The 83596-nt window shown below is 55.2% G+C and carries 68 protein-coding genes and 2 pseudogenes; 43 read left to right on the forward strand and 27 right to left on the reverse strand.

Going from position 1 to position 83596, the window contains the following annotated elements; translation table 11 throughout:
* From C444_RS19910 to yqeB, 11 genes are all read left to right on the forward strand, one after another.
* Positions 1 to 480, forward strand: a 480-nt coding sequence (locus C444_RS19910) for a M20/M25/M40 family metallo-hydrolase (RefSeq protein WP_004594905.1), incomplete at its 5' end; no start/stop codon positions are given.
* Positions 481 to 689: 209 nt separating this feature from the next.
* A complete protein-coding gene (locus tag C444_RS19915) occupies positions 690 to 1268 on the forward strand; it encodes a (2Fe-2S)-binding protein (RefSeq protein ID WP_004594906.1) in 579 nt (192 codons plus the stop codon).
* Positions 1261 to 3711, forward strand: a complete 2451-nt coding sequence (locus tag C444_RS19920; RefSeq protein WP_004594907.1) for a xanthine dehydrogenase family protein molybdopterin-binding subunit — start codon at positions 1261 to 1263, stop codon at positions 3709 to 3711. Before C444_RS19915 ends, C444_RS19920 begins: the two co-directional genes overlap by 8 nt.
* A 160-nt stretch (positions 3712 to 3871) precedes the next feature.
* Entirely contained in the window at positions 3872 to 4240 is a 369-nt protein-coding gene (locus tag C444_RS19925) for a helix-turn-helix domain-containing protein (protein WP_004594908.1), read from the forward strand.
* A complete protein-coding gene (locus tag C444_RS19930; RefSeq protein ID WP_004594909.1) occupies positions 4233 to 4592 on the forward strand; it encodes a hypothetical protein in 360 nt (119 codons plus the stop codon). The genes C444_RS19925 and C444_RS19930 overlap by 8 nt, the downstream gene beginning before the upstream one ends.
* A 133-nt stretch (positions 4593 to 4725) precedes the next feature.
* Positions 4726 to 5295, forward strand: coding sequence for a (2Fe-2S)-binding protein (locus C444_RS19935; RefSeq protein WP_004594910.1), 570 nt, complete (start codon positions 4726 to 4728; stop codon positions 5293 to 5295).
* A complete protein-coding gene (locus C444_RS19940; protein WP_049909661.1) occupies positions 5292 to 7772 on the forward strand; it encodes a xanthine dehydrogenase family protein molybdopterin-binding subunit in 2481 nt (826 codons plus the stop codon). Before C444_RS19935 ends, C444_RS19940 begins: the two co-directional genes overlap by 4 nt.
* Positions 7773 to 7873: 101 nt before the next feature.
* Complete coding sequence (locus C444_RS19945; RefSeq protein ID WP_004594912.1) at positions 7874 to 8245, forward strand: DsrE/DsrF/TusD sulfur relay family protein; 372 nt, start codon at positions 7874 to 7876, stop codon at positions 8243 to 8245.
* Positions 8242 to 8595 carry a DsrE family protein gene (locus C444_RS19950; RefSeq protein ID WP_004594913.1) on the forward strand — a complete coding sequence of 118 codons (354 nt, stop codon included), beginning with the start codon at positions 8242 to 8244 and terminating at the stop codon, positions 8593 to 8595. Before C444_RS19945 ends, C444_RS19950 begins: the two co-directional genes overlap by 4 nt.
* Before the next feature lie 2 nt (positions 8596 to 8597).
* Entirely contained in the window at positions 8598 to 8843 is a 246-nt protein-coding gene (locus C444_RS19955; protein WP_004594914.1) for a DsrH/TusB family sulfur metabolism protein, read from the forward strand.
* On the forward strand, positions 8840 to 10420 hold the full coding sequence (yqeB, locus tag C444_RS19960; RefSeq protein WP_004594915.1) for a selenium-dependent molybdenum cofactor biosynthesis protein YqeB: 1581 nt from the start codon (positions 8840 to 8842) through the stop codon (positions 10418 to 10420). Before C444_RS19955 ends, yqeB begins: the two co-directional genes overlap by 4 nt.
* A 17-nt stretch (positions 10421 to 10437) precedes the next feature.
* On the opposite strand, the gene selD is transcribed toward yqeB, so the two are convergent.
* Both selD and C444_RS19970 read right to left on the reverse strand, forming a co-directional pair.
* Positions 10438 to 11466, reverse strand: coding sequence for a selenide, water dikinase SelD (gene selD / locus C444_RS19965; RefSeq protein ID WP_004594916.1), 1029 nt, complete (start codon positions 11464 to 11466; stop codon positions 10438 to 10440).
* A gap of 2 nt (positions 11467 to 11468) precedes the next feature.
* Entirely contained in the window at positions 11469 to 11717 is a 249-nt protein-coding gene (locus C444_RS19970) for a sulfurtransferase TusA family protein (RefSeq protein WP_004594917.1), read from the reverse strand.
* 94 nt (positions 11718 to 11811) lie between these two features.
* On the opposite strand from C444_RS19970, the gene yqeC reads away from it, so the two are divergent.
* The 6 genes from yqeC (at position 11812) to phnE (ending at position 16324) form a co-directional block, all read left to right on the forward strand.
* Positions 11812 to 12597: a selenium cofactor biosynthesis protein YqeC gene (gene yqeC, locus C444_RS19975; RefSeq protein ID WP_004594918.1), complete on the forward strand. Its 786-nt coding sequence runs from the start codon at positions 11812 to 11814 to the stop codon at positions 12595 to 12597.
* 42 nt (positions 12598 to 12639) lie between these two features.
* The gene (locus C444_RS19980) at positions 12640 to 13257 is read left to right on the forward strand and encodes a nucleotidyltransferase family protein (RefSeq protein ID WP_004594919.1); all 618 of its coding nucleotides are present in this window, start codon (positions 12640 to 12642) and stop codon (positions 13255 to 13257) included.
* 32 nt (positions 13258 to 13289) lie between these two features.
* Positions 13290 to 13670, forward strand: a complete 381-nt coding sequence (locus tag C444_RS19985) for a Rid family detoxifying hydrolase (protein WP_004594920.1) — start codon at positions 13290 to 13292, stop codon at positions 13668 to 13670.
* 89 nt (positions 13671 to 13759) lie between these two features.
* Complete coding sequence (phnD, locus tag C444_RS19990) at positions 13760 to 14635, forward strand: phosphate/phosphite/phosphonate ABC transporter substrate-binding protein (protein ID WP_004594921.1); 876 nt, start codon at positions 13760 to 13762, stop codon at positions 14633 to 14635.
* On the forward strand, positions 14632 to 15453 hold the full coding sequence (locus tag C444_RS19995) for a phosphonate ABC transporter ATP-binding protein (protein WP_004594922.1): 822 nt from the start codon (positions 14632 to 14634) through the stop codon (positions 15451 to 15453). The genes phnD and C444_RS19995 overlap by 4 nt, the downstream gene beginning before the upstream one ends.
* The gene (gene phnE / locus C444_RS20000) at positions 15446 to 16324 is read left to right on the forward strand and encodes a phosphonate ABC transporter, permease protein PhnE (protein ID WP_004594923.1); all 879 of its coding nucleotides are present in this window, start codon (positions 15446 to 15448) and stop codon (positions 16322 to 16324) included. Before C444_RS19995 ends, phnE begins: the two co-directional genes overlap by 8 nt.
* Positions 16325 to 16350: 26 nt before the next feature.
* Here the strand turns inward: phnE and C444_RS20005 are convergent, their stop codons facing one another.
* The 6 genes from C444_RS20005 to rdfA form a co-directional block, all read right to left on the reverse strand.
* Entirely contained in the window at positions 16351 to 17685 is a 1335-nt protein-coding gene (locus tag C444_RS20005) for a 5'-deoxyadenosine deaminase (protein WP_004594924.1), read from the reverse strand.
* Between the two features lie 119 nt (positions 17686 to 17804).
* Entirely contained in the window at positions 17805 to 18002 is a 198-nt protein-coding gene (locus C444_RS23170) for a hypothetical protein (RefSeq protein WP_004594925.1), read from the reverse strand.
* Between the two features lie 133 nt (positions 18003 to 18135).
* Positions 18136 to 18984: an NAD(+) synthase gene (gene nadE / locus C444_RS20015; protein ID WP_049909662.1), complete on the reverse strand. Its 849-nt coding sequence runs from the start codon at positions 18982 to 18984 to the stop codon at positions 18136 to 18138.
* Positions 18985 to 19258: 274 nt separating this feature from the next.
* A complete protein-coding gene (locus C444_RS20020; protein WP_004594927.1) occupies positions 19259 to 20083 on the reverse strand; it encodes a hypothetical protein in 825 nt (274 codons plus the stop codon).
* A 150-nt stretch (positions 20084 to 20233) separates the two neighbouring features.
* A complete protein-coding gene (locus tag C444_RS20025) occupies positions 20234 to 22024 on the reverse strand; it encodes an archaea-specific SMC-related protein (RefSeq protein WP_004594928.1) in 1791 nt (596 codons plus the stop codon).
* Positions 22021 to 22668 carry a rod-determining factor RdfA gene (gene rdfA / locus C444_RS20030; RefSeq protein ID WP_004594929.1) on the reverse strand — a complete coding sequence of 216 codons (648 nt, stop codon included), beginning with the start codon at positions 22666 to 22668 and terminating at the stop codon, positions 22021 to 22023. Before rdfA ends, C444_RS20025 begins: the two co-directional genes overlap by 4 nt.
* 545 nt (positions 22669 to 23213) lie before the next feature.
* Here rdfA and C444_RS20035 point away from each other — a divergent pair.
* The 11 genes from C444_RS20035 to C444_RS20080 all read left to right on the forward strand — a co-directional run bounded on the left by C444_RS20035 (position 23214) and on the right by C444_RS20080 (position 40456).
* Positions 23214 to 26378 (forward strand): GAF domain-containing protein, encoded by a 3165-nt coding sequence (locus tag C444_RS20035; RefSeq protein WP_004594930.1) that lies wholly within the window; start codon positions 23214 to 23216, stop codon positions 26376 to 26378.
* A gap of 70 nt (positions 26379 to 26448) precedes the next feature.
* Entirely contained in the window at positions 26449 to 26712 is a 264-nt protein-coding gene (locus C444_RS20040) for a HalOD1 output domain-containing protein (RefSeq protein WP_004594931.1), read from the forward strand.
* Positions 26713 to 26745: 33 nt separating this feature from the next.
* Positions 26746 to 26976: a DUF7511 domain-containing protein gene (locus C444_RS21920; RefSeq protein WP_239641347.1), complete on the forward strand. Its 231-nt coding sequence runs from the start codon at positions 26746 to 26748 to the stop codon at positions 26974 to 26976.
* A 620-nt stretch (positions 26977 to 27596) separates the two neighbouring features.
* Positions 27597 to 28139 carry a DUF7344 domain-containing protein gene (locus C444_RS20045; protein WP_049909663.1) on the forward strand — a complete coding sequence of 181 codons (543 nt, stop codon included), beginning with the start codon at positions 27597 to 27599 and terminating at the stop codon, positions 28137 to 28139.
* Positions 28140 to 30500: 2361 nt separating this feature from the next.
* Complete coding sequence (locus C444_RS21520; RefSeq protein WP_004594934.1) at positions 30501 to 31307, forward strand: glycosyltransferase family 2 protein; 807 nt, start codon at positions 30501 to 30503, stop codon at positions 31305 to 31307.
* A gap of 793 nt (positions 31308 to 32100) precedes the next feature.
* Positions 32101 to 33237, forward strand: a complete 1137-nt coding sequence (locus C444_RS20055) for a Gfo/Idh/MocA family protein (protein WP_004594936.1) — start codon at positions 32101 to 32103, stop codon at positions 33235 to 33237.
* Between the two features lie 237 nt (positions 33238 to 33474).
* Positions 33475 to 34980, forward strand: a complete 1506-nt coding sequence (locus tag C444_RS20060; RefSeq protein ID WP_004594937.1) for a lipopolysaccharide biosynthesis protein — start codon at positions 33475 to 33477, stop codon at positions 34978 to 34980.
* Positions 34981 to 35038: 58 nt separating this feature from the next.
* Positions 35039 to 35542: a hypothetical protein gene (locus tag C444_RS20065; RefSeq protein WP_004594938.1), complete on the forward strand. Its 504-nt coding sequence runs from the start codon at positions 35039 to 35041 to the stop codon at positions 35540 to 35542.
* Positions 35543 to 35811: 269 nt separating this feature from the next.
* Positions 35812 to 36726: a hypothetical protein gene (locus tag C444_RS20070; protein ID WP_004594939.1), complete on the forward strand. Its 915-nt coding sequence runs from the start codon at positions 35812 to 35814 to the stop codon at positions 36724 to 36726.
* An 826-nt stretch (positions 36727 to 37552) separates the two neighbouring features.
* A complete protein-coding gene (locus C444_RS20075) occupies positions 37553 to 39187 on the forward strand; it encodes a carbohydrate-binding domain-containing protein (RefSeq protein ID WP_004594940.1) in 1635 nt (544 codons plus the stop codon).
* Between the two features lie 12 nt (positions 39188 to 39199).
* Positions 39200 to 40456 (forward strand): hypothetical protein, encoded by a 1257-nt coding sequence (locus C444_RS20080; protein WP_004594941.1) that lies wholly within the window; start codon positions 39200 to 39202, stop codon positions 40454 to 40456.
* 32 nt (positions 40457 to 40488) lie between these two features.
* On the opposite strand, the gene C444_RS20085 is transcribed toward C444_RS20080, so the two are convergent.
* The 4 genes from C444_RS20085 to C444_RS20100 form a co-directional block, all read right to left on the reverse strand.
* The gene (locus C444_RS20085; protein WP_004594942.1) at positions 40489 to 41757 is read right to left on the reverse strand and encodes a hypothetical protein; all 1269 of its coding nucleotides are present in this window, start codon (positions 41755 to 41757) and stop codon (positions 40489 to 40491) included.
* A 73-nt stretch (positions 41758 to 41830) separates the two neighbouring features.
* Positions 41831 to 43027, reverse strand: coding sequence for a sulfatase-like hydrolase/transferase (locus C444_RS20090; RefSeq protein ID WP_004594943.1), 1197 nt, complete (start codon positions 43025 to 43027; stop codon positions 41831 to 41833).
* A gap of 136 nt (positions 43028 to 43163) precedes the next feature.
* Positions 43164 to 44138 (reverse strand): glycosyltransferase family 2 protein, encoded by a 975-nt coding sequence (locus tag C444_RS20095; protein WP_004594944.1) that lies wholly within the window; start codon positions 44136 to 44138, stop codon positions 43164 to 43166.
* 91 nt (positions 44139 to 44229) lie between these two features.
* Complete coding sequence (locus tag C444_RS20100) at positions 44230 to 45711, reverse strand: sulfatase-like hydrolase/transferase (protein WP_049909666.1); 1482 nt, start codon at positions 45709 to 45711, stop codon at positions 44230 to 44232.
* Positions 45712 to 45910: 199 nt separating this feature from the next.
* Here C444_RS20100 and C444_RS20105 point away from each other — a divergent pair, with 199 nt between their 5' ends.
* Positions 45911 to 47329 carry a sulfatase gene (locus tag C444_RS20105; protein WP_049909667.1) on the forward strand — a complete coding sequence of 473 codons (1419 nt, stop codon included), beginning with the start codon at positions 45911 to 45913 and terminating at the stop codon, positions 47327 to 47329.
* A 251-nt stretch (positions 47330 to 47580) separates the two neighbouring features.
* Here the strand turns inward: C444_RS20105 and C444_RS20110 are convergent, their stop codons facing one another.
* The 3 genes from C444_RS20110 to C444_RS20120 all read right to left on the reverse strand — a co-directional run bounded on the left by C444_RS20110 (position 47581) and on the right by C444_RS20120 (position 52806).
* Entirely contained in the window at positions 47581 to 48798 is a 1218-nt protein-coding gene (locus tag C444_RS20110) for a glycosyltransferase (RefSeq protein WP_049909668.1), read from the reverse strand.
* Positions 48799 to 49585: 787 nt separating this feature from the next.
* Positions 49586 to 51376, reverse strand: coding sequence for a hypothetical protein (locus C444_RS20115; protein WP_004594949.1), 1791 nt, complete (start codon positions 51374 to 51376; stop codon positions 49586 to 49588).
* Positions 51377 to 51606: 230 nt separating this feature from the next.
* Positions 51607 to 52806 (reverse strand): glycosyltransferase family 4 protein, encoded by a 1200-nt coding sequence (locus C444_RS20120; RefSeq protein ID WP_049909669.1) that lies wholly within the window; start codon positions 52804 to 52806, stop codon positions 51607 to 51609.
* Positions 52807 to 53153: 347 nt separating this feature from the next.
* Here C444_RS20120 and C444_RS20125 point away from each other — a divergent pair, with 347 nt between their 5' ends.
* Positions 53154 to 54323 (forward strand): glycosyltransferase, encoded by a 1170-nt coding sequence (locus C444_RS20125; RefSeq protein ID WP_049909670.1) that lies wholly within the window; start codon positions 53154 to 53156, stop codon positions 54321 to 54323.
* A gap of 34 nt (positions 54324 to 54357) precedes the next feature.
* Here the strand turns inward: C444_RS20125 and C444_RS20130 are convergent, their stop codons facing one another.
* From C444_RS20130 to C444_RS20145, 4 genes are all read right to left on the reverse strand, one after another.
* The gene (locus C444_RS20130; RefSeq protein WP_049909671.1) at positions 54358 to 55287 is read right to left on the reverse strand and encodes a DUF1616 domain-containing protein; all 930 of its coding nucleotides are present in this window, start codon (positions 55285 to 55287) and stop codon (positions 54358 to 54360) included.
* A 151-nt stretch (positions 55288 to 55438) separates the two neighbouring features.
* Positions 55439 to 56272, reverse strand: coding sequence for a glycosyltransferase family 2 protein (locus C444_RS20135; RefSeq protein WP_004594954.1), 834 nt, complete (start codon positions 56270 to 56272; stop codon positions 55439 to 55441).
* A gap of 379 nt (positions 56273 to 56651) precedes the next feature.
* Positions 56652 to 58493: a hypothetical protein gene (locus C444_RS20140; protein WP_049909672.1), complete on the reverse strand. Its 1842-nt coding sequence runs from the start codon at positions 58491 to 58493 to the stop codon at positions 56652 to 56654.
* Positions 58494 to 58893: 400 nt separating this feature from the next.
* Positions 58894 to 59175 (reverse strand): winged helix-turn-helix domain-containing protein, encoded by a 282-nt coding sequence (locus tag C444_RS20145; RefSeq protein WP_004515801.1) that lies wholly within the window; start codon positions 59173 to 59175, stop codon positions 58894 to 58896.
* Between the two features lie 788 nt (positions 59176 to 59963).
* Between C444_RS20145 and C444_RS20150 the strand changes: the two genes are divergently transcribed.
* Entirely contained in the window at positions 59964 to 60599 is a 636-nt protein-coding gene (locus C444_RS20150; RefSeq protein ID WP_004594957.1) for a DUF7344 domain-containing protein, read from the forward strand.
* A 58-nt stretch (positions 60600 to 60657) separates the two neighbouring features.
* On the opposite strand, the gene C444_RS21525 is transcribed toward C444_RS20150, so the two are convergent.
* Positions 60658 to 61803, reverse strand: coding sequence for an alpha-D-ribose 1-methylphosphonate 5-triphosphate diphosphatase (locus tag C444_RS21525; protein ID WP_080509739.1), 1146 nt, complete (start codon positions 61801 to 61803; stop codon positions 60658 to 60660).
* A gap of 700 nt (positions 61804 to 62503) precedes the next feature.
* Between C444_RS21525 and gfo6 the strand changes: the two genes are divergently transcribed.
* On the forward strand, positions 62504 to 63574 hold the full coding sequence (gene gfo6 / locus C444_RS20160) for a D-xylose 1-dehydrogenase Gfo6 (RefSeq protein ID WP_004594959.1): 1071 nt from the start codon (positions 62504 to 62506) through the stop codon (positions 63572 to 63574).
* A 971-nt stretch (positions 63575 to 64545) separates the two neighbouring features.
* On the opposite strand, the gene C444_RS20165 is transcribed toward gfo6, so the two are convergent.
* Positions 64546 to 64881, reverse strand: coding sequence for a winged helix-turn-helix transcriptional regulator (locus C444_RS20165; protein ID WP_004594961.1), 336 nt, complete (start codon positions 64879 to 64881; stop codon positions 64546 to 64548).
* Positions 64882 to 65017: 136 nt separating this feature from the next.
* Between C444_RS20165 and C444_RS20170 the strand changes: the two genes are divergently transcribed.
* From C444_RS20170 to C444_RS20185, 4 genes are all read left to right on the forward strand, one after another.
* Positions 65018 to 65656, forward strand: coding sequence for an NAD(P)-dependent oxidoreductase (locus tag C444_RS20170; protein ID WP_004594963.1), 639 nt, complete (start codon positions 65018 to 65020; stop codon positions 65654 to 65656).
* Positions 65657 to 65763: 107 nt separating this feature from the next.
* Entirely contained in the window at positions 65764 to 66522 is a 759-nt protein-coding gene (locus tag C444_RS20175; protein ID WP_004594964.1) for an AzlC family ABC transporter permease, read from the forward strand.
* Entirely contained in the window at positions 66515 to 66829 is a 315-nt protein-coding gene (locus C444_RS20180; RefSeq protein ID WP_004594965.1) for an AzlD family protein, read from the forward strand. Before C444_RS20175 ends, C444_RS20180 begins: the two co-directional genes overlap by 8 nt.
* A gap of 168 nt (positions 66830 to 66997) precedes the next feature.
* The gene (locus C444_RS20185; protein WP_049909674.1) at positions 66998 to 68212 is read left to right on the forward strand and encodes an ABC transporter substrate-binding protein; all 1215 of its coding nucleotides are present in this window, start codon (positions 66998 to 67000) and stop codon (positions 68210 to 68212) included.
* 61 nt (positions 68213 to 68273) lie between these two features.
* Here the strand turns inward: C444_RS20185 and C444_RS20190 are convergent, their stop codons facing one another.
* Complete coding sequence (locus C444_RS20190; protein WP_004594969.1) at positions 68274 to 68831, reverse strand: helix-turn-helix transcriptional regulator; 558 nt, start codon at positions 68829 to 68831, stop codon at positions 68274 to 68276.
* Between the two features lie 25 nt (positions 68832 to 68856).
* Positions 68857 to 69513: a hypothetical protein gene (locus C444_RS20195; RefSeq protein ID WP_049909675.1), complete on the reverse strand. Its 657-nt coding sequence runs from the start codon at positions 69511 to 69513 to the stop codon at positions 68857 to 68859.
* A 335-nt stretch (positions 69514 to 69848) separates the two neighbouring features.
* Between C444_RS20195 and C444_RS20200 the strand changes: the two genes are divergently transcribed.
* The gene (locus C444_RS20200; RefSeq protein WP_239641349.1) at positions 69849 to 70814 is read left to right on the forward strand and encodes a hypothetical protein; all 966 of its coding nucleotides are present in this window, start codon (positions 69849 to 69851) and stop codon (positions 70812 to 70814) included.
* 233 nt (positions 70815 to 71047) lie between these two features.
* Here the strand turns inward: C444_RS20200 and nuoB are convergent.
* A pseudogene (nuoB, locus tag C444_RS20205) lies at positions 71048 to 71816 on the reverse strand (NADH-quinone oxidoreductase subunit NuoB); the annotation flags it as partial.
* Positions 71817 to 71956: 140 nt separating this feature from the next.
* Here nuoB and C444_RS20210 point away from each other — a divergent pair.
* Positions 71957 to 72574: a helix-turn-helix domain-containing protein gene (locus C444_RS20210; protein WP_004594977.1), complete on the forward strand. Its 618-nt coding sequence runs from the start codon at positions 71957 to 71959 to the stop codon at positions 72572 to 72574.
* Between the two features lie 1043 nt (positions 72575 to 73617).
* Positions 73618 to 74862, forward strand: coding sequence for a Cdc6/Cdc18 family protein (locus tag C444_RS20215; RefSeq protein ID WP_004594978.1), 1245 nt, complete (start codon positions 73618 to 73620; stop codon positions 74860 to 74862).
* Between the two features lie 519 nt (positions 74863 to 75381).
* Here C444_RS20215 and C444_RS20220 read toward each other — a convergent pair.
* Positions 75382 to 75738 (reverse strand): HalOD1 output domain-containing protein, encoded by a 357-nt coding sequence (locus C444_RS20220; protein WP_004594979.1) that lies wholly within the window; start codon positions 75736 to 75738, stop codon positions 75382 to 75384.
* A 491-nt stretch (positions 75739 to 76229) separates the two neighbouring features.
* Between C444_RS20220 and C444_RS20225 the strand changes: the two genes are divergently transcribed.
* Positions 76230 to 76700 carry a hypothetical protein gene (locus C444_RS20225; protein WP_239641351.1) on the forward strand — a complete coding sequence of 157 codons (471 nt, stop codon included), beginning with the start codon at positions 76230 to 76232 and terminating at the stop codon, positions 76698 to 76700.
* A gap of 27 nt (positions 76701 to 76727) precedes the next feature.
* Here the strand turns inward: C444_RS20225 and C444_RS20230 are convergent, their stop codons facing one another.
* Positions 76728 to 77327 carry a TetR/AcrR family transcriptional regulator gene (locus tag C444_RS20230; RefSeq protein WP_004594981.1) on the reverse strand — a complete coding sequence of 200 codons (600 nt, stop codon included), beginning with the start codon at positions 77325 to 77327 and terminating at the stop codon, positions 76728 to 76730.
* Positions 77328 to 77816: 489 nt separating this feature from the next.
* Here C444_RS20230 and C444_RS20235 point away from each other — a divergent pair, with 489 nt between their 5' ends.
* The 3 genes from C444_RS20235 (at position 77817) to C444_RS20245 (ending at position 83012) form a co-directional block, all read left to right on the forward strand.
* On the forward strand, positions 77817 to 79751 hold the full coding sequence (locus C444_RS20235; RefSeq protein ID WP_004594982.1) for a COG1361 S-layer family protein: 1935 nt from the start codon (positions 77817 to 77819) through the stop codon (positions 79749 to 79751).
* A 27-nt stretch (positions 79752 to 79778) separates the two neighbouring features.
* The gene (locus tag C444_RS20240) at positions 79779 to 82271 is read left to right on the forward strand and encodes an efflux RND transporter permease subunit (protein WP_004594983.1); all 2493 of its coding nucleotides are present in this window, start codon (positions 79779 to 79781) and stop codon (positions 82269 to 82271) included.
* Between the two features lie 144 nt (positions 82272 to 82415).
* Positions 82416 to 83012, forward strand: a complete 597-nt coding sequence (locus C444_RS20245; protein ID WP_004594984.1) for a TetR/AcrR family transcriptional regulator — start codon at positions 82416 to 82418, stop codon at positions 83010 to 83012.
* Between the two features lie 179 nt (positions 83013 to 83191).
* Here C444_RS20245 and C444_RS20250 read toward each other — a convergent pair.
* A pseudogene (locus C444_RS20250) lies at positions 83192 to 83584 on the reverse strand (LUD domain-containing protein); the annotation flags it as partial.
* Positions 83585 to 83596 lie beyond the last annotated feature (12 nt).

Genomic DNA, 83596 nt, shown 5'->3' on the forward strand with positions numbered 1-83596 from the left:
ATCACAGCGACCGAAGGAACGGACCTCGTCGGGACGGTCGGCAGTGTCGACGTGTGGCCGAACGCCATCAACGTCATCCCCGAAACGGTGGAGTTCACGCTCGACTTCCGCTCGTACGACGATGCCGTGGTCGACGCGGCTGTCGAACAAATCAGGGAAGAGGTTGCCCACGCGGCCGAGCGCGAAGGCCTTGAATACGAGATAGAGGAAATAATGCGGGTCGACGCAGACCCGTTCGATCAGAACTGTATCGACACGGTTGTCGAGGCCGCCGAGACGGTCGGCTGTGAGTACACACGGCTGGTCAGCGGCGCAGGCCACGACGCGAACTACCTCAACAAGATAGCCCCGACGAGCATGATTTTCGTCCCGAGCGTCGACGGGATCAGCCACCGCGAGAGCGAGTTCACCGAGTGGGACGACATCGTCACCGGGACTGCGGTACTGCTGAACGCCGTGCAAGCGAAGGCCGCCGAGTGACCAGGTCCGTTCGCAGGGAGTAGCTGTCACAGATGTGGCACACGCCACACATCAACCGCTACGTTTGTCGTAGCTGTGTCAGCCGATTGTCCTGTGGTGGGGCATGCCCGTGACTTTCGCTGGCAACATTGCGACCAGACACCTGTGAAGCATACATATATGAGAGAGTGCTGTACAGTTGTTCACTAAGAGGCGTGTGTGCGTAGCGCATGCCGAATACTGGAGGGAACGCTGTGGATATCGAACTCACGATCAATGGCGAGCGGACGACAGTCGAAGCCGGGTCGACAGATGACCTGGCGACGGTATTGAGACAGCACGGCTACATCGACGTGAAATGTGGCTGCGACGGCGGGACCTGCGGCGCGTCGAAGGTATTCGTCGACGGCGAGGTGCACATGGCCTGCGGGATGGCCGCGACGGATGCCAACGGGAGTGAGATACAGACCGTTGCGGCGCTCGGGGCACAGGACGACTTGCATCCAGTCCAGCAGGCGTTCGTCGACAACTTCGCCGTCCAGTGCGGGTTCTGCATTCCGGGAATGGTAATCCAGGCGGTAGCTCTGCTGGATTCGAACCCCGACCCGACCGAGCGAGAGGTTCGGGAGGCGCTAGACGACAACGTCTGTCGCTGCACCGGCTATCAGAAGCCGGTCGAAGCCGTTCTGGACGCGGCGGGCCGGATGCAGGGAGAGCAGTCGGTTGCCGCGGACGGCGGCCAGGCGGTCAGTGCGCCGCTGCGCGGAGCTGAGTCGACCAGTTGCTGTGGAGGTGGCTGCGATGAGTAACGACGACGAGACAGCCAAAGCCGACGGCGGCACGGCCTCGCAGTCAGAGACTGTCGAAGACAAGCGTTCCGAGGAACACCCGCTCGAATGGGACGAGCCAGAGAACAACAGTAAGGCCCCGGACGAGCGCGACAGCGTCTCCCACCGGACGGAGAAGTACGACGACAGAAAGCTCGTGACCGGGCAGGCGAAGTACACCGCCGACTACGAGGAGCGGTATCCCGACCTCGCGTACGCGGCAGTCGTCCGAAGCGACATCCCACACGGCCGGGTGACCGATATCGACACGAGCGCTGCCGAGGCAATCGACGGCGTCGACGCGGTCCTGACACCCGAATCCGACGCAGTGCCGGACACGAAATACACCAGCGCCGGACAGTCCTATCCCGAGCCGAGTCCGTGGGACATGCACGTACTGAACGAGCACGTCCGCTACATCGGCGACCCGATTGCCGCCGTCGCAGCCGAAGACCGGGCGACGGCGACCGCCGCCGTCGAGGCTATCGAGGTGGCCTACGAGGAGTACGACTACGTCACCGACCCGGAGGACGCCTTCGACGAGGACGCGCCGCAGTTGTTCGAGGACAGCGAGGTCGAGAACGAGATCGTCGGCCACGACTACGGCCGGAACCGGATGGCCCACATCGGGGGCGAACTCGGCGACGTGGATGCAGCGCTCGACGGCGACACCCACGTACACGAAACCGAGTGGGAGACGATCCGCCAGTCCCACGCCAACGTCGAGAAACACACCTCACTGGCCTACACAAACGAGGACGACCGCCACGTCCTCATCACCAGTACACAGGTGCCTAACCACACGCGTCGCCAACTCGCCCACCTGTTCGACATTCCCATTCGGGACATCCGGGTGACGAAGCCGCGGGTCGGCGGCGGTTTCGGCGGGAAACAGGCGATGGTCGTCGAGCCGATTCCGCTCGCGCTGTCGCTTGCGACCGACCGCCCGGTCTTGTACGAAGCCAGCCGCGAAGAGGAGTTCTACGCGATGCGTTCGCGCCATCCGATGAAGGTCAAAGCGAAGACGGCCGTGACCGCCGATGGTGATATCGAGGCCATTGACCTGTACGCCCTGTCGAACACCGGCGCGTACGGCAGCCACGGCATGACCGTCGCGGGCAACGTCGGCAGCAAGCCGATGCCGCTGTACTCGAAAGTTCCCAACGCCCGCTTCGAGGCCGATATCGTCCATACGAACACGCCCCAGACCGGGGCGATGCGGGGCTACGGCGCGCCACAGGGCACGCTCGCGCTGGAAGGCCATCTCGACGAGGTCGCCCGTGACATCGGTCTCGACCCTATCGAGTTCCGACGGCGACATCACATGGAGGTCGGCGACCTCGACGAGATCGCGGGGATGATGGGCGGCGAGGGAGCGAACCGTCGTATCCGCTCGTGTGGCCTCGACGAGTGCATCGAGCGCGGAAAGGACGCTATCGGCTACGATGACCTCGAACAGCCCGACGAAGACCACCTGCACCGCGGCATCGGGATGGCGCTGTCCGCACAGGGGACCGGCGTCGCAGGCGACGAACTCGGGGCCGCTCAGATAATGATGAACGAGGACGGGAGCTTCCACCTGCAGGTCGGTGGCGTCGACATCGGAACGGGGGCTGACACGGCGTTCCTCCAGATCGCCGCCGAGGTACTGGGCTGTGACGAGGACGACATAATCGTCAAATCCTCCGATACGGACGTGACGCCGTTCGACTACGGCGCGTACGCCTCCTCGACGACCTACATCAGCGGGATGGCCGTCAAGAAGGCCGCAGAGGGCGCGAAAGCGCGGATTCTCGACTGGGGAGCGAAACTGCTCGACGAACCAGTCGAAGAACTGGAAACCGGCGACGGAACGGTGTACAGCGAGGGCAGCGGCGATTCGGTCACGCTGGAAGACATCGGCTACGAGGCCGCGTACGGCGACGACGAGCGCGAGCACATCTTGGGGAAGGGCACCCATTGTACCGAGGAGAGTCCCCCGCCGTTCGCCGCGCAGTTCGCCGACGTGACGGTCGACGAGACCACCGGCGAGTTCGAGGTACACAAGCTGGTCGTCGCGGTCGACTGCGGCGTCGTCATCAACCCCGGTATGGCCGAGGGCCAGATCGAGGGCGCGAACCACATGAGCTACGAGATGGCTGTCAGCGAGGGGATCACGCTGGATGACGAGGGACGGGCAGAGATAGCTGATTTCGACGAGTACGGACTGCCGTCGGCGACCGAGACGCCACCCATCGAGTCGATTCTGGTCGAGACCCACGAACCGACCGGTCCCTTCGGCGCGAAATCGGTCGCCGAAGTCCCGACCAACACGGTCCCGCCGGCACTGTCAAATGCCGTCCGGGACGCCGTCGGCGTCCGTATCCGGGAGATGCCGATTACCGCCGAGAAAATCAAGGCGAAGGTTGACGAGCGCAAGGACTGAGAAAGTCCTTCAGTTCGGTCGTTTTTTGTCCGCAGTTGAGACTACCGAAGCCACCTGTTGATTTATTTGTTCAAAAGTATGAACTACAGTAGCTGGTCGGTACAACCAGTATGTTCAGTATAACAGTATGTTTAATATACTCAGTACCTAACACTTGGGTATGCCAATCAGCGCGGACCGGTTCGAGGATATCCCGGACGACGGCGACACGCCCTCTCCGGAGACAAACGCAGGAGCGATTCTCGCGTTCCTCCGTGACAACCCCGAGAAGGCGTTTACCCGGAGCGAAATCGCTGCTGAAACCGGTGTGAAGAAAGGCTCTGTCGGCCCAACACTCGTCCGACTGCGTGAACGGGGACGAGTCGACCACCGTGGGAACTACTGGCGCATCAGTGATCACGAGGCAAGCGTCAATACCGCCACGGCCCACGCCACTGCCGCCATCGTCGCACGTGAGGCTGACGGTGAGACACCGTCCTACGAAGACTGGCAGGAGCACGCGGTCGACCCGCGTGACACCGATGAGTAACGGTCGGTACAGTTCCGGCGACGTGTTCTGGGCCCCGGACCCGTACAACCGGGGAAACAATCCCCGCCCGTGGCTGGTCCTTACTGCAGACGCACTGCCGTTCAGCGGTGAGGAGTACATCTGTGCCGGACTGACACTCAGTGACCTCCAGGATAACATCGCTATCGGAGACAGTTGGATAGCCGGTGGCAACCCGGACAGAGAATCGTACTGTTCGCCCTGGGTACTCGCCACGGTCAAACACGATGCGGTAGCGAATCCACAGGGGCGGGTGGCCCCGGAGTTCACAGCTACGGTGACGAGACGAAGTTCCGAGTACATTACCGGCGACACCGACCGCGAGTCAGCCTGACCGACTCAGTCAGCTGAAGGACAGATAGAAGACACACGGTGTTTGTCGCGGTTTGTGACGGCACTCACCCGCGATAGCTATTTACCGTTCTGTTCGTCACGTGCCTGACATAGCCAGCGAGCTGATGAGCCATATGGAAATCGAACTGGAAATAAACGGTGTGGAACAGACGGTCGAAGCGTCGAAGTCCGATTCGCTTCTCGACGTCCTTCGACGGAACGGGTACACCGGCGCGAAGCGGGGGTGTGACACCGGCGCGTGCGGCTTCTGTACGGTACATGTCGACGGCGAGCCAGTGAAATCCTGCGTCAAACCAGTGACGAAAGCACGGGACGCATCCGTCGAAACAATCGAAGGTCTGGGCACACAGAACGACCTGCATCCGGTGCAACAGGCATTCGTCGACAACACCGCGCTGCAGTGTGGGTTTTGTATTCCGGGGATGATTATGCGCTCGACGGCGCTACTGGTGGAGAATCCGGACCCGAGCGAACAGGAGGTCCGAGAAGCCCTGTCGGACAACCTCTGTCGGTGTACCGGTTACAAGAAAATCGTCGAAGCGGTGCTTGATGCCGCCGAGCGGATGGACAGCGGGACAGCGGTCGCCGCCGACGGTGGACAAACAGTCGATAGCGACGGTGGGGCCGCCACTGTAACCGAGTGTTCACGCACCGACTGCGGCTGCATGGAGGGCGATCAGTGAGCGATTCCGACCGGGTACGGGAGATGGACAGACGGCCCGACAGTACAGAGATAGATGAAGCGGACCCAGCCGAAGCCGACGAGGAGTCAGCGACGGGCGCGGCACGCGAACCCGACCGGAAACCCGTATCCGAGCGCGACGCCATTACCGTGGACGAGGAGAAAGACGACGCACGGAAAATCGTGACCGGGCAAGCCCGCTACACGGCGGATTACCGTGACCGGTTTCCGGACCTCGCCCACGGAAGGGTCGTTCGCAGCGATATCGCCCACGGCTACGTCGAATCGGTCGACACGAGCGCAGCCGAGGTGATGGATGGCGTCGACGCCGTCATCACGCCGTTCGACGACGTGGTTCCGGACAAACTGTACTCCAGTTCAGGCCAGTCTTACCCCGAGCCGAGCCCGTGGGATCTGAAGGTGTTGCGCGAACACGTCCGCTTCGTCGGTGACCCGGTCGCCGCTGTCGCAGCCGACGACGCGGAGACAGCCGACCGTGCTGCACGGAAAGTCGAGGTCAAGTACCGGGAACTCGACGCTGTGTTTGATCCCGAGGAGGCCTTCGACGAGGACGCGCCACAACTGTTCGAGGCTGATGACGTAGAAAACAAGCAGTCAGGCGCAGACTACAGCCGAAACCTCGAATCACACTTCGAGGGGGAACTCGGTGACGTGGACGCGGAATTTGAACAGGCGAGCGACGACGAGGAGCGACACGTCATCCAGACGGAGTGGGAAACGCCGTACCAGTCCCACTGCGTCCCGGAACCACACACGACCATCGCCTACACCGACGAGGACGACCGTCACACGTTCATCACGGCGACGCAGGTCCCCTTTCACACCCGCCGCCAGATAGCGCACCTGTTCGACGTGCCCATCCGCGACGTGCGGGTGAAGAAACCGCGAATCGGCGCTGGGTTCGGGTCGAAACAGGAGATGGCAATCGAGCCGATAACGTTCGCACTGCATCTGGCGGCCGACCGGCCGGTCAAACTGGAGATGAGCCGCCAGGAAGAGTTCACCGCGCTTCGCTTTCGCCACCCGATGCGGATGCAGATGCAGACCGTAGTGACGGACGACGGCGACATCGAGGCGATGGACCTCTACACGCTGTCGAACTCGGGGGCCTACGGCACCCACGGCATGACCGTCGCGAACAACGTCGGAACGAAGCCGCTCCCGCTCTACCCCCGCGTCCCGAACGTCCGCTTTTCGGGAGATGTGGTACACACGAATCTCCCGATGGGGGCGGCCATGCGGGGGTACGGCGCACCACAGGGACATTTCGCCGTTGAAGCACACATGGACGAGGTTGCCCGCCGCCTCGACCTCGACCCAATCGAGTTCCGCCTGCAGAACGCGGTCCGCGAGGGCGATCTCGACCGGAGCGTCGCGATTCTGAAAGACGGTGACCGGTTCACCCGGACGATTCGCTCGTGTGGCATCCGCGAATGCGTCGAACGCGGGAAAGAAGCCATCGGCTACGACGACCCCGAACAGCCCGATAAAGACCACCGCAAGCGCGGGGTCGGAATGGCGCTCATTGCCCAGGGAAGTGGTGTCGCGGGGAAGGAACTCGGCGCGGCACAGGTACAGATGAACGAGGACGGGAGCTTCCACCTACAGGTCGGCGGCGTCGACACCGGGACGGGCGCGGACACGATGTTCTCCCAGATCGCCGCCGAGGTGCTGGGCTGCACTCCCGAAGATATCGTCGTCATCGCCGCCGACACCGATCTGACGCCGTTCGACTACGGCGCATACGCCTCCTCGACAACGTACATCAGCGGTCGCGCGGTAAAGAAGGCCGCCGAGGATGCCAAAGAGCGGCTACTGGAGTGGGGGTCAAAACTGCTCGACGAACCGCCGGAAGCGCTCGACACCGGCGACGGCGACGTGTACAGCGAGCGGACCGGCAACTGTGTATCGCTGGAGGAAATCGGCTATGAGGCCACGTACGGCGACGACAAGCGCGAACACATCCTCGGGGACGGCAACCACTCGACCGACGAGAGCCCGCCGCCCTACGGCGCGCAGTTCGTCGACGTGACTGTCGATACGGAGACCGGCGAGTACGAACTCAACAAGCTGGTGTTTGCGGCCGACTGCGGCGTCGCGATAAATCCCGCGCTGGTCGAAGGCCAGATAGAGGGCGGCGAGCACATGAGCCTCGAATACGCCACGAGCGGCGACCTCACCTTCGATGAGGACGGGAACCCGGAGGTCCTGGGCTTTCGCCAGTACGGGATGCCGCGGACGACGGACCACCCCGAAATGGAGACAATTCTGGTCGAAACACACGAACCCACGGGTCCGTTCGGCGCGAAGTCTATCGCGGAACTTCCGACGAACGGCGTGCCGCCGGCGCTCTCGAACGCCATCCGCGACGCCGTCGGCGTTCGGCTGACCGAGTTGCCGTTCACCGCGGAGGACCTGAAGACGGCACTTGACGAGCAGTCTGCTGACGAAGGATAGGTTTGTTTCGGGCAGTTTTGTCCCGGTTAATATCACACACGGAGTGTTTTTCCGTTGTGTCGAGCAAACTATTAAGAGCTGTTCGGGAAAATCCCGACAGTATGGCGTACATCGGGTTTCTGCTGACAGGCGGTCCCTTCGACAGCGAACGGTGGCGTACCGCCTACGAGCTGGGACGGGCGGCGCTGGATCAGGGCCACGAGGTGAGCTACTTCCACTACCTCGATGGCGCGCTCGTCCCCGTTGCGGACCAGACCCTACCCGGCTGTTCGGACAGCGGGCTGTACGACGAGATGCCGACCGAGAAGTTCCAGGAACTCATCGCGGACGGGGCAGAAGTCATCTGCTGTGGGCTCTGTGTCGACGCACGCGGGATCGACGCATCAGCCGACTACCCCGAAGGCGTCGAAGTCGGGCTGCTCCCGGACCTTGCGGACATCATCGGCGAGGCCGACCGGGTGGTCTCGCTATGAAACGAGATGTCGTCGTACTGCTCACCCGCGCGCCGTACGGCCGAGTCCACATCCCAGAGGGGCTGCGAGCGGCCCGTGGCATCGCGGCCGGTTTCGACATGCACGACGTGACCGTGATATTCACCCAAGACGGCGTGTACGGCGCTCGGGAGGCCGTCGACCGCGAGGCACTCAATATGACCGGGCACGTCGCCGACCTTGAGGAACAGGACGGACAGATGGTCGCGGACGAGGCGGCGATGGCCGAGCGCGGCGTTGACGAGACCGAAATCGCCGACGACGTGATGGTCTGGTCGGACGACCGCGTCACCGCCCGCATCCGCAACGCCGATAAGACACTGGATTTCTGACAATGCTGTATCTCATCGACAAACCGATGGCAGAAATCGGACTGCGTACTGCCGCCGGGGACCCCGAGGCACACGTCGTCCTGATTCAGGACGGCGTCTACCTCACACCGGATATCGACGCACCCGTCTCAGCAGTCGCGAGAGACGTGGACGTGCGTGGTGTCTCGCTACCGCCGGATATCGACCGGATATCCTACCACGACGTGGTCGAAACCATCGTCGAGCAGGAGGTCAGGAGCTTCGTATGAGCCTGTTCGAACGACTCGACGAACTGGCTGCCCAGGGAGAGCCGGCGGCGCTCCTGACTATCGTCCGCAAGGACGGTAGTGCGCCGCGGGACGTAGGAGACAAAATGGTCGTCACAAGCGACGAGGAGCATGGAACTATTGGCGGTGGCACGGTCGAGCATCTCGCCGTACAGGACGCCCGGTCGGTGCTCGCCGGGGCTGACGACCCCGGCGTCCGGACGTACGAACTCGAACGCGGCGGCAACACGGGCATGGTCTGTGGCGGCGAAATGGACGTGTTCATCGACCGCGTTCGCGGGCAAGCACGACTCTACATCGCCGGGGGCGGCCACATCAGCGTCGAGCTGGCCCCGCTGGCGGAGCGGCTGGGCTACGCCGTCACCGTGGTCGACGACCGCGAAGCATACGCCGACCCGGCGAAGTTCCCCGACGAGACGGACGTGATTCACGGTGACTACGGCGATGTGCTCAGTGATTTGGAGATGGGAACCGAGACTGCCGTGGCCGTCGCAACGCGAAGCGGGACGTTCGACCAAGACGCTGTCGCTGCGGCGCTAGACGGCGAGGCTGGCTACGTCGGACTCGTCGCCAGCGAGACGAAAGCCGACCATGTCCTCGACTCACTCGCCAAATCAGGCTATGGGCATCGGGAACTCAGCCGAGTCCGGACGCCCGTCGGGCTCGACCTCGGCGGGAGCGGGCCGGCCGTCGTCGCGCTCTCGATTCTGTCCGAGGTCACCATGGACCGTCACGACGCCACCGGTGAGCGGGCGACACGGCTGGACCTCGATGACTTGGTCATCGTCCGCGGCGGCGGCGACCTCGGAAGCGGCGTTGTCTATCGCCTCCAGCAGGCCGACTTCCCAGTCATCGTCACCGAAGTAGAACAGCCAACAGTGGTCCGGCGGGCAGTCGCTTTCGGGTCTTCACTGTACGAAGACGAGGTGACGGTCGAGGGAGTCACGGGCCGAGCAGCAGCGGACATCGACGAGGCGCTCGAACTACTCGCCGACGATGTCGTTCCGGTACTCGTCGACCCAGAGGCAGCTGTTGCTGACGACCTCGACGCCGCGATCCTCGTCGACGCGATCATGGCGAAGGGGGCGTTCGACACCGGCACGCGCCGGGGGGACGCCGACGTAGTAGTCGGGATGGGGCCCGGTTTCGAGGCCGGCGAAGACGTGGACGCTGTCGTCGAGACTGACCGCGGGCACGAGCTCGGCCGCGTTCTCTACGAGGGGGCAGCGAGCGAGTACGACGGCGAACCCGGCGAGCGTCGCGGCTACACCCACGAGCGGGTGCTTCGTGCCCCGGCCGATGGTGAGTGGACACCGACAGTCGCCATCGGCGATAGTGTCACAGCCGGCGACGTTGTCGGCACTGTCGGCGACCAGCCGGTCGAAACCGAGATAGACGGGCTGGTTCGCGGCCTAGTTCACGGCGGCCTCGGTGTCAGCGAGGGTACCAAACTCGGCGATGTCGACCCCCGTGGTGAGTCTGTCGACCCAACGAAGATCTCCGACAAAGCGCTGTGTCTCGGCGGTGGCGTGCTGGAGGCAGTACTCCGGCTGCGGTAGAAGGCTCCTAATCGACGTTAGCGGCTGACTTCTTCAATAGTCGGGTCCACAAGCGAGACGCCGCGTCCGGCCGTAACACGGCCGACAGCTCGATAGAACACGTCGGCGTCGTCGAGCGCCGATTCGACGGCGTCAGTCGCAGTCGGTGGGACGGAGACGAACAGGCCGCCGCTGGTCTCCGCGCTCTCACCCACAGTCAGCCCGTATCCGAATAGTGCCGAGAGGGCGGGTGTTCCTGCGATGACCGGGAGGTGTGTCAGTTCGATACCGACGGTCGAGCGGTCGGCCACCACGCGGCTCTGTCCGACGAGGCCGAAGCCGGTAATGTCGGTCGCCGCGGTCGCGTATTCGCGACAAGCGAGCGCAGCGTCCCGGTTCGGGGTCGTCATCCACTCGATGGCATCCGACTCGATTTGGTCGAGTGGGCGGTCAGTAGCATCGGTGACCGTCTCGACGAACTGGTCGTCGGTCACGCGGGTCGCACCCATAGCCGGCTGTGTCCCGAGCGGTTTGGTCAGGTAGAGCCGGTCGCCAGGGCTGGCACCCTGCGAGGTGAGCAGAGCTTCGGGGCGTGCTATCGCTGAGATAGCTCCTCCGGCGAACGGCCACGGGCTCATGATGGTGTGGCCACCGGCGATAACGCCGTCCATTGCGTCCAGCGCGTCGGCCATGCCGGCGAGAATCGGCGCTGCGCTCTCGGTTAGTTCTCGTGGTAGGCCGAGGACGACCAGACAGTCAACGTTCTCGACCGCGCCCGTGGCGAACGCATCGCTGGCGGCGTTACAGGCGGCGATACGGCCGAAATCGTACGGATCGTCGACGATGGGCGTGAAGAAATCCACCGTCGAAACCAGCGCGAGGTCGTCGGTAAGTTTTCGCCCAGCGGCGTCCTCGCCGATGCCGAACAGCAACGCGTCGTTCTCACCGGTGAGGCCGGCGTCAGCGAGCAGCGAATCGAGGTCGCTCTGACCGACTTTGCAGGAACAGCCGTGGAGTTCCGTGTACTCCGTCAGGCGCGTCGTTTCGTCGTCACCGTCGGTTCCCACACTCAGGCCTCCGATAGCGACGCCATCTCGGTCACCCGGAGTTCGAGTTCGAACTCGCCGGACTCGCCAGCGGTCTCCGCGGTCGTCACATCGATGCCGTGGGTCGTACACATCCGACGGAGGTTCTCCTCGGCCGGTGGGTAATCACCACGGACGACGAGCGTCTCGCCGGTGTCGAGGTCAGAAAGCGCCTGGCGGACAATGAGCGCCGGCCGGGGACAGATTTCACCACGAACGTCTACGCGGGCCATACCGGTACGTGTGTCACTAGGTCACAAAAACGCTATCGCCGCCACACGTCGTTGTCCCGGCAAGCTATTTTTGTGCGTCCTGTGGAGCGACCGTATGCATCTGGCTGCTGCGCTGGACTTAGGTTCCAGCGCTGCTATCGCCTTTGTCGGGGCCGGCGGGAAGAAAACCGCGATGGGACAGCTGACGGGCGAAGGAACCGACGAGGGGTACGACGTGGGCTACACGACGACGACAGCGATGCCGCCACCGCCCCACCTGCCCCTGACGCTCACAGGCCCAGAAGAGTGGCGAACCGACCTCGAAGCACATGACCCGCCGATTGCCCTCGCTCGCGAGGAGGTAGCCGATCCGGCGCGAGTCGACCGGAAGGTTCGCGGGTTCGAGGCGAGTGTGGTGGACCAGCTATCCGAGGCCGGACTGTTCGACTGGCTGCTCGTCAAGGCTGACGGGGCACGCAGACGGGAGTTCAAAGCGCCTGGCGATGGGGAACCAGTCGTCCCGAGTACCGCGACCCACGTCGTCCCGGTCGCTTCGGTCGCCGCCGTCAGTGAAGTGCTGACGACGGACGTGGTTCATCGACCGGAGCGGGTAACGGATATCACCGACATCGATATTGGCGACACGATCACCGCGGCGGCTGTCGGAACAGTGCTCACACATCCCGACGGTGGCCTCCGAAACGCGCCAGCCGAGGCCTCTGTGATACCGTTAGTCAACAAAGCGGATACCGAACCACAGCGTCGTATCGCTACAGACGTACTCGCACACGCACTTTCACAGACAGAGCGGTGTTCTCGGGGCGTCATTACGTCGTTCGAGTCAGATGTCTGTGAAGTGGTCTCAGCGGCGGATATAAAGGAGGAAGGGCGCGATGACTGAATCCGGGGAAACAACTGGTATTGTTACGAGACGAGGGCAATCATGAACAGCCAGCACCGGAGTAGAGTCGGCGGCGTCATCCTCGCCGCTGGGAGGAGCGCACGGTACGAGTCGGGTAACAAACTGCTGGCGACTATCGACGGGGAGGCGGTCGTCCGACAGGTGGCCGAAACCGCCTGTGAGTCATCGCTATCGGACGTTGTCGCTGTCCTCGGATACGAAAACGTGGCCGTGGCTGAGGCGCTGGACGGCCTATCTCTTTCGTTTCGCCATAACGACGATTACGCGGCCGGCCAGAGTACGTCAGTTCGACACGGCGTCGAGTTCGCCCATTCGGCCGACTGGGACGCCACCCTGTTCCTGCTTGGCGATATGCCGTTCGTACGCGCCGAAACCGTCGAGGAGCTTCTCGAAACGTACCGGACAGGAACGGCAACTATTGTCGTTCCTGAGTACGAGGCGACGCGGGGAAATCCGGTGCTTTTCGACAGGTGCCACTTCGATGCACTCGCCTCGGTCTCCGGCGACCGCGGCGGGCGAGAGATTATCGAGACCGCCGAGAAAACAGCGTTCGTTGAAGTTGGGGACCCTGGAGTCCACTGGGATATCGACACCGAGGCTAACCTCGCCGAATTCGCGGACCGCCGCGACGGCCTGTGAATTTAAGATGGTGATGGTGGAACATTCGACTGATGAAACGGACCATCAGCACGACCGATGCCCCCGATGCGGTCGGCGCGTACAGTCAGGCAACGACAGACGGATCGCTCGTGTTCACCGCGGGCCAGATTCCGATGACGTCCGACGGCGATCTGCTGGACGACGAACCGATAGCGACGCAGGCGGAACAGGCGCTATCGAACGTCGAAGCGGTACTGGCAGCCGAGGGACTGGAGATGAGTGACGTGCTGAAGGTGACCGTCTTTCTCGACGATATCGGCGATTTCGAGGCTATGAACGATACGTATGCCAGCTTCTTCGACGAAGCGCCACCGGCCCGAAGCGCAGTCGAGGTCGCAAATCTGCCAAAGGGTGTCGGCGTCGAAATCGAAGCTATCGCGACGAGCGATTGAGACAGACAGACACGCACTGCTGTTGTGGGCCACATAGCCGGGATGTGGCGCACGCAACTTTCAAGACCGGCGACTCGCATCACAGCGTCATGCGACCCACGAGGCGTGAATTTCTGGGTACAGCGGCAGCGCTTTCGCTGTCGGGCTGTCTCGGAGGGACGGCGGCACCGACGCTGACGGTCGGCGTCGTGCCCGACGTGGACCCGGATACCGCCATCGAACAGAACACCGAACTCGCGACGTATCTGGCGACAGAACTCGACGTCGAGACCGAGTTACGTACAGCGGCTGACTACGCCGGGATGGTCCAGGCAATGGGGGCGGGACAGGTCGACATCGCCTACTACGGCGGTGTGTCGTACATTCTGGCCCATCGTCGAGCGGATGCAAAGCCAGTCGTCGTCGGGTCACGGAACGGACAGACGGAGTGGCACTCCGCGTTCATCGCCCCGTCAGACAGTGACCTGACAGAGATGACGGACATGGTCGAAGCCGCAAGCGAGACCGAACTGGTGTTCGGCGACCCGCTCTCGACCAGCGGAACCGTGATGCCGACGTACCACCTGCAGACGGAGTACAATCTACATACCCACGCGTTCGAACAGGTCACACACGTCGGTGCCCACGACGCAACGGCGGAGACAGTCGGTCAGACCAACGGTGTCGTCGGGGCGCTGAACGCCCGCATCTATGACAGACTACTCGCAGACGACGCCGTTGAAGGGGTGCGAGAGCTATGGCGGACTCCCGGTTTCCCGGATTACCCGTGGGCCGTCGCCCCGTCGCTGGAGGCGACGACGGCGGACGCTGTTCAGACGGCGTTTACGACCCTCGACTCGAAAGGGCGAACGGATATTCTCGACCAGCAGGCCGTCGACCAGTACGTCGAGGTGAGCCACGACGCGTTCACATCGCTGGAAACGGCCGTCGAGATGGCTGGCATCGAACAGGGAGACGACGGGTGAAAAACGAGCACGCAGCGCGTCCAGAGGGGAAACAGACAGGCCACGGGCTCCTTTTCGATGGTGTCACCAAGGGGTTCGGCGGGAAAGTTGCGGTGCGGGATGTCTCGCTCAGCCTGAATGCCGGTGAACGGGTCGCCGTCATCGGGCCCTCAGGAGCCGGCAAGACCACGCTTCTCAGGCTGGCAGCCGGCGCATTACGGCCCGATGCAGGAGCGGTGACGTTCAACGGGAGCAGTGTTACGGGTTCGACCACGACGCTTGCGTATCAGGGAGAGACGCTCGTGGACCGGCGGACGGCACTGTCGAACGTCCTCACTGGGCGCATCGGAGCCCTGTCCTGGCTCCGTGGCTTCATCGAGCCACTGCTTCCCCGGCACCCAGAGCCAGCCCTCGAACGACTCGGTGCCGTCGGGCTGGTCGAACGGGCCGATGTCCCCGTGAAATCGTTGAGCGCTGGCGAACGCCAGCGGGTCGCCTTCGCACGGGCCCTCATGCAGGATACCGCGGTCGTGTTGGCCGACGAGCCGACAGCGAATCTTGACCCCAGCTCCCGCCGGAACGTTATCGACGTGCTCGACGCCGCCCTCAACGGGGAGCTGCTGATCACCGTCCTCCACGACGTTGACCTGGCACTGAAGCACTTCGACCGGATCGTCGGCATGGCTGACGGCCTGGTCAGGTTCGATACGCCCGCGCCGGCGGTGACCGACGATCAACTGGATTCCCTCTTTGCAGCGGGCGCATCCACGCCCGATACCGACGCCGAGGGAACAGGGACGGAGAAAGAGAGTGAGGCTCCGGTTCCGCGGTATGTCTGAGAGATATGGCGGTTCAGACGCTACCCAGCGTGCTTCCTCCGGACCATCGAAACGCCAACTCACGACACTACTCGGCGGCTGTGTCATCCTGGCGGCCGCGGCGTGGATCGCCGAAGTAGACCCGCTGGCCCTGTTCACCGCTGGAGCGCGCGAGCAGATGGTCGCGTTCGTCGCCGAGGGCGTGCCGCCGGAGACTGGCCGTGAATACCTGCTGGGACGAAGCCTTCGTGAGGGCCTGCTGTGGGCTGTCGTCGAAACCCTGGCCATCAGCGTTGTCGGAACCACGCTCGCCGTCGCGCTCGCCGTCCCACTCGGTCTGACCAGTGCCGCCACCGTCACCCACCGCGGCCCGCTGTACAGGAACGCCTCAGCCGGCCGTATCGCCGTCGGACGCGGGCTCTATCACACCAGCCGAACCGTGCTCAGCTTCCTGCGCTCCGTTCCCGGCATCGTCTGGGGGTTCCTGTTCGTTACCGCTATCGGCCTCGGCCCGTTTGCGGGTGTGCTCGCGCTGGCGGTTCACAACGCCGGTGTCTTGGGAAAGCTGTACGCCGACTTCCTTGAAGACACGGACCCGATGACGATAGAGGCGGTTGCCGGGAGCGGCGCGACACGTCTGCAGGCAGTCTGTCACGGGATGGTCCCGCAGGTGACGCCTACAATCGCCTCGTACACGCTGTACCGCTGGGAGTGTACTATTCGGTCGGCCGCCATTTTCGGGTTCGTGGGTGCGGGCGGCGTCGGGTACTATCTCGTCATCACCATTCAGCGGTTGCAGTACGGGAAACTCTCGACAGCTATCCTCGCCGTGTTTGCGCTGGTCGTCACGAGCGACTGGCTCGGCTCTCGGTTGCGGACGCGGCTCGGCTGACCATCGGGCGAGAAACGACAGGTCCGTCAGGGCTTTTGTTCCTGTGCGGACTTGCGCGCATCTTCGAGGTCCATCTCCAGCCCCATCGTCGAGGCCCGAGAGCGGACGGCGTCGGCGTCGATAGTGGTTACCTCGCCGTGTTCCATGAGGACGTTCCCATCAACCATCGTGAAGCGGACGTCGTCGCCGTGGGCCGCAAACACCAAATGGGAGAGCACGTCGTGCAGCGGCGTCGCCCGCGTGCGGTCCGTATCGAGGCCGACGATGTCAGCGCGCCACCCCTCCCGAATCGCGCCGAGTTTCTCGAAACCGGCGGCTTTCGCGCCGTTGCGCGTCGCCATCTCGAAGATTTCGGCCGCCGGCGTCACCGTCGGGTCCAGCTGGTCGACCTTCTGGAGAAGGCTCGCCTGTCGCATCTCGGTGAAGGCGTCGAGGGTGTTGTTACAGGGCGGTCCGTCGTTGCCGATAGCGACGTTGATGCCGCGGTCGCGGTAGTCCCAGATCGGTGCGATACCGCTGGCGAGTTTCATGTTCGAGGACGGGCAGTGGGTGACGTGGGTCCCCGTCTCTGCGAGGACTTCGCGCTCGCTCTCGTCGGTCCAGACGCAGTGGGCGAGGACGACATCCTCGCCGGTGAGACCCACCTCGTCGAGCCAGTGGATGTTTCGCATGCCGGTGTCTTCTTTCACCGTCTCGATTTCGCTCTGGTTCTCACTGGCGTGGGTGTGGATGCGGACGCCGTCGTATTTGTCCGCGAGTTCGCGCGCCCCCCGGAGGCAGGCTTCACTACAGGAGACGGCAAACCGGGGCGTGACAGCGTACCGGATCCGGTCGTTGTAGGCACCGTGATACTGTTGAATCAGCCGCTCGGACTCGTCCAGTGCGGCCTGCGTGTCCTCCAGCAAGCCGTCCGGCGAGCGCTGGTCCATCAGCACCTTCCCGAGCACGCCGCGGATGCCGATCTCGCCCGCCGCTTCGAAGGCGCGGTCCGCGTGTGCGACCGAGAGGTGGTCGATACAGGTCGTCGTCCCGCTTTCGATCATCTCCAGATAGCCCAGTTTCGCCGCGACCTCCATCTCTTCGGCGGTCAATGAGGCTTCCATCGGCAGAATGTAGTCGAATAGCCAATCGAGCAATTCCGTGTCGTCGGCGATACCACGGCCGAGACTCTGTACGGAATGGATATGGCCGCCGACGAGTCCCGGCAACAGCACGTCGTAGGACTGGTGTTCGTGATCGGCATACTGCGCTTCGAGATCGGCCCGGGAACCCACAGCCTCGATACGGTCCCCGGAGACGACGACCGCCCCGTCCTGCAGGACGGTCTCAGAAGCCGCAACGACAGTCCCAGTGAGTAGCATACGTCCTGCAAGACGGTCTCTACATAAAGAAGGTCCTCATATCGGGACGGCCACGGAGTGCAAACAATCCGGCCACAGACGTGTGGCACTCCGTGTGGCGCGTGTGCTTCGCAGTAGCCTCATCCTTGCAAACTGTTCCGAGTCCGTTTTTCACGGGTGATGTATCTGGTGAGTCGTGTTTGGGTACGAAACGAATCCACGCCGGCAAGTCGCTGAACGAGACGAGTGTTTGTCTCGTACTTCTCAGTAAACAGTTCGGGGTACTCCGAGAGTAGCCTGTCGCCGATGTCGATTATCTCCTGGGGGTCGGCCTGCATGGGTGTGAGAATCACAGAGTATGGCTGTTAATTGCTTTGCTCACAGAAATACCACGTTTGGCTCGTGCTGTTGGCCGGCTCTCTTGGGAGAGGTTTGCGAGCCCCCGGGTGGCGAAAGACGCCACAGACAGTGTCAGTTATCCATCGATGGCTTTGGTGGCGTGTGTCGCTTGTGACGCGTACTGGCACACCACTGAACCGTACGCTCAACGACAGATTCGCCAACACCGACTTTTTCCGCTACCGCCGACGCGGAATAGCCTCTATCAATCGCGAAGTGGAGGATGCTGTCGAGGTCTTGTTGGTCTATGCCCAGTTCCGCCACATCGGTTGCACCGGTGTGCGCCACTGGATGTGGGTGCTGGTCGAGGAGGTCAGATGGGACCGCAAGTGCATCAGCCAGGGCCTCGATCTCAGTTCTATAGAGGTCGCCAAAAAGTGACAGGTCAACACCGTTCTCGCCGTGTTTCGCAACGGAGCCCAGCAGCCGGTCAGTTCTAGACACCGTCCCGACGACGAGTTCGTTCCTGGTGTTTGCGACGTAGTACTTACACGCCATCCGGAAGCGTTCGCGGGCGTTTTGCATCGCCACGAGGTCGTCGGTCGGTTCACCGGTCTCACCGACGACTCGCTGGAACGCCGTGAGTACTGGCTGCAGGTGGAGTCGGTGACAGTCGATGTCAAGTAGCGACGCAACGGTTTCAGCCGTCCGAGCAGGCCCCTCGTCGCTTAGCTGTACCGGCATCACCAGTCCAGTCACGTAGTCGGCCCCGATGCCGTCGACAGCCAGTGCCGCCGCAACTGTCGATTCGATGCTTCCGTCGAGCTGAACGACCAGTCCATTAGCCTCCGCCTCCATGATCTTGTTCTCCAGGAACACCGGAAGGATTCCCTGTATCCGTCTGGTCGCTGCCTTCGACGTCGCCAATCCGTGTTCCTCACGCGGGAGTTTGAGCGTGTGAGGGTGCGTCGCTTTACTCACGAATTCTCCCCTCCCTCGCTACCCAAGGCACACTCGGAGATGCGACTACCGAAACGCATGCATCCAACCAGCCTAATCATACTATAACGTAGGTCACTGGTGTCGTATAACCGTTGTCGACAAACGTCATGAGTGTCTGCGGTAGCCTCGATACACCTTATACATTATCCATAGTTATCCAAAATTACATCCGGAGTTCTAGTTAGTCCATCAGCCATTTTACAGCAGACCACGTTCACCAGCAATAAGCCAAGACGGTTAGCATCGTGCTTCATCACGTCGTGGGTTTGGTCGTTCCTACGGCCTGCTCGGTGACGACAAGTTCCCGGTTGACAAGCCGGTCGACGACCGCACTGCTGTCTAACTGGTCCGGGACAACGTCGTCGTCTGCAGTGTAACGTCTGATTGTGTACGCATCCATCGCGTTCCGGTTCTCAGTGACAGCTTCGACGACTTTGATTCGCTCGTCAGTCACGGTGTTGCGATACGTGACGCCAGGGACAATGCTGACAGCCGGGACATCAGTCGGCCAGTCCCAGCCGAACTGCTTGTGATACTGATCGAACTGCCACACGAGACGGTCGACAGGGGCATCCGTATCGAGAGTGTCGTTAGCCGCTGCCCGCAGTGTCCGGTCCCAGTAGTCTCTCACGCAGGCTTTGAGATCCGGCTGGAACTGTCCCTCGGTCATCTTCTGTTCGATTGGATACTTCAGTTCGATAGCGACGATGGCCTGGCTGTCGAGATGCGTTAGACACTGCTGGCACTCCATCTCAAACACGGAGCAACTAAGCGGTTGCTCGACCGTGAGGTGGACGAGTTCGTTCCCGCAGTTCGGACACCACAGGAACAACACGTCGTCGTGGCTACCAGTCAGTTCCGCCAGCACAGTCAGATCGTCGAACATCTTGTCGATGTCGGTGTCCTGTGACTGAACGGACTCGCCGGTCGCGGTATTGGAGGTGTCGTCCGAGTATTTCGCGAGTTTCCGGTCTTTGAGTAGTGTTTTGATAACCGAATCGTACGAAGAATGTGACTCCGCGTCCCGTATGTCCCTCAGTTTGTTTTTTGTCCAGTCTTTCACCCGAATGGTCGCCATTTGGTTTGTTATACTTCCAATAGCTAATAGTATCTTTGTTTAATCGTCCTAAAATTGAACTTACACCTAGAGCCTCTGTTCGCAGACAACAGAGGTCTGCATCAGGCAAAGGTGTCGTCGGCAGTAATGGGGCTCCGGTTTGAGTTGGGGTCAGTCAGCCGAGGCTTCTTTCTCGTTCGCAACAGTCCACCGGGTTGGGTCGATCTCGCGTCCGTCGAACGCCGTGTATTCCGGGTACGCAGTAAACACCAGATACTCCGTTCCATGCTGCAGGTACTCGATCAGGGTGTGGAGATTATCGTCGTCAAGGCCGCCCAGGCCGTCGACGAGCAAGAGCGGGACAGCGTCGCCAACATCGAACGACTGGCGGCCGGCCAGCGCTGCCACAAAGCCGATGAGTTCGAGTTCCCCTTCGCTGAGGGCATCTAAGCTCGCTTCCCGACCGTCGCGGGCGACCACAATATCGAAGTCAGCGGTGAGTCGAGCCGTTTCGAACCCCGTCCCGAATCGGGAGAGGATGTCCTGCATCGCGGTGTCGAACGCCTCCCGTGCCTCACGCTTGATTCGGTCTTTCCGGTTTCGGAGTTCCGCGAGGTCGTCACGGACGGATTCGAGGTCGGTTTCGAGGGTATCGACGCGGGCCGCTCTCGTTTCGAGTTGTGCCAGTTCATCGGCGGTGTCTTCGAGTTCAGCTTCGCGGTACTTGATCTCACTTTCGACATCCGACAGCTCCGCCACGGCCGCATCAACGCGGTCGGAAAGTTGTTCCACGTCCGTCTGGGCCTGTTCGAGCCTGTTTCTAGCTGCGTCGAGGCTCTGTTTCCGGTCAGCCAGCGTCGCCTCCAGCTCAGTGATGTCTTCCTCTAGATCGGCCTTACGCCGGCGAGCCTGACTGATTTCCTCGCGCTGTGTTTCCAATTCCTCGACGGTATCCCGGTAGGTTTCCTTCTGAGCCCGAAGTGTCGTGAGTTCGCTGCCGAGTGCGCCCAGTTGGTCGGCCAAATCTGTTCGTGTCGTCTCACTGCCGCAGGTCCAACAGGCAACGGTGTCTCCATCGATATCACGCTCGACTTCGGTAAGCAAGTCAAGTCGGTCCTCGCTGAGTACCATCTCAGTGGCCGAGTACACGGACTGGAGTACCTCTGCGTCCCGCTCCACCTGCGAGAGCGTCTCTCGTGCCTCTGAGAGTTTGTCTTCAACATCATCGTACTCCGGGATTTCGAGAGCATCGAGAGCGTCTTGACGTTCCGAGAGACGCTGTTCCGTCCGTTCAATACTTTGCTCAAGTCGTTCGACGCGGTTTTTCGCCTGGTTCTGTTCAGTCCGTGCTTGGCTGAGTTGCCGGCGGACCGACTCAGAACTGTCGTCGCTTCCTGCCTCACTGTCGATAGTCTCGCGTTTGGCCCGCAGGTCTTCGATCTCGTTTTCCAGCCGTGTCACTTTCTCTTGTACGCTGGGGATCCGCTTTTTCGCCTCACGCGCCTGCGTGAGTTCCGTTTCGATCTGTTCTCGCTCCCGCTGTAACGTCTCGATCTGTGAGTCGATGTTCTGGAAGTCGAGCGGCCGCAACAATACGTTCTCAAGATTCTCTCCCGTCCTGACAGCGCGACGGACTTCGTTCCGCTCGTCCAAACACGCGAACAGTTCAGCGCGGATCACGTCGTACTCGTCATTAAGATACGGCTCACCGTGTCGGACCACGGTACCGTTCTCACGGGTGAGCGTCACGTCGCAGGCATCAGTTGGCGTTTCGAGATGCACCGCACCGCTGTCTGCCCCTTCTGTCAGTTCAGTAGAGGTGCCAAGGGCCGTCTTGATGGATTCGATGAAGCTCGATTTCCCTTGCCAGTTCGAACCACGGACGACGTTCAGTCCCGGCTCTATCGTCGCTGTTCCGTCAATTATACCTGCGATTCGTTCGATTTCGATGTTCCAGCTCATGAGTTGTGTGCTGACAGATCCGCGCTCCGATGTTGCTTGCAGACGTACCCACGCTCGAGTGCGACAGCGAACGGAACGCGGGTTGGACAGTCTGGGCATCCGAGTTGTATCTGAGCCTCGATCTCCGCGGTGTCACCGCCGTCGAGATCACCTTTCTTCGCGAGCGAGGACAGTGCCGTTTCGGCCTTCCGTTCGACGACCGTTTTGGCCGTTGCTACGCTCTCCTGTTCCCAGTTAGTTGTCGCCTTTCTGGGCTCTTTTTGACCGTCTAAACAGTCGTTGAGGTGCGTTCGCATCGTTCCCCACGACACCATATCGTCGTGAAGCGATGCTCCCGGGATACCCGTAGCTTGCAGTCGCTCGATGAGTTCGTCCCGTCGTAAATCGTCGTCTCCACGCAACGTCTCGTAGTCACTGTTTATACGGGTATCAAGCGATTCACGACCGTGTTCGGTGTAAACCTGTTTGAGGAGTCGTTTGTTGAACCACGCTGTCAACGACCGATACCCCATTTCGGTTCGGTCATCAGCGCCCGTCCAGCGTGCGAGTAGGCCATCGTCAAGGGAGTCGTAGACTGGGTCTGCCGATGCCAACCCGTACTTGTCGATAACCGCGTCTACTTTGCAACCGGAGTCAGCAGCCATTGTTCAGTTGTTCCGGCCTGCTCAGTAATAGTTTTTGACGGTCAGTGTACACATAGTGTAGATATGTCTTGCGATAAATATACACCCTTAGCGTGTGCTTTTGTAATAGACTACCAGGGTTGAACAGAGGGTGTATTTGTAAAATAGTGCTACTATCATATTTACGTGATTTTGTGAATCACCACTGTAATCTGATGTTTCGAACACACTATTATACTATAATCATACACAGAACTAAATTCGATTTTTTCAGTTGCCTCTCTACAATGTGTGTTTCAGCAACGATCTGCTTGTGGAATAGTATAAATAGAGAGTGTGCTTCAAAATATACAAATTTTCTATGTATGTAACTTCCCAAGAAAATAGAGAAATCCACTAGCGCGGAGGGCACAGTATCCGTATGCATTCTAAAATATGAGCTATCTACTAATTTGGGGGCAGACCGAATTCCACGTCAGAGACGGTTACTGCTAACAGACGTGGAACCATGGCAGCATTGTAACCAAGTCAAACGTTTATACGGACTGTCGCGTAAGTAGTGTAGTATGCGGAAGTTGGCCGGTGAGACTGGACCGGCACCAACGGATAGTGGAACGGCAGCCTCGAAAATTAAGGTTCTGTTAGTCGATGACTACGGAGAATTTCGACAGACCACGGCGGAACTGCTGGAACACGAGAACAACCGTATCGAGGTCATCGAGGCCGCAAACGTCGAGGATGCGCTCAGCTACTTCGATTCCGAGTCGATTGACTGTATCGTCAGTGACTACGAGATGCCCGAAGCCGACGGGATTGAATTCGTAGAGACGGTGCGACAGTCCAACGGTGACCTCCCATTCATCCTGTTGACAGGCCAAGGAAGCGAAAAACTCGCCAGTGAAGCGGTTTCAGCCGGTGTCACCGATTACTTCGTCAAAGGTGGCGGGCCAGAGCAGTACGCAGTGCTCACAAACAGGATCGAGAACGCAGTGGAATCACACCGATTCCGCCGAGAAACAGCGCGGCTCTCGCGGATTAATTCACTATTCAGGGAAATAAATCGCCAAGTGTTGAGGGCGTCAACAGCCGATGAGATCAAAGAGGCTGTCTGTGAAATTCTGACTAGTTCGGATGCCTACCAGTTCGCTTGGATCGGCGAAAAAGACGAAGCAGGTGATATCGTCCCAACCGCGGGTGGTGGCGATGCACTCGAATACGTTGAAGCGATGATCTCCCGCCATGGCCACTCAGTTTTCGATGACGGGCCGCTCGGCCATGCGATCGAAACCGGCGAGCAGCAAGTAGCGTCAGATATCCGGACTGAATCGTCTGTCCAGCCCTGGCACGAACTCGCATCGGAGTACGGGTTCCGGTCGATGATCGTTCTCCCGATCCAGTACACGGGATCAGTACAGAGTGTGATTTCGATATACGCGGACACGCCTTTCGCGTTTGACGAGGCGGAGCAGACAGTACTGACAGAGCTTGCGGAGATTGTCGCCGATGGCCTCCATTCAACCGCAACGCGTGCCGAACTCGAAATGCGGGAAGAAGTCCTACGAACAATCACCGAAGTGTTCACAGCGCGGGACGGGGCACTACGGGAACAGATAGCGGACCTCATGCAAGTCGGTCGCAGCGTGCTCGGAACCGAGTATGCGACACTCTCTCGCGTCAACGGGATGGAATACGATTTCGAAGTGCTCCAGACACCTGACGAAACGATTTTTTCAGGCGGAACGGTTCCGTTGTCGGAAACCCCCTGTGCGAAAGCTATCGCGAACAAGGAGACGGTCGTGCTGACAGACGTCGATGCCGAATGTGGCGAAGCTGACCGAGAGCATATATGGGATGACGAAGTCAATCGGTATCTCGGAACGCCACTGACTGTGGGTGGTAGCATATACGGGACGCTCTGTTTCTATGGGTCGGGGACGGGCAGGGCAAAGTTCTCAGACTGGGACGTGACACTCGTAGACCTTCTGAGCAAGTGGATAGGAAACGAACTACAGACACAGCGGGCTGAGATGGGTTTTACACAGTTGTACGAAACGGCGACAGATCTCTTGGGTGTGACTTCAGAGGAGGAAGCCGCCCAAATTGTCGTCTCGCGGACCCGTGATATCATCGGTCTCCCTGAGGTCGTGCTGTACGCGTTCGACAGCGATACGAACACCTTTCGCCCGCTTTCGGCCACAGAGGGTGAGGAGCAGCAAGCTATCCCAGCAGACGGTGATAGCTTCGTGAGTTCGGCCTTTTTCACCGAGGAAACTATCGTTTTCGACGGAAACTCGGCCTCGAAAGCAGGCGAGGACGCGATGAATGACGGAAAGGCCGTGTTTGTCCCGCTGGGTGACCATGGAGTGCTTCGAGCGGGCGACACGATCGGCGGCGAGTTCGACACCCAGACCCGTCGAATTACCGAACTACTCGGGGCGACGATTCGAACGGCGTTCGATAGGCTGACCTACGAGACGGAACTCGAAGACAGGCAGCGTGACCTGGAGCAACAGACGGTTCAGCTTGAGCAGATGAATCGGTTGACAGAGCTGAGTCAGAAAATTCACGAGCGAGTGCTCAGGGCAGACAGTCGCTCAGAGATAGAGCAAGCAGTATGTGACCAGTTGGTCGCATCCGACATCTGTTCGTTTGCGTGGATCGGGGAATACGAATCCGATACCGACCGAGTCACACCACGGACGTGGGCAGGAACCGACCGTGGCTTTCTGGAGGAATCCCGCACGCCCTCCAATGAGACACCACCTCCACCAGCAGTCCAGACAGCCCGGACTAACGAACAGACGCTGAATAACAACATCGCGGACGGGCTCAGGGGGAGAGGGTGGCAACGGCGGCTACTGGAACGGGGGTTCCAGTCAGTCATCAGCATTCCACTCAGCTATCAGCAACTCTCCTACGGCATCCTGACTGTGTACGCGAAAACGCCGGACGTTTTCGATCTGCCGACACAGTCAGTACTCGAAGAGGTGAGTGAAACGGTCGGATACGCCATCAACAGCATTGAAACGAAGCAGGGGCTCGTCGCGGATCGGGCTGTCGAACTCCAGCTAGAAGCAACGGAATCCGACGATATCATTCATCGGATCGCGGGCGTCGTTGATACAGAAATCACGTTTGAGGGTATCGTCCCACAGGGGGATACCAGTTGTATCGTGTTTTTCAGCACTGACGCTTCACCAGATGACCTACAAGCGTGTTTGGACACCCTCCCCCGGATCGAGCGATTAGAGTGTTTAACTGACACAGAAGACACGAGCTTGTTCGAAGCAACAGTATCGGGTACACAGCTCGCACTGACAGTCGCCGAACAAGGAGGCGCCCCACAATTAATCCAATCTAACGGTAAGACTCTGGAGATTCAGCTCGAGGTCCCACAGACGGTCGACATTCGGCAACTCATAGCTGAATTACGGCGTTCATGTCCGGATATCGAACTCGTGGGCCGCCACAAGCGGGAACGTGGTGTCCAAACTCGTGAGTCATTCCACTCAGAATTAACAGCACAGCTAACCCCCCGCCAATTCGAGGTCCTGCTTGCAGCCTTTTATAGCGGATTCTATCAATCGCCCCGTGACAAGACCGGTCAAGAGATCGCCGATACGCTCGATATTTCACAGCCGACGTTCAGCCACCACCTTCGGGTAGCTATCCGGAAGCTCCTAGAACAGTTGTTTAGCGAAGGGGGAACGACCCAGCATCTAGATAGATAGCATCTATCATCTGAGTTTGCTAGTCTGATAGAGTATATGCTGATACGGGAGTGTGTTCATACATAGAACAATGAGTCTGGAGTGGAACGAGACAGAAACTGTCTTTTGGGCAAACCAGTACGAATCACCGAGTGAAGCGATTGTGACCGCTATAGCGGCCAAAGAATCCGTAACGGAAACCAGTCTTCCACCGTTGTACAACCAGATCGACCCGGATGCCCTCGATACACTTGTTGCAGGGCAGACCAACGACGACATCCAGATTAGTTTTACATACAGTGGGTACACCGTTCGGGTTCGAGACAGCGAGACCATCGAGATCACGCCGACGTAACCGGCTAAAACCTTCCTACTAGTTGTTAAGTGAGTGGATAACGAGGAGCCTCTGGTAAGAGAGCATGCCGTGGAGAAGATGCAGGAGAGCAATACTGAAGCCGTAGAGGGAGATGAGCGAATTTGTAGAGCGATCATCGAACAATCAGGCGCTCAACCCGATCAGTTGACAATATTTTCTGCTACAGATCAAAATAACTCAAATATGTCAGCGTGGATAACAGCCACAGAGGATTCTTTTGTCTATCTATCATTGGTCCGGTAGAATTCTGTCAGTCGTACATCGTCAGCCCGATCACAATAGGCCTATATCTCACACAGATGAGTTCAGACTACCCATCGGATTACGATCACGTCTGCAGAGGTGGTTCTAGGCCGTCACCACTAGATCGCTTGTCAGCGACTTAGTGAATCAAGGAACAGAGGCAATACCGCAGAATCACGATGTATTATTAATAGGATGTTATGTAGTTTGTGTCTATCCTCATTGGTATTCGATAGCGTAGTACTAATATATGTATCTATAATAATACGAAAAGGTTCGGAGTTTCACAGTAATGAAATAGAGGCTTGTGCCGAGCCGAACAATAACACACTGTACTGCGTTTTCACATGCAAGTTCATTTTTATTTATTGCAGATCGTTGTGATTGAGTCATGTAGTACGCCAAATGATTCCGGATATCACAAACTGAAGGATTATATACAGACTGTGGTCAGTCAGCGAAGAACGGGAATACGGTGTACAGGACAAGTAGCTATTTCTTACTCAGGAATTAGAAGGTAACGGGGGTGTAACAAAACGGTACCCCGGGTTTCGTGTATATATGTGGCTCTCGCGGCCTGAACACAAACCAATGCAGCAATCGGGGTCATGAGCGAACCGATGGTAGAGGAAGAACCAGAGCTCTCACGCGACCAAATGTTCGACATCCTCAGCAGCTCGAGGCGTCGATATACGCTTTACTATCTACGCCAGCAAAAGGAGCCGGTCCAGCTAACCGACTTAGCTGAGGAGTTGGCTGCGTGGGAGAACGACACAACCGTTGAAGAACTCTCCTCGCAGGCGCGAAAGCGGGTGTACGTCTCGCTGTATCAGACCCATGCCCCGAAGCTTCAAGAAGCAGGGCTAATAACGTACGACGCCGATACGGGTGAGATAGCTCTTCGAGAGGATGCTCCAGAGGTTGAACCATTCATCAGCAATGGTGATGGTGATTCTAAATGGTATCAGTACTATGGGGCCGTAGCCCTGTTGAACGCCATTTTACTCCTCGCAGCAATTGTCGGTGTGCCGCCACTCAGTGCGATCAGTCCGTTGGTTATCGGACTAGTCGTCATTAGTTCATTTCTCGTGCTTTCTATTGCTCACGCGGTCTCTAGACGGCGGGGAAAAAATGACAAGACGTTTGATATCAGCGAGCCGTGAGCTGAACTCTGTGCTGACTGAAAACACCCCCCAAAGGTAATGTTACTCTTCGTCGTCAGCGGCACAGTCCGGCAGTAACTGATCGGGCGACCGTTTGTACATCGGGGTGCTCGCGAATTCCGAAATCCGTTCCATTTCGCTGTCGGAGATATGTTCCGGCATACACCGCTACGTGTAACTGTTACAGTTTAGTAATTGAGTTCATATTTGAGGTAGTCGGCTTCTTCTAAGCGCTTGCCAGTTGTCGATATTCGAAGTATACTAGTGTTGAGCGTTCGGAATTTTGTCGTAAAACCCTTTCAGATGTTGCGACTATCGGAAGTACTCACCCAGATATCGGCTATAGGAGTGTTTATCAGGACTCCGAATGCAACCGTACTATCCGGTTCTCAGTCACGAATTCTGGCATGCAGTTGCGCTGTGTCTGCTGGACATCAATGACTTTCTAGTGGCCTGGTTTTAATTTATGAGTGTTTAGCAGTGTATCAACAATTAGTCAGGAGAATCAGCGAAGCCTTAGCAAAAGATTAGAGTCCACGTCATAGCTAAAAAGTCAAGATCGAGTGAGCCGGAAAAGACGGTGTGACCGAAGCCGCTCCGGCTCACTGTCAAAGTGGAGAGAGCGATCCGAGTCGACAGCGACTATACAGGGCACGAGCGTCCCTGAGGGGGGTGGTAAGGATTGGGCCGGTGTTGTGGGTGTCGGGTAACTGCCCTCTCCACCAGTATCTTATTTGCAGGGGTGTATTGTTATAGTCGTGTTATTCCGGCATAGCGGTGCTTACCACTCCAAAGTTACGTGGGACCAGCTGTAGCTGAGCCTTTTACTCAAGTGATAAATGCGGGTTAAAGTACGTAGTGGCACCTTTTGAGAGAGACATTTTCGCTTTAGAACTTCGAACGTTAGGATCACGGCAAAAGGGAGTAACGGGTGATATATAATATGGGTTTCAGATACAGGAGAGATGTTGATACAAAAATCTCCGAATGAACTTGATCCGATAGTAAATCCTGTGGCTGTACCCGGTTCGTTTGCTCCCCCACCACAACGCAGTGACATCACCCAGTGTAGTTCTATTGAGCGTCAGAGTAATTTTATCCTACTACCGTAGATGAGTCTGTTTTCACCGTATTGTTGGGTTAGAGGTTGCAGGATAGATTGGTAAGTAAATAGATGCTAAATGGTGCATAGATACTGTATATAAGGACGCAATCTTTAATATAGTAATTACACCTTTCCGAGATATGCTCGATGTAAGCGCGGTAGAGAGGCAGTTTAAAGATTGTCTTAATCTAAGATTAGAGCTATGGCGCCGTGGGCAGAATGCGCGGTTTACACACAACCGGTTGAGTTTGTCAAGACCGGGACGTTTGAATGGAGTGACGGCTGAATGATATCCTCAGAGGAGTGGGAAGACGTACCGACAGATCCAGACTGGGAATCGGACCTAGGCTACGAAATGGAAGAACTAACTGTTGTCAAGTCTTCTACCGATTCACAGTTGATATTTTTACCGGAGCATGAGTCACAACTCGGTGAAGAAGAGTTCATCGTTATTCACTCGGATTCACTTCGAGATCTACGCCGATAGCTGAACAAAGACTATACAGCGTGGGGACCGGCTTTGGCGTTGGATGCTTCTTACATCTGCCACAGGATGCGGTATATGGGGTATAACATATGGGTCCTCCCCCGTGTACAGGGTTTTCTGCCCGTCCACTTAGGGCCATCTGTACGTCTGGTTCTTAACTCGTGAACATACAACTCTATTTCGAACTGTACCATGAGTTGATGGTGGGTCACAATACAATTTGGTTCATTGGCTTCGAACCTCTGTTAGTCCATTTTTATATTTATGACTCACCGACGGAGTTCCCGTTTAGATATTGTGCGCCGACAGTACCACACACGGTGGCTGCCGCTGTAAGCAGATTCAAAGCATCTTCCAATAGTACGCGTAGTAGTGACATAACAAAACAGGAAGGCCATGTATTGATTGGGTATGTGCGCTAGATGGGTTCGACAGTTTGTGGGGGTCTTCATCGTCTGGCTATCGGCGACGTTGGGAGGGATGATATTTATCGGCCGTTGGAACCCGTTATTGTATTACCTTCTCAGCTACGCAGGCTTTCTGTTTGCGGTGGAACTCAGCAATCCAGATGGTGTCCGCCCAAAAAATCACAAACGACTACGCTGGGTTTCCATGGGTGGGTTTGTAGTGTTCATTTATGGAGTTATATCGTGGGTACAGGCAGTCATTGCGACCATGCCAGGGTAGAACAGGAGAATGCGTTACCTACTAATGACAGGATGACTATACTAATGGTTTGAAAGAGAGTTCTACTTCGTAGACAAATTACATGGGATCGGTCAGTGTTGTTATTGCGACATTGAAGCCGCGTGATGAGATTGAAGCAATAGAGTGCCTCAAAGAGCACGCCTTCGACGACTTTGAGGTTATCGTATGTGATGAGAGCCCTGTGACTAGAGCACGAAATGAGGGGATCAGACAAGCCTCAACCGACAAGATCGTATTTCTCGATGATGATTCCCGCCCTCGTCCAGGATATCTTCAAAAGGCGGATGAACTCCTCGAAACGGAGGCGGCATACGCCGGTCGAACAATCCACCCAGTTGATGATGTGTTTGCTCGCCATTTCACCACGCATTACGACTGGGGAGACGATCCTTGCTACGTCAACCACTTCTGGGGATGTAACATGGGCGTTCACAGGGACGTGTTCAAGACGGTCGGTGGATGGGACGAACAGATGGGGTGGGGTCACGAGGAAAAGGAACTCGCCAGACGAGTCAGAGCCGAATTTGATATTCGGTACGATCCCGAACTCGTCGTTGACCATCCGTACGCGTCGTCGATTACTGAATACTGGAAGAAACAGTATAAGCTCGAAACAAAGAGTCCGTACTACTGGTCAAAATGTAATATCTCGCGAGCAGAGCAACTCAAGAATATTTTCTGTGGAGCCCTTGATCCGCTTAATTACGTCAGAATAACGCCAGTAGCTACCGTTATTGAAGCGGGCAGTACTATTGCAAAGACAGCAGGGCGTATTCGAGGATTCCTTAACCACGCCCACTACGAAGAGGACAAAGGCGAAGTACCGAATATTGATCGACCTTCCGAATCCGCGGAGCCGACAGACTAACGTTCCCTGGGTCTCTTCAGTGTTCTGAATTTAGACAAACTAGCAGCTGCTGGCCCAAATATTTCCTTAGAGAGGCGTGAAAGGTTCTGTATTAGTTACTCGCCGAATCCCTGTTCACCATAACCATCTTCGCCGTACCCACGATAGAATATCTCCCGCTTCAAAAGCACTGCAGCTCCGAACGAAAGTCCAGACGCAACGAGGGCTAGAATGGTCCGCCGAGTCGCCTGCTCCGACTCCACAGTCCTCGTCTCTTCATCTGAAGACATCAGTACAGTGAGATAGTCCCCCTCGCGACCGCAGCTACACTTTGTCGGCGACGAGTTTGGTCCATCGTTATCAAGAATCCAGCGACGGAGACCGTTTTAGTAAACAGTCCATACCACCAGCATTGCTGCAGCATATCCTGTGTTGGTCACTATATGCTTCGGACAGAAGCCCAGTTCCTATACAAATAGGAGCATCCCGGAATTAACCGCTAGGTGATTAGCTGGCTTCATATATTCGATAAAGAAGCGACCGTGGTCAGTTCACGAGTGAACAGATGCTTAGCTGGTGGTCTGGTTGTCCTGGTTAGAATCCACCAAGATCACAGTAGTTAAAAGTCATATAATACACTGTGCGTGTTCTAAGACAACACAAGATGGCTGCATACACCCTCTCTGATAGAAGGAGACCAAAGTTTCAGATATATTGTCACGGTCGCATTGAGGGACCAACCAGTCAGTGTGGACTGTCTGAGTGAATCGGTACGAGGTTACTACTATTGAGGCTACTATCCCACCTTCCATCGATGACTTACACTGTCGCAGTCATTGGGACTGGTGCAGATCCGGACGATCCGGGTACCGACGGGTTCGCAATGGCATATAGACACGCAGGCGCATACAGGCGGTTAGATTCATGTGAACTTACCGCCTGTGCCGACGTCATCCCGGAAAACGCAAAAAGTTTCGGAGAAAAATGGGATATCCCGGACGGAAACGTCTACACGGACACTGAGAAGATGCTCACTGCTGTCGAGCCCGACATTGTCAGTGTCTGCGTTCCGCCCCACATCCACGCACCTGTCGTGATGACGTGTGCGGAAAGCGGGGTGATGGACGCCATCCACTGCGAAAAGCCGATGGCAACGAGATGGGAAGACTGTCAGAAGATGGCATCAGCCTGTAAGCGGGCCGGCATCCAACTCACTTTCAATCATCAACGGCGGTTCGGAAAGCCGTTCCGGGAGGCAAAGTCGCTGCTTGAAAACGGAAAAATAGGCTCGTTAGAGCGAATCGAACTCGGTGGAAAAAATCTATTTGATTACGGGTCACACCTGTTTGATCTCTGTGGGTACTTCACTGACCAGACGATGTCGAAATGGGTGATGGCTGGGATCGAATACAGCGAAGAAAACGTGCAGTTTGGGGCCCACAACGAGAATCAGGCCATCGCGCAATGGCGGTATACGAACGGTGTCAACGGCCTCGCATCGACAGGAGACGGTGGCATTGTCGACTGTCATATGCGGTTGCTGGGCTCAGACGGAGTGATCGAAATCGGTGGCGAGGTTCCGCTACGGGTCCGGACTAGCAAAAGCTGGACAACGATCGGCACTGATGGAGAGGACGTACATGGCCCCAACGAAACAATATTCGATGCTGCAAAACAGAAGATAAGCGCTCGAATACCGGGAGTCACTGTAGAAAATGCGAGACCTGAAACTTATATCGACCGTGCCATAGCGGACACCGTCAACGCACTTATCACAGGCCGTGAGCCTGAACTTTCAGCTGACAACGCACTGCAGGCAACGGAGCTTATATTCGGCTGTTGGGAGTCCGCTCGACGGTGCGGACGAGTCGATTTCCCGCTGGAGATTGACGACAACCCGCTGGAGTCGATGGTCGAAAGCGGCCAAGTACTCACTGCAGACAATCAGTAAATCCCAGTACATTCGAACAGTTACACACTGGTAGGGACTAACATAGTACAGCCTGAGAACTCGGCTACGCCTCAGTTACCCCGCCCATAACAAACAGATGGTATCCAAAGCTTGTACTAACGGAGAGTCTATGCAGGCACAGCAATACGGAATACTGAGTTGGAAGGACAAACTGATGTCCGTCAGTCAGCCTGGTGTTGTGGCTCGCCACATTCGTGTCAAGGTGTTTAGAAGAAAATGTTAGATAAACTGAAGCGGTTGATAAAGCGACTGCTCCCGGCCAGCGATGATGTCATGGAGCAGGCTGTGAAAAGTGGCGTTTGGGTCGGTGTAATGAACGTCACTGAACGGGGGTTAGAGTTGCTATTGCTGGTCATCGTTGCTTCACTGTTGTCCCCTCGTGCATTCGGATTGATGGGGATCGCACTGTTAACGCTCTCCTCGCTCAAGAAGTTCTCAGAGTTGGGGATCAAATCCGCTCTGATACAGGCCGAGGAAGACAACGTCGACGACGAACTCAACACGGCTTGGACAATCGAGACAGCCAGGGGGACCGTAATCGCCGTGATTCTGTTCCTTGGGGCCCCGTTTATGGCATCGTTGTTCAACGAACCTGCGGCGACCGATCTGTTTCGGGTCATTGCCCTCTCGCCGTTTATTGTTGGGTTACGAAACCCTGCTGTCGTCTATTTCCAGAAGAGCCTAGACTTCCACAAAGAGTTCGTCTACAGAGTCAGCGGCGCGGTGGCGTACTTTGTCGTCACTGTAGGCATAGCTCTGTATGAGCCAACTGTCTATGCACTGGCAATCGGATACATCGCCGGCGATGCAGCCCGATTCCTCGTCTCGTATATCGCAGACGGATACCGTCCATGGCCGTCGTTTGACGTCGATGTTGCGAAGAAACGGTACAGTTTCGGGAAGTGGGTCACGGCCAACTCGATCCTATATTTCCTATACAGTCGAGGGGACGATGCGTTTGTCGGCTGGGCGCTCATGGCAAGTGCATTGGGGTTTTACCAGCTCGCTTACCGGCTCTCGAACGCGCCGGCGACAGAAATCACGCAGACAATCTCGAGTGTGACCTTTTCGGCGTATTCGAAAGTGCAGAACGACGTCGAGAAACTACGGTCCGGATACTTCCAGACGCTCAGGATGACCACATTGGCCTCGTTCCCAGCAGCAATGGGTATCGCCGCAATCGCACCCGCGTTCGTCGAGGCGTTTTTTACCCCTGAATGGCAGCCGATGATACCAGTGCTGCAGTTACTAGCTATCTACGGGCTATTACGTTCGATGGGGGCGACGATGGGACCGGTCTGGAAAGCAGTCGGACGACCCGACTATATCGCTAAACTCTCTGCTGTGCGTGTAGCCCTCATTGCAATATTCATCTACCCAGCCACGATGATGTATGGCATCGAGGGCACCGCAGCCATCATTACGGGCATCTACATTTTCCCGATGATGCCGATCGACACCTATCTTATTTCCCGGACTGTCGGGGCGTCTCCAGTTCGGGTCCTCAGAGAGGTCTCGTATCCACTGACGGCGAGTCTTGGGATGGCAGCCGCAGTGACCTACGTCCATCAGACTGTGGCACTTAATGCGCCGGTATTGAAGTTTGTCCTGTTAATTCTCGTGGGTATCGGAGTTTATGTAGCTCTGGCTCTGGCCCTCATGTTTAGTTTCAATTGGGAAGTCAAGCAGAACCTCGAATCGATATTCGACGCGTTGGCGTGATCAAAATGAGACAGACAATCCAAATCAATCGACCTGGCGAACAGAGGAGTGGAGCACGATGAAGCGACGAACAGTGCTTGCTGGCGTCGTCCCGTTTTTACAGGGCGGGCGGTGGTTAGATCAGTTGCTGCTCGTCAATCAGGGTGAGATAGTACAAAAGCGGTTCGTCGGCATCGCCGGGGGGGAGACGACTGAGATCGCCGTCACTGACGATGACGGAACAACCGTTTCATCCGAACACGAGGGACAGCTTGGGCAGTCACCAGCAAAGATATCACCTGAGGTTGCAACCTCGCTACGGGAGACGTACGACTCGATACGTTTCCACGTCACAGTAAACCACCACAACGGTAGTCTCAAAGTGTTTAGCCGGACCGGGTCGGTGGAATACCGGATATCAAGAGCGCTCTACAGTGGGATTGCGGTGGGCGACCACATTTCGTTTCAAACATCTCTCCTGAACAGCGATACCATCATCTCACTATCGTGTCTGGCAGATCAAAAGGAGTCCCTCCAACGTCGGTGTCGAGTCGGAGTCGAAGACCCGACCGCAGAACGATAGCAGCGTATAGGAACCAACTCGTAGCAATCTCGGAGGCATGAAACGTTAGGTCTTATAAACAGTGAGTCACAGTCTACTCTGGTCTCATTATCACAGTATCGTCATTTTCACAGTATTGCATAATTTTGATTTTGAGGCCTATTAGACCGGTTCGGCAGTGGATCAAAGCGGTGTGGCCGACTGCCGAATTATCGAAGGGAGTTGGCGGAGAGAACGAATCAGTTTTGCTCGATATAACAATACGTATACCGACAGATGGTCAATTAAAGATGTACACGCTGGAGTCACTAAAACACGGACTTGACAACCCACACAAAATTTTGCAGGAGGTCAACCGGCTGTACCACAGGCGGTTACGGACATGGACGTACAACCGAGATGGAATCGATATTTTTGCCAGAGACTGGGATCACCTCCTCATTTTAGATGCCTGCCGATACGACATGTTCGCAGAGCAGAGTTCGCTCCCGGGCGAACTCGAACCAGTGCAGTCCAGGGCATCAGCCACAAAAGAGTTTCTCAAAGCGAATTTCGACGGACGGGAACTCCTCGACACGGTGTATGTGACGGGGAGTCCGATGCTTCACAGGCACCGAAGCAAGATAAAGACGCAGTTACACGATGTAATCAACGTCTGGAATGAGGACGGCTGGGACGAGCAGTACCGAACTGTCCTTCCGAAAACGATGACCGAGGCCGCTATCGAAGCGAAAGAGCGCTACCCCAACAAGCGACTGTTAGTCCATTACCTCCAGCCACACTATCCGTTCCTTGGACCGACCGGTCAGGAGCATTTCGATCTCGGCCGACTCGATTTCGAGTGGTACAAGCTTCTTAGCGGCGAGTTAAACGTTTCCGACGCTGTTGTCAAGCGGGCGTTTAAGGAGAATCTCGACGTGGTACTTCCCGAGGTTGAGCGACTCTTTGATGAGTTTTCGGGGAAAACGGTGGTCAGCGCCGACCACGGGCAGGTTATCGGTAAACGTGGGTTACCGATACCGATCCGCGAATACGGCCATCCGCAGGGGATATACTCCGAGGAACTGGTGACGGTTCCCTGGTTAACGTATGAATCCGGAGACCGGCCCGAAATCATTGCTGAGAATTCCGGTGAATCAGCGACTACAGATCACGACGAAGAAGCCGCTCGCCAGCGGCTTGAGCATCTTGGCTACGTGAACTGACTAGACTATTCAGGTACCTTTCATCAGTGACGGAATTCAGTAACCGAGACCCCTAGGCGATATTTAGACCAGTAACAGAGATAGTCATGCCCAGAGACAGCACAGACAATAGCCTTTGCTTAAATCTCGAAATATACGATAGTCTGATCATACCTATCTGATTCTGATTATTTGATCGTCATGTTCATTATTAATTTGCTTTAGCTTTTTGGTATGCAAGAAATGATTGCTTGAGAATCAAACTAGCCTGTTGAGACCCCATTTCGTAACAACGAATAAAATAGTAAATAGGGATTACCGGAGTGTGACCTACAAAGAACAGAATCGCTCGCACGACAGCGACGAGCTGTCGCGAGATGATAAGAACAAGACGGGAACAACCGTCATAGACCGCCGCACGTGCATGAAAATAGCAGGTGTCGCCGCTGCTTCCCTCGCAGGTTGTACCGGTAAAGTTGGTCCTACTACAGGTGGATCGGCAGCAAAATTCGGGTATGGTGGTGAGCCTGCAGTTACGACGCAACTCACTGCGATCGATGTTTCGAAGGTAGCCGAAGACACGAATATGTTGAATTCGGTCAGCAGTCTCAGCATTGACTCCCCTCTCTCGACGACACTATCGTCAGGGTCGTCCGATCTCTTTGCATTCAAGCCCGATAGCGAAGACGTAACGATCAAATTCATCCCTGATTCTGAGACGGGCGCAACCGCTCTCGGTGTATTCAACCCCGACGGTAAGCTCCTGTCACAAGCATACGCGAGTTCAAATGCACCGGTGTTTCTCCCAGAATCCCTCTCAACTAGTGGCACACACTATCTGCAAGTCATGGATGTCAGTCGAACCGGTGGCGATTACTCGTTGAACATCTCGACGGACAGTACGACACAGTCTCAGTCACCGTACGAGGGGACAGTCAAATCGATCCCCGGACGGATTCAGGCGCAAAACTTCGATATCGGCGGCGAAGGCAAGGCATACCACGATACGTCTGGTGGGAACATCTACGGCTCCGCTATCCGTGATAGTGATGTCGACATCCGGACGACGGAAGACGAGTCCGGAAAGTACAATGTCGGCTACTTCCAGGCCGGGGAGTGGTTGGAGTACACCATCGATGTTTCCCCCGGGACCTACGATATCAGAGTCCGGGTGGCATCAGCACTCTCGAACGGACAGCTTGAACTGTCACTCGGGGACCAAACCCTGGCGACTATCGATGTCCCAAACACCGGCGACTGGACCTCATGGGAGACAGTCACGATAGAAGACATCGAGATCAATTCCGAGCAGCAAACGACGCTTCGCGTTGAGGCACTGGATTCCGGCGTTGAGTTCAACTGGATCGAGTTCGATAAAATCGAAGTTCAGAAGCCGTACAACGGGACGCCTGCGGCGATCCCCGGACACATCGAGGCTCAAAACTACGACACCGGCGGCAAGGGGATCGCGTACTCGGATACGACATCCGGAAACGAATACGATACCAATTATCGTGACACCGATGTCGACCTCCGAGAGACCCAAGACGACTCCGGAGCGTACAACGTCGGCTACTTCGAGGACGGCGAATGGCTCGAATACTCAGCTGATGTTTCGCCGGGACAGTACAATCTCAAGGTCCGCGTCGCAACAACACGGGATAATAGGCAACTCCGGTTCTCTCTCGGCGACAAAGAGTTAGGTACCGTCGACGTGCCCAACACAGGCGGTTGGACGACGTGGGAGACGGCGACGCTGGAGGACGTGACTATCGACGCCGACGGACAGCAAGTCCTCCGAGTCGAAGCCGTCGGCTCTGGGATCGATTTCAACTGGGCAGAGTTTACCGTCGCCGGTAACCAGCCGCTCAGTGACGTTCCGACACTCCCTGGCCGGGTTCAGGCACAGAAATACGACCTCGGCGGCAAGGGTGTGTCGTACTACGATACGACCACCGGCAACGAGTACAGTCTCGGCTACCGCGACTCCGACGTCGATATCCGAGAGACCCAAGACGTCTCCGGCGAGTACAATATCGGTTACTTCGAAGACAGCGAGTGGCTGGAGTATACCGTTGATGTGCCGACCGGAGCGTACGACATCGACGTCCGTGTCGCGACAACGCGATCCGACCGAAAACTCCAGATTTCGCTTGACGGTGAGCAGATCGGAACAGTCGATGTCCCGAACACGGGTGGATGGACCACTTGGGAGACGGCAACGCTCTCTGACGTGACGGTCGATTCCGGTGGCGAGCACGTCATCCAAATCAAGGCAGTCGGTTCGGGGATCGACTTCAACTGGTTTGAGTTCAGTGAGGCCGATGGGACGGAAACCGAAACCGCGACGCCGACGGAAACAGAAACCGCGACGGAAACAGAAACCGCGACGCCGACGGAAACTGAGACGGCGACTGAGTCAGGTACTGACGACTTCGGCAGCGAAGGCTACGGTATGGGTGGGTACGGGGGTACCCAGTAACACAAGATAACAATGGCAAAACGATACAATACACCCGCAGAGGGCACGCTCGATTGGCACGTACCGCTTAACGAAAATTTCAATAAACTCGACAAAGAGGTCGAGATTCGGGATGCAGAATCCAATATAGAACAGTACGAACCGAACGCTGGTTCTAAATTCCTCGCGACGGATACCGGTACAGTGTATCTCGGCGACGGGGACGTCTGGAATCCTATCGGGGACATAACACCGTCGTCTACGGGGTCCAAGACCGCCGATGACGGGACGATAATCGCGTCACCTGGAGATGTCCAATCTGCAATCGACGACGCTGCAAACGGGGCTGAATGGGGTAAAAGGCCAACACAGACAGTCCGGTTAGTTTCAGGCGAAAACTACACTATCTCGGATACAATTAAATTGCGGCGCGGGGTCAGGCTAGAGTGTAACGGCGCTAGAATCGTCCCGTCCGGCGATTTCAACGTAATCGAGATGTACCGTGAGAGCCAGCTCATTGAACCGCACATTGACTCACGGAACCAAGGCTGGAGCTCAACCCAGATTGTCGTCGGTGCTGACGACGCAGCAAAACTCGAAGTCGCCAATCGTGCTTGGGTCCGAGATGCGTACCTCATGGGCGATAAAGGCGCTGGAACAGGTCTTCAGTTCCGCGGCGGAAGCGGGGGCCCTTGTTCAATGCAGTGGGCAACAGGGACAATTAACGGGTTCAAGCGTGCAGTAGATCTGTACGCAGCCGGCGGCGATACCAGTGGTCAGGGCGACTGGTCCAACGGCAACCACTTCGAGGGGTCCATCCGAAACTACGAAATTGGTGTTTCGATGCGTTCGGAAGGGGCAGCCGTTACCGGGAACTCTTTCCGACTACAAGCACAACCGAATCCACGAGTCAGTAAGTGGCTCTGGCATATGGAAGACGACCCCCGCTCTAGCTCCCAGCGCGGGGATAGCTCTTACGTAAAGAAGGGCAATGCTATGATGGTGAAGTCTTGGGACAATATCAATTACGAGAAGAATCCGTATTATGACAGCAGTGATCGAAAACCCCCCGTTTGGTACATTGGGAAGGGCAAGCAGTACGCGAACTCGATGTACGCCTTCGGGGGCCTAATGGGCAACCAGTATATCGTCAATAACGCGGATACGCCCGATAGGAACGGTATCCTCACTGGCCACGGTGGACATGTAACAGGGACTTCGGAATGGAGTCAGCCACCAACCTACCAACGCAACGACAGCCGGAACTGGCATCACGAATCACGTAACTGACAACGAACGCCGTATATCAGAAACACTCGGTTTCAGTTATTCTCAGAATCCGGGTGCCATCTTCTGCTGTTGTTTCGGCTGTATGCAGGATCAAAGCGGAGCTGTGTCGTCCCGGTGACTTCCCCGCCGTGGGCAGTGAAGATTCCGTTCCGGTCAGGGTTATCAGAGTTGTTGACAATAAATTCGTTTCCAAGCAGTCCGCTAAAGTCATAGAGCGAGTTTCCGTAGCGAGTCCCTTTTCCGAGGTACCACACAGGGGACCGCCTCTCGCCATTAGAGGCATAGGGATTGTTTTCCTGGTAATTATCGACATCCCAGGGGTATATGAAGAAGGTGTTGCCCTTCATCAGATAGTTTTCACTGTCCCGGTTGGTTCTAGGGTCGTCCTGCATCCACAGAAGCCACTCACTTCGCTTACTGTTGGCTTGTGCTTGTACCCTAGCTGTGTTCCCACTGACCGCTGCGCCTTCGGAACGCATACTTATCCCGACGCGATAGTTCCGAATGGATCCCTCGAAGTGGTTGCCGTTGGACCAGTCGCCCTGACCACTGGTGTCCCCTCCGGCCGCGTAAAACTCCAGTGCGGTATCAAACCCATTAATTACGCCATTAGCCTCTTGCATCGAACAGGGGCCATTCTGGCCACGAAACTGAAGGCCCGTTCCCCGTCCCGGCTCCCCAAGCAGATACGCATCCTGCACCAAGGCACGGTTTGATGGTTCTAGCTTATCGGATTCTTCGGTGCCAATGAGAATCTGAATTGACCCCCAACTTATATTCTGTGTGTCGACATGCGGCCGGATCAGCTCTGTCTCTCTCCGTAGCTCAAACACGTTGAAATCGCCGGATGGGACGATTCTAGCGCCGTTACACTCCAACCTGACGCCGGGCCTCAGCGTGATAGTATCAGATATATCATAAGTACGCCCGGAGATAAGTCGAATCGTTTGTGTAGGTTTCTGACCGAAAGTAGAGTTCGTTGCAGTAGCGTTTATTGCTTCTTGAACCTCACCGGGTGGAGCTATTACTGTTCCATCAGCTGTCCGAATAAAACCGTCTCGAACAACGTTTACAGAGGCGCGCTGCTGCCAGTTGTCCCCGTCACCGAAATAAACTTGTCCAGTGTCGGTTGCGAGGTACTTCGCTCCTGGCTTGGGAGTATATTGGCTGCGGTTCTCTTCGGTATCTCGGATTTCGACATCGGCATCTATGCGGGAAAAGTTATCATTCAGTAATGCACCCCAATCTTGGGTGCCCCGAGGTGGACGATTATACTCATGGTTCGCTGTGTGTTCATCCATGATGCTCGTTAAGAAATTGTCCAACAATAAAAATATGAGACGTTTACTGGGCGTATCCTAAGCCACCCATCGATTAGATGTATCCCATTTCTTCTAGGTGTTCAACTGTGGCGTCGTCGATATCGCGTTCAGTGTTGGCAGCTTTCCTCGCAAGAATCGAATCAATCTTCGAACGGGCCTCCTGCTTGTCAAACCCTGGTAAGCCGTAGGACTCGTGTCCGGGAGTGAACATCTTGTACGAATCGACGATGTTGTTCTTGTACCGAACTTGCTTCCCGAACGGTTTCTGTAATAATAAGACCAAGTAAACTAACGAAGCGGTAATCTGTGATCCTTCAACGAATACGTGTCCGCCGTCATCGTCCCAGATGCTCTGGATAGTTCGCTCAAATCCACCGGTTAACTGGATAAGACGCTCAATTGGATCGGCAAGAGTGCCGTACCGAATGTGACGGAGGTGATTGTATCCAGTTTCTCGGTCACCACCATCGATGAATCCGTCTGTCTGTCCGATGTCGATATCATGTCTCATTGCGTCTGCGATAGTCGGAACCAAATCCACATGGTGAAAGAGATCATCGACGTTTTCGGGCTCAAGATCGGGGTGAATGAACGTCGTCGGGACGTAGACGACTTCAGGTGTGGCAGCATGTGTGTGCCCGAAGAAGCCGTATTCACCGAGCAGTTCGCCGTGGTCGCTCGTATACACCACTAGGGTGTCATCTGCGAGACCGCGTTCGTCCAAGACATCAAGAACCCGTTGGAATTCTTCGAAAGAGCGCTCTACACCCTGCTTATAATCAGTTTGTGCTTGTACCGGTTGGGTCGAAATTCTCTCAAAGTACTCATCAGCCGTCTCGCTTGCGTACTCGTACTGATCCCACTCGAACCCGTTGTACGGTGCGTGCCCACCAGGACGGCGGACCACATGGACGAACGGTGGGTTTGCTTCCTCGATAGTCGTTCGCGACGGGGAGTTGAAGATGTCTGCAATGCCGTCGTTCATCCCCCCTTTGGCTCCCATTGACGTCTCGTGTGTATCTATGTCGAAGACAGAGCGCACATCGTGTGGCACTGTGTGCTTGAAGCTGTGGATCCCGCTTCGGGGGGGTAGCAGTCCCGTCAGCAGACTCCCGAAAGATGTTGGGGTGTGAGTCGATGCTGCGATAGTTTTGTGCGTAGGTCCGAAAGAAGACAGGGTGTCTGCTATCGTGTCATATCTGACAGCGTCGTCGACGTAGATGAGGACATTCTCGACATCCAAATCCATAGTGACCAATCAGAAGACTATCGGAAGGAAAGTAAGATGCCCATTAATCGAGAAAGTAGTCAGTCATTTAACTAGTTTAATCGCGAATCTCGACTGCTGGCGATAAAAGCTGCCGATGGATTGTCATAGTCAATTCCTACTTGTGTATCGTATTCGTTCTACAGCGATGGAGCAGTCTGACTATCGTATGTGCCGCCACATATGTAGGTTTCCCGCCACACGCGACGGCCGAGTACACGAGCCTCGATCTGTCAAGAGGCTGGTATCGCAACGACTTAAGAAGGTACTTTCTGGCATCGCTGTAGTAACCGTTCTTCAGCGCTTCCTGTCCGAGAGATTCGGTCGTTGCGGCCATGAATGCGCGCTCACATCGCCACCCGTACTCCGCGGCTAATTCTCTATGTTTCTCAACGAATAATGGGTAGGAGATGTCCCGCTTCTCCTCAAAATTATCGCTGATTCGGGAATCTTCCGTCACACGACGACGGGTCGTGAGTGGCTCCGACACCGGTTTAAATTCACAGTGACAAGACAGGCGGAGGAGCCAGTCTCGATCCTGCCAGCTCGGAAAGTCCGTATCAGGGAGGCCGGCTGCTCTGATGACATCACGGCGGACCATAATTGTCGTAAATTCACCGAGAGACCTGCCGCGAAGGATTTGTTCGGTGACTTGCCCCTCAAGAGAGAATACAACTGTCCGCTCATAGTCGTCATACACGTACTTGGAACCGGTGTAGACAACGCCGACCTCCGGACCTGCCTCACGGAACGCTTCTACTTGCTTCTCGATTTTCACCGGGTCCCAGTCGTCATCGTCATCGAGGAAAGCGATGTACTCGCCGTTCGATTCGCGTATACCGGTGTTCCGGGCCTCGTTTGCACCTCTGTTTTCATTGTGTCTGATGATCTCTACGTTTGTATCACTGTGAGTGAAGGAATCGAGAGTGTCCCTCGCCGGAGTCGGTGAGTGATCATCGACCACAATCAACTCAATGCGATCATATGTTTGGTTGTGAACGCTCTTAACTGCGTTCCGGAGGTTATCTGGGCGTTTGTACGTCGGAAGGACCACACTCACGAGTGGGTCGTTTATATTTCGCGTCCTTGTCATGGTGTGTTTAGCGAGTTGGTTCGGAAGCGACAGTCGTTATGCAAGGGAGTACAATTAACCCGTTTCCCGAGAGAGTCGCAGTAGGCGAGTGTCACTGGAGATATCCTAGTTCTTCGAGACGGGCCTTACTGTCCGTGCTGATAGTGTCATCGTTCGACGACCCACGGGAGAGTCGACCAAGTTCGGCTCGAAGTTCCATCCTGAGACGTTCGGAGACCTCGGGATTCATAGACGTTACGTCATCCTGTTCGGCAGGGTCCTCGTGACGGTTGTACAATTCGGTTTTCTCCGGTGCCTCGATGATCTTCCAGTCCGTAGTCTTGAGTGCCCGAAGCGGACGGTCAAACCGCGTCGCTGCTCGGTCGAACGATGACACTGATTCCCGGAGCGCATCCATCGACGGTTGTGGGACAAGATACTCAGCGATAGCTCGATCCCGTGTAGGGACAGCCCCGTTTTGTGGGACTAAGCTATGCGTCGAGACGGCGGGGTCGGTTGGGGCGGCAGCGTCCGCGAGGTCTATAATGGTCGGATACAGGTCACGGACTTCGACAGGCCCGGTAACATCATCCTCATCAAAGAGCTCTGGATACCGAACGAAGAGTGGAACGTGAACCAACGTCTCGTAGAGGCAGTATTGGTGATCCATTAGCCCGTATTCCCCGATGTTTTCTCCGTGGTCACCGACCAGAATGACAGCAGTTTCCTCAAGAATATCTAGGTCGATAAGCGTGTCATAGAGCCGTTTCAATTGCGTATCCAAATAGGCCAGTTCCGCTTTGTACAATGCTTTGAATAATTTGATGTCGGATTTCGTCAGTTCCTGGTCTCCAGCAACATACTGCCACGGGTTTTGATCGAGGTCCGAGACACGCGATTGATCAATATCATCAGGCAAATACTCGTCAATAAACGAGGCAGGTGGCTCATATGGAAGGTGAGGCTCAATATAGTTTAAGAAATAGAAGAACGGACGATCTTTCTGCGCTTCTTCTTTCAACCAGTTAATTGTCCGAGACGTAGTGTGGCGCGCACCGTCGTCCCGACGGCCTGCGAAGAACTTCGCGTATCCGGTTGTAGCCGCGCCCTTGAGTAAATCTACGGGGCCTTGCCCTTTAAATACACTTAACAGAGAGTCCCCTGTCGCGGTTGTGTTCCGGTCACTGATGACACTCGAGAGTTCTGGAGCGTCCCAGAAGAGATCCCATTTCATCGAGAACTCGTCGAAGCCATCATCAAATCCAAATTCCGGGCTTATCCAGACGTTTCCGGAGATGCCTGCTGTTCGATACCCCGCGTCGGAGAGTTGGGATGCAAGTGAGCCAGAGTCCGGTTCGAATCGGTGGTTGCCAGCGTGGACCCCATGTGACGACGTATACTTTCCAGTGAACATCCCAGCATGAGAGGGGAGTGTCCACGGTGCGGTGGCCGTGGCGTCGCTGAACGTAGTCCCTTCATCAGCTATACGTGACACTGTCGGCATCAATCCGGACTCAAGACCCGGGAGGACGGTTCGTGCCCGCGCCGTATCAAGAACTACGAACAGAACGTTTGGATGAGATCTGGCCGTCATTGAAATCCAATGTTTCACCGACAGGTATAGTTATGCGACCCAAAACTGGGCTCATGGTTGCCAGTTCATTCAGAGGGTCTTTATCGAGCAACGGGCTACGCTGTACTCGGTCATTGAATTAACAGGTGCCAGCACCACGTCAGTAACTGTTGATATACGGAACCATTAACAAAGAATCAATGCCGCATTCGGGTTTATAATGAGCGAGGAAGCCGCCGATCCACCAAATATTATCTGGATTACTCTGGACAGTATTCGACATGACCACACAACGTTAAATGGCCATACGCGGCCAACGACACCGAATCTGGAACGAATCGCTCGTAAGACACGTGGTGTCGGGTTTACTAATTGCATTGCCGCTGCGAACTGGTCGTTGCCGTCGGCAGCGTCGATACATACCGGAGCGTTCCCCGAACGACACCGAACAGGCTACGGGACTAACAAACTCCCACAGAGCGTTGATACCGTCGCTGAGCGGTTGCGTGAGCAAGGATATCAAACAGTTGGTATTTCGGCAAACCACTACTTCAGCGAGGCCACCGGTCTTGATCGTGGCTTTGACACATTCAAGCAAATCAATCCTAAGGAATTTCTCAAAGAAGTTAATCCGTTAACTGTGCTCCGTTTTCTTTATAATGTCCGTTCCCACTCTGGTGGGTTTACTGTAGAGAAAACAAAGCACCGGCCTGACTTCTTCGTCAACGAGATCGTCAAGAAACAGCTATCGTCTCGAGCCGGATCGGAGGAGCCATTCTTCTTATCAGCTCATTACCACGGGGCACACGTTCCATACTATCCGCCACCGGCATGGAAAGACCGATTCGCTTCAGATCTCATCGAGTCCCCAAAGGCAGCTAGCGAGCGCGCTTTCCGTCACACCACTGACCTTCACAAAGGAATCGCAAACGTCAGTGAGTTCAAAGAGCGGGACTGGAACGCGCTGAACGTGATGTACGACACCCTGATAGCGTACTCCGATTCACTTGTCGGAGATCTCTTCGATCATATGCAGTCGCTCGATCTGGATAACACTGTTTTCGTTGTGACCGCTGACCATGGTGATCTACTCGGTGAGTACGGTCTGCTTGGCCACAAGTTCGTCCTCCATGACGGGTTAGTGCATGTACCGGCTATCGTACACGGGCTTGATTCTGTAGTGGGCAAGGCTGACGAACTCGTCCAACACGTCGACATCATGCGAACGCTCGTCGAATATGTCGGTGGCGATACTACTGGTCTTGATGGCGTGGACCTGCGAACCGGCCACCGGACAGCAGCTCTTAGTCAACGTGGCGCTGGTATCCAAGAACCAATCTCAGAGATAAAAGGGTATAATCCTTCATTCAACTCCGACCGTCTCCGCGACGCGGCGATCAGTTCACTTCGGACTCATGATTTCAAATACCAACACAGCGCCAAAGGCAACGCGCTATTCGAACTCCCGGATGAAGAGTCCGACGTCTCGACGAAGTACCCCGGCCGTTTAGACGAACTTGAAACGGACCTCATGGGTCGACTCGACAGAATCGATACGGAGAAAATAGACGAGGAAAGAGCTGAATTTAGCGACGATGTAAGAGACCACCTTTCAGATCTGGGTTACGTAGTCGAGTAGCGACGCTAGAGAACGAGTATGCAGAGCGACTACTCGCCGATTCCCCATCAGTACGGGACGCGATTTTCTCAACGTGTGTCCTCGGTTTAAACATATTTTGTTACTTGAGGTTTTTCGAATGGGCCAGATTATGATTCTCCGTCCCGGAACGTGAACTTCGGAGTGAAACCGCGGGCAGATCCTGGTTTTAGCTACATATAGTTACTCTAACCCATGCAGTCTGGTTTACCTTTACGAAGATGGCACTCGCCTCACTGGTCGAACAGAGAGCTGTATAATCGGAGGTACCGATTGACCATCTGTTCAACGGTGAATTGGTCGTGGACACGTTCGTACCCCTGCTTCCCAAAGCGTTCTCTGGTCATTTTGTCCGTGAATTCCCGCATTGCTGCTGCCATCTGCATCGGTTCGTCAGGTGGAACCAATCGCCCGGTTTCGCCGTCAAGGACAACTTCTCTCACACCGTTGATATCAGTAGCGACGACGGGGCATTCGGCGGCCATCGCCTCAAGAATCGTTACCGGCAATCCCTCAAACGCTGATGCTGAGACAAAGACATCTGCGGCTGCGTAATACCCGTGAATCTCTGGAACACGTCCTGTGATCGTTACAGCGTCAGATAGGCCTGCATCATCAACCTTCGTTCGAAGCGACGATTCGAGCGACCCCCATCCGACGATGAGGAGATGTGCAGATGTAGAGTGGTCGACAACGCCTTTCATGGCCTCAATGAGAGTCCGCTGTCCCTTTTGCGGCTCATAGCGGGCAACATTGAGATAGAGGGGATCGGAATCTGAGATCCCCCATTCTTCTCTCACAGTGCTACCATCGGTTGAACCCACGGAACTAGCGAATGCATCCACATCGATTCCATTCGGAATTGTGCTCCACCTGCCTTGGGTGTCTGAGTCGAAGATTCCGCTACTACCGGTAAAGGCCGTCTGGACACCTTTCGAGACGGCAACAGTCCGAGAATCAAGTGAACGAGTAATTCGTTCTGCGACCCGCTCAATGGGATGGTAGTTAGCAGGGACGTTGTGCTGTGTGCTCACGATATGGTCAACGTCAGATACCGAACCGACAAGTCGTCCGAGTGCCTGCGAATACGGCAGGTGGCAGTGGAGGATATCGAACGAAGCTTGGTGGAAGAATCGAAGCAGACGAGGAATCGACCGAGGATCAAACTGGGGGTACTCTCCGACTGCACCGAAATCAACAACGCGGGCACCTGCGTCTTCGAAGTCCTGCCGGAGCGTATCATCGCCACCGAAAAAGCAGACTGTGCAGTCGAAGTTCTGTTTTTGCGCCCGTTCGACAAGGTTCAGAACAATAGTCGGTGCGCCATCCGGTGCGAGCTTGTTAATAAGGAAGCAGACGCGTATCGATTCATCCTGGGACCGGTGGTAGCTCTCTCCATATATGTCAGAGTCCGCCGTCCCAGTTTCGCCTAGTATTTCGGAGTCACTCACTGCTCGTAAACCTCTCCGAGTTGGAATCTGTCGTCTGCCGCTCAATTAGTTCTCTATCGGTGTGTTGCCGAGAGAACGTAGATGAAACGAGATGATAGAGTGGCAACGTCCTCTGTCCTACCGTGCCAGAGCGGCCATTCTTCTTTGGACCAACCTCGCTGACTGCGCTACCGTGTGTTCGGGTTTCATGTTCATCAGTGAGTCCAGAAAGTACTGTACTCGTTAACGCACCCAGGATTCCGAACAACAAAGTCTTGCTGGCGTGTTCTATAATCGATGCGGTTTGTTTTGGTGCGGTTACAGATTGGCTCGTCTCAGACTGGTCTCGGCTGAGGGCACATATATAGTAAGTCATTCCCCTGACTCCACCAGAAAAGAGGTTCCGAGTGGCGCGTAAACTATGCATTTGTATGAGTTCATTGAAGACCGATGCTTATTGTTAAGCCTATACTGTCCGGGTTAGGCGGTCTTTAGTTTGATTTGAGAGGAAGATGGGTGGGTTCTTTATTATCGGTGGCAGGAACCACCCAACTCAGCGGTTGGTTAGAGTGTTTAGGTTTCTATGCTGCATGCAGACGGTGGGGTGCGATATTCAGAAAGTGTGTGGCAAGTTTTGTACCTGATGAACGGTTGTCGACCTGTACTGAAAGGCCGTCCATGTTTCTTCACGTGGTGGCTAAGTACCGTCGTCGTATTCACCAACCACGAACACGGAGACAATTCAGGAGTACCGTGGTTACAACGTAAGAAATCCTCTGTTATACCCACAATGAGCTTTGACGTGTGATCAGTTATCCGGCGAAACCGACCAACCGCTGAACCCACCGTTTGTGTACACTTTGTTCGCAGTCGGGTCGTTGTGGAACCGAGCCAGACTGTCTTCGCCGTATCTGAATAGATACTCCTGTTGCTGTTCCGTGAAATAGGGTGCCGTATGTTGCTCCGTATCATATGTTTTCGTCATGACGTAGCTTCGGCCGAACGTATCTGCCGCTGTGACATCTGCTCCGAAGTAGCCGAGGTTTCGTGGAATATTGTTGTTGAGGTTAATATCGGCCGGATAGTATCTCGGACTATCTTTACCGACGACGAATGCTTGCATCTTGTGCGACGTATCCATTGCATGAATCGGGACCCCCTGCTCGTAGTGGTTTACCATGTATTGCGTCCCGTCGTATTCGGCGTATGTCATGTGCTTATTCGGTTCGTATGCCGCCCCAGCAGCCAGTACCGCACTCGTGATCATAAGGATCGCTAATACTACCGTAATGCCGGACCGTTGCTCACTAGCGCTGTGCACGAGTGCGAGGGCAACTAAGACAGCGGCGAACAGTAGCGAGTACCGGTTCGCTCTGATGATTCCCTTTACGATGAGATTTCCGAGCAGAAACGTCCCTGCGATGGCGATGCCGGCAGTGAAATGCGTTGTTCCGAGTCCCCAGTCGTACCGTGGACCGCGCCATAAGAACCAGTAAAGAGTCACCAGAGATACTACACCGGCTATGGCGAAGTAGATCGTAGTAGACCCGTACAGTGTGACGAATTTCTCCGCGAGTTGTACCGGGGAGAACTCTACAGATCCCGCTTTTTGCAGCTCCTCTGCCGCGGGTGTCGCCTCGTTCTGAGAGTTAATCACATTTGCAATCGCCTGTTGCGTCTGGCCAAACTTCGTTAGCCACGCGAACAGCAGTGGGAGGAATGCGACCCCCAATCTCGGACTGAGGGACCGTACATTCGTCAGCGAGAGGCGACCGTACACACCGGAATACACCGCAGTCAGCAATAAAAGCCCCACCATGAACAGGGTCGTCATAGGGTGTGAATAGATGATGAATACGCCGATAAGCAAAAATAAGACAACGTACTCGTTGTCGTTGCTCCGCCGGTATAGTTCCGTAAGCGTCAGCAGTACCGGGACAATCATGAACGAGTTTATCGCTGGGTGGTTCGAGAGATGAAAAGTCGTATAAATAAGGGGTGCTCCCGCAGCCAGTCCCGCTGCCAGACTTCCGGACTGACCAGAAATGGTTCGGACAAGGACACCGATACCAACAATCTGTACCGTTGTGAACAACAACGCGGTCAAGTACGGAATAGCATCAAATGGGACGCCCAGCATCGTCATCTGTGCCATCAGTACGTGTTCGCCCGGGTACCAGATGCCTGGAAGCGAACCCGTTGCCAGGATCCCTTTTATGTCGCCGAAGTGTCGCAACGCGTCGGCTCTTCCCTGTCCGTAGAACCTGTAACCTCGTGCTTTCGGCAGGAAGAAAAACAACGCATAGTTAGCAATGATGAGGCCAAGGCCGTGTCGCCAGTATCCCGACTCTGTTACCGCCGCAGCGATCAAGGTCAGTATCCCGCCCCCAAGTACAATATAAAAAAGATACCAAAACGACTGAGGTAGCGCGTCGACGAGCGATGTTTCGTACCCCGTTGCTGGCTGTATCATGAGGAACATACCGCTTTCGAGGACGAGGAACCCTGCCAGAACAATTACCAGGTACTCCTGTAGATCTCGGTTCGCAAACTGATAGGTGTCAAATAACTTCCTGTCAATATCTGTCTTGTAGCCCATATGTTGCTCTTGTGGATGTTAGTCGCTATCGGTCTGCCGTTGATCCAATCTTGAAACACTCTTACGCTGTCCCATTATTAAGTAATCAGAAACTAACGGGCCAAGAGCAGGAATCCGCAAACCTATGGCTCGAAGAGACTGGTGTTGATGCGCAGTCGATACCGGATAGTGTGCCATCATAGAAATCGCAGATAGCACCCATTCTCGTTAGTATCCATTGAAACAGCCTACTATTTTATATTGGTCTCGTCTCGTATCGCCGGAATCTCTGGGCTGGACGGGCCCTTGCGGTCTGTTGCCGGCGGTTCGCTGATCTTAGCAATCTGTCCCAGTATGTTTGTGGTTTCCCGAACCATGTCTTCCCAATCGTAGCGCGCGGTCACAATCTGGCGCCCGTGCTTACCCAGATCGGACAGCAGTTGTTTGTCTTCAACCAGATCCGAAACGGCCGTGGCAAGTCCCTCAATGTCACCCACCTCGACAGTTGTACCGGTCTGCTCTACGATTCTCGCAGTCTGTTCGAGATTGCTTGAGACAACCGGTGTCTCACACGCTAACGCTTCCAAGACGGTACGGGGAAAGCCCTCGGTCCGGCTGGGCAAGACAAACAGATCAGCCGCTCTGAAGACAGTTGGCATCTCGCTGTACGGAACACGCCCGAGGAAGGAGACAGCGTCGTCCAACTCCTTTTCAGCAACGGTATTTTCCAGGCTCTCGCGCATCGGACCGTCGCCACAGAAAAAGAGTTGAGCATCCAGACACCTGTCCTGTATTTCCGCAAGCGATGCTAGCGCATCCTGTGGGCGCTTTCCGTCGACGAGGCGACCGACAAAAACAATTGCAGGACCGACGGCCGCATCGATTCTATTATGCTTTGGTCCTGACGGGGAAAACCGATCAGTATCTATACCATTGTTTACTACCGCGATATCAGTGTTAACACCCATTTCTCGTAGTTTAGACTGTTCAACATCAGTGTAGCAAAACGTCACATCGGCTGAATCGTACGTCCATTTACCCAGCGTTCGGAGATGTGCGCGCGAGAACCAAAACGGCCCACGCTGAGAGTTTAACCCGTGACACGTCACGGCAAGGGGTATATCTTTCAACCGACAGTAAGCCGCAGCCACGTTTGTTGAAAAGAACAGGTGAGAGTGGGCGTGAACAACGTCATAGTCTTCGCTGTTTCGTAGAACCCTGGTCGTGTTCGTGAAGAGTTGATTGCCCAGGGTCTCAACCTTTGGTGGTTGTCGGATGAGCGTGTATCCGTCTCGTTCAACGGTCTCCTGTTCGTCTACGCTGTCCGAAGCAGTCAAAACGGTCACATCGTGTCCGTGTGCAGCCTGATCGCGACTGAGAGCGTGTATATGGTATGGTGCACCACCGACCGTTTCAGGGAAGATATCCTGAGCCACCCGAAGAATACGCATTTGTTCACCCAGGGTTTGTGGGGTAACTGGTTTAGTTAATAGTCTGATTTTCCAGTAGTGACTCTCTATAACACCGGTTATTACATTTCAGTTGGTCCTAGAAAATATACCAGGGTTCACGAAAGACCGTATTATAAAAAGTTGGAAGAACTCACAGGAGACCACTCGACGTGGTTTAGTTTTAATTGTGTTTCAGCGAATACGTAATTGTCCTCGAAACAAAAACGTAACAGCAGACCAGTCATCTAACTCCTGTACAAAGTGACTCTCGTTATATATTACAGATCTGTATCTCGATGCCCGTAGGGACAGAATAAACAAACGGCTGCACCTACTGTTTTGGACCAATGGAAACCACTGGGCCGATAGCATTCTATGTACCATCACTAACAGTTGGCGGGGCAGAGCGTGTCACGGTTTCCGTAGCAAATGGACTCGCCGAACGAGGCTACGAGGTCGATCTAGTAGTCTCGTTCAACGAGGGGGCGTTCCGGAAAGAAATCAATGAGCAGGTAACTATTGTCGACCTTGATACACCTAAAATACCTGTTGTTGGGATTGGAGCGAGCGTGCCGTGTCTCTCACGATATCTCTCCGTACGGTCACCAGCCATCATGTTCTCACAGATGACCTACGCCAACGACATCCATCTTGTTTCACAACTAGTAGCGAGATCCGACACAGTGTCAGTCGGAACCATCCACAATACACTCGGCATGCAGGAAAAGTCAAAAGAGAAGCTCGTTCAGTCGCTTCAACGTCGATTGGCAGGACAGGCTAATCAGTTCGTCGCTGTATCCGAGGGCGTCGCTGAGAGCGTCGTTGAGTACGTTGGCGTCGACCGGGAGAAAGTATCTGTCTTACACAATCCGATTCCGGTACACGACGTCCAAGCACAGGCCCAGGAGTCAGTTGACCACCGCTGGCTTGCCTCTCCAGAGCACGAGGTCGTTCTGGGGATCGGACGGCTCGAACGGGCGAAGAATTTCAGTTCTTTTCTTCGGGCCTTCGCACAGCTCCATGCGAATCGACCGCAGACGAGGGCAATAATTGTCGGAAAAGGCTCGAAACGGAGTGAACTCGAAGACCTTGCACGCGAGCTGGATATCGAGGATGTTGTGTCGTTCGCTGGATTCGTCGATAACCCATACGGGTTCATGGGGAGTGCGTCAGTGCTCGCGATGTCATCAATTCACGAGGGGCTACCAACAGTCCTTATCGAGGCCCTCGCCTGCGGGTGCCAAGTCGTTTCCACAGACTGTCCAAGCGGGCCCGCAGAGATACTTGATGACGGCGAATACGGTCGCCTCACACCGGTTGGAGACGATACAGCGCTCGCGGATGCTATCGAAGCGACACTGGAATCCCCGATATCCACAGACAGACTCATTGAACGAGCAAACGATTTCGCACCCGATGCCGTGATAGACGAGTACGAGGCGTTCGTTCATCAGTATGTCGAGCCCGAAACCAGAGCACCAATCGCAGCCAACGCTGATTCACCGGTCGGCTTCTGAATTGCTAGGGAGAAACTGTCTGTTGTTCAACTTCCTAAGTCACATCAATCCAGATATGGGTCTCTCGGTAAGCGTTATCCACCGTCGGCTGATCTGGAATCCCATCTCGGTACAGCAAATACGTTAATCGGAGCCGTTCACCCTCAAGAACAGGGGTCACAGTATGACGCTTTTGCCATGTGTTGCCGGGAGAAATTGTCTCACTGTACGTATCGAGGCGTGTGCGCTCTGTCGCATCTCCCGTAGGTGCCGTTCGAGTGAGTTGGACGACGACAACGTAATTCGTGTGTTGCTGCTCACGGTTCGTGACAGTGAAGTACAGGTCACTGGATTCACCAAGCGCCATCTCTTCCGGATAGCCGTCCGCTTGCAGCGTCCCGTTGTTCTCGGTCAACAGTCCGAACTCGGAGTACGTTTCCCCGCGTTGGGGCTGTGCAGCGACGAAGGTCACACTGACCAGAGCGACCATGATAGCCACCGCAACGATGATTGATCCGAGCTGTACACCGCCATCGTCAGACTGTGTCTCGCTGTTTGACCCCGTATTGAACTGTACTGCTGATTTGCTCGGCTCTGACCCTGACGCTTTTCGGCGGTACAGCGCAACGAAAGTCGACAGATACGCCACCGCTGCGAGTGCTGACACGACCGGGACCGATCGAATTGGCCAGTTGGTGAATTCCAGATTCACCCCGACAATAACCGCCAAACAGATACTCGCGACCACAGCGTACAGTATTCGTTCGAGACCAACCAGTCGATGCTGCTGATACATCGATTCTCGGTCGGGAAACAAGGCCGCAATGAGCGCATAGCCAGGAACAAACAGCAGAAACGGTATTGCTACAGCCGCAAGCAACAATCCGTCCACTGGCGAGACAGTAGCGGCAAGTGCAACGGTTGTAATTACAGTAATCGTAACGAGATCTGCAAGCTCTGTTGACAGACCAGACCACCTACCCATGATCGATACTACTACTCTAGGAGCATAAGTAGCAACAGCATAATTCTAATTTTTCACTATGCGTGCGATGAGAGAAGGATCTCAAATAGTTCACTCATAACTCACTCAGCGCCGTTCCATACCGGACGAGCACATGACATAAGAAGCTGGGTCAGTCGACCCGGAGATGCTTTTGTTTGAGTCGTGATAAAAACCCGGTAAGTAGCAACATTGAGAGCTTCGGAACGAACGAACTGTATCTGATTCCGCTCGACTCGTCACCGTAAAACGCCTCCATCGGCACGTCCTGAACAGTCAGTCCATTGGCGTCTAGGTGAATGAGCATGTCGTTAAGGAACCCGTAGTCGTCAAACAGATCGTTCAGTGAGAGTTGTTCGAGTGCTGTCGCAGAAATCGCGGTGTATCCGTTTTGCGGGTCGCGCATTTGCCAGTGTCCGCTCGCTATCTTTGTCAAGATCGTGAGGAGCGCATTCCCGAAAAACCGCCAGTTAGACATCTGAGCACAGTGGCTTCGAGATATCAGGCGGTTGCCTTTCGCGTAATCCGCCTCCCCCTCAACGACTGGGTCGAGTATCTCATCGAGTATGTTCGGGTCCATCTGGCCGTCGCCATCAAGGACTGCAACCGTATCCATGCCACTCATAAGCGCTAGCTCGTATCCAGTTTGTACGGCGGCCCCGCGACCGCCGTTAGTCTGATGACGGACTGGGACGACCCGCTTATCGAGAAACGTCTGGCTTTCAGATACCGTTGTCCCGGCGCCGTCGGCGACAACTATTTGTTGTGCGGAATTCCCGGTCTCACCGGCCTGTTCTACCTCAGTATCCACGTATTCCTTGATTTCGGTCCAGGTGCCATCTGTCGAGCAGTCATCGATAACGAACACCTGATCGACGTACTCCGGAAGTGAGTCGATGACCTCACCGATGAACCCCTCTTCGTTGTGTGCCGGAACGACGACACCGACAGTTGAGCCTTTATACACTCTATGTCCCCCCTGTTGGTGAGTGGTCCCGCTTCGCTTCTAGGGGTCGCACAGCACGGCTGCATTGCTGGAGCGAGCCCGTTACAGTACGCACAGAGTTACCGAGAAGGGAGCTACTCATCTCGGGTCGGCCCTCATGCCAGACCCACGCGCCAATAGCAACCTCTGATTCAGTGATAGTCATGGTAGGTCGTAGGGCCGCTCACCGGCCACCAATAGGGCCCTCTCTGTCGCCATGTTGGACAAATCGATCTATTGTTATTCCTTACTTTCCTGGGTTAGCGGTCATATACAGTGAACTGCCGGATCAGTAAATATCTCGTTAGGCCGATTTCGGAAAGCGCCTGCGTATGGCGATTACTATTGTTAGAGAGAGTAGTTATTCGAATTGGTCCTGATACGTCGTCCTAATGTCCGCCTGGCGACTAGCGGTCAAGTTCTCGTACGACTTCCCGTATGTGTCGATGGCCAGTTCGTCCCAGGACTCGATTCGGTCACCGGAATCAGTCTGGAACTGTGCATCGAAGTCCGCTTCGACCTTCTGTTGGGTTTCAATTTCTAGTCCTGTGAAATTAAAATTCTCGCCGGCTTTTACATCGGCATCGTACTCTTGCCGGGCGATTTCCTCACGCGTCCGTACCTCTGCGGCCGCAAGGCCGTCTGCGAACGGTTGACGTTCGTGAATCTCCCCGACCTGCCGCTTCGTTTCACTGCTGACCTCATCATAGTAGTATCCGTACTTATCCTGGGTTATTTCATCAAGCGAAGCGCGGTCACCATCAGAGACACTGGTACTTCCGCCGGAACCGCTGGACCCACCGTCTTTTGCCCATGAGGGTTTGACCGACATAGCTGTTGACGCACGCGCGTCTTTTGAGTAGATGCCATAGACGTACGTTTGCAGGCTCAGTGGTTCTACGGGGTAATCCGTCGAGTCGGTTACCGTGTATTCAATCTCGAACCGAACGCGAGTCGACTCGCCGGGTGCGAGCGTGACGTTTCTGTCGACTCCATAGGCTTCCGGACGATCATCGTCATCGCTGTCGATGCGGTGCTGGATCGATTGAGTTCCAGTGATTTCACCCGTGTTCGTTACGTCCGCGGAGAACACAGCCGTATCACCGACGTACAGAACATTCGGTCCATCCAAATCCGACACCTCGAAAAGACTGTCCTGTACCGTCATCGAGACGGTATCTGTGTCATCAGCAGTTTCAAGCGAATAGTTGTGTGTCCCGCGGCTCAAATTCGTCGTGTTCACTCCAATAGACACGATTGTAGTTTCGTTGACAGCAGATGAAACGGAGCGCGAATAGGTGGTGTTCATGGAATCACTGCGGAGCGTGACGTTGTCCATCCCGTCCACGTCACCAATGTTCTCGACGACTGCTGAGATATTAGCAGTTTCCCCCCTCGTTACGTTGGCCGGTGCAGTCGTGTTCTGCACCCGGAACGTCGCCGGTTGCTGGACATGGAGTGTTCCGGTCGTTGTTGTGTTTTCGGTGGCGATCTTGTATTGATATCGACCAGGTTCCAGATCAGCAGTTCGGACCGTAGCAGTGCTCATCTGGCTCTGGCCGCCCGCAAGTGAGTGGACACTCTCGTTCAGCGTTTCAGAATCGGAGTACTGGCCGTTTTGATCCGCATCGACAGCGATTCGCACTGTCTGGACGCCGCGATATGCACCGATATTGGTCAGGTTTGCTCGGATGGAGGCGCTCGTTCCACGGACGATTGTAGCGTTTTCAGTGGTATCGGCGAGTACAAACGTAGGCGGGGTAAGAACAGCCACACTCCCAGTTGATTCCGGGGACGATGATTCACCGACGGCAACGGCGTACGTGTATTCCCCGGAACTGATTTGCTCAGGCTCGACAGCGAACGTCACGTCCGTCGGTTCTGCAGCCGAAACCTCAACTTGTTTCGTTGCTACCGTTTCAGAAGGTCGTCCGTCTCTGTTCAATCGTAGCGCTACTTGTTGTGTTGTCGTTTCCGACCCTACATTTGTGATTTGAAGTTGCACACGCAGCGGCTCATCCGGCCGAATTTCGGTCGGAGATTGCACAGTGCGTATCTCCAGTTCGTCCTCGCCTACAGTGGTCTCCGAATCTGCCGGTCCATCGGCGAAACCACCGATCCCAAGCCCCAGCGTAGCGCCTCCAATGAGTAACAGCCCAGCGACGCACCCAATCAGTATTTTTCCGTAGCCTATGGACAACATGCGTATGCAGGTATATCACAAATCATTATTGTTACGGCTGCTATACCTAGCGGTAGACATTCTTTGCATTCCATATCGAAGAGCGAATTTCCACAGGGATATCTTGGAATTTGTAGCATTCCTTTAGTTCCAGACACGTCACCAAAGTGGAGCCTTTAGCCATCGTCGTAGTGAGTCAATACCGTTCGTTTCCGTCTCAGTTAGACGACGACTGTTAGCCGCATCTATGGAAAGCACACCGGCTTGTGGTCAGATACCAGAGTTGGTGTAATAGAGTAGCGTGTACGCGAGACATCCATATAAAATTATAAGTTCAATTCGAAGTGAAAAATAGGGATAAAGATGGTTCTAAGTCGACGCGGCTGTGCACTCCTATCAGTTCGAGACCGAGATGCGACAGTTACGCCATGTTCTTCCGTTCGATTGTTTCCCAAATATCGACACCCTTCTCGGTGATGTCGTACACGCGGCCTTTCTTCCGATCTTCCGAAACTAATAGGTCGACCAGTTCCGACTCACGGAGTTCCTGCAGGGCGCGCGAAACGTGAGCAATGCTCATTTCCCTGTCGTCCGCAATTAATGACGGTGTCGCAGGGCCTTCTGACAACCGGCGGAGAGTCTCGACTCGATACCGTGAACTGATTACGTAGCTCACTTCGTCCCACTGATCAAAGTCTGCCATCGTATCTATTCGTATGCACGAGTGTACCAGCTACCTTCTTTGGACACAAACTCGTGTACAGTGATATTCCATGTGCCTGTGGTTAATTGTTTCGCTCGTGTCTCTTGGTCTCGCTTCGTAGCCATACACGATTCCGGTTGAATACCCTGCATACTGAGTATGTGGTGAGTAATATCGCTCTTCCGCTCAATTCATAAAACGGGATTTCATCTACGTGTTCGGCAATCAGGCGACAAACGATCAACAACAGAAACTGTGGAGTTCGTAAGGCTCCGATTCCTGACGACAACCCAGAAGAGCATCTTATCCGGGACTTCGTCTCTGCAGGAATTCTCTGCATCCAGATAGCTGTTCAATTGACACTGATAAGATTGCGTTACTTGTAGGGCCCATAGATACGGAGGATATACGCTACGATTTATCCTGTACAATCTCAAGGAATCGAGTAACGTCTGAGGGTAACAGAGGGACGTCTCAGGGCTTTTCACTGGTATTCTATGTATTTTGAGTATCTCAATACACACTGTGTCAGACTTTTATTATGGACTATCGAAAATCGATTCAAAGAGCACTGTTACACCCAGAATACCCAAACAACTACTGACTACCTCGACAGTAATCAAAGAGAAATTATCTAATCAATTACATAACAAAGTATTAAGTGGCAAGGTGATGTTGATTTGAAATGCTGGCTGACAGCGTAACGCTCCGTCGATACAGCCGGGGGGCTGTGTGAGCGCGATTCCAGACGGGTGGACGATGTCGCAGCACACAGGAAGTGGGTAAATATGGGAGTCAAAGACACCGCACAAACGAAAGCAGAACCGGATAACCAACTAAGCGACGAATCTGTCCCATCGCCAAAAGGGAAAGAAAGCAGTGCGGACCAAGCGGCGTCACAAGAGCAGGACGATTCGAGTGCATCTTTAGACGTTATTTTTGAGATACTGAAAAACAGCCGCCGCAGAGAAGTCCTCCATTTTCTTCGAGAACGAGGCGAACAGGTCTCCCTTGGAGAGCTCGCAGAACATGTCGCGGCCATCGAGAACGAGACTACAACTGATGCGTTGACGTCAAGTGAGCGCAAGCGCGTGTACGTCGGACTGTACCAGTGCCATCTCCCAAAGATGGACGACATCGGTGTCGTCGATTTTAACCAAGACCGGGGCCATATCACCCTTACCGAGAAGGCTGACGACTTCGAGAAGTACCTCAACCGCTCTGAAGAGGAGGAAGAAGGTCGACAGTGGTATCAGTATTACGTGGCCGTCTCGATGCTCGGTGCGATGGTATTAGCCGCCTCTGTCGCCTTTTCACTTCCCGGGAGCATGGTTTTAGGTCTGTTCTCCCTAGTAGTGGGTGTTGCAGGCGCATGTTCGGTGTATCACTGGTCAGTTGAGCGGGAAGAGCCGGACAGCGAGTAGCCCGATAAGAACGGTTTGATTCCACACGCAGTTTTACGCAGTACACGTCACGAGTAGGCTATGCAGAGCAATACACTTCGTCGCCGGCAACATATGTTCGTGCTATCGATGGAACCGGGTCTGGATCAACGATAATAAGATCAGCCCTTGCCCCACACTCCAATCGGCCACGATCGTACAGGCCGGCAGCGGCAGCTGGTGCAGTAGAGACACGTAACACCCGGTCTTTGAGAGAGTCACCGTTTTCGATGAAAACAGAGCTAAGCAGGGATTGGGGACGGAAGTCACTACAGAGAATGTCGACAACACCCTCTCTGATTGCCTGAGACGCATCGGGCCCGTCCCACAGACTCCCACCGCGAACTACATTCGGTGCACCCATCGCAACGACCAAGTTTAGCTCGGTTGCACGCTGCGCAACACGGTGGGAGAGCGGATATTCACTTATGTCTACCCCGATATCAGCGGCGTTGTCCACACTCGAAACGGTTTCATCGTCGTGTGAGGCGACTGGGATATTGCTATTGCTCGCTAGCTCGGTGATCTCTCGTGCACGCGAAATTAGTTCTATTTGGGAGACACCATTGCGGCGTGTTTCGAGGGACTGAAGGCTTGACTTTGAGACCCCATCCGGGAGATTATAGCGTTGTGTAAGTGTATTCTCGCCAGCGAACTGGCCCGTTCCTGGAATGTGTGAGACAAGAGAAACGAGATCACCCCCTGATTGTATTTCTTGCGAGACGGCGTCGACAGCCGTTTTGTTGGTGAGTTCACACCGCATATGGAGTCTGTTGTCGACCCTGGCGCCGGTTTCGTAGTTGAAAGCCCGAATATGCTCGGCCAAGCGACGGGCTAATTCGATACTCCGGTTATCGTCTGGGACGTCTTCGAACGCAATGGCATGAAACTTTGTCGTAACTCCCGCACTGGCATTGGCAATATCACACCGGTCCAGAGCGACAGTCGTGTTGACGCGCTCGCCAGCTCTCGGAAAAAGATGCCGTTCGATATCATCACCGTGAAGATCAACCAATCCAGGGAGGACATACTTTCCCGTCGCATCAATATCCGGGGAGTCATGAGATTCTGCTTCCACTGAGACTATTTTTCCATCCGAGAATACTACTGTCCCGTTCTCAATTTCGCTGGTCGGTGTAACAACAGTTCCTCCCGATATCAGTGTTCGGTTTGCATTGTTTTTCATGCGATGTGGCTCCCTGTAGGGTTTACCAATGTGTTTACAATCGACTTCGCCAAAATATGAATATGCGCTTACTACGGCTATGCTACAGTCAAATATAGAGTACATATTTATATGTAATTGACAGCCCTGGCTGTTGTGCTAACTGAAATAATGGAGAGTTTGTCAATCATCATTTATTAAAGACAGACCTAGGACACTCCGACAGTTCTCAGGTTTGAATAGGGTCTTAATCCAGGGAATTTAAACTAGAGTTATGTTCCATATAGTTTATTCAAATGTCAGACTACCCCAATTTGTAAGTGATGATTATATAATACCTTCATAGAGTGGATAATTTGCAGGTAATTTTGGCGGATTCATATCCATTAGGATACACCTACCCACATAATACCATATTAACAGTTTGAACGGGAGGTTTGAGCAGTGATTACTTTCTATTTTTTCCATAGTGAGAAAGGGTATAATAGCACCTACTGAGGGAGAGAGCCAGTTGTAACAAGATTTCAGCACGGTACAGTGACTGACCCCGGCGACGGCACCCACTCACCAGTAGGTCGGACACGAAAACAACCGAGCCCCAGACACCATCAAGACTCCGTCGGTAGGAGTTGTAGGAGCATTAATGTGTTACTACCACCGACATGGTGTTTGTCTGTTCAGAAACCGAAGTTTTTAGAGCCAAGGTTTAAAACACAGTTGTATGAAAGACTGGATTGACACATATGATGAGCGTGACTGGCAAACCACTACGGACGGAACGGTTCGCTATGCGCTGTTAGGACTCGGCTGGTGGACGATAGATCTAGCACTCCCCGCAATTCAGGACTCTGATTTAGGTAAAGTCACGACGTTCGTCAGCAGTTCCACGGAAAAAGCGGAACGCCTAGCCAACGAGAACGATGTCGATAACGGGATCAGTTACGAGGAGTTCCATGCTGGGAAGGCATCCGACGCGTACGATGCCATCTACATCGGAACGCCGAACGCCTTCCACCTGGAATATGCCGAGACAGCCGCAGAGTTAGACAAAGCGATCCTGTGTGAGAAACCGATGGAGTCAACAGTTGATCGAGCCCGGGAGATGGTGGATGTCTGTGAGGACGCCGACGTTCCGCTGATGATTGCCTACCGGATGCAGACCGACCCGGCCGTCAGGCGCGCCAAAGAACTCATCGAGGACGGGTTTATCGGCGAGCCAGTGTCAGTATACGGAAACAATAGTCAGCCCCTACTTGAGATGAATCCGAACACGGACCAGTGGCGGCTCGATTCGGAACTCTCGGGCTATGGTACGTCAGTGATGGACTTGGGGATTTACTCGATCAACACGACTCGGTTCTTGCTCGACCGGGAACCACTTGCGGTGCAGTCACAGATGAGTTCCCATGCAGATGCTTTCGAAGACGTGCCTGATGAACGCTCTGGGGCCCTGCTTGCGCTGGAAGACGGTGTCAAGATGGTCACGACCGACAGCCAGAATGCCCACGACGATACGCAACTGAAAATAACGGGGACGGACGGACAGATCGAGCTCCGCCCAGCGTTCCACGGGAAAGCGAAACTCCACCTGTCTCGAAACGAGACCACAGTAACTGTCGAACACGAGAGCTTTGACGCCGAGGACGAGATGCGAGAGGAGTTCGACTACTTCGCCGACCGTATCCTGACTGATGCTGAAATCGCCCCGGACGGCCGCCACGGGCTTCAGGATATGCGGATCATCCGAGCAATTCACGAAGCCGCCGAAAGCGGCGACGTCGTCGAGTTATAATTTAATCGATCGGACTGGCCTGCTTCTACTCCCGCTCGTTGTTCTGAAATTTATCTTTAAGCCGATAAGCTGTCATGTTAACCCGGCTAAGGTTGACGACAGCGCTACCGCGGTCCATGTTCAATATAGATGAACAGTACTGCCCCGAATCTTAGTTTGAGCTCCACCATGTCGGGAAGCCAGTGATTAGTGGCAGAGAATGCGCTGGTTATTCAACCGATTGGTTGGAGTGACTCAGTGGTGAAAGCTCGTTAAACTGGTCTACCCTCAACCGCTGTCGGGTTGCTCTGTGATGATTTATTTGTGAGTCGAATACTTAGGGAGAGCTGGAAGATCACGAATGGGTGCCTCAGATGAGTGACCCGGCTTCTATTACCCAGATCTGGTTAGTATTCTGACCCGATAGCCAAACTCAGGAATAGCTCGTACGAAAGTTTTCAGTGCAGTACACCAAGTATTACCCAAAAAGTTAACATATGACGTGGGAAGCTAATCGTAATAACATCTGTACTGCTGTTATATTAGTGGCACTGGGAGGCACCTCCAACCACTCAAAGGCGATAGATATTGCAGATTTGTTTTTGATACAATCATTCCGGATCCCGCTGTTGGTTATATCTAGTACGTATGCTAATGTGGGATATAGGTTGTTTTGAGTTTTATTCTTATTATAAGAATTCCGTGTTCATCTACCCCACCCCTAGTCGCCAACAGTGTGATTCTACCAACGTCATATTCATTCTATATTCATATTTGGCCATAATAGTCATGAATACTTCATTTTCACCGGTATTATAACTAATCTTTCTCAATCAGCCGTAATTAATGGCTCCCAATTACAGATAATAGGTGTAGTAAACAGACCCAGCAGGCTGATTGTGGAATTTTTCGCCGCAAGGAAGTGTCGTTCATCGTTCACTGCGGTAATGACTTGGCCAGTGGGCCAACGCACTTAATCAACCTCTTTTTGTTCAATTGGCATCAGAAATCCACTTCTCGCCCCACTCGTGGATTTCATCAAATGCAGAGAGGAGTTCATCACCTTTCGGCGTCAGCGAGTAATAGACCGCAACTGGCTTCCCTTCAGCGACTCGGCGTTCGACGTACTCGTTTTCTTCCAAGTCATCAAGCACACGGGACAGCGTTTGTGAGTTCGCATCCGTCGCACGCTTGAGTTCGTTGAACCGGAGCTCGCCCTCCCTGAGAACGTGAATTACCGTCATCCGCCAGCGGGACCCGATCTCTTCAAGCGTCTGGATGACCGGACAGTCCCCGTACTTCGATTCGAGGGCATTGTTCGATGACATCGATGTTACTTGGTCAAGGCTACGTTCGCTGAGTTATATTAAGCTCATGTTCCAATACCAAGTAAGATGATGTGATCGCAGTTCCGGATTCACGTACCGGTATCGCGTCGCAATCATCGGCAACTGCACTCGAAAAATGGACGTACTACTACTCGGAGCAAGCGGACGAATCGGACAACGAACAGCGGCAGAACTCCTCGAGCGTGGCCATTCCGTCACTGGAGTCTCCCGTAGCGGTACGGTCGAAGGGATAGACAGCGACGAGTTCGTCGCCGTCGCGGGCGATGCGACCGACCCTGGCGACATCGCGAAGCTCGCGACGGGCCACGATGCGGTGGTGTCGGCGCTGGGGCCGAGCGACGACGAGTCTGCCGAGGTCCTCACGGAGATGATTTCGGCGGTCGTCGACGGACTGCGCCACAGCGGCGTTGACCGGCTCGTCTGGACCGGAGGTGCCGGCGGACTCAGAGTCGGACCCGAAACGCTTCTCATCGAGACCGAGGACTTCCCAGCGGAGTGGGAGCCGGTCGCCCGGGCCGCCATCGAAGCGTACGACATACTCAGCGAGGCCGACGACCTAGCGTGGACCTACGTCGCACCGGCCGCACTGATAGAGCCCGGCGAGCGGACCGGCCAGTACCGGACCGCCGAGCGCGAACTCGTGGCTGACGAGGAGGGAGACAGTTACATCTCGATGGAGGATTTCGCCATCGCTCTCGTCGACGAACTCGAAGCGGAAAACGCGGTGCACACCTACCTCGGTACCGGGTACTGAGAGCGTGCGTTTCCAACACCGTTTAGTCTGCTAGCCGTTTCGAATCAAGTGACGGCCCCGTGACGACGGTGTCGCGGGGCTGCCGTACGTGGAGTGTCCCTACCGAAATGTCCACCACCGACGAGCAAACGGAGCAGGACGTGGAGAGCATCGAGACGGCGGCCTCAACTGACGACGCCCCAAACGCAGTGACGTTCGACCGGGCCGGGATACGCGCCGGGTTCGTGACCTGTCTCCCGGTCGCGCTCGGCGTCGCCGGCTACGGTATCGCGTTCGGCGTCCTCGCAGACCAGGCCGGGCTGAGCGTCGCGGAGGTGGCGCTGATGAGCGCGACCGTCCTGGCTGGGGCCTCCCAAATTATCGCCGTGGAGTTGTGGGCGGACCCCATCCCAGCCGCGACGGTCGTGCTCGCGGTTTTCGCAGTGAATCTACGGTACTCGCTGATGGGGGCCGCCCTCCGGCCGTGGTTCAAGCATCTGTCCGGGATACGCGTCTACGGCAGCCTGTTTTTCATGGCCGACGAGAACTGGGCGCTGACGATGCGGGACCTCACCGGCGGGAGTCGGCGGGGTGCGTTCCTGCTCGGGAGCGGGCTCGCTATCTGGGTGTTCTGGGTCGCCTCGTCGGTCGCCGGCGTCGCCGTCGGCGGCGTGATAGACGACCCCGCCACGTTCGGGCTGGATTTCGTCCTCGTGGCGACGTTCGTCGCGCTCGCGGTCGAACTCTGGGACGGCGCGTCGACGGCCGTCCCGTGGGCGGTCGCGCTGGTGACGGCGCTGGTCACTACAGAGGTTCTAGCCGGCCAGTGGCACGTCATCGCGGGTGGCGTCGCCGCCGCCGTCGCCGAGGTGGTTCGCCGTGACTGACCCACTCGCGATCAACCCAACAGTTGTCGCGGTTATCGCCGCGATGGCTATTGCGACCTATCTCACGAAGGCCGGTGGCCTGTGGCTGTTAACACGTATCGGCGTCAGCGACCGTGTCGAGGCCGCCTTGGAAGTGCTTCCGGGGGCGATTGTCGTTGCCGTTCTCGGGCCGGAACTGGCCAGCGGTGGCCTCCCAGAGTGGCTTGCCGGGAGTGTTGTCGCTGTCGTCGCCTGGCGGACGGGGAATATATTCGTGGCCCTGGTCACGGGCGTCGGGGCTGTCATCGCATTCCGTGCTATACTATAATGAAAAGCGACCGTTTGAGAGAAAACACTTCTCAACTGCTTTCTCTCTACTGCTTTGACTGGTGGGATGATTAGTGCAGCGTCCATGAAGACATCTTCCGGTAAACGTAGCCGGTCGCTGTTCGGTTAATCCGAAAGTCATATACAATATATTAGGCCTACCTAAAACATGGACGAGACAGGCGATGCAGGGAGTTTCACACGACGAGATTACCTTGCTGGTGGTGGTGCACTGCTCGGAACGTCAGTCATTGCCGGCTGCTCCGGTAACGGTGGCGAACCACCCAGTACAGGGACATCGAGCGACGGGGGAACAGGTACGTCAATGCCGACAGATGACGGCTCCTACACTGCCTCACTTTCTCCCGTCGGGGAAGTCGAGTTCAACTCCGTCCCGGAGAACGTCTTCACGATGTACAATCAGTATGCAGACATGTTAGTCGCACTCAACCACGGTGACGCGGTTAATTCGATGTTCGTCCCGGACATGGCTGGGCCATCGATGAACCACTACTACGAGCGGCTTTCTGGTGTCTCTTTTGATTGGGAAGGCCTTCCAAACCCCTACGATAACTTCAGCAAGGAGTTCTTCTATAGCCTCGGTAGCGACGTTCACTTCCTAGACCCCGCATGGGCGATTTCCCAGGAGAACTGGGATACGGGCGATATCGAGGAAATTGTCGACAATGTCGGTCCCTTTTTCGGGAATTTCTACAGCGGAACACACGGTGACCCGCAAGAACCCTACAGTGAGAACTACCAGTATTACACGCTGTGGGAGCTTTTCGGTCGTGTTGCCACCGTGTTTCAGGAACGAAAGCGTTACGAGCAACTCAGAGCTGTTCACGAAGAACTCATCGAAACCATCCGGACGAAGCTTCCACCCGAAGAAGATCGACCGACCGCAGTTCGGGTTACACTTGGCGACGGCCAATTCTGGACGTACCACCTGAACCGGCCAGGGTTCTGGCTCGCCGACACGCGTCCGCTTGCAGCCAACGACGCCTTCGGCGATGAAACGTGGGACGGTCTCTGGGGTTCGGTCGGCTATGAAACGATGCTAGACGCGGACCCTGACGTGATCCTCCACCTCTGGGGAATGACACCTCGCTACAACATGGACGATGTCCGCGAGAGGCTTACGTCACACAGCGTTGGAAAAAATCTCGCGGCGGTCAAAAACGACCGCGTGTACGCACACGGAATGCGGTACCACGGCCCGATCATGAATCTCTTCCAGATCGAAATGACCGCAAAACAGCTCTACCCGGATATCTTTGGCGAGTGGCCGACCTACGAAAACGGGGATCACTATCCAGAGATTCCATCGGAGGAACAACTTTTCAGCCGTGACCGTGTTGCCAAGATCATTACGGACGGATAACTTCGGCTGGTTTCAGCAATACTGTCGCCGAATGGAGTAAACCGCCCGATCAACGTGGGCTTCACGACAAGATGACGACGTTGCCGACGCCGCGCCGCTTCCGTTCGATGAGGTCCTTAGCTTCGAGCGTATCGAGGGTCCGGCTGACAGTCGCCTTCGAGAAGTCCGTGCGGTCGACGATTTCGCTCTGTGGAAGGACCCCATCGGCATCAAGCATTGTTTCATAGACGATCTGTTCGTTGCTCGCGAGGCGATTTGCAATTTCTTCCCATTCCTGCCGGCGAGCTTCGAGTAGATCCGCTGTGGGTGCGTGGTCATGGTCAGCTTCCGGCGACCGAGTGTCCGTCGAGTCCGTAGCAGACCCCGATGAACCACGTTCGACACGGAACAATGTCACTGCACTTGCACCGGAGGCGAACGCAGCTACTGTCAGTACGGCGATGTTGACTGTTCGGATGGACGGCCCCAGTGACCCTGATTGGACAGTGGTTTCGCCGATTCTGACTGTGGCTACTGCCGGCGCAATGAGATGGCCGGCCAGAAAAAACACCAGGGCGGTTGAGGTAACGAAGACGCCCGCGGAGACAACCTCGCGACGTTGGAGGGTGTTTTCGAGCATTGTTGAGACCAGCGATGTGTCCGGACTACTCCGGTACCCCACGGAGTCGGACGAACGCGTCTATCCTCTCGTTTCGGATATCGACGACGGCACTGTATCTGGTTTCCCGATCGATCGGGTCAACGACGACCAGTACACGGCGATCACTCAGTCGCTGCTTCACCCGTTCAATGACGACGACCCCTGCAGTCGGGCCGTTCCGAACGGTGAAGGCTGACTCGTTGACTGTGGCGAGATCGTGCCACGTCGCTGTAGGATCTGCACCGACGACCGCGGCCCTCTCGCTAGCTACCCCGCGCGGAACCGGCCGCATCGTGTACACTGCGTCGGCCGGTGATGTAACGGTATCGGCGACCGGCCCGTCCGTCGTGATAATCCGCTTGGCTCGCGCTCGCTTCGAGCGGGACAATTCGGGCGGCTCCCGCGGTGTGGCCCGTACAACGGGACTCCTGTTGAGATTCGTAATCTCGATGTGGTTGACAGTTCGGATATCCGATACCAGAACGTCAGTGGTTCTGCCGCTCGTTTCGACGAGTGCATCGTCTTCAATAGCGAACTCGTATCCGGTATCAGCTGTCGCCGTGGAGGCGATGCCAGTCGCGGTTACGAAGACGGCAATACTCATACTGAGAACGGTGAGCGAGAGGACCAACACCAGACGGGACCGTCTAACCGACTCCATATCCGTCGTGACCGGACGTTTTCGTATGAAAGTGCTGGTTTTCAGTGAGTTGAAACGAATAGAACAATCTCCGAAACGCGTTTCAGATCCGTTTCACTCCCGTTTCCAATGGGGGTTTACAATGGTTTTCGTATAATCTCCTTATGCCGTGATCGAGCCAGCACTCACAGCGAGCGCACCGGTCCACAGCATACGCTCGGCCCTCCACTGCGAACTCGGCCCGCCGCTACGGGCCTGGCTCCACCGTACTGTGCTGCCGACCGCGCTCGCGCATCCGGCCCGCTCACCGCCTAATACAATGAAACGACAACTTCCCCGCCATCGGAGTGATGCAGATGCATCGTGACTATCGACTCGCAGCGTACGCGGTTGCGGTATCGGCCCTCCTACTCACTGCCAGCGGCGCAGCCGTCGTAGCCGATGGAAGTGCAGTACATGCACCATCCGAATCGCCCTCCTCTGAGACCACATCCAATGAAACGACCAGTAGTATCACAGTTACGAACTCGACGGCGTTCGAGGTGACAACGGTTGCTAACGAGAGTGGCACAGTCACGTTCGATCAGGGCGACAGGACCTGTGGTGGTGGGTTCCGTATTGACACCCCGAACCGAACTCGGACTGACGTACAGGTCGACGGAGTCACCGTGACGCTTGTCGAACAGCACGGTGGCGAGCCGTTCGACCAGATCAGCCGCGAGGAGTTCGCGTCACTGGTCTGGAAGGAAATAGCAGGATACGCGGGGATCGGCGCGTACGATCACATCGAAGTTCAGGTCAACCAGTACTACGAGACGGTCGCCCGGGACGAACCGTTAGACACTGTCGGCATCCACGCCCGCCCCGTGGACAATTGCCTCCCAGCTGTCGAAGGTGAAGTCGCCCTCAACAGTCAGTCGGTGACTGTCCGTTCGCGCCACTCGGAGCTCGAAGGCCTCGATCTGAACATTACAGATACGATCGGCGCTCTCAACGAAAGCGAACGGGACTCTATCGAACGGCTCATCGAATCGAACGAACGCTCCAGCTACGCCATCCAGACGGAGTTCGACGATCCGGACACGCTGGATGCGACCGTCGTCGAAGCAACGGACGCCAGCCGTGTCAAACTCGAACTCACACGGCCAGACGGCGGTCGTACGGTCGTCGTACGAATCGATCTCGAATCGGAAACCGTCGTGCGAACCTGGACGAGGGTCGCAGTTGAGCGGATTAACGGTACCGAATCGGTAGCGGTCGGTAACCACGATGAGAATGAAACGATCTCGTTCGAAGTGAACTACACTGAAGCAGCGTCGTAAGATCCGAGCTGGTCGTTCAGGACGCTATTGGGTTTCGGTCACACTCACCGGAACAGCAATTACAGCCGGACCGAAGCCACACTACAGGTGCGTAGTCGGAATCGTACGGTCAAATCCGCGTTCTCGTAACGGCGCGGTGAGTCAGTGCGAGCCAGTCCAGTCGTACCGCATGACGAGGTCGTCCTCGTCGATCTCGCTGGCGAGTTTGTCCACGAGCTCGTCCTGTTCGAGGTCGCCGAACTGCTCCAGTTNGTACCGCATGACGAGGTCGTCCTCGTCGATCTCGCTGGCGAGTTTGTCCACGAGCTCGTCCTGTTCGAGGTCGCCGAACTGCTCCAGTTCGTAGGGTTTGACCGTCACCGGCGAGGACTCACCTTCGGCGATGCGCTCTTGCAGCTTGGCGACGCCGTAGATGAGTGCCTCAGGGCGGGGTGGACAGCCCGGGACGTGGATGTCGACCGGGATGACCTCTTCTGCGCCCTTGATGACGTTGTATCCCTCCTGAAACGGTCCACCGGAAATGGTACACGACCCCATCGAGACGACGAACTTCGGCTCGGGCATCTGGTCGTAGACGCGCTTCATCCGCGGCGCGAACTTCGAGACNCACGACCCCATCGAGACGACGAACTTCGGCTCGGGCATCTGGTCGTAGACGCGCTTCATCCGCGGCGCGAACTTCGAGACGATGGTCCCAGGGACGATAATCAGATCTGCCTGTCGCGGTGATGCCCGAGGGACTCCGGCAGCAAAGCGGTCGAGATCGTGTTTCGTAGCGAGAGTTCCCATCATCTCGATGGTGCAACAGGCGATGCCGAACTGCAGCACGAACATCGAGGACCCTCGGACCCAGTTCATGAACACGTCGAATTTCGTGAGAATGAACGGGGAGGAACCAAGCACCTCCCGAAGTGTAGAATTAAATCGGTTATCCGTGTTTCTGCCGCAGCGTATCCGCTCACCAGACTGTGTATCGTCCACATTCCGTTGATCACTGCTCATGAACAGCTACGGATAGATAGTGGGAGCGGATACGCGAACTGTCGTACACACTAGTGTATTTATGTAGGATCCGCTACCAGGGCTCGTCCGTGAGATATCTCCGCTTAGAGATCCAATACGCACCGGAGTATCAGCGGCCGATGCACCGCTTTATGACCGAAAGCGATGCAATCAAGCGCGAATGGCTCGTCACGTGGAAAGTCGGTGTCGAGGACGGGATCGCCTATACGTTGTTTTATATCGTCGGCGATCGCGAACCCTACGAATCAGCCCTTTCTGCGGTTAAAACCATGGAAAGCTACGATATTACACCCGTTCGAGACGAGGCGTTCTACGCGTTCATCCGTGGTCGAGAGACTGAACAATCACGACAGTTCTACACGGCGTTCGAACAGCCGACGCTAATGGTGGTCCCACCGGTTGCCTACCGACCGCACGGAGTCGTGTTGTTCGATGTCGTCGGCGAACCCGCCACTCTCGAACAGGTCCGGGATGCACTTCCAGACGGAATAACGGTAAGCGTCCGGAAGGTCGGCGAATACGATGCCAGCCCTGGTACATTCGCCATTGGCCTCACTTCACGTCAGCGCGAAGCACTCGCCGCAGGACAGGACGTCGGTTACTACGACGTCCCGCGAAATGGGAGCGTCGAGGACGTCGCCGAGGAACTCGGTTGTGCCCCGAGTACCGCATCGAATCATCTCAGAAAGGCACAGGCGCGGCTTGTTGAACGCGTATTTAGAGAACAAACACGATAGAAGCAGCAAATACGGATTCACCACTCAGTACTAAGCTGCTCAAATAGGGGGAAGTGGTAGAACGTAGCGGGTGGGTTATTTCCCGATGACTGAGAACCGATGACTGAGAAGCGGGCCATCGCCGATGTGTAAGAAAGTACGATTCAGCGATAATCTAGATCCAGTGGCGGTCGCGGCGGATGAACAAGAGCCATGCCGGATTGTGTATTCTATCTGTATTTGCCATTTCAATTATTTCGTTGTCAGGTGTTCTGTGGTAGACCAATCTGGAAGGAGATTATAGACCGTGGGTAAAGTCGTATAGTTCATGCAGCTGCTTCCTGGATCGTCAAGCAAGTAGTATGATACAGCGAACACCACAGTGTCTGCAGTAAAACCACGACTGATAGTCTCTATGGCCCGTTTACTGCGGACATTGTGGCGTCTGACCGTAATGGATAGTGTATACTTCTGAGTGGACACCACGATGTCCGCTGTTCTACTGGCCGTTTGAGAAATCATGAAGCAATTACTGCGGACATTGTGGTGTTGTTCGTTCCTGGAGACACCACGATGTCCGCTGTTCTGGTGGGGATGACAGGAAAACAGCGGACATGGCGGTGTGTGCTAAGACAGTAGAAACACTATGAATCACCTATAGAGTGGCTGAAGGATGTAAAACAATCAAACAGTAGGAGGGAACACTCCCACCCCACTTTGTCCGCTGTTCTTCGAGAAGGGCAGGGTGGGGGAAGGAAGGAACGGGGATATCTGGTTCGGATGTAGTTCGCCTATGCTAGATATATCTATGAGTAATGCTGTAGTGTCTTCGTCTACAGCCTTCTAATTACATTACGGTCTAGCTCTCCACAAGCCATTATAAACTTTTCCCTAATTCATAGTTCACTTCTTTCACCCCCTCCCACTCTTTTCTAGTTACTGCGGACATAGTGGGGTGGGAGGGTTCCACCATTTATTTATAAGTAATAGAACAGCGGACACTCCGGACACTGCGGACAGGGGTGGTTTTATGTGGGTTCCTTCCAATAAATCAGGCAACGACTATGGGGATGTTCGAACGCGACACTGAGATCTACTTGGACCGGGATGCGCTTCGAGAGGACTATCAGCCTGAGAATCTCGTCGGGCGTGATACTGAACTAAACCGGTATCGAGCAGCTCTTCAGCCCGTAATCAACGGTGAACAGCCTAACAATATCTTCCTGTACGGTAAAACAGGGGTCGGGAAGACTGCCGGCACGCGGTATTTGATCGACCATCTCGAAGAAGACGCAGCGAAATACGAGGATATCGATCTCACGGTGAAGATGCTAAACTGTGATGGCCTCTCCAGTAGTTATCAAATCGCTACCCGACTCGTCAACGAATTCAGGGACGAAACGAGCCAGATCAGTACGACGGGGTATCCTCGTGCAACGGTGTATGACATGCTGTGGACCGAACTCGACTCCTGTGGCGGGACTATCTACATCGTGCTCGACGAAGTTGACCACATCGAAGACGACAGTATTCTCTATCAACTCCCGCGTGCGCGAGCGAATGACAATTTGAGTTCTGCGAAGATCGGTATTATCGGTATCTCGAACGACTTCTCTTTTCGCGATGACCTCTCCCCGAAAGTCAAGAGCTCACTCTGTGAAGAGGAAATCCAGTTCCCCGCATACGACGCGAAGGAGCTGATCCAGATCCTGCAACAACGCGCTGACGTAGCGTTTCACGACGGCGTCCTCGAAGACGGAGTTATCGAGCTGTGTGCTGCGTACGGAGCGAAAGACGCCGGTGACGCACGGCAATCACTCGACTTGCTCATGAAAACGGGCGATCTGGCCCGAGACAAGGATACGGATACGATTTCGGAAGATCTCGTTAGAGAGGCCCGCGACGTTCTGGAACGAGGCCGGATTCAGGAAGGTATTTCGGGACTGACCCAACACGGTCATCTGGTCGTGTACGCTATGGTTACGCTCGATCAAGAAGGAAAGACGCCGGCCCGAACACGGGATATCAGGCCTCGATACACGAACTTCGCCGAAAAGGCAGGGATCGATCCGCTTGTCCCACGCCGGATGCGTGATCACCTCGGCGAGCTGTCGATGTTAGGTATCATCTCGGCAATCGAGCGGAACGAGGGACGTCGTGGGGGAACCTATCGCGAGTATTCTCTCGAGATGGACCCGGAGATGATTCTTGCAGCACTTGAGAAGACTGTCGACGATGTTGGAATCCACAAATCCGTCACTAACCTCGTTGATAGCGAAGCGACGCTTTCGGACTTCCAGTCCACTTAGGAACGGCGGACATGGTGGTGTCGAAACCGATTGACACGTAGCGGTTTTCAGGACATAGAACAGCGGACACAGTGGTGTTGTCGTGGGCGATTGGAAGCTTACGTATTTACTCAAATAGCGTGTAGAACTACGGACACGGTGGTGTCTAATAGTACCGACTCTACCTTTGATGCGATAATAATTACCGTGGAATCTATCGATATTACTTTTGAGAATCAAATTTGTATACTATGTTTGCAGCTAACTCCCCCTTTCAGGAGGATATACGGATTCTAGTTTTCCGCGTCAAACCACTGCTTGTTCGAAAGTCAGAGATTATCTCGTCCAACACTGGGAACGAATCATCCATTTAACCTATCTCGTACAGTCCCTCAACAGCCTAATTGGACCGATTATTGTAGACTTTCGTAGTCTGGTGCTCCGGTGGTAAGAGTATGTAATCTAGGTCGTGGACATTTTGAGATATATGGACAGTGGAGTGCATATGCAAGGAGGACGAAATGTCCTGTAGCCTGGCGATTAGTTCTTTCTTGCACGGCTGCTGTCAGTGCCCGATAGCTGGATCACACCGTCAGCGTGAACTGTCACGATAATGTTACGGTATCGAAAGGTAATGTTCTGGCTCGCTGATCCGATCGACTGGTCTGGCTGTGTACCGAATAGTAGTGTTTCAATGGCATCGATATCGATGTAGTCGTGCAACGGCGACTCACGATCCATTTCTGTTCCCGTCTGATCGGCAACGGCCTGAACAATGACCGTAGCAAGCTCTTGGTCGCTGGTTGGATTGTACTGAACTTCAGTTAGAGTGCCGCTCGTTGCCGCAAATAGTCTCTCATCCCTATCAGCCTCATCGCTCTGGCTGTTGTCGTTCATCTATCTAGTAAACAACTGGAACGTACATATAATACATGTATGAATATTCGGGTATGGTAACTGCTATCTCCAATTCAGTCTTGTACACACTACTAACTATTTTGCTAAGCTATACGATATAGCTATACCGTATCGGTCAGTCTATGCACATCCGATGAACCCATTCGTGGTCAGAGTGAGATGTATGTGATAACAATTGTCATGAAGTAATCGATAGTAGCTGTCTGGTGAGGGTATCCGCCTCCATGCATCAACTACCTAGACGGCAGTTACTCGGAGTCGTGTGTTCGGGATTGACCGTACTAGCCGGTTGCAGCAGCGATCAAAATAGTGGGCCAGACGAAACAGAGAGTGGCGGCGGCGCCGAACCAACGCCTGAACCAGGTGAGACAACTGGCACGGATACATCGTCGGCCAGCGGAAACGATGACAGATCGACACAGTTCGGACAGGTCACGCAGTTCCCGGAATCGTATGCGATGACAGCCACCATGCAGTCTGAGGGTCAGACCGTCGAGATGACTGGCCGTTTTTATCAGGGGGACATGTACTGGTCGTTTGACCAGCAAGGACAACAGATGGAGATGTACCACATTGGGAACAGTACGTACACCGTTGCTGGGGGGCAGTGTCTCCGGGGAACGATGCAACAGGGGATGGACCGTGACGAGGTTGATCCGGGTCAGTTCTCCGACCAGCCGGAGGAAAACCCAGATATCACGCCGGTCGGCCGGGATACCATCGATGGCGAGGAAGTGTTGGTGTATGAAATCTCACAGGGCGGCTCTCAGGAGCCGGTTACATACTACATCCTCGCGGATTCCGGGTATCCGCGACGTATTGAAGCTGAGTCAATGAGATGGGATTTCCACTCGTGGGGCTCAGTCGAGCCGATCCAGAAACCCGAAGGAGACTGCCAGTCGATGCCCGGTGGCGGCATGACAGCTGACGGGGCCAGTTAATCGATCAACCAGACGTTACCCAGCGGGCTACTCGGAGAGTAAACAGTGCTCGATATACCGCCGAAATTCGGCTCTCACGTCGTCAATTGTGTCCTCGTCGCTGGTAATTCGTTCCGCCTGAATACCGACTAAGACCGTGTGAAACAGTGCGGCTGTCTGCGATGGGTCTTCGACATCAAATGCGCCGGCATCAACACCCGCTTGGATAACACGGGCGATCTGCTTTCGAATAAAGTCATCACTCCTGCGAAAGAGGCGGTTGTAATCATCGTCATGCGCTGCCTGCGCTCGCAGCTCAATCACAGCTTGAGAAAACTCGATATCACTGTTGCTGCTGGTCCCAAATATTTCGTCGATGATGACCTCGATGTACGCCTCAGGGGACTGGTTAGGAAGCGGGACCTGATTTTCGACCTGCTCAAGCATATAATCAAGCAGGTCTACCAGCAACTCGTCTTTATCGTCATAGTGGTGATATATAAGTGACTGACTCTTCCCGAATTCATCACCGATCTTCGAAATAGTCAGATCCGCATACCCATGCTGACGCAGTGCATAGAAGGTGGCTTCGAGGATCTCCTCGCGGGTCCCCTCTGGGTTCTCAAAAAATGATATCTCGTTAGTCATCTTTACATCGACCGTTCTCTGCTTGCGCGGTACGGTTCAAATCACTCACGGTTTTACTGTTTTCTCGTTGTCGGCCACAGCGCCAATCTGGGATATCGTTATTGGATTGAGTAACGGCAACGGTTCAAAGATAGCCATGTAATTGATTATATATTCAATAAGTATAAGTGTATTGTTGACTCTGCTACCCGCGATGTGATCCGGACTGAGTTCCAGCCCACTGTGTTCACATATCCATTGTTGTGAATCACCTCTCTAAGATCAAACAAGCCCGAAGCGACCTCTATTACGGATATTAACACAGGAGCTACAATCAAATAGCGTTGGTTTTGATGGATCAGTGTTCCTCTCGGGAACTGGAAGATACGAAAGCACTAAATGTGATTGAACGTTTATTCAACTACAGCACCATGCCAACTGGCAAACGAAGAATCTTGAGGCCGTATATGACGACCGAGGAACTGCAGATCGAATGGAGCCGCTACTAATATGGTATCGAAAGCACAGAAACTGCTACTCTTGGCCGTAGTTGGAATTGTCGTAACTAGTGGCACGGCAACCGCTGCGGTCGTTGGGAGCCCCGATATTGTTGCAACGCTCGAAGACGATACCGTCGCCCCTGGTGAGCAAAAGACCATAGAAATTTCGCTGGTCAATAGTGGCGATCTCGAAAGCGGCTCCGCACGAAACCCGGCATTAAATAGCGAAGTAACCACGGCAAAGGGACTCACTGTGTCACTTGGCTCCGGTGATGCGCCGATATCGGTCAAGAACTCGAAACGAAGCCTCGGCACGCTCCAAGCCGGACCGAAGACGACAGTCCCGTTTGCTATCAGCGTCGATGAAGACGCTAGCTCTGGAACGTACGAGGCACAACTGAGACTCAACTACAAGCACACAAGCTACATTTCCGAAGGAACGGGATCACGTGACGAAGACAAGAAGACCCGAACTGTTGACATCGAGATCGATGTCACTGATGACGCCACATTCAAGGTGACTGATGTCGAGTCGAATGCCCGTGTTGCCTCTACGGGCACGGTAGCGGTTAGCGTCGAAAATACCGGAGACAGCTCTGCGCGGGACGCCGCGGTAACGCTGGAATCCCAGAACCAGGACCTCGGAGTAAGTGGCGGCGAGGCGACCTCACGGTTTGTTGATAAGTGGGAACCGGGCGAAGTCCGGACGTTCAATTATCGTGTAAGTTCCGCTGAATCCGCAGAGCCGGAGCCGTACGGGTTTGAGCTGTCGGTCGCATTTGACAACGAGGACGGTCTCCGAACACAGTCAGTCGGACAATCTGTCGCAGTCGAACCCGATCCAGAACAGCAGTTCGCGGTCGTCAATTCAAGCAGCTCTGTCGCCGTCAGCAACACGGGAACGTACGAGGTTCAGCTCCGCAACACGGGCCCGCTGACTGTTGCTGACGCATCTGTTACGTTTGTTTCACAGAACGCCGATATAACGTTCGGCAAGAGTTCCTCAACAACAGCATATGTGGGCAACTGGAAACCCGGTGAAGTTCGGACCGTCCGAGTCGATGCAACAGCGAGCCCCGATGCCGAGGAACGAAGCTACGCGCTTTCGGCCAACGTCCAGTACGATGATCAAGAGGGCGATACCAGCACCTATGACGATGTACAGTTGAGCCTCAGTCCGGCACCTGAGCAAAACTTTGACGTGTCCAATATTGACACCTCACTCCAGGCCGGTGAAGACGGATCACTGAGTGCAACCCTCACAAACACCGGAACGCGTGATATCGAGAACGTCGTCGTCTCTTGGCAGAGCCAGCAGTCAACACTGTCGCCAAAAGAGACGCAGTACGCTGTCGGAGATCTCGATGCGGGCGAATCAGCCAACTTCAGCTTTGGCGTTGACGTGTCCAACAGCGCAGAGGCAGGCGCTCGACAGTTTGATTTCGGCGTGAGCTATCGCGACGATAACGGTGACAGGGTTGACGCAGATACACTCGAGATTCGTTCAACGGTGGATGGGAGTCAGGACGAATTCGACATCGAAATGCAGAACTCAACGCTCGGTGTGGGGCAAGACCGCTCGATCACGTTTACGATAACTAATACGAAAGACAAGACGCTGTCCAGTATTGAGGGGAAGGCGTTCGTCAATGATCCGCTCAGCAGCAGTGACGATGAAACGTTCATCGCTGAGCTGGAACCCGGTGAGTCAGAAACAGTTTCCGTCCAGCTCTCAGCGGGAAGCAATGCACTGGACAAGACGTATCCGCTCAATCTTGACTTCCAGTATGAGACTCCTGACGGGGACAAACGGGTTTCAGACACCTACAGCCTGCCGATAGAAGTCACCGACCAGTCTGGAGGTGGCGGAACGCCACTGTGGCTTATTGGTGGTGTTGGCCTCCTCGCGGTCGTTGGCGGCGTGGTCTGGTATAGGCGACAGTAACTCTCCGAGGCTAACGTATATGTCACAATGTTAGACTACCAGAAATACATCGACGTCCTTGACGATTGGATTGTCAACCGTGACAAGACAGTCGTCGCTGCGTTCATCGTTATGACCCTCGTTTTGTCGGCAGGGTTCGGCATGACCGCGACTGACTCGGGGACATCACAGTTCACTGAGGGCGTTCCTGCACAGGAAGCATCCGACGAAGTCAACGACAACTTCGAGCGTGAACCGTTCGGTGAAGGGACTGGCTCTACGACGCTAATCCAGAAGGACCAGAACGTCCTGTCGAAGCCGGCTCTCCTCAATATGCTGGAAGCCCAGAACCGGCTAAAACAGCGCGAATCACAGGACGTTGTCGGAACGACGAGTGTCGCACAGGCCGTCGCACAGACGCTTGACCCGGACGCGGAGACACTGCCTGAACAGATCGATGCCGTAGAAGCAGCCTCCCAGTCGGAAATCAAATCGGCTGCTCGAACGACGCTCGAGCGCCAGCCGGCAGTCGCAGGCCTTCTCAGCAACGACCTAAACAGGGAAGATCCGTCGGCATCGGCAACACTGACGACTGTTACACACGAGGTACCGGGTGTCTCAAGCAGTGCCGGGACAGAGGGGTCATCACCACTGACGCCCATTCAGCAGGAAGCGGAGTTTATCGTCAGTTCGGTCGACGGCGATATCTCTGTCTTCGGCAGTGGGATCATTTCTGCAGAACTGAGCAGTGTCATCGCTGATTCGCTGGGACTCGTCGTCCCAGCCGCCGTGGTCCTGATTCTGTTCTTCCTCATTATCGCGTACCGGGACCCGTTTGATCTGCTCATCGGCCTCGTCTCCCTTGCGATGGCAATTATATGGACATTCGGGTTCATGGGATGGGCCGGTATCCCCTTCACGCAGATGTTGATCACAGTCCCGCCGTTGCTTCTCGCCGTTGGAATCGACTTCGGGATTCACGCGGTAAATCGATATCGTGAAGAACGCGTCGAGGGCATTGAACCGACGCCTGCAATGCGGACCGCGACAGACCAGTTACTCCCGGCGTTTTTCATCGTGACTGGCACGACAGTGCTGGGATTCGCCGCCAACGGGACCAGTCAGCTTGGTCCGATCCGCGACCTCGGGTTTGTCGCTAGCGTCGGAATCCTATTTACGTTCCTTATCTTCGGTATCTTTCTGCCGTCGTTCAAGCACTTCATGGACCGGCAGCGGGTGCGATATGATCTCCCCGAATTCAGTACTGCTCCGATTGGCTCTGAGGACTCCGCAGTCGGTAAATCGCTGACTGTCGGTGTCGCAATCGCCCGCCGAGCCCCGTACGTATTCTTCGCCCTTGTGCTGGTCTCTACGGCAGCCATGGGGGCGTATGGGACTGGAATCGATACCCGATTCACCACTGAGGACTTCCTCCCACCGGAGGAGAACCCCGGATACGTCGAGGTCCTGCCGGAAGCTGTGGCTCCCAACGAGTACACAGTTACGAAACAGATAAACTATCTTGAGGACAACTTCGAGAGCGGCGAGAGTGATACAGTAACCGTATACGTCGAAGGGTCGTTGCAGGACGGAACAGCGCTAGAGGAGATATACCGAGCGAATCAGGACCCACCGGGCTCCTTTGTCACAGCCGGCGGGAGTGCAGATTCGACCAGCATCCTTACGGTGATTAACCGCTACGAGCGTGCTTCACCGGAGTTCCGACAACTCGTCGCACAGAACGATCAGAACGGTAACGGTGTCCCCGACCAGAATCTTCCGACCATCTACAGCGCGCTGTATGACTCACCGTACGGTGACCGCGCGGCATCGTACATGACTGACGACTACACGCGCACGCGAATCGTGTATTCTGTCGAGTCTGATGCGAGTCAACAGGAAGTGACAGAGGACACGAGAACCGTTGCTGATGAGTTCCGGATGGAGGCGACCGCAACCGGCAGCGTTGTGGTACTCAAAGCCGTCTCGGATGTAATCGCAGAATCGGCGTACATAAGCCTGGGTCTCGCAATCCTCGCGTCTGCAGTGTTCCTGTTGTTCGCGTACTGGCTACTTGAACGCCGTCCTGGGCTTGGGGTTGCGAACCTCATCCCGATACTGCTCACCATTGCCGCCTTGGCTGCGACAATGCGATATCTGGATATCCCATTTAACGTCCTCACCGGAACGACGTTATCGATCGGAATCGGGCTCGGTATCGATTACTCCGCCCACCTCGTCCATCGGTTCTCTGAGGAGTATCGTGGCGATACCCCGCTGCTTGAGGCACTCGACATTAGCGTCCGGGGAACAGGTGGCGCGTTGGCCGGCAGTATGGTCACCACGACATCCGGAACTGGAGTGCTCGTCCTCGCGGTCGTCCCGATCTTGGGTCAGTTCGGGTTGTTGATCGCCCTCAGTGTCCTCTATTCGTTTGTATCGTCCATACTGGTGCTCCCAACCTCGATCGTAATCTGGGACCGCAGCCGTGGAGCGCTTGGGTCGCTACTCTCGTCGCGCCAATCGCGGAGCGTGAACTGATGCGGTCCATTCACTTCGGCTCCTGCTCACTTGGGCCCGCTATGACCAAACTGACCAATTTAGTCAGAACCGTTCGGGGACAGCGTTCGAACAAGCGGTTCTGTACTGCCACCCCAGCCACAGTCAGGGAGGACGACTGTCTATATGACTAAAGAGAGCGACGCCCTGTGTGCAACTGAAAAGGAAATTATGCACGCAACTCACCGAGCGCTTGTTAACAGTGGGTACGCTGCGCTCTCGATATCACGTATCGCCGATGAACTTGACAAGGCCAAGTCGACGATATACCACTATTACGACTCAAAAGACGCCCTGCTACTTCAGTTCCTCAGATTCACCGTTGACCGATTCGAGGCGACAATCAATACCAGTATAGGTGACGATCCGAAAGAAGACCTCAACCACATCATCAGGACACTCCTCCCGAGTCAGCTAACCGAGGAGAAACGCCAGCTATACTGTGTTTTAGTCACGCTCTCCCCGCAAGCGCTGGAGCGGGCGATATTTCGCGAGCAGTTCACCGAAATCGATACTCGACTCGCGACAATCATCGAAAAAACTGTTCGCCGAGGCGTTGAGGCGGATGTGTTTCGCGATGTCGACCCGACGCACGCGGCAGAACACATTCTAGCAACGATCAAAGGAACAATGTATGGCCGCCTCACGACCAACCGTGAAGCCGCGACGGCCGCAGCGAAAGCGTCTCTGTTCTCGTATATCGACTCACATCTGGTTTCGTAGTTCCTGCCAGTCTGTCTCCTGCCGAATTACCTCTGGTACACGGTCTGGATCAAGCTCATCGACAGGCTCTTCTCCTGTAGACTACGAAGACTGAGAACGTGTCGAGAACCGGTGTTTTTCCATAACCGGAAAGGAAGAGCAGCGGAGTTGTCCACCGTACAATCCGAATTGTACTGCAATTAGTAGCCGAGGTGCTCTCGGATGAGGACGACGGTCGTGCGACCCTCTTCGAGTTCCTGGCGGAGGATGAGCTGTTTGGCAATCGCGGAGTCGACACCGTAAGCCTCCTTCGCGCGCTCGTTTTCGAGGGGGTAGGCGACGGTTTCCAGTCGATCGAGCGCGTCTTCGAGTGTCGGCACGATCTTGTTCACGCCACTGACGATGACGACGTTACTGGCCGCGAACGGATACGCCCCGATGCGGCTCCCCGAACGGTCTGCCGCGACGAGTTCGCCGGTCTGAGAAATGCCGTTGATGCCACCGAGGAAGTAGTCGGCCGTTTGCGACTTTCGGCGGGCGGCCTGTCGCTCTGCGTCGTCATCGATACCCCAGATCTCGTCGGGGACTGTCTCTTATACACATCT

It is taken from the genome of Haloarcula japonica DSM 6131, from assembly GCF_000336635.1.
In the GTDB taxonomy this organism is placed as follows: domain Archaea; phylum Halobacteriota; class Halobacteria; order Halobacteriales; family Haloarculaceae; genus Haloarcula; species Haloarcula japonica.

Excerpts from the sequence above, each read along its gene's own strand:
- C444_RS19915 (WP_004594906.1), top strand. The coding sequence starts at position 690 with ATGCCGAATACTGGAGGGAACGCTGTGGATATCGAACTCACGATCAAT.
- C444_RS19920 (WP_004594907.1), top strand. The coding sequence starts at position 1,261 with ATGAGTAACGACGACGAGACAGCCAAAGCCGACGGCGGCACGGCCTCG.
- C444_RS19925 (WP_004594908.1), top strand. The coding sequence starts at position 3,872 with ATGCCAATCAGCGCGGACCGGTTCGAGGATATCCCGGACGACGGCGAC.
- C444_RS19930 (WP_004594909.1), top strand. The coding sequence starts at position 4,233 with ATGAGTAACGGTCGGTACAGTTCCGGCGACGTGTTCTGGGCCCCGGAC.
- C444_RS19935 (WP_004594910.1), top strand. The coding sequence starts at position 4,726 with ATGGAAATCGAACTGGAAATAAACGGTGTGGAACAGACGGTCGAAGCG.
- C444_RS19945 (WP_004594912.1), top strand. The coding sequence starts at position 7,874 with ATGGCGTACATCGGGTTTCTGCTGACAGGCGGTCCCTTCGACAGCGAA.
- C444_RS19950 (WP_004594913.1), top strand. The coding sequence starts at position 8,242 with ATGAAACGAGATGTCGTCGTACTGCTCACCCGCGCGCCGTACGGCCGA.
- C444_RS19955 (WP_004594914.1), top strand. The coding sequence starts at position 8,598 with ATGCTGTATCTCATCGACAAACCGATGGCAGAAATCGGACTGCGTACT.
- yqeB (WP_004594915.1), top strand. The coding sequence starts at position 8,840 with ATGAGCCTGTTCGAACGACTCGACGAACTGGCTGCCCAGGGAGAGCCG.
- C444_RS19970 (WP_004594917.1), bottom strand. The coding sequence starts at position 11,717 with ATGGCCCGCGTAGACGTTCGTGGTGAAATCTGTCCCCGGCCGGCGCTC.
- yqeC (WP_004594918.1), top strand. The coding sequence starts at position 11,812 with ATGCATCTGGCTGCTGCGCTGGACTTAGGTTCCAGCGCTGCTATCGCC.
- C444_RS19980 (WP_004594919.1), top strand. The coding sequence starts at position 12,640 with ATGAACAGCCAGCACCGGAGTAGAGTCGGCGGCGTCATCCTCGCCGCT.
- C444_RS19985 (WP_004594920.1), top strand. The coding sequence starts at position 13,290 with ATGAAACGGACCATCAGCACGACCGATGCCCCCGATGCGGTCGGCGCG.
- phnD (WP_004594921.1), top strand. The coding sequence starts at position 13,760 with ATGCGACCCACGAGGCGTGAATTTCTGGGTACAGCGGCAGCGCTTTCG.
- phnE (WP_004594923.1), top strand. The coding sequence starts at position 15,446 with ATGTCTGAGAGATATGGCGGTTCAGACGCTACCCAGCGTGCTTCCTCC.
- C444_RS20005 (WP_004594924.1), bottom strand. The coding sequence starts at position 17,685 with ATGCTACTCACTGGGACTGTCGTTGCGGCTTCTGAGACCGTCCTGCAG.
- C444_RS23170 (WP_004594925.1), bottom strand. The coding sequence starts at position 18,002 with ATGCAGGCCGACCCCCAGGAGATAATCGACATCGGCGACAGGCTACTC.
- C444_RS20020 (WP_004594927.1), bottom strand. The coding sequence starts at position 20,083 with ATGGCGACCATTCGGGTGAAAGACTGGACAAAAAACAAACTGAGGGAC.
- C444_RS20025 (WP_004594928.1), bottom strand. The coding sequence starts at position 22,024 with ATGAGCTGGAACATCGAAATCGAACGAATCGCAGGTATAATTGACGGA.
- rdfA (WP_004594929.1), bottom strand. The coding sequence starts at position 22,668 with ATGGCTGCTGACTCCGGTTGCAAAGTAGACGCGGTTATCGACAAGTAC.
- C444_RS20035 (WP_004594930.1), top strand. The coding sequence starts at position 23,214 with ATGCGGAAGTTGGCCGGTGAGACTGGACCGGCACCAACGGATAGTGGA.
- C444_RS20040 (WP_004594931.1), top strand. The coding sequence starts at position 26,449 with ATGAGTCTGGAGTGGAACGAGACAGAAACTGTCTTTTGGGCAAACCAG.
- C444_RS20045 (WP_049909663.1), top strand. The coding sequence starts at position 27,597 with ATGGTAGAGGAAGAACCAGAGCTCTCACGCGACCAAATGTTCGACATC.
- C444_RS21520 (WP_004594934.1), top strand. The coding sequence starts at position 30,501 with ATGGGATCGGTCAGTGTTGTTATTGCGACATTGAAGCCGCGTGATGAG.
- C444_RS20055 (WP_004594936.1), top strand. The coding sequence starts at position 32,101 with ATGACTTACACTGTCGCAGTCATTGGGACTGGTGCAGATCCGGACGAT.
- C444_RS20060 (WP_004594937.1), top strand. The coding sequence starts at position 33,475 with ATGTTAGATAAACTGAAGCGGTTGATAAAGCGACTGCTCCCGGCCAGC.
- C444_RS20065 (WP_004594938.1), top strand. The coding sequence starts at position 35,039 with ATGAAGCGACGAACAGTGCTTGCTGGCGTCGTCCCGTTTTTACAGGGC.
- C444_RS20070 (WP_004594939.1), top strand. The coding sequence starts at position 35,812 with ATGTACACGCTGGAGTCACTAAAACACGGACTTGACAACCCACACAAA.
- C444_RS20075 (WP_004594940.1), top strand. The coding sequence starts at position 37,553 with ATGGATGTCAGTCGAACCGGTGGCGATTACTCGTTGAACATCTCGACG.
- C444_RS20080 (WP_004594941.1), top strand. The coding sequence starts at position 39,200 with ATGGCAAAACGATACAATACACCCGCAGAGGGCACGCTCGATTGGCAC.
- C444_RS20085 (WP_004594942.1), bottom strand. The coding sequence starts at position 41,757 with ATGGATGAACACACAGCGAACCATGAGTATAATCGTCCACCTCGGGGC.
- C444_RS20090 (WP_004594943.1), bottom strand. The coding sequence starts at position 43,027 with ATGGATTTGGATGTCGAGAATGTCCTCATCTACGTCGACGACGCTGTC.
- C444_RS20095 (WP_004594944.1), bottom strand. The coding sequence starts at position 44,138 with ATGACAAGGACGCGAAATATAAACGACCCACTCGTGAGTGTGGTCCTT.
- C444_RS20100 (WP_049909666.1), bottom strand. The coding sequence starts at position 45,711 with ATGACGGCCAGATCTCATCCAAACGTTCTGTTCGTAGTTCTTGATACG.
- C444_RS20105 (WP_049909667.1), top strand. The coding sequence starts at position 45,911 with ATGAGCGAGGAAGCCGCCGATCCACCAAATATTATCTGGATTACTCTG.
- C444_RS20115 (WP_004594949.1), bottom strand. The coding sequence starts at position 51,376 with ATGGGCTACAAGACAGATATTGACAGGAAGTTATTTGACACCTATCAG.
- C444_RS20120 (WP_049909669.1), bottom strand. The coding sequence starts at position 52,806 with ATGCGTATTCTTCGGGTGGCTCAGGATATCTTCCCTGAAACGGTCGGT.
- C444_RS20125 (WP_049909670.1), top strand. The coding sequence starts at position 53,154 with ATGGAAACCACTGGGCCGATAGCATTCTATGTACCATCACTAACAGTT.
- C444_RS20130 (WP_049909671.1), bottom strand. The coding sequence starts at position 55,287 with ATGGGTAGGTGGTCTGGTCTGTCAACAGAGCTTGCAGATCTCGTTACG.
- C444_RS20140 (WP_049909672.1), bottom strand. The coding sequence starts at position 58,493 with ATGTTGTCCATAGGCTACGGAAAAATACTGATTGGGTGCGTCGCTGGG.
- C444_RS20145 (WP_004515801.1), bottom strand. The coding sequence starts at position 59,175 with ATGGCAGACTTTGATCAGTGGGACGAAGTGAGCTACGTAATCAGTTCA.
- C444_RS20150 (WP_004594957.1), top strand. The coding sequence starts at position 59,964 with ATGGGAGTCAAAGACACCGCACAAACGAAAGCAGAACCGGATAACCAA.
- C444_RS21525 (WP_080509739.1), bottom strand. The coding sequence starts at position 61,803 with ATGAAAAACAATGCAAACCGAACACTGATATCGGGAGGAACTGTTGTT.
- gfo6 (WP_004594959.1), top strand. The coding sequence starts at position 62,504 with ATGAAAGACTGGATTGACACATATGATGAGCGTGACTGGCAAACCACT.
- C444_RS20165 (WP_004594961.1), bottom strand. The coding sequence starts at position 64,881 with ATGTCATCGAACAATGCCCTCGAATCGAAGTACGGGGACTGTCCGGTC.
- C444_RS20170 (WP_004594963.1), top strand. The coding sequence starts at position 65,018 with ATGGACGTACTACTACTCGGAGCAAGCGGACGAATCGGACAACGAACA.
- C444_RS20175 (WP_004594964.1), top strand. The coding sequence starts at position 65,764 with ATGTCCACCACCGACGAGCAAACGGAGCAGGACGTGGAGAGCATCGAG.
- C444_RS20185 (WP_049909674.1), top strand. The coding sequence starts at position 66,998 with ATGGACGAGACAGGCGATGCAGGGAGTTTCACACGACGAGATTACCTT.
- C444_RS20190 (WP_004594969.1), bottom strand. The coding sequence starts at position 68,831 with ATGCTCGAAAACACCCTCCAACGTCGCGAGGTTGTCTCCGCGGGCGTC.
- C444_RS20195 (WP_049909675.1), bottom strand. The coding sequence starts at position 69,513 with ATGGAGTCGGTTAGACGGTCCCGTCTGGTGTTGGTCCTCTCGCTCACC.
- C444_RS20200 (WP_239641349.1), top strand. The coding sequence starts at position 69,849 with ATGCATCGTGACTATCGACTCGCAGCGTACGCGGTTGCGGTATCGGCC.
- C444_RS20210 (WP_004594977.1), top strand. The coding sequence starts at position 71,957 with ATGCACCGCTTTATGACCGAAAGCGATGCAATCAAGCGCGAATGGCTC.
- C444_RS20215 (WP_004594978.1), top strand. The coding sequence starts at position 73,618 with ATGGGGATGTTCGAACGCGACACTGAGATCTACTTGGACCGGGATGCG.
- C444_RS20220 (WP_004594979.1), bottom strand. The coding sequence starts at position 75,738 with ATGAACGACAACAGCCAGAGCGATGAGGCTGATAGGGATGAGAGACTA.
- C444_RS20225 (WP_239641351.1), top strand. The coding sequence starts at position 76,230 with ATGCAGTCTGAGGGTCAGACCGTCGAGATGACTGGCCGTTTTTATCAG.
- C444_RS20230 (WP_004594981.1), bottom strand. The coding sequence starts at position 77,327 with ATGACTAACGAGATATCATTTTTTGAGAACCCAGAGGGGACCCGCGAG.
- C444_RS20235 (WP_004594982.1), top strand. The coding sequence starts at position 77,817 with ATGGTATCGAAAGCACAGAAACTGCTACTCTTGGCCGTAGTTGGAATT.
- C444_RS20240 (WP_004594983.1), top strand. The coding sequence starts at position 79,779 with ATGTTAGACTACCAGAAATACATCGACGTCCTTGACGATTGGATTGTC.
- C444_RS20245 (WP_004594984.1), top strand. The coding sequence starts at position 82,416 with ATGACTAAAGAGAGCGACGCCCTGTGTGCAACTGAAAAGGAAATTATG.